Raw genomic sequence first — 115,343 nt, 5'->3', positions numbered from 1 at the left:
ACGACAGGGTAGCCAGCGCGGGTCAGGGCGCGGGTCGTGCGCGCCGCGGACGACGCGACCCAGTCGTGCTCCGTCGGGGGTACGACGACGGGCGCGACGCCGCTGTCGGGCATCCGCTTCTGCAGCGTCCGCATCAGGGCCGGCCGCTCGCCGACCGGGACGCGGATGCCCACGACGGCCGAGATCCGGCGCGCCAGCTCGGCCTGGTCGGCGCCCGACACCCGGACCTCCGGCAGGCGGCGTACGCCCAGGTGCTCGGGCAGCTGGGCGAGGTCGGTCACCACCCGGACGTAGGGCCGGCGCCCGCCCCAGCGGTGGATCGAGTCGTCGAGGTCGGCGCGGGCCGGCAGCTGGTCGCGCTCGCGCCAGAACCGCAGCCAGTCGGCCCACGGCCGGCTGCCGTGCTCGAAGCACCGCTGCGTCCAGGTGTGGGCGAGCAGCTCGTCGAGCGGGCCGCCGACGGCCACGACGAAGGGCCGGGGGCCGCCCTCGGGACGGCCGCGTCCGAGCAGGTGCTCGCGTGCGGCGGTGGCGACGACCGGGTCGCCGACCAGCCGGAACCGGCGCCGCCAGGGCCGGGGCACGCCCCGCCGCACCGGGTCCGGCCCGAGGGCGACGAGGTCGTCGGCGAGCAGCGTGCTCGCCACCCGGAGCAGCTCGTGGGCACTGACCGTCGCGGGGTCGACCGGCTGGGCGCCGAACCCGCCCGACGCGGCGCCCACCAGCGGCAGGTCGGCCTTCCCGCGACCGGCCGCCGGTGCGGCGAGCACGCGGTCGGCGAGTCGAGTGCGCAGGTGGTCGTGGTCGCCGCGGGGCCGCGCACTCGACTCGAGGGCGAGGTTGATGCGGCGCAGGAGCTCGAGCTGCTGGGCGCCGGGGAGGGCGCGACCTCCCGAGGTCGGGTCGGAGCCGGGGTCGGTCGACGGGTCGGTCCACGCCAGCCACGGCGTCGTACCGCCGGCGCGCAGGTGGGCGACCCACCCGTGCACGGACCCTGCCGGTCGGGTGGCGCTGGCGGTCACCGGTCCCGCAGCCGGCGCGCGACGTCGCGGATCCGGCCGCCCACCGTGTCGGTGGCGGCGCGGTTGGCGGCCTCCTGCGTCATCACGGTCAGGGCGTCGAGTGCGGCACCGAGCTCGAGCTTGGCGCGCACCCGGTCGGGGTCCCTCCACTTCTCGCCCTCGGCAGGGCGGCGCGGGCGGAGGTCCTCCACGTCGCCGACCACGTCGACGCCGCTGCCCTTGATCCACTCGATCCAGGCGTCGGCCTGCTGCTCGGCGAAGTCGTAGCGGTCGGGCGGCAGCCGCACCGGGATCGCCTTGCGGGAGACCAGCACCTGCTGGGCGAGCAGCTCGCGGATGAGGGCGTCGTACGCCGGGTCGCGCCACAGGCCGAGCTCGAGGCGCCGGTTGAGCTTGCGCAGCAGCGAGGTCTCCGCGATGCCGAGCGACCGGTTGTCCCGCTCGGAGTCGAGCGGTGCCCACGCGGGGTCGATGCTGAACGCTCGGCAGAACCGCAGCCACAGCTCGTCGCCGTTGGGGCCGCGGTCGTGCGGGACGGTGACGACGTGCACCCGCTCGGGGGGCAGCCTGGCGCCCCAGCGCTCGAGCACGGTCGGCAGGTCCATCGCGTTGAAGAACCAGGTCTGGCTGCGCTCGACCTTGGTGAGGAAGCGCTTGAAGGGCCACTTGCGGCCCTGCTTGATCGACTCCTGCCAGGCGGCGGGCAGCTGCCGGCCGAGGTCACGCGCGGAGTAGACGAGGTGCACCTCGTGGCCGGCGAGGTCGTTCATCGCCTTGGCCACCTTGTCGGGCTTGGCGCCGGCGAGGATCTCGTGGCTGATCACGACGTTGCCGTCGGCGCGCTGCACGCGCCGCATCATCGCGTCCCACGCGCCCTCGGCGTGCCCGGGTGCGCCGCCCCAGTCCTGGTCGAGCAGGTCGAGCGCCGCCCGGAAGTGGAACATGTCGGACCGCCCGCCGCGCGGGCCCGGGATGGTCACGCCGTGACGCGCCAGGGAGGCGGTGTTGAGCAGCAGCCGGTCCTGCAGGTAGGTCGTGCCGGTCTTGGGGGCGCCGATGTGGAGGTGGACGACGCGGCTCATGGCGCTGATTGTGCCAGTCCCCCACCGAGGGCGCGTACGACGGCGCTGGGGCTGGGGCGGCCGAGCTGGGCGGCCATCCACGTGCTGGTCGCGACGGCGGCCTCGAGGTCGACCCCGTGCTCGATCCCGAGGCCGGTCAGCATCCAGACGAGGTCCTCGGTGGCGAGGTTGCCGGTGGCCGACTTGGCGTAGGGGCACCCGCCGAGGCCGCCGGCGCTCGCGTCGAAGGTGGTGATGCCGGACTGCAGGGCGGAGAAGGTGTTGGCGAGCGCCTGGCCGTAGGTGTCGTGGAAGTGCATCGCCAGCCGGTCGGTGCCGACGCCCGCCTCGACGAAGGCGGCGACGAGGGCCGTGACGTGCCCGGCGGTCGCGACGCCGATCGTGTCGCCGATGCTGAGCTGGCTCGCGCCGAGGTCGAGCAGCCGGGTGCCGGCGGTGACGACCTGCTCGATCGGCACCGCGCCCTCCCACGGGTCGCCGAAGCACATCGAGACGTAGGCCCGCACGTCCAGGCCCGCCTCGCGCGCCCGCGCCACGGTGGGCTCGAACATCGCGAACTGCTCGTCGAAGGTGCGGTTGAGGTTCTTGGTCGCGAAGGTCTCGGTCGCGCTGCCGAAGATCGCGATGTGCTCGAGCCCGAGCTCCAGCGCCCGGTCGAGGCCGCGCTCGTTGGGCACCAGCACGGGCAGGTGCCGCCCGGCCTCGCCGAGCTCGGCCATCAGCTCGGCGGCGTCCGCGAGCTGCGGCACCCACGTCGGGTGCACGAAGCTGGTGGCCTCGACGATCGGAAGTCCCGCGGCCAGGAGGCGTCGTACGAACTCGGCCTTGACCGCGACCGGGACGATCGCCTGCTCGTTCTGCAGTCCGTCGCGGGGGCCGACCTCGTAGATGGTGACCCGCTCGGGGAGGCCGTCGGCTCGGACGGTCATCGGCAGCTCAGCCATCGGCGGGCTCCACGACGAACAGCACTGCGCCGAGCTTGACGAGGTCCCCGGTCGCGGATCCGACCGTGGTGACCGTGCCGGCGAAGGGCGCCTTGAGCGCGAGCTCCATCTTCATCGCCTCCATGACTCCCAGCGTCTCACCCTCGGCCACGGCCTGGCCCTCGGCGACGTGGACCGCGAGGACGGTGCCGGGCATCGGCGCGAGCAGGGTGCCGTCGCCGACCTCGGGGCCGTGGTCGGCGAAGGGGTCGGGGACGTGGAAGACGTGGCGCTGCCCGCGGTGGGCCACCTCGACGGTGCGCCCGACCTGGGTGGCGGTGGCGTCGTGGTGCTCGCCGTCCACCTCCGCGGACACCGAGCCGATGCCGCCCCGCAGCCGCTGGCCGCCGAGCCAGCGGACGGCGTGCTCGCCCACCCGGTCCTCGGTGACCGGGACGGTCTCGTCCAGGCGGACCAGCACGGGCGCCGGGTCGGCGCCGAGCCGGAAGCCGTCGGCGTGCCACGGCGAGGTCGGCGCGTCGACGGCCTCGGCACTCGACGGGGCGAGCATCAGCGCGGCCAGCACTCGCGCCAGCTCGCGGGACGGCGGCTCGACCTCGTGGTGGTCGAGCCAGGCGGTGTCGATCGTGGCCTCGCGGAACTCCGCGGTGTCCGCGAGGGCTCGCAGGAACCCGGTGTTGGTCGTGAGGCCCATGATCGCGACCCGGTCGAGCGCCCAGATCAGGCGGGACAGCGCCTCGGAGCGGTCGGCTCCCCAGGCGATGACCTTGCCCAGCATCGGGTCGAAGGAGGTGGAGACCTCCTGGCCGGGCTCCAGCGCGTGGTCGATCCGGACGTTCCTCCCGCCGGCGTCGTGGAGGGACGGGCCGAAGCGGGGGGCGCCGGAGCCGAAGGCCGCGCCCCACGACACGTGGCCGGCCCGACCGGCCTGCGGCAGGAAGCCGTTGAAGGAGTCCTCGGCGTAGACGCGGGCCTCGATCGCGTGGCCCTCGAGGGTGACGTCGTCCTGGGCGAGACCGAGCGGCTCGCCGGTCGCGACGCGCAGCTGCAGCTCGACGAGGTCGACCCGCTCGCGCCCCTGGTCGGTCCGCACCCGGACGACCTCCTCGGTGACCGGGTGCTCGACCTGGAGGCGGGTGTTCATCTCGAGGAAGTAGAACTCGCCGGTGGCGTTGTCGAGCAGGAACTCGACCGTGCCGGCGCCGGTGTAGCCGCACTGCTGCGCCAGCGCGACGGCCGCGCTGGTGATCGCGGAGCGCTGCTCGGGGCTGATCGTGGGCGCGGGGGCCTCCTCCAGCACCTTCTGGTGCCGGCGCTGGGTGGAGCAGTCGCGCTCGAAGAAATGCAGCACCGTGCCGTGGGTGTCGCCCATGACCTGCACCTCGATGTGGCGGCCGGACTCGACGTACTTCTCGATGAGGATCGTGTCGTCGCCGAAGGACGAGCGGGCCTCGCGCTGCGCGGCCGCGAAGGCCTCGTCGTACTCGCTCGCGCTGCGCACCACCCGCATGCCCTTGCCGCCGCCGCCGGCCGCGGCCTTCACCAGCACGGGGTAGGCGAACGACGCCGGGTCGGTGGCGTCGGGACCGGCGAGGTCGTACGACGGCACGACGGGCACCCCGGCGGCCACGGCGACGTCACGGGCGGCGTCCTTGCGGCCCATCGCGTCCATGACGTCGGCGCTCGGGCCGACCAGGGTGATGCCCGCCTCGGCCAGCGCCCGCGCGAAAGGCGCCCGCTCGGACAGGAAGCCGTAGCCCGGGTGCACGAACCCGGCGCCGGACTCCCGCGCGGCCGCGACGACCGCGTCGATGTCGAGGTAGGACTCCACCCGCACCGCCCGGTCGGCCTCGCCGACATGAGGCGCACCGACGTCGAGGTCGGTGTGGATAGCGACGGTGCTCCACCCGAGCCGGCGGGCGGTCCGGATGACGCGGCGGGCGATCTCGCCGCGGTTGGCGATCAGGAGGGTGTTCATCGGAGGTCCTTCACATCCTGAAGATGCCGTAGCGGGGCTCGGGGATCGGCGCGTACGCCGTGGCGGCCAGCCCCATCCCCAGCACGCGGCGGGTGTCGGCGGGGTCGATGATGCCGTCGTCCCACAGGCGGGCGCTGGCGTAGTAGGGCGATCCCTGGGTCTCGTACTGCTCGCGGATCGGCGCCTTGAAGGCCTCTTCGTCCTCCGCGGACCACTCGTCGCCGCGAGCCTCGAGCCCGTCGCGGCGGACGGTGGCGAGCACCCCGGCGGCCTGCTCGCCACCCATGACGGAGATGCGGGCGTTGGGCCACATCCACAGGAAGCGCGGGTCGTAGGCGCGCCCGCACATGCCGTAGTTGCCGGCACCGAAGGAGCCGCCGATGACGACGGTGAACTTGGGGACCACCGAGCAGGCGACCGCGGTGACGAGCTTCGCGCCGTCGCGGGCGATGCCGTTGTTCTCGTACTCGCGCCCGACCATGAAGCCGGTGATGTTCTGCAGGAAGACCAGCGGGATCTTCCGCTGGTTGCACAGCTCGATGAAGTGGGCGCCCTTGAGCGCCGACTCGCTGAAGAGGATCCCGTTGTTGGCGACGATGCCGACCTCGTGGCCCCAGATCCGGGCGAAGCCGCAGACCAGGGTGTCGCCGTAGAGCTTCTTGAACTCGTGGAACCTGCTGCCGTCGACGACGCGGCGGATCACCTCGCGGACGTCGTACGGCGTCCGGGTGTCGGTCGGCACGACGTCGTAGAGCGACTCCGCGGGCTCGTGCGGCTCCTCGACCTCCGCGGCCGCCTCCCGCGCGGGTCGGGCCGGGGGCAGCGTGGCGACGACGCTGCGGACGATGTCGAGGGCGTGGGCGTCGTCGTTGGCGAGGTGGTCGACCACGCCGGAGGTGCGGGCGTGCACGTCACCGCCGCCGAGGTCCTCGGCCGTGACGACCTCACCGGTCGCGGCCTTCACCAGCGGCGGGCCGCCGAGGAAGATCGTGCCCTGGTTGCGCACGATCACCGTCTCGTCCGACATCGCGGGGACGTAGGCCCCGCCCGCGGTGCACGAGCCCATCACGCTCGCGATCTGCGGGATCCCGGCGGCGGAGAGGTTGGCCTGGTTGAAGAAGATCCGCCCGAAGTGCTCGCGATCCGGGAACACCTCGTCCTGCATCGGCAGGAACGCGCCGCCCGAGTCCACCAGGTAGATGCACGGCAGCCGGTTCTCCGCGGCGATGGTCTGCGCCCGCAGGTGCTTCTTGACCGTCATCGGGTAGTAGGTGCCGCCCTTGACCGTCGCGTCGTTGGCCACGATGACGCACTCACGACCAGACACCCGGCCGATGCCCGCCACCACGCCGGCGGAGGGCACGGCGTAGTCGTCGCCCCGGCCTCCCCCGGTCCCACTGTCGTACATCCCGTAGGCGGCCAGCGGGGCGAGCTCGAGGAAGGGACTGCCCGGGTCGAGCAGCCGGTCGACGCGGTCGCGCGCCAGCAGCTTGCCGCGGTCGGTGTGCTTCCTGCGCGCGCTCTCCGACCCGCCCTGGCGCACCCGCGCCAACCGGGCACGCAGGTCGTCGACGAGCTCACGCATGGTGGGGGCCGCCCCTGCTGTCGGGGTCTCTGACTCGGACACGCCCTCAGGTTAGCGATCGTTAACCTGGCGTGTCCATCGCCGCACCCGCAGCCCGGCGACGGACGGGCGGGAGGGTCGCTCCGTCCTCCCGGCAGGGGAGGACGGCTGCGCATCGCGCAGGTCACCTACACCATCCGTGCGGGAATCCGCGGTCAAGACACACCGCACCGAGGGAATCTTTGCCCAAAACTGGGGTAGACACTGCTCCTACCTAGGGGTGTAGCGCCTACGATCTACGATGCAAGTCGGGTGCATCAATGGGGGTCAGTGGGCCGCTGCGGGGTTGCGGCCCACTGGAGCAACCGGGTGAATGGGGAGGAACGAGTGATTCCGCTGTCCGACGCGGAGGCGCCGCACCGCCTCATCCCGCTCCCCGCGCCACGGGCACCGTGGGCGGGGTTAGCAGGCACTAACCTCGGCGACGTGACTCCCCGCCGCCGGCAGATCCTCGACATCGCGGCCGACCTCTTCGCCTCCCGCGGGTTCCACGGCGTCTCCGTGGCCGAGCTCGGCGCCGCCTGCGGCATCTCCGGCCCGGCGCTCTACAAGCACTTCGAGTCCAAGGACGCGATGCTCGCCGAGATGCTGGTGACCATCAGCGAGACGCTGCTCGCCGAGGGACGCGCCCGGGTCGCGGCCGCCGACGGCCCGCGCGAGGCGCTCGAGGCGCTCGTCGAGTGGCACATCGAGTTCGCCCTCGAGCACCGGGCGCTGATCGTCGTGCAGGACCGCGACTGGAGCAGCCTGCCCGACGAGGCACGGGAGCGGGTCCGCTCGCTCCAGCGTGCGTACGTCGACGAGTGGGCCGCGCAGGTGCGCCGGCACGACCCCACGCTGAGCCCGGAGGCCTCCCGCACCCGCGCCCACGTCCTCTTCGGCCTGCTCAACTCCACGCCCCACAGCGGCCGGCTGCCGGACCCGCAGATGCACGACGTGCTGCGCGACATGGCCCACGGCGCCCTCGGGCTCTCCTGACCCGAGGCCGCGCAGCGGGCTCCTCACCAGGAGTCGAAGGGACTCTCCAGCCGCAGCAGGCGCGCGGCCCGGACGGCCGCGTCCTCGGCGACCACCAGGTCGTCGACGTCGTCGGTGGCGGACGGGTCTCCCCCGGACCCAGCCGCGTCGGCCGGCTCGCCAGCCGGCTGCCGGAGCTGGTGCAGGTCGCGCAGCACCCGCTCGCGCGAGAGCCCGCGCAGGTGGGTCAGCACGAACGGATCGGCCTGGATCAGCCAGGCCAGCTGGGTCAGCACCGCCAGCGCGTGCGGGCACGGGTCGAGCCACGCCTCGCACGTGCAGGCCGAGCCCAGCTCGCCGCCGTAGGGCAGCAGCTCGACGCCGACCTCCTCCACCGACTCGACCAACGCGTGCGGCAGCTGGCCGGCCAGGAGGGCGCCGATGCGTCCGGACTCGGACGCGACGAGCTCGGTGAACGCCGCTGCGTCGGCCTCGGCGAGGACCGGCACGGTGACCTCGACGGTGAACGCGTCCTGGCCCTCGGTCACCGCCGCGACCGCGCCGCCCTCGGTGACCGTGATCGCGCCGACCGCCCCGGCCCGGGCGAGAGCCCGCCCGGCGCGGAGCTCCTTCTCCCCGAAGGCGGCTTCCTCGACGGCGCGCAGCACCGCCTTGCTCCACCAGGTGCCGCTCCCGCCACCCCGCCGCGCGGGCAGCCGGGGGTGGGTGGTGCCGTTCATCGCCGCAGCTCGACGAGGTCGCGGAGCTCGTCGTCGGACAGCTCGGTCAGGGCGGTCTCGCCGCGGGAGAGGACCGAGTCGGCCAGGGAGCGCTTGCGGGCGAGCAGCTCGGCGATCTTCTCCTCGATCGTGCCCTGGGTGATGAAGCGGTGCACCTGCACCGGTCGGGTCTGGCCGATCCGGTGGGCCCGGTCGGTGGCCTGGTCCTCGACGGCGGGGTTCCACCAGCGGTCGAGGTGGATGACGTGGTCGGCGCGGGTGAGGTTGAGCCCGGTGCCGCCGGCCTTGAGCGAGAGCAGGAAGACCGGCGCCTCGCCGGCCTGGAAGCGGGCGACCATCGCGTCGCGCTCGCGCACCGGGGTGCCGCCGTGCAGGAGCTGGTGCGGCACGCCCGCGGCGGCGAGGTGGCGCTCCAGCAGCCGCGCCATGGCGACGTACTGGGTGAAGACGAGGACCGCCCCGTCCTCGGCCATCACCGTGCCGACGAGCTCGTCGAGCAGCTCGATCTTCTCCGAGCGGCCCCGGAGCTTGGGGTTGGGCTGGCGCAGGAAGTGGGCGGGGTGGTTGCAGATCTGCTTGAGGCCGGTGAGCAGCTTGAGCACCAGGCCGCGGCGGGTCTCCTCGTCGGCCTCCTCGATGCGGCGCATCGACTCGCGCACGAGCGTCTCGTAGAGGACGACCTGCTCGCGCGTGAGGCCGAGCAGGTGGTCGGTCTCGGTCTTGGGCGGCAGCTCCGGCGCGACCCCGGGGTCGGACTTGCGGCGGCGCAGCAGGAAGGGGCCGATGAGGTCGGCGAACTGCCTCGCCTTCGTCGGCTCGAGGCCCGACTCGATCGGTCCCGCCCACACCTTGCGGAAGGCGTTGCGGCTGCCGAGCAGGCCGGGGATCGCCCAGTCGAGGATCGACCAGAGCTCGGTGAGGTCGTTCTCGACGGGGGTGCCGGTGAGCGCCACGCGCGCGGTGCTCGGGATCGTCCGCAGCGCCCGAGCCGCAGCCGAGCGGGAGTTCTTCACGTGCTGGGCCTCGTCGGCGACGACCAGGTCCCACGCGACCTCCGCGAGCAGCGCGGCGTCGTTGCGCATCGTGCCGTAGGTCGTGAGCACGAAGCCGCCGGTGACGCCGCCCAGGTCGCGCGCGCTGCCGTGGTGACGGCGTACGTCGACTCCCGGTGCGAAGCGACGGATCTCGGCCTCCCAGTTGCCGAGCAGCGACGCCGGGCAGACGACGAGCGTGGGACCACCCGCGCCCGTGTCCCTCCGGTGCAGGTGCAGCGCGATCAGGGTGATCGTCTTGCCGAGCCCCATGTCGTCGGCCAGGCAGGCGCCGAGGCCGAGCCCCGTGAGCTCGGCCAGCCAGGTCAGGCCGCGGCGCTGGTAGTCGCGGAGCTCGGCCTGCAGCGCGGCCGGGACGTCGACGAGCTCGCCCGAGGCTGCGTCGCGGACCCGGTCGCGCACCTTCAGCAGGCTCGCCCCGACGACCGCCTCGTAGGGCGAGTCCTCGATGTCGACGACCCCGGTGAGCGTCGCCGCCAGCGCCTGCACGGGCGTCACCGTGCGGATCAGCCGCTTGCGGGCGCGCTTGATCACCGCGGAGTCGACGGCGACCCAGTTGTCGCGCAGCTTGATGATCGGGCTGGTGGTGCGGGCCAGCTCGTCCATCTCGTCGTCACTGAGCTCGTCGCCGTGCAGCGAGAGCTGCCACTCGAAGCCGAACAGCGCCTGCGGCCCGAAGAGGCCGTCCTGCAGCGGCTCCTCGCGCGTGCCGGCGGGCGAGCGGCGGCCCAGCTCCACCCGCTGGGTGACCTCGCGGTCGAGGTACTTCGGCCACATGACCGGGTGCCCCGCCTCGGTCAGCGCCGCGGCACCACCGTCGAGCAGCGACAGGATCTCGTCGGAGTCGAGGACGATCTCGTCGGGGACACGCAGGTCGAGCAGCCGGTCGAGCACCGGCCAGGCGTCGGCCGCCGCGCGCAGCGCGATGGCCGCGTGGGTGCGGGCGCGCTCGCCGAAGCCGTGCGCGGCCTCCGGGCCGGACTCGGCCCACAGCTCGGAGGCGTCGGCGAGGTGGGCGGGGTTGTCGACGGCGTGGACCTGGAGCACCAGGCGCAGGGCGCCTGCGACCAGCTCCTCCTCGTCGGCCTCGACCCGGAACGAGAGGGAGACCAGGTGCGGCCGGTCGTCGCGCCCCCGCGCGCGGATGCGGGCGATGCGGTGCTGCAGCTCGTCGCTGAACGCGTCGGGGCTCGACGGCTCCGATCGGTCCGCCGGCGCACGAGCCGCCGGTGTCGGGCCCCGGTGGCGCGAGCGCCCCGGGGTGGTCCGGGGCATGGTGTCCACCACCGCGTCGAGCAGCCCCCGCACCATGCCCTCGGCCGTCGCCTCGTCGAAGCCGTCCCACGCGCGCGAGCGCGCCAGCTCGGCGATGCGGCGCTCGTCGGCGGCGTCGAGCCCCGCGACCTGCCAGTGCCGCCCCTCGGGGTCGGGGGCGAAGCGACCGGACGCGACCAGCTGCAGGCCCATCAGCGCGGCGCCGGCGAGGAGCGCGACCGACGGGTGCACGTCGGCCTGGTCGCGGACCTTGCCGAGCACCGGCAGCGCGCCCCGGATCGGCATCACGATGGTGCGGCGCTCGTCGGTGAACTCGACCGAGCCCTCCCGGGGCGGCTCCCCCACCAGCAACCTGGCGGGACCGGTGACCGGGACGAGACTCACGTGGCCACCTTCCTGTCCCCGCCTGGCAGCGGACGACAGGGACGCTAACGCCTCGCACCGACAGGGAGTTCCCGAGCCGCTACGGTCGGGCCCCATGGACATCTCGGCGCTGCTGGCGGCCCACCCCGTCATCGACGGCCACAACGACCTGATGTGGGCCGCGCGCGAGCAGGCGGCGTACGACTTCTCCCGCCTCGACGTCGGGGCGGGCGGCACCCCGACCCACACCGACCTGCCGCGGATGCGCGCGGGCGGGATGGGCGCGCAGTTCTGGTCGGTCTACGTGCCCACCCTGCTCACCGGGGACGACGCCGTCAGCGCCACCCTCGAGCAGGTCGACGCGGCGCGGGTGCTCACCGAGCGGTACGCCGACCAGCTGGCGTGGGCGACGACCGCCGACGAGGTCGAGGAGGCTTGGGCCTCGGACCGCATCGCGTCGCTGGCCGGCGCCGAGGGAGGGCACTCGATCAACTGCTCGCTGGGCACCCTGCGCGCCCTGCACGCGCTCGGGGTGCGCTACCTGACGCTGACCCACAACGCGAACACCCCGTGGGCCGACTCGGCCACGGACACCCCGGTGGCCGGCGGGCTGACGGCGTTCGGCCGCGAGGTCGTGCGGGAGATGAACCGGGTCGGGATGATGGTCGACCTCTCCCACGTCTCGGCCGAGACGATGCGTGACGCGCTGGAGGTCGCCGAGGCACCGGTCATCTTCAGCCACAGCTCGGCCCGGGCCGTCACCGACAGCCCGCGCAACGTCCCCGACGACGTGCTCGAGGCGATGGCCCGCGGCGGCGGGGTGTGCATGGTGACCTTCGTGCCGAAGTTCGTGAACGCCGCCTGCGCCGACGCCCACCGCGAGCTCGTCGCGGCCGCCGCCGAGGGCGGCATCGCCGAGGCCGACGGCCCGCGGTTCAGCGCGTTCGAGAAGGCCTGGTCGCTCGACCACCCGCAGCCGAGCGCCACGCTCGCCGACGTGGTGGCGCACTGCGAGCACGTGCGCGAGGTGGCCGGCATCGACCACATCGGGCTCGGCGGCGACTACGACGGCGTCGTGACCCTCCCCGACGGGCTCGAGGACGTCTCCACCTACCCGGCGCTCCTGGCCGCGCTGGCCGAGCGCGGGTGGTCGGGCGACGACCTCGCGCGGCTCACCTGCCGCAACACCCTGCGCGTGCTCCGGGAGGTCGAGTCGGTGGCCGCGGACCTGCAGGCCGAGCGCGGCCCCAGCCTGGCCCGCATCGAGGACCTGGACGGCGTACGACCCCTCCACCCGTGAGGGTGACGCAGGCCACCCCGAAAACAATTACGTGGTTGTCGGACGCAACCAATACCGTTGCCGGGTGACCGACACCCAGACCCAGCCCGGCGCCGCGCAGCCGGAGCACTCCGACAAGCTCGACAAGAGCGTCCTGATGGTGGCCGGCGTGGTCGTCCTCGGCGCGATCATGTCGATCCTCGACATCACCGTCGTCTCCGTCGCGCTCAACACCTTCCAGGAGGAGTTCGACGCGACCGCGGCCGAGGTCGCCTGGACGATGACCGGTTACACCCTCGCCCTGGCGAGCGTGATCCCGCTGACCGGCTGGGCCGCCGACCGCTTCGGCACCAAGCGCCTCTACCTGCTCGCGGTGCTGCTCTTCACCATCGGCTCCGTGCTGTGCGCGGCCGCGACGTCGCTGGAGATGCTGGTCCTCTTCCGCGTCCTGCAGGGCCTCGGCGGCGGCATGCTGATGCCGCTCGGCATGACGATCCTGACGCGCGCCGCCGGCCCCGAGCGGGTCGGTCGGGTGATGGCCGTGCTCGGCATCCCGATGCTGCTGGGCCCGATCTTCGGCCCGATCCTCGGTGGCGCCCTGATCGAGAGCGCCTCGTGGCACTGGATCTTCCTGATCAACCTGCCGATCGGCATCGCCGCGATCGTCTACGCCTGGATCGTGCTGCCCCAGGACCACGTCGAGCCGTCGGAGACCTTCGACTGGCTGGGCATGGTGCTGCTCTCCCCCGGCCTCGCGCTGTTCCTCTACGGCGTGAGCTCCATCCCGGAGGAGGGCACGGCGATGGCCGTGCGGGTGCTGGGGCCGATGATCGTCGGGCTCCTGCTGATCGTCGCGTTCGTCCCGTGGGCGCTGGCCAAGCGCAACATCCACCCGCTGGTCGAGCTGCGGCTGTTCAAGAACAGGAACATGACCGTCGCCGTCATCACGATGACGCTCTTCGCGATCGCGTTCTTCGGCTCCTCGCTGCTCTTCCCGCTCTACTTCATCCAGGTCCGCGGCGAGGGCACCCTCTTCACCGGCTGGCTGCTGGCGCCGCAGGGCATCGGCGCGATGATCACGATGCCGCTCGCCGGGATCCTGGCCGACCGGATCGGCCCCGGCAAGATCGTCCTCACCGGCATCACGGTGATCACCGTCGGCATGGCGATGTTCACCCAGATCGAGGCCGACACCTCCTACGTCTACATCCTCAGCGCGCTCTTCATCATGGGCCTCGGCATGGGCGGCACGATGATGCCGATCATGTCGGCGGCGCTCGCGACGCTGACCTCGCACAACGTCGCGCGCGGCTCGACCCTGCTCAACATCACCCAGCAGGTGGCAGCCTCGATCGGCACCGCGCTGTTCTCGGTGATCCTCACCAACGAGCTGAAGGACTCGCGCTTCGTCGCTGCGGGCAACGCGCTCGCCGAGGCCGGCGGCGACCAGACCCAGGTCGCCGCGATCCTCGACCGCTTCGGCATCTCGCCCGAGCAGCTCGGCGTCCTCGAGCAGCTGGTCACCAACGACATGGCCGACGCCTTCGCGACCGTCTTCGTCGTCGCCACGGTGCTGGTCGCCTGCTGCCTGATCCCGGCGGCGTTCCTCCCCCGCAAGAAGGTCACCCCGGTCGACCCGACCGCGGTCATGGCCCACTGACCCGTCGTCGTACGTCGTCCGCGGCCCGTCCTCCTGCCGGAGGGCGGGCCGCTGTCGTCCCGCGGCCGTCGGGTGGCCGGCCCCCCGTCCCCTGCCGGCGGTATCTGAGGACGCCGTGGGCGTGATGTGGGCCCCGATCCGTCCGTGACGTCCTCAGGTATCCGGCTCGCGGTCCGGGCGGAGGCAGGCGGCGCGCACGTGCGGCGGATCTCGCCCTCATACGCCGTCCGGCGGGGCCACTTCCGCCGCACGTGCGGCCGTCGACGACCTGGGGCTGGGGCTGGGGAACCGTCGGTGCCTCGAACGCGCGCTGACACGACCCGACGGTTCCCCACCGCGTACGCCGCGCGCGCAAGCGTCAGACGAACCGGAACCCACAGGTGCCGATCCGTATGACGCTGCGGGCGCCCGACGCCGTACGTCAGACGAACCCGACCCCATGGGTGGCGGTTCGTATGACGCTGCGGGCGCCCGACGCCGTACGTCAGACGAACCCGATCCCACAGGTGCAGATCCGTATGACGCTGCGGGCGCCCGACGTCGGGGCGCGACGCGCGAGCGGGCGCCGGCCCGGGTCGTCAGCCCTGGGCGGCGAGGGCGAGCGGGAGTACGGCGGAGGCGCCGGCCGCGCGGATCGCGGTCGCGGCGACGGTGAGGGTCCAGCCGGTCGCCACCTGGTCGTCGACCAGAAGGACCGTCGCACCGGCAGGGATGTCGGCATCGAGGCCGCCGCGGCGACGCACGGCCGCGACCCGCTGGGCGGAGTTGGACTGCCCGGCGCGCGGCGGGACCGAGGGGTCGTGGATCGCCCACGTGCCGACGACGGGGACCTGCATCACCCGCGACAGGCCGTCGGCGAGGTCGCGGACGAGGGTGGGCCGGGTCACGGACTCGACGACGACGATCGCGTCGGGACGCGACGTCCACTCGGGCGCCCAGTCCTTCATCACGTCCATGATGGCCTGCGCGAGGCCCGGGGGCACCGGGCCGTCGGGGGTGTCCTCGCGGAACAGCGCGCGCAGCGCCTGACCGTGACCGAGGTCGGTGAGACGGGCGACGGTCCGGCCGGGCTCGGCGCCGGCGGAGATCTTGCCCTTGAGGTCGAGGCCGAGGTTGGCCAGGGCCGTCGGCCACATCCGCCGCGGCTCGAGCGCGACGCCGGGACGCGACAGCCGCTGCCCGGCCTCGGCGACCGCGGCCTCGCTGACCGACGTGGACAGGGTCAGGCCGCCGCAGTTGTCGCAGCGCCCACAGTCCGTGGCCTCGGGGTCGTCGAGCTGCTCGCGCAGGTAGCGCATCCGGCACTCGGTGGTCCGCAGGTAGCCGAGCATCGCCTGCTGCTCGCGCTCGCGGGCCTCCGCGACCCGCGCGTAGCGCTCGGCGTCGTAGTCCCACGGGCGGCCGGTGGCGACCCAACCGCCCTGCACGCGCTGCACCGCGCCGTCGACGTCGAGCACCTTGAGCATGGACTCGAGCCGGTTGCGGCCGAGCTCGACGCGGGTCTCGAGCGTCGCGGTCGACAGCGGACGGTCGGACCCGGCCAGGGCGGCCAGCGTCTCGCGCACCTGCTCCTCGCGGGGGAAGCCGAGCGAGGCGAAGTAGGCCCAGATGTCGCGGTCCTCGATCTGCGGCAGCAGCACGACGGTGGCGTCGTCGGTACCGCGGCCGGCGCGACCGACCTGCTGGTAGTAGGCGACCGGCGAGGCGGGCGCGCCGAGGTTGATCACGAACCCCAGGCTCGCGTCGAAGCCCATGCCGAGGGCGCTGGTGGCGATCAGGGCCTTCACCCGACCGTCGACGAGCGCCTGCTCGAGCCCGTGCCGCTCGTCGGCCTCGGTCTGCCCGGAGTAGGCAGCGACCTCGAGGCCGCGCTCGCGGAGGTAGCCGGCGACCTCCTGGGTGGCCGCGACGGTGAGGCAGTAGACGATCCCGGACCCCGGCTGCTCGGCGAGGTGGTCGGCGAGCCAGGCCAGCCGCTGCTCGGCGGTCTTGAGCTGGACGACGCCGAGCCGGAGCGACTCGCGGTCGAGGGTGCCGCGCTGGACGAGGACCTGGTCTCGTGACAGGTCCTGAGGGCCCTCCTCGCCCAGCGGAGAATCGGCGTGCACCAGCTGCTCGGCGACGTCGTCGGTGACCCGCGCATTGGCGGTCGCGGTGGTGGCGAGGACCGGGATGCCGGTCGGCAGCTCGGCCAGCAGCGTGCGGAGCCGGCGGTAGTCGGGGCGGAAGTCGTGGCCCCAGTCGGAGATGCAGTGGGCCTCGTCGACCACGAGGAGCCCGCAGGTCGCTGCGAGCCGCGGCAGCACCTCGTCACGGAACCCGGGGTTGTTGAGCCGCTCCGGGCTCACCAGCAGGACGTCGACCTCGCCGGCGTGGATCTGGTCGTGGATCGGCTGCCACTGGTCGATGTTGGTGGAGTTGATCGTCACCGCCCGGATGCCCGCTCGCTCCGCGGCCGCGATCTGGTTGCGCATGAGGGCGAGCAGCGGGCTGACGATCACCGTCGGCCCCGCCCCCGCCTCCCGCAACAGCTTGGTCGCGACGAAGTAGACGGCCGACTTGCCCCAGCCGGTGCGCTGGACGACCAGCGCGCGCCGGCGGTCGACCGCCAGGGCCTCGATCGCGGCCCACTGGTCCTCCCGGAGGACGGCGTCGTCGCGGCCGACCAGCGCGCGCAGGTGCCGCTCGGCTGCCTCCCGCGCGGAGAGGCGTACGTCGTCGGTCGCGGTGGCGGTCGGGCTGCTCATGCGCCCTGTCTACCAACCGCCACCGACGACCGCACCGCCGCATCCACAGGCCCGGGTCGCGAGCCCGCGGCGGTTTCGTCCCGGGTGGGGTGAGGGCGGGGCCGCAGCGGGGTAGGCCAGTGGGAAACGGTCATCGACGTCGGTGGTCCAGTGGACAACGGTCGACATCGGGCGGCAGGTCCAGCCACCTTCCACTGGACTACCAGCAACCGCAGCCACTTCCCACTGGACTACCCCCGGCGGGGAGGCGACCCTCCCCGAGCCCGCCTCAGCGGGTGCTGCGCGCGATGAACCGGTCGATGTCGACGCCGGCCCGGCGGGCGGCGCGACGCGCCGCGGGGGTGGTCAGGTCGGGCGCGACGAAGGCCTTCGGCTCGATCGCGCGGTCGGCGTCGGCGTACTTCCGCTGGAGGGCGGCCTGCTGCTCACCGCTCGAGGAGGAGGCGGCGACCACGTCGGCGGTGACCGCCACGGTCGCACCGGTGAGCAGCGGGCTCACGGTGGGCGTGTAGCCGCCGGCGTGGCCGGTGACCTTGGGGTGGTAGCTCTCGGTGATCGGGTTGGAGAGCCCGTTGATCCACTCGTCGTCGTCGCAGACGGCGTGGCCGACGAAGCGGCTGGTGGGGTCGGCGAACGAGAAGCCGGCGGCGGAGGCCGCCGTCGCCAGCCGTGAGTTCAGCAGGTCGGCGGTCTGGTTGAGCCGCGACTCCTCGGCGGGCGAGAACCACGTGAAGGCGTTGCAGTCCTCGCCGTTGAAGATGCGCGGGTAGCCGACGACGACGACCGTGGCGTACGGCGAGCGGCTGCGGATGCCGGAGTAGAGGGTCGCGAGCCGGGCCGGCAGGGTGCCGGTGATGAACGACTGGGCGCCGTTGATCGCGCGGTCGCAGCTGCTCATCCAGCCCGGCAGCGCGCACTCGGTCAGCACGTCGGCGAAGCCGGCGTCGTTGCCGCCCACCGAGATCGACACGTAGGTGGTGGCCGAGGTCAGCGCGGAGAGCTGGGTGGTGGTGACGTCAGCGACCGTGGCACCCGAGCAGGCGCGGAAGTTCAGCGCGTAGCCGCGGGCGGCTGCGATCAGGCTCGGGTACGCCGAGGTGGAGCGCTGGCAGCTGGTGCCGTCGGCGAGGTAGGAGCGGGTGCCGGTGCCCGAGGAGTAGGAGTCACCCAGGGCGACGTAGGCCGGGGCGGCAGCCTGGGCCGGCTGGAGCAGCAGCGGGGTGAGCAGGCCGGCGAGAGCCGCGCCGAGCACGGCGAGGCGGGACGTTCGATTCATCTGGTCGATCCTGTCGCGAAGGGGCCACCCGAGTGTGGCCTCGATCACAGTAGGGACAGGACGTCCCGCTCCACCAGAGGCGATCGGTCGGTCTGCGCGACCTCAGCCGTCCACCCGGCGCAGTCGCGCGCCCGCCGGCGGAAGCGAGGCGGCGTCGCGGAACGACTCCCCGACCAGCACCGGGACGACGTCGCTGACGTCGTGCCGGGCGGCGATCTCCACGTCGGCGACGAAGCCGGCCTCGGCCAGCTCGCGTCCGCCCGCGCAGTGGAGCAGGTCGTGGGGCAGCACGGCGGCGTGCCAGGCCGCGATCGCCATCCGCGCCTCCGGGCTGGCCCCGGCCTCGGCCTCCGCATCGAGTGCGGCGAGGACCGCACCGGCACCCCACAGGTCCTCGGCGGCCGGCCGGAGCGTGTCGTCGTACCACCGCTCCCCCGCGGGTACGACGACCACGCTGGCGCCATCGGCCACCTTCGGCGCCAGCCACCGGGCCACCGCGCCGGCGTTGCGCAGGCAGGCACCGACCACCCGGGCACCGGAGTCGGCGAGCGCGAAGGCGATGGTCGAGCCGTTGGGTGAGGGCAGGACGAGCCGTTGGACGCCCTCCACCTCGGCGAGGCTGGCGGGCGAGAGCGACACGTGGCGCGCGTCGCCGCGCGAGAGCGCCTCGAACCGGCCGACGGCCAGCGTCGCGCCGTGGCGCAGAGCGTGCTCGGCGGCGCGGGAGTCCTTCCAGCGGAACGGGAAGACCTCGATGTCGCGCTCGAGCGCGACGGTGAGGGTCGTGGTGAAGGACAGCACGTCGACCACGACGGCGTAGTCGGCCGGCACCGCCTCCGCGCCCGTCGGGCCCCACTCCATGCGGAGCCGATAGGTCGACTGGTCGTGTCCCGGCAGCGTCACGCGAGCCATTCAACAACCCCCGCGTGGCACCCGCGCAAACCCCGTCGCCTCAGTCCGGGGTGTTGGGGACGACCAGCACGGGCACGGTCGAGTGGCGTACGACCTGGGTCGCCGTCGAGCCGAAGCGGAGGCCCTTGAACCCGCCGGCGCCGCGCGTGCCGACCACGAGCATCTCGGCGTGGGCGGCCGCCGCGATGAGGCACTCGGTGGTCTGGCCCCGCAGGGCGTAGAGCTGGAGGTCGAGGTCGTCGGCCAGCCCGGCCGCCGCGCAGTCGGCCTTCAGGTCGGTGACGACCGCCTGCTCGAACTCCGCGAACGGGGGGACGTAGCCGCCGACCATGGAGTCGGGCCGGGGCGCGGTGGCGAGGTTCCAGACCCGGACGACGTGGAGCGTCACCCCGAGCCGCCTGGCGAGGTCGCCCGCACGACGTACGACGGCACCCGACGCGCGCGAGCCGTCGTGGCCGACGACGATCCCGCCGGTGATGTCGGCTTCCTTCCTGACCATGCTTCATCCTATGAAGCACGCGCGTCCCGCGGGATGGGTCGAAGGGCCCTAGTTCGCGCCGGTCACCAGATGCGCACCCGACCCTCGGGCTCGAGCCACAGGCCGTCGCCCGGCTGCGTCTCGAAGACCTCGTGGAACTCGTCGAGGTTGCGCACGATGTTGGCGCGGAACTCGGCGGGGCTGTGCGGGTCGATCGTGAGGTACTGCAGCTCCTGCTCCTTGCGGCGCTTGGTGCGCCACACGTGGCTCCAGTTGAGGAACAGCGTGCGCCGGTCCTCGACGGAGGCCTCGCCGCCGCGGCTGATGACGTACGCCTTGTGGGCGATGGTCAGGCCGCCGAGGTCGCCGATGTTCTCGCCGACGGTGAGGCTGCCGTTGACGTGCTCGCCCGGCAGGTTGCGCGGCTCGAAGGCGTCGTACTGGCTGATGAGCGCCTGCGACTTGGCCTCGAAGGCCGACTTGTCGTCGGTGGTCCACCAGTCGTGCAGGTTGCCGTCGCCGTCGTACTGGGCGCCCTGGTCGTCGAAGCCGTGGCCGATCTCGTGGCCGATGACCGCGCCGATGCCGCCGTAGTTCTCGGCGTCGTCGGCGTCGGGGCTGAAGAAGGGCGGCTGCAGGATGGCGGCCGGGAAGCAGATCTCGTTGGTGCCGGGGTGGTAGTAGGCGTTGACGGTCTGGGGCAGCATCAGCCACTCGTCGCGGTCGACGGGCTGGCCGACCTTCTCGAGCTGGCGGTCGGTCTCGAACGCCGACGCGGACGCGACGTTGCCCAGCAGGTCGTCGGCGGAGACGGTGAGCGAGGAGTAGTCGCGGAACTCCGTCGGGTAGCCGATCTTGGGGTAGAAGCGGTCGAGCTTGTCGTAGGCCTTCTGCTTGGTGTCCTCGCCCATCCAGTCGAGCGCCTCGATGGAGCGGCGGTAGGCCGTGACCAGGTTGGCGACCAGCTCGTCCATCATCTGCTTCGACGTGGGCGGGAAGTGGCGCTCGACGTAGACCTTGCCGACGGCCTCGCCGATCGCGCCCTCGACGAAGTCGACGCCGCGCTTCCACCGGGCCCGCAGCTCCGGCGTGCCGTTGAGGGTGCGGCCGTAGAAGTCGAAGTTGGCCTCGACGAACGGGTCGGGCAGGTAGGGGGCCGAGCTGCGGACGATGCGCACGTGCAGGATGTCGCGCCAGGTCTCGATCGGCGTCTCCTCCAGCACGGTGGAGAGGTGGGAGAAGAAGTCGGGCTGCATCACGATCGAGCGCCGCAGCGTCTCCTCGGTGCCGCCGAGGCCGGTGACGTAGGTGATCCAGTCGAAGGCCGGGCAGAGCTCGCGCAGCTCCTCGAGGCTCTTGTGGTTGGTCGTCTTCTGGACGTCGCGGGTCTCGGCCGCCTCCCAGTGGCCCTCGGCCAGGCGGGTCTCGTACGCCAGCACGCGCGCCGCCGCGCCGGCCGGGTCGTCGTGCTCGCTGAGGGTGAGCAGCGTCGTCAGGTAGGCGAGGTACTTCTCCCTGATCTCGGCGAACTTGTCCTCGCGGTAGTAGGACTCGTCGGGCAGGCCGAGGCCGCCCTGCGCGAGGTAGACGATGTTCTTCGAGGCGTCGCCGCGGTCGGGGGTGATGTAGGAGCCGAAGAGGCCGGGCCCGCCGATGCGCTCGTAGGCGCCGAGGAAGGCGGCGAGCTCGGTCAGGTCGGCGATGCCGTGGGCCTGGTCGAGCAGGCCCTGGACCGGGCTGAGGCCCTTGGCGGCGATGGTCTCGGTGTCCATGAAGGAGGCGTAGAGGTCGCCGATCTTGCGCTCGTCCTCGTCGAGGCCGTCCGCCGGCCGGTCGGCGAGCTCGGTGATGATGTCGCGCACCTGCTGCTCGGCAGCGTCGGCGAGCGCGATGAACGCGCCCCAGCTCGACTTGTCGGACGGGATCTCCGTCTCGTCGAGCCACCGGCCGTTGACGTGGCCGAAGAGGTCGTCCTGCGGGCGGATGTCGGGGTTCATGCCGTCGCGGGCGGCGTCGAGGATCGTCACGCGCTCGACCCTAACGCCGGGGGCCCAGCGGCGGCATCAGCGCACGCGCACGACCGACTTGCCGAGGGTGCGCCGCCCGTCCATGTCGACGAGTGCCTGCCCGAAGCCGGCCAGGTCGTACGTCGCGCCGACCGGCGGCTTCACGACGCCCGACTCGATCATCGGGACGAGGCGGTGCCACTGCTGCTGCATGTAGCCGGGTCGGGTCATGGCGTACGCCCCCCAGCCGACGCCGCGGACGTCGGTGTTGCCCAGCAGGAGCCGGTTGACCTTGACCTCGGGGATGCCCTGGCCGGCGGCGAAGCCGACGACGAGCACGCGGCCCTGCTCCGCGAGGCAGCGCAACGAGTCGGTGAACGCGTCGCCGCCGACGACGTCGAGGACGACGTCCACGCCCCGGCCGCCGGTGAGGTCCTTGACCGCGGCCTTGAAGTCGGGGCCGACCACGGCCTCGTCGGCCCCCGCCGCCCGCGCGAACGCCGCCTTCTCCTGGGTGCTCACCACGGCGATCGTCCGGGCGCCGAGGCCCTTGGCGACCTGCAGCGTGGCGGTGCCGACCCCGCCGGCCGCGCCGTGGACGAGGACCGTCTCGCCCTCGCGCAGGCCCCCGCGCTCCTCGAGCGCGAACAGGGCGGTGAGGTAGTTCATGGGCAGCGCCGCCCCCTCGTCGTACGACATCGCGTCGGGGAGCGCGAAGGTGAAGATCGCCGGGTTGGCGACCTGCTCGGCCGCCCCGCCGCTGAGGTTGACGCCTGCGACCCGCTGGCCGACAGCGAACCCGCTCGACTCCGGCGAGCCCGGGTCGAGGACCACGCCGGCGAAGTCGACGCCGAGGGTGAACGGCGGCTCCGGCTTGAACTGGTACTCCCCCCGGCTCAGCAGCAGGTCCGGGAAGGCGACGCCGACGCTGTGCACCTCGACCAGGACGTCGTCGTGGCCCGGGGTCGGCGGGTCGACCTCGCGCACCTCGACGTCGGCGGGACCGGTGAGCGTGACGACCTGGGCTGCGCGCATGTGGCGACCCTAGCGACGGCGGCTCAGCCGACCCGCTTCACCTCGGCGAGCTCGAAGTGCATCGGGTCGGTCCAGCGCCAGTCGCCGCCCCAGGCGAAGCCCCACGTCTTGAAGATCGCCACCACGTCGCGGTCGATCTCGCCGACGGTGCCGCGCTGGTTGCCTGCGGTGTTGAGGTCGAGGGCCAGGCCGAAGGAGTGGTTGGACAGCGTCGTCGTGTCAGCGATGAAGCGCGGGTAGTAGCACCCGGCGTACTGACCCGGGTCGATCGCGTCGGACAGGCCGCGCTGCTGCACCTCGAGCAGGGCGGCGCGCAGCTGCGGGAAGAGGTCCTTGTGGCAGGTGACGCTGCCGAGGATCGGCACCTGCTCGGTGCGGATGTGGGCCGACACCCAGGCCGGCTCGGGGGCGATCCGGCCGCCGCCGAGCACGCGGTAGCGGAAGGTGCCGACGACGCTGCCCAGCGTGCCGCCGGTGGGGACGGCGGTGAGCTTGGCGTCGGGGTCGAGGCCGAGCCGCGAGGCGACGTCGAGCATCTGCACCGAGGCGTCCTTGCCGACGAGCCGCTCCAGCGGCTTGCGGATGGTGGCGGGGGTGATGTCGTCGGTCGAGATCAGCAGGCCGTTGTCGGTGGCCATCTCGATGTCCTCGGCCCACGCGGTGTTGACCACCATGTCGATGGTCGGGACCTGCGGGGTGTACGCCCCGACGTGGAGGTCCGGCGCGTCGTCCTCGACCCCGAGCCGGATCATCCCCTCGTCGTCGACCAGCCGTCGCGCGACCGCACGGTCGATGGCCAGCTCGCCGCCGGCGACGCGGTCCCACGCCTCCTGGAGGTCGGCGACCTGCGCCTGGGTGAAGTTGCGGTAGCGGGCGGGGTCGACCGAGGCGACGGTGAGCACCCGGTTCTCGAGGCTCACCTGGCCCAGCCCGATGCGCTCGGTGTGGGCCACGCCCTCCAGCTGCTCGACCTGCTTCAGCAGCTCGTCGTCGATGGTCTTGTCCCACTGCACGAGGATGTCGGCGCTCCACAGCCGTCCGTCGCGCTCGCCGGGTGGGTCGACGGCGTGGGCGGGGTCGGCCACGGGGGCCGTCGAGGCCTGCCCCGTCGGCTCGGTCGGCTTCGTCGGCTCGGCGGTCGTGGCCGGCGCGGGGTCCGGCTCCTCCGGCGCGGCCGGCGCGCTGCACGCGGCGAGCGCGGTCAGGAGGACGGCTGTCGCCGCCGCGCCCGCCCGTCGTCGTACGCCCACGCCCCCGACCCTAGGCACTCGGTGTCTGGACACCGCTCGGGATCGTGATCCACGAGACCAGCCCGCCCAGGGCGAGCAGCGCGGCGCACGCGAGCATCGCGGTGCCGTACGCCGCATCGAACAGCGCCGGGTCGCGGTAGTCGTCGCCGGCGAGGCCGACCGCCGCGGGCAACGCGGCGACTGCGAGCAGGGAACCGGCACGCGCGACCGCGTTGTTGATGCCGCTGGCGATGCCGGCACTGTCGTCCGGGGCGGCGTTGAGCACGGTCGACGTCAGCGGCGCCACCATGAGCGCCAGGCCCAGGCCGAAGACCGTGAGCCCGGGCAGCACGTCGCGCCACCAGGTCACGTCTTCACCCACCACGAGCAGCCACACGGCGCCGGCCGCCATCACCAGCGGCCCGACCGTCATCGGGATCCGCGGTCCGATCCGCTGGCCGAGGGCGCCGCCCCGGGAGGCGAGCAGCAGCATGCAGGCCGTGATCGGCAAGGTGGCGAGGCCGGCCTGGAGGGCGGAGTAGCCGCCGACCGTCTGCAGCTGGAGCACCAGGAAGAACAGGATCGCCCCCAGGGCGGCGTAGACCAGCAGCGTCATGCCGTTGGCCGCGCTGAACGTGCGGTCGGCGAACAGCTCCAGCCGGACCATCGGGTCGTGCAGCCGGCGTTCGACGACGATGAAGCCGACCGCGGCGACGACCCCGATGGCGACGGCGTACGGCGTCGCGGTGCCACCGGCGTCGGTGAGGGCCCAGGTGATGCCGGCGAGGGCGAGCGCGGCGAGGGTCGCCCCGGCGACGTCGAAGCGCCCACTGGCCTGCTCATCGCGGCTCTCCGGCACCCAGCGCTGCGCCAACCACACCGTCAGGGCGGCGAGGGGCAGGTTGATGAAGAAGATCCAGCGCCACGAGGCGTAGTCGATCAGGAGCCCGCCGACCAGGGGTCCGACGGCTGCGGCGATGCCGCCCAGCCCCGACCAGGCGCCGATCGCGCGACCCCGGTCCGTGGCCCGGAACGACGCCTGGATCATCGCCAGGCTGCCCGGTGTGAGGAGCGCGCCGCCCATCCCCTGCAGCACGCGCGCCGCGATCAGCACCTCGGCGGTCGGCGCGAGCCCGCACAGCAGCGACGCGAGCGCGAACCACACGGTGCCGATGACGAAGACCCGACGGCGGCCGAGGCGGTCCCCGAGCGACCCGCCGATCAGGATGAGCGAGGCGAGGGAGAGGAAGTAGCCGTTGGTGATCCACTGCAGCTGCGCCAGCGACGCGTCGAGGTCGGCGCCCATCGACCGCAGCGCGACGTTGACCACCGTGCCGTCGAGCAGCGTCAGCCCGGAGCCGAGGGTCGCGGCGGCCACGATCCCCCGCGCGGTCGGCGTACCCCAGACGACTCCGCTCACGCGCACACCCTAGGTGGCCCACCCGGTCGCAGGCCTCCCGGAGAACCGCGGCGGCCACCCGTCGTCGTTCAGCCGCGCAGGGCCTGACCGGCGAGCCAGGCGATGTCGGCGGCGGTCTGCTCGGGCGAGCCCGAGGGCTGCATGACGTGGCTCAGCACCACGCGCACGACCATGTCGATGGCCGGGTCGAGGTGGGCGACGTCGATGCCCGGTGCGTACGGCGCCACGCGGGCGCTGATGACGTCCTTGGCGGCACCGAGCAGCGAGCCGGCGTTGGTCGTCAGCAGCGGCAGCAGCTCGGTGTCGGCGCCGTGGGTCGCGCTGACGACGGCGTGCAGCAGCTTGTTGGCGCGGGCATAGGTCAGCACGTCGGTGACGGCACGCTCGATGGCCCGGGTGAGGTCGTCGGGCTCGGCGTCGAAGGCCTGCTCGACGACCTGCAGGAAGCGGGCGAGCTCCTCGAGGATCATCGTCTCGGCGAGCACCGGCTTGGAGCCGACCTCGTTGTAGACCGTCTGGCGGCTCACCCCGGCCGCGTCGGCGAGGCGCGCCATCGTGACCGCGGCCCAGCCCGACGAGGTCGTCATCTCCACGGCCGCCGCGACGATGCGCTCGCGGGTCGTGGTCGTGGCCATGACGGGATTCTGGCAGGCTTCAGTCGCGCGCGCCGTCCCGGCCGGCGGGCACCTTGGTGACGAAGGTGAGCGCGACGGAGGCCAGCGCGATGACGCCGATGGTCGTGTAGGCGAGCGTGTAGGCCTTCTCGTCACCGATGAGCGCGGAGGCGAGCACCGGGCCGATGACGCCGCCGAGGCTCCAGCCGATGAGCATGAGGCCGTAGATCGCGCCGGCGTTGCGGACGCCGAAGAAGTCGCCCGCGGTGGCGGGCATCGTGCCGAACGTGCCGCCGTAGCAGAGGTAGATGACCGCGGCGAGCGCGGAGAACAGCAGCACGCTGCCGGCGTGCGGGAGCAGGATCAGGCAGATGCCCTGCAGGGCCAGGATCGTGGCGAAGGTCCTCATCCGCCCGATGCGGTCGGAGATGCCGGCCCACACGATGCGGCCGGCCCCGTTGAAGATCGCCAGCACGCCCACCAGCGTCGCGGCACCGGTGACGCTGACGCCGGCGATGTCCGTGGCGCTGAGCTTGGCCTGCGAGATCAGCGCGATCCCGGCGCTCACGCTGAGGGTGAGGATGGCGGTGAGGAAGTACCACTGCGGGGTGCGCAGCGCCTCGGCCTGGGTGTAGTCGGTGTCGCCGGTGTCGGCAGCGCCGTCGCTCTCCTCGACGCCGGGTACGACGTAGTCCGCGGGCGGGTTGCGGAAGATCGAGGCGCCCACCAGCGACATCAGCAGGTAGGCCAGGCCGAGCGGCACGAAGGCGCCCGTGGGGTCCTCCGGATCGCGGTCGATGAGCAGCTGCGCCACCGGCGAGGTGAGCACCGCGCCGAACCCGAAGCCGCCGACGGCGAGGCCGGTGATGAGCCCGGTCTTGTCGGGGAACCACTTCTGCAGCATCGCGATGGGAACGATGTAGGCGACGCCGAGGCCGAAGCCGCTGATCACGCCGTAGCCGAGGATGAGCAGCCAGTAGTCCTCGGCGCCGTTGGTCAGCCCGGCCAGCAGGATGCCGACCGAGTAGATGACGCCACCGGCGAGCGCCACGACGCGCGGGCCCCTGGCGTCCTGCACACGGCCACCGACGTAGCTGCCGACGAAGATCATGCCGATCGTCACGGTGAAGGGCAGCGAGGCGCGCACCTTGCCGAGCTGCCACGACTCGGCCTCCTCCAGGGCGCCGCCGAAGACCGACCAGGCGTAGACGGCACCGATCGAGAACTGCAGGAGCAGCGCGCCGGCGACCAGCAGCCAGCGGAAGCCGCCCGGGGTGGAGCCGTCCCGCGCGGCGTCGTCACGAGCGCGTGTGGATGTCCGTTCCATGCCTGTCTCCTTCGTACGGTCCGGCCGTCCGACGGCCCGAGGTGACCTGTGGCTCACCCCTGGTGGCGTACCTGCTCGCCGCGCTCGACGCGCTCGCGCTGCGGCACCACGGTGTACTTCGGGTCCCTCGCCGAGGCCATCCCGGCCTCGTAGACACCCATGCGGGTGCAGAACGACCCGGCCATCAGGGCCGTGCCCGAGACGACCGAGAGCACCCGGCTGCGTCCGCCGAGGAGGGCGCCGGCGGCGCCGGTCGCGGTGAGCACCTTGCTGGCCCGCATCCACCTGCCGGCGGTGCCGGTGTGGAGGGTCTCGGCCGCGAGGCCCATCGACGTCTCCATGCGGTGGGCCATCACCAGCTCGACGGCGGCGCCGCCGACGGCGAAGGTGCGGGCCGGTCCGGCCTCGGCGATCGGGGCGGTGACCATCGCCCAGCCGCCGGAGGCCGCGGCGGCGGAGCCGCAGAAGACGAAGGGGAGCTCCTCGTGGGCCGCGTGCCACGCCGGGGTGGCGGTGTCGGCGAGCAGCACGGCGGTGTACGCCGCCACGGGCGGGGCGGTCACGGCCCCCACCAACCCGGCCGGGCGTCCCAGCCGCAGCAGCAGGCGCACCGGCCCGCGCTGCCAGCGGGTGGGCAACATGCCGACCAGCTCAGCGGCCGAGGCCAGGCCCGCGAACGGCCCGTGCAACGACAGGATCCACGTGCCGACCGACATCGGCGAGGTCAGCTTGACCACGCGCAGCATGTTGAGGAAGCGGCTCGGCTTGCCGAGGTCGTGGACCAGGGCCACGATGCTGAGGAGCAGCCCGACCAAGGAGCCGATCCGTCCTGCGCGTCGCAGCCCGGGCCGGTCGGTCAGGTCCGCACCGCCGGCGAGGAGCGAGGAGCCGGCTGCGACGCCACCGGTGAAGAGGTAGTAGGCGATGTCGTGCTCCCACGGCGCGGCCTTGACGATCGGGCGGCCGTAGTAGGACGTGAAGTCGGCGTCGGGCACCATCACCCGGTCGCCGCCGCGTGACCTGCCCCGCGAGCGGCCGGGGCTGCCGCCGTGGCGGACCTGCGTGCCGGACCCGTCTCCGTGGGTGGAGGCGTCCGGGGCGGGGCTCACGGCCGCCTCCGCACGAACGAGAGCGCTGCGCCGATGAGCAGCGCCGTGCCGGCCATCCCGGCCCGGGTGAACATCCGCGGGAGGTCCTTGGTGGTCACGACCGGGTCGGGCGGCAGGCCGTAGACCTCGGGCTCGTCGAGCAGCAGGAACATCGCGCCGGTGCCGCCCACGCCGTCATCGGGGTCGTTGCCGTAGAGCCGGGCGTCCATCACGCCTCGCTCGTGGAGCAGCTCCACCCGGGCGGTGGCGCGCTCGCGCAGCTCGTCGACGTCGCCGTACTGGATGGACTCCGTCGGGCACGCCGCGGCGCAGGCCGGGCGCTGGCCGTCGGTCAGGCGGTCGTAGCAGAGGGTGCACTTCTGGGCGATGCCCACCTTGGGGTCGCCCTCGGGGCCGCGGCGGCGGTCGATGACGCCGTAGGGGCAGGCGGCGACGCAGTAGCCGCAGCCGTTGCAGATGTCGTCCTGCACCACGACCGTGCCGAACTCGCTGCGGAAGAGCGAGCCGGTGGGGCACACGTCGAGGCAGGCGGCATGGGTGCAGTGCTTGCACACGTCGGACGACATCAGCCACTGGAAGTCGGGCTTCTCGTCCTGGGGCACGTCGCTCACCGGCGCGCCGACCGCGGGCATGCCGAGGTCGACCGAAGGCGCGGAGGGCTTGGCGGCGGGCTTCTCGATGAAGGCGACGTGGCGCCACTGGTTGGCGTTGAGCGAGTGGCTGTTGTCGTAGGACGTGCCGAGCATCTCGAAGGCGTTCTCCGGGACGTCGTTCCACTCCTTGCACGCCACCTCGCAGGCCTTGCAGCCGATGCAGACGCTGGTGTCGGTGAAGAAGCCCTTGCGCTTCGGGGCGTCGGTGTAGCCGGCGTCGGATGCCGGGTCGAGCGGTCCGAAGAGGCTGTTGGGGCCCATCACTGACCTTCCTGGTCGTCGTCGCTGGTCTCGGCGGCCGCGAGGGAGCGGGCCTGGGCGTCCGCCGACGCGGTGACGATCCGGGCGGGCAGCTGGTCGCCGATCCCGGCCCGCCGGCCGTAGTCGGCCACCAGCTCCCGCAGTGCGGGACCCGTCGGCCGCCGCCCGGGACGTACGTCGCAGGTGCCGACCTTGCTCTCCTGGATCAGCACGTTGGGGTCGAGGGTGATGCCGAACAGGTCGTTGGCCGAGTCGCCGGTGACCAGGCCGCCACCGCCCCAGTGGTAGGGCATCCAGACCTGGTGGACCGTCCGGCCCTCGACCCGCAGCGGCCGCAGCCGCTCGGTGACCAGCACCCGGCCCTCGACCGCCGACCGGGCGGTCACGACGTGGCACCAGCCCATGTGCTCGAGGCCCCGCTCGCGCGCCAGCGTCGGGGACACCTCGACGAACATCTCCGGCTGCAGCTCGGCGAGGTGCTCGAGGTAGCGGCTCATGCCGCCGGCGGTGTGGTGCTCGGTCAGCCGGCTCGTGGTGAAGACGAACGGGAACACGTCGCTGTGCTCCTCCGGCGGCGCCGGGTTCATCGGGTTGTCGTCGCGGCGGTAGTCCATGCGCGTCGGGTTGGCCTGCTGGCCGTAGAGCGGGTTGCGGAACGGCGACTCGACCGGCTCGTAGTGCGTGGGCATCGGGCCGTCGATGAGGCCCTGCGGCACGTAGAGCGCGCCCTTCCCGTCGCCCTGCATGATGAACGGGTCGATCCCCTCGATGGCCTCGATGCCGTCCGAGCCCTCGGGCGCCCGGTAGGACGGCGGCTTGGTCTTCTCGAAGTCGGGTACGTCGTCGCCGACCCACTGCTGCTGCTCCTCGTCCCACCAGACGTAGGCCTTGCGCTCGCTCCACGGCTTGCCGTCGGGGTCGGCGGACGCGCGGTTGTAGAGGATGCGGCGGTTCATCGGCCAGGCCCAGCCCCACTCGGGTGCCACGAACGACTGGTCGTGGCGGGACTTGCGACGGTTGGCCTGGTTGACGCCGTCGGCGAACACCCCGGTGTAGATCCAGCAACCGCCGGCGGTGGAGCCGTCGGCCTTCATCTCCACGAAGCTCGACAGCGGCCGCCCGGTCGCGACGTCGTAGCCGTTGATCTCCTTCAGCACCGCCTCGGCGCTGGGCTCGCCCCACGCCTGCGCGCCCTCGGAGCCGAGGGCGCCCTCGTCGTGGACGGGGTAGTCCCACGCCAGGTCGAGCAGCGGTCGGTCGCGGTCGTCGGTCGAGTCGGCCAGACGCTCACGGACCATCCGGCCGAGGTGGTAGAAGAACCACAGCTCCGAGCGGCAGTCGCCCGGCGGGTCGACCGCCTTCTCGCGCCACTGCAGCATCCGCTGGGTCTGGGTGAAGGTGCCCTCCTTCTCGGCGTAGGAGGCGGCCGGGAAGAGGAAGACCTCCGTGGCGCACTCCTCCGGCACGATCTCGCCCGTCGCGACCTCGGGCGCGTCCTTCCAGAACGACGCGCTCTCGATCTCGAAGAGGTCGCGCACCACGAGCCAGTCGAGGTTGGCCATGCCGAGCCGCTGTGCCCGGCCGTGGGCCGAGCCGACGGCGGGGTTCTGGCCGAGGAGGAAGTAGCCGGAGACCTTGCCGTCGATCATGTCGAGCACCGTGCGGTAGGTGCCGTGGTCGCCGGTGATCTTGGGCAGGTAGTCGAAGCAGAAGTCGTTGTCCGGCGTCGCCGCCTCGCCCCAGTAGGCCTTGAGGAGGCTGACGGTGTAGGCGTCGGCCTTGGACCAGAAGCCCTTGCTGCCCGGGTTGCGGATGCTGTCGACGTAGTCGCCGAGCGTCGCGTGCTGGTCGGGGTTGGGCATGGGCAGGTAGCCCGGGAGGATGTTGAAGAGGGTGGGGATGTCGGTCGACCCCTGGATGCTGGCGTGGCCGCGCAGCGCCATGATGCCGCCGCCGGGACGGCCCATGTTGCCGAGCAGCAGCTGGAGGATCGCGCCGGTGCGGATGTACTGCACGCCGACGCTGTGCTGCGTCCAGCCGACGCTGTAGACCAGCGCCGTCGTGCGCTCGCGTCCGGAGTTCTCCGTCCACGCCCGGCAGACCTCGAGGAAGTCGGCCTGGCTGACGCCGCAGGTCTGCTCGACCACCTCGGGGGTGTAGCGCGCGAAGTGGCGCCGGAGCACCTGGTAGACGCACCGGGGGTGCTGGAGCGTCTCGTCGCGCCGCGGCTTCCCCTCGACCTGCATGCCGTGGGCCTCGTGCTGCATGCCGGCTGCGGAGTCGCGCTGCTCCTGGGTCTCCTCGGAGTCGTCGGCCTGGGCCGCGCTCTGCTGGCCCGGTTCGTCCTCGACGTCGTACTGCCAGCTGGTGGGGTCGTAGGTGCGCTTGTCGGGGTCGAAGCCGCTGAAGAGCCCGTCGAGGTCGTCGGTGTCCTCGAAGCGGTCGCTGACGATCGTCGCGGCGTTGGTGTAGTTGACGACGTAGTCGCGGAAGTCGAGGCCGTTCTCGAGGACGTAGCTGATGATCCCGCCGAGGAAGGCGATGTCGCTGCCGACGCGGATCGGGACGTGCTTGTCCGCCACCGCGCTGGTGCGGGTGAAGCGCGGGTCGACGTGGATCACCTTGGCGCCGCGGTTCTGCGCCTCGACGACCCACTGGAAGCCCACGGGGTGCGCCTCGGCCATGTTGGAGCCCTGGATGATGATGCAGTCCGCGTTGGCCAGGTCAGCCGTGAAGCCGGTGGCGCCGCCGCGCCCGAAGCTGGTCCCCAGACCGGGGACGGTGGCGGAGTGTCAAATACGCGCCTGGTTCTCGATCTGGATGGCGCCCATCGCGGTGAAGAGCTTCTTGATGAGGTAGTTCTCCTCGTTGTCGAGCGTCGCGCCGCCGAGGCTCGCGATGCCCATCGTTCGCCGCACGCGACGGTCCTTCTCGTCGAGCTCCTGCCACGCGTCGCGGCGCGACTTCACGACCCGGTCGGCCACCATCTCCATCGCGGTGGTGAGGTCGAGGTCCTCCCACTCGGTGCCGTGGGGGCGGCGGTACTTGATCGTGGTCTCGCGCAGCGAGCTCGTCACGAGGTTCTTGCTGGCCGAGCCCTTGGGGCACAGCCGGCCGCGGTTGACCGGGCTGTCGGGGTCGCCCTCGATCTGCACGATCTTCTCGTCCTTGACGAAGATCTTCTGCCCGCACCCGACGGCGCAGTAGGGGCACACGCTCCGTGCGACCCGGTCGGCGGTGCTGGTCCGTGGCTCGACCTCGTCGGTGCGGCGCGAGCGCACGGCCTTGCCGCGTCCGAGGAGGTCACCGCTCGTCAGCTGCCGGAGCACGGGCCAGGGGAGGAGCGACCTCGACTCCGCCATGGACCTCACCCTCCGAGCACGTGTGGAGCCACGACCCTACGGATCGGCGTACGACGTCGTCCACCACCCGAGGGGTGGGCGCGTCAGCGGACGACGAGTGCGTGCTCCCCCGCCGCGACCACCTCGCCGACGACGGGGTGCCCGGGCAGCTCGCCGACCACCAGGAGGCCGCCCGAGGTCTGGGCGTCGGCGAGCAGGACCAGCTCGTCCTCGTCGAGGTCGGACGCCAGGTGGGGCCGTACCCAGTCGAGGTTGCGCCGGCTGCCGCCGGGCACGAAGCCGTCGGCGAGCGACTGCCGCGCTCCGTCGACGTACGGCACCGCCGCCGCGTCGACGACCGCGGTCGTGCCGCTCGCGCGCATCATCTTCATGAGGTGGCCGAGCAGGCCGAAGCCGGTGACGTCGGTGGCCGCACGGACGCCGGCGTCGACGGCCGCGCGGCTGGCGTCGCGGTTGAGCGCGGTCATCACCGCGACCGCCTCCTCGAACCACTCGCCCGTCGCCTTGTGGCGGTTGTTGAGCACGCCGAGGCCGAGCGGCTTGGTCAGCGTCAGCGGCATCCCGGGCCGCGCCGCGTCGTTGCGCAGCAGCGCGGCGGGGTCGGCCATGCCGGTGACCGCGAGGCCGTACTTCGGCTCCGGGTCGTCGATGCTGTGCCCGCCGGCGAGGAAGGCGCCAGCCTCGGTGCACGCGTCGTCGCCGCCGCGCAGCACCTCCGCCGCCACGTCGAAGGGGATCCGGTCGCGCGGCCAGCCGAGCAGGTTGACCGCGACCACCGGCGTGCCGCCCATCGCCCACACGTCCGACATCGCGTTGGTCGCGGCGATGCGCCCGAACGTGTAGGCGTCGTCGACCACCGGGGTGAAGAAGTCGGCGGTGGCGATGACGGCCCGGCCGGTGCCGTCGGGCGCGTCGTCGATGCGTACGGCGGCCGCGTCGTCGCCGTGGTCGAGACCGACCAGCAGGTCGCCCGACTCCCTGCCCCGGCCGAGGCCGCTGAGCACGCGCTCCAGCTCGCCGGGCGGCACCTTGCACGCGCACCCGCCGCCGGCGGCGTACTGGGTCAGCCGGAGGGGTGACGTCATGGGTCCAACCTAGGGCGCGGGTGGATAGTGTGCGGGCGGAGGCGGTTCTCGTCTGGTGACGGACGCGGTCCTCAAAACCGTTGCGACCCAGCAGCTGGGTCGGGCGGGTTCGATTCCCGTCCGCCTCCGCCAGACGTGGGAGCAGGAGGGCGCGTGACGGATCCGAGACGGGCCGTCCCGCGCACCGACCAGGTCCTGGCCGACGAGCGGCTGCGGTCCGCGGCGACGCGGCTGGGCCCGACCCTGGTCAAGCAGGCCGTCGTCCGGGCGCAGGAGCGGTGCCGGGCCGGTGAGGTCGCTCCGGACGAGGTGGCCGACGTCGCCGTGGCCGCCCTGCCGGTGTCGGCCACGACGCTGCGGCGGGTGGTCAACGCGACCGGCGTGGTGGTCCACACCAACCTCGGCCGCGCGCCCCTGTCGGGTGCCGCTGTCGAGGCCGTACGCACGGCGGCCGGTGCCACCGACGTCGAGCTCGACCTCGCGACCGGGCAGCGCGGACGACGCGGCCGGGGTGCGCTGGAGGCGCTCGCCTCGGCCGTTCCCGACGCGGGCGGGGTCCACGTGGTCAACAACGGCGCGGCCGCGCTCGCCCTGGTCACGCGGGTGCTGGCGCGCGGCGACGACGGGCGCGACACCGTTGTCATCGCCCGGGGCGAGCTCGTCGAGATCGGTGACGGCTTCCGCATCCCCGAGCTGATGGAGTCGGTCGGCGCCCGGCTGCGCGAGGTCGGCACCACCAACCGGGTGCACCTCGCCGACTACGCCTCCGCGCTGGACGACTCGACCGCCTTCGTCCTCAAGGTGCATCCCTCCAACTTCGCCGTCACCGGCTTCACCTCCTCGGTGCCCGCCCGCGACCTCGCCGGGCTCGAGCACGCGGGCCGGCGGGTCCCGCTCGTGGTCGACATCGGCTCCGGGCTGCTCGAGGCCCACCCGCGGCTGCCCCACGAGCCCGACGCCGCGTCCGCCCTGCGCGCCGGCGCCGACCTCGTCACCGCCTCCGGCGACAAGCTGCTCGGCGGCCCGCAGGCGGGTCTGCTGCTCGGTGGGGCCGAGCTGGTCGAGCGGCTGCGGCGCGACCCGTTCGCGCGTGCCCTGCGCGTCGACAAGCTCACCCTCGCCGCCCTCGAGGCGACCCTCGTCGGCCCCGTGCCGCCGGTGCGTGCCGCGCTCGGGCGGTCCGTCGACGACCTCCGGGTGCGGGCGCGGGCGATCGTCGGGGCGTGGCCGGCCGAGCTGGTGGCGTCGCTGGGTGCCGAGGTCGTGGACTCCGCCGGAGCGGTCGGCGGCGGTGGGGCGCCGGGCGTCGAGGTGCCCAGTGCGGCGATCGCGCTGCCCGAGCACCTCGCCGCGCCGCTGCGCGCGGGTGAGCCGCCCGTGCTGGGCCGCACCGTGCGCGGGCGGCTGCTGCTCGACCTCCTGGCCGTCGACCCGGCCGAGGACGCCGCGCTCGCCGAGGTCGTACGCCGTGCCGCGGGGGCGGGCAGCGCCTGATGCACGTCGTCGCGACCGCGGGCCACGTCGACCACGGCAAGTCCACCCTGGTGCGCGCGCTCACCGGCACCGATCCCGACCGGCTCGCGGAGGAGCGGCGACGCGGGCTGACGATCGAGCTCGGCTACGCGTGGACCTCGTGGCCGGACGGGGGCGACGTGGGCGACGTGGCGTTCGTCGACGTGCCCGGCCACGAGCGGTTCCTCACCACGATGCTCGCCGGCATCGGGCCCGTCCCGGCGGCCCTGCTGGTCGTCGCCGCCGACGACCCGTGGATGCCGCAGGCGGCCGAGCACCTCGCCGCCCTCGACGCGCTCGGCGTGGGCCACGGGGTCGTCGCGGTCACCCGCAGCGACCTCGCCGACCCGGCACCCGCGATGGCCCGGGCGGCGGCCGAGGTGTCGCGCACCAGCCTGGCCGGTGCACCCGTCGTCGCGGTCAGCGCGCGCACCGGCGCCGGGCTCGACGACCTCCGGACGGCCCTCACCACGATGCTCGCCGCGCTCCCGGCACCTCCCGCGGACGTCGACGTACGCCTCTGGGTGGACCGCCGCTTCACCGTGCGGGGAGCGGGAACCGTGGTCACCGCCACCCTGCCCGCCGGCACGGTGCGGGTCGGCGACACCCTCGCCGACGGCGAGCGGCTGGTGCGGGTCCGCGGGCTGCAGGCCCTGGGCCGCGACGCCGACGCCGTGGCCGGCACCGCCCGGGTGGCGCTCAACCTCACCGGCGACGTCGATGGCATCACCCGCGGGACGGCACTGACCACCCCTGCGGCGTGGCACCACACCGAGGTGGTCGACGTACGCCTGCGGCCGGGGCCAGGCGCCGGCCCTCCCCTCCATCCGCCGCTGGCGCCACAGCTGCACGTCGGTGCCGCCGACGTCGCCGTGCGCCACCGTCCGCTCGGCGACCCGGGCAGCGGCGTCTCCCGGCTGACGCTGGAGCGCGCCCTGCCGCTGCGGGTGGGCGACCGGATGCTGCTCCGTGACCCGGGCGACCGCCGGCTGTGGCGGGTCGACGTCCTCGACCCCGACCCCCCGCGGCTGCGTCGGCGCGGTGCCGCGGGCCGGCGGGCGGCCCAGCTCGCGCGCGCCGACGGCACCCCCCGCCTCGCCGACGAGCTCGCCCGACGCGGTCTCGCCCACCGCGACCGGTTGCGTCGCATCGGCGTGCCCGTCGCGCCCGGCGACCACCTCGAGGCAGGCCCGTGGCTGGTCAGCCGCGGTTTCGCCGTCGCCCTCGCCGACCGGCTGCCGCCCCTCGTCGAGGAGCACGCGCGCTCCCACCCGCTCGACCCCGACGTGCCGTTGACCGTGCTGGCCGACCGGCTGCGGCTGCCCGACCCGGACCTCGTCGGGCCGCTGGTGCGGCCGCCACTGGTGGTCGTGGGTGGACGGGTACGGGCACCCGGGTCGGGGCTCCCGACGGAGGTGTCCGCCGCCGTCGACGTCGTACGCCGCGAGCTGGCGGCCGCGCCCTTCGCCGCCCCCACCGCCGACCGGCTGCGCGAGCTCGGTCTCGACGAGCGCGCCCTGGGCGCCGCCGAACGCGCCGGGCTGCTGTGGCGCATCGCCCCGGGTCTCGTCCTGCTGCCCGGCGCCGACCGCGACGCCGCCGACCGCCTCGCCCGTCTCGAGCAGCCCTTCACCACCAGCGCCGCCCGGCAGGACCTCGCCACCTCGCGCCGCGTCGTGCTCCCGCTGCTCGACCGGCTCGACCGGGCCGGGCTCACCCGCCGCCTCCCCGACGACCGGCGCGAGGTCGTGCGCTGAGGCCGACTCAGCCCGCCGCGCGCTCGGGCGCGCAGGGCACGAAGTCGACCTTGTCGCGCACTCCGCAGTCGGGGCAGCACCAGTCGTCCGGGACGTCCGCCCAGGCCGTACCGGCGGCGAAGCCCTCGTGCTCGTCACCGGCCGCGACCTCGTAGACGTACTCGCAGCTCGGGCACCGGGCCGCGAGCACCTCGGCCCCGGGGTCGAGTGCGCTCGCGGTAGCAGTCGCCCCAGAGCCGCGCACTCGACCCGGGGCGGGGTAGCGCTCGAGGTAGGTCTGCCGCTTGCGCGGGCTGATGTTGGCCAGGGACACGTCGCCGCCGAAGTGGTCGACGACCCGCTGGTCCATCACCCGCCGCCAGACCGCGGGCACGGCGGCCAGCACGATCATCCCGGCGTAGCCGGTCGGCAGCACCGGGCTCTCCTCGAAGTCCCGCAGCGTCTGGTAGCGCCGGGTCGGGTTGGCGTGGTGGTCGCTGTGGCGCTGCAGGTGGTAGAGCAGCACGTTGGTCGCGATGTTGTTGGAGTTCCAGCTGTGGCTGGGCAGCACCCGCTCGTAGCGCCGGCGGTCGCCCTCCCCGACCTTCTGCCGCAGCATCCCGTAGTGCTCCATGTAGTTGACGACCTCGAGCAGCGAGAAGCCGACGACCGCCTGGACGAGGAGGTACGGCAGCACCTCGGGCCCGAACGCGACCAGCACCCCTGCCCAGAGCACGAGCGTCATCAACCAGGCGTTGAGCACGTCGTTGTCGAGGCGCCACGGCGACTGCTTGCGCCGCGCGAGGCGCCGCTTCTCCAGCCGCCAGGCCGACCGCAGCGACCCGCCGACCGTGCGCGGCCAGAACGCGTAGAAGCTCTCACCGAGCCGCGCGCTGGCCGGGTCCTCGGGCGTGGCCACGCGGACGTGGTGGCCACGGTTGTGCTCGATGTAGAAGTGGCCGTAGCCGACCTGGGCGAGCGCGATCTTGGAGAGCCAGCGCTCGTTGGCCTCCTTCTTGTGGCCGAGCTCGTGGGCGGTGTTGATGCCGATGCCGCCGATGCAGCCGATCGAGATCGCCAGGCCGACCTTGTCGAGGGTCGACAGCGGCTCGTCCAGCAACCCGAAGGCGTCCCATCCGGCGACCAGGGCCATCGCGCCGAGGAAGCCGGCGTACTGGATGGGCAGGAAGAGGTAGGTGATCCACCGGTAGTAGCGGTCCTGCTCGAGCGCCTCGATGACGTCGTCGGGCGGGTTGGAGCGGTCGAGCCCGGCGACCAGGTCGATCGCGGGGACGATGCCGAGGATGACGATCGGCCCGACCCAGAACCAGACCCCCCAGCCGGTCGCGACGTAGCCGCCGAAGGCGACGAACGCCAGGCTCGGCACCACCAGGCCGATCAGCCACAGGTAGCGCTTGCTGTCGGTCCAGATCTCGGTCGTGCCCTCGGGGACCGTGCCGCTGGGCGCGAGTCGGGTGGGGTAGCCGGCCATCGTCCTGACCTCCTGCCATCGGGTTTACAGGACCATACGATCTGTAAAGAAGGTTGACAAAAGGGTGTCGCGTGTAAAGTGCGGGAACCCGGCTCGCGAGCTCGAGGACCACCAGCCCCTGCCGCGGCCGGTCTCGCCGGGTGTTGCCCCCGTCACACCGTCGTACGGCTGGCGATAGGTTGGGCGCCATGGAACACCCCTTCGGCATCGACTTCGGCGGCACCGGCATCAAGGGCGCCCCTGTCGACCTCGAGGTCGGCGACTTCGCGCACGACCGGATCCGGATCGACACCCCCCGACCCGCCACCCCGCAGGCGGTCGCCAAGGTCTTCGGACAGATCATCGACAGCTTCCCCGTGTCCACGCGGCCGGTCGGCGTGACCGTGCCCGGCATCGTCCGGCACGGCGTGGTGCACTCGGCGGCCAACATCGACAAGTCATGGATCGGCGAGGACGCCGACGCGATCTTCACCGCCGCCCTCGGGCGCGAGGTGCACGTGGTCAACGACGCCGACGCCGCCGGGCTCGCCGAGGCGGAGTACGGCGCTGCGAAGGGCCGCGGCGGCCTGGTCATGGTCATCACCCTCGGCACCGGCATCGGCTCGGCGATGATCTGGAACGGCCAGCTCGTCCCCAACTCCGAGATGGGCCACCTCGAGCTCGACGGTGCCGTCGCCGAGGCGACCACGGCGACCAGCGCACGCGAGCGCGAGGGCCTGTCGTGGGAGGAGTGGTCGGAGCGACTCACGGCCTACTTCCGCCACCTCGAGCGGCTCTTCTCCCCCGACCTGTTCGTGATCGGGGGCGGGGTGAGCAAGTCGTGGGACAAGTTCGGCCACCTCATCAAGGTCGAGACCGAGATGGTGCCCGCGACGCTGCAGAACCGTGCCGGCATCGTCGGTGCCGCGCTCGTCGCGCACCAGATGGCCGGCGTCGAGGACTGATCCCGTACGCCGCCCCGCCTGGGCGGTGTCCCGGCCAGGCCCCGCTGACCACCTCGCGGTGCGTGGCGCAGGTTCGCGCGCCCGAGAACATGTCTCACCCACCGCTCGGCGGGCGGCGCTCCACCCCGGGGCGTCAGCGGTCCAGCACGCGCTCGAACGCCTCGGTGGCACCGCGGAGGTAGCGCCGGACCACGGCCTTCTCCTCCTCGGTGAAGGTCGCGTCGTGGCGGTCGAGCGCGGCGAACATCGGCATCAGGTGGCCGATGATCTCGCCGCGCCCGGAGTCGGTGATGTGCAGCTCGGTGCGCCGGCGGTCGACCTCGTGCGGGCGCCGCTCGACGTGACCCCGGGAGACCAGCCGGTCCACGATGCCCGTCGCCGCGGCGGTCGAGACCTCCAGCCGGCGGGCGACCTCCGCGGGACCGATCTGCTCGCGGCTGAGGTGCTCGAGCGTGACGAGCTCGGTCTCACTGAGCCCGGCCCGTCGCGACACCACGTGGTTGACGCGGCTGCCGGCGGCGACCAGGTCACGCAGCGCCAGGAGCGTCGGCGGCTGGGAGCGTTCCTGGCCCCGGTCCACCCACGGCGGAGGCGCGACGACGTGCTGCTCGTCCGTCACGGGCGTCCCACCTCCGGCTCTCGGCGTCCACTTGCCTGGGCGATGATACTACCGCTAACTTGATAAGTAACTTGCTTAGCAATCACGCTCCCTAGCTACTCCCCCGAGGAGACCCCGTGCCCTCCCACCGCACCCCCGCCCCGGCCCGGGCGATCGCCGGCCGCCGGCTGGCCTGGTTCTTCGCGCTCGTGCCGATCCTGCTCGCGCTCTTCGTCATCGCGTTCGTGCCGGAGGGCGAGCGCGAGGCCTCCCCCGTCGACACGCTGCCGGCCGGAGCGGACAGCACGCTCGCGGTCGAGCTCGAGGAGCAGCTGCCCGACGACGAGGGCCAGGTGGCCATCGTGCTGTGGACCGCAGAGTCCGGTGAGCTCGACGCCGCGACCCAGGACGAGCTGGCCCAGCAGGCGGGCGCGCTGCTCGCGGACGCCGGCGGCGGAGGCGCTCCCGAGGGCGCGCCCCAGGGCGGGCCGCCCGGTGGTGGTGAGGGCAAGCAGTCGCCTCTCGTGGTGGCCGAGGACCAGACCGCCGCGTTCGTCGCCGTACCCGTCTCCTCGACCTCCGCCACCGACAACATCGACCAGGTCGAGGAGCTGCGCACCCAGCTCGGCGAGGACGTCCCCGACGGCGTGGAGGTCCAGGTGACCGGCCCCGCCGGCATCCAGGCCGACATCGGCCAGGTCTTCGACGGCGCCGACATCCGGCTCCTCGCCGCGACCGCGGCCGTCGTGGCCATCCTGTTGATCATCACCTACCGCAGTCCCGTGCTGTGGCTGGTCCCGCTGACGGTCGTCGGCATCGCCGACCGCCTGGCCGCGATCGTGTCGACCAACGTGCTCGAGGTCGTCGGCGTCGCCTGGGACGAGTCGACGGTCGGCATCCTGAGCGTGCTCGTCTTCGGAGCCGGCACCGACTACGCCCTCCTGCTGATCTCGCGCTACCGCGACGAGCTCAAGACGACCGAGTCGCGCTACGAGGCGATGGCGCACGCCCTCAGCCGGACCTTCGAGGCGGTGCTCTCGAGCGCCACCACCGTCGTGCTGGGCCTGCTCACCCTCCTCCTGTCGGCGATCCCGACGACCCGCGGCCTGGGCCTCGCGTGCGCGGTCGGCGTCCTCATCGCTGCGACGTTCGCCCTGGTCGTGCTGCCGGCGGCACTGGTGCTGTTCGGCCGGTGGGTCTTCTGGCCGCGGGTGCCGCACGTGGGCGACCCGGTCCTCGTCGACTCGCGCGGTGTCTGGCACCGCGTCGGCAGCGCCGTCTCCCGTCGTCCGCGGACCTTCGTCGCCGGCACCGTCACCGTCCTCGCGGTGATGGCCCTCGGCGCCACGACGATCACCACCGGTCTCGACCCGGCCGACCAGTTCCTCGAGCGCCCCGAGGCCATCGCGGCCGCCGAGCGCCTCGGTGAGTCGTTCCCCGCCGGCACCAGCGACCCGGTCCAGGTCCTCACCCGTGACGACCCCGAGCAGGTGCTCGCTGCCGTCGAGGAGGTCGAGGGCGTGGACTCCGCGCGCGTCACCAGCAGCGGTGACGGCATCACCCGCATCGACGCCGTGCCCGACGCCGCACCCGGCAGCGACGCGGCCCAGGCGGTCGTGCTCGACGTCCGTGACGCGGTGGCCGACTTCGACGACACGCACGTCGGCGGCGGCGACGCCGAGGCCATCGACGCGGCCGAGTACGCCGCCAGCGACCGCCAGGTGATCCTGCCGCTCATCCTGCTGCTGGTGCTCGGCGCGCTGCTCCTGCTGCTGCGCTCGATCGTGGCGCCCCTGCTGCTCGTCGCGACCGTCGTGGCGACGTACGCCGCCAGCATGGGCGCGTCGTGGTGGCTGTTCCAGAACGTCTTCGGCTTCGAGGCGATGGACACCGGCGTGCCGCTCCTGGCGTTCCTCTTCCTGGTCGCACTGGGCGTCGACTACAACATCTTCCTCGTCACCCGGGCCCGTGAGGAGGCGCGAGAGCACGGCACCCGCACCGGCATGCTGCGCGCCCTGACCGCGACCGGCGGCGTGATCACCAGCGCGGGCATCCTGCTCGCCGCGGTCTTCGCCGTCCTCGGCGTGCTGCCGCTGGTGGTGCTCGCCCAGCTCGGCGCGATCATCTTCGTCGGCGTGCTGCTCGACACCCTCGTCGTGCGCACCGTCCTCGTGCCGGCGCTCGCGCTCACCCTCGGCGAGAAGTTCTGGTGGCCGCGCAAGGTCGGCCCGCCGGACGCCGGTGCGGAACCGCGCCCGGAGGCGGCGTACGTCGGCTCTCACGGCCGCTGATCGCCGATGCCACCCGGCTGCTGGTGGACTCCCCGCTCGAGCGGGGAGTCCGCCACCTGGAGGGGTGCACAACCTGCACGAAGTGACGGACTTCCCCTACAAGCACGCCGTTATGACACGGCGCGCCGCCCCATGCGCCCTCGTACGCCGACGCGTAAGGACCAGCCCGCCCTCAGCTCTCGCGGCCGCTGATCGCCGATGCCACCCGCTTGGTCACGTCGGGGTGGAACACGCTCGGGATGATGAAGGCGGCGTGCAGCTCCTCGGCGCTGACGGTGTCGGCGATGGCCTGGGCGGCGCGCAGCAGCATGTCGGTCGTGACGTGCTGGGCACCGGCGTCGAGGAGGCCGCGGAAGACGCCGGGGAAGGCGAGCACGTTGTTGATCTGGTTGGGGTAGTCGGAGCGGCCCGAGGCCACCACGGCGGCGTACTTGTCGGCCTCGGCCGGGTCGACCTCCGGGTCGGGGTTGGCGAGGGCGAAGACGACCGGCTTGGGCGCCATCGTCGGGATCCACTCGGGGTCGAGGATGCCGGGGGCCGAGACGCCGATGAAGACGTCGGCGTCGACGAGGACCTCCTGCAGCGAGCCGGTGGCACGACGCGGGTTGGTGGCCGAGGCGAGGTCGCGGTGCGCCGGGGACAGCGACTCGTCCGCGGACGACAGCGCGCCGAACCGGTCGACGACGACGACGTCGTGGGCGCCCGCGGCGAGGAGCAGGGTGACGATCGCGGTGCCGGCGGCACCGGCCCCGGACACCACGATGCGCACGTCGGCGAGCTGCTTCTCGACGCAGCGCAGGGCGTTGGTGAGCGCGGCGAGGACCACGATCGCGGTGCCGTGCTGGTCGTCGTGGAAGACGGGGATGTCGAGCGACTCACGCAGCCGGGCCTCGATCTCGAAGCAGCGCGGGGCCGCGATGTCCTCGAGGTTGATGCCGCCGAAGCCGGGCGCGATCATCTCGACGGCCCGGACGATCTCGTCGGTGTCCTGCGACGCCAGGCAGATCGGCCACGCGTCGATGTCGGCGAAGCGCTTGAAGAGCGCGGCCTTGCCCTCCATGACCGGCATCGCCGCGCCGGGACCGATGTTGCCGAGGCCCAGGACGGCCGAGCCGTCGGTGACGACGGCGACCGAGTTGCCCTTGATGGTGAGCTTGCGGACGTCCTCGGGGTTGTCGTGGATCGCCATCGACACCCGGCCGACGCCGGGCGTGTAGGCCATCGACAGGTCGTCGCGGGTGCGCAGCGGCACCTTGGACTGCACGCCGATCTTGCCGCCGAGGTGCAGCAGGAAGGTCCGGTCGCTGACCTTGTGGACCGTCACGCCCTCGACCTCGGACACCGCCGCGACGAGCTCCTGGGAGTGCGTGGCGTCGGCCGCCGAGCAGGTGACGTCGACGGTGAGCCGGTCGTGGCGCGACTCGGCGACGTCGATCGCGGTGACGACGCCCCCGTTGTGCGCGATGGTGGTCGCGACGGCGCCGACGACGCTGTGGTCGGCCGCGGTGTACAACCGCATGGTGATCGAGTACGACGATGCGGTTGCTGCCATGGAGCAGACCCTCTCCCCCGGGTGGGGTTACGGGCAAGTCACCTCCGTCTAGGCTCAGGTCGTGGACACCGAGCTCGTCGACGCCCCCGACCACCACCGCTACGAACTGCGCTCCGGCGACACGCTCGTCGGCTTCATCGACTACCGCCTGCACGGCGACGTGATCCGGCTGATCCACACCGAGGTGCCGGAGGCCTTCAGCGGCCAGGGGCACGCCTCGACGCTGGTCCGCGCGGCGCTCGACGACGCCCGCGCGCGCGGCCTGACCGTGCGGCCCGACTGCCCCTACGTGGCGTCGTACATCGAGAAGCACCCGGAGTACGCCGACCTCGTCGCGTGAGCCGGGGGGTCCGCGAGGCGTATGCGGGCCGGAACACGCGCACGCCTAAAGTCGCGGCGACGACACGGGGGAACGGGGATCAGGCATGGCCGAGCAGGTCACGGACGTCGACGGCGCCGAGAAGGCGATCGCGCGACGCATCGGCTTCGTCGCGCGCCCGGTGCGCGGGCTCGTCAACGCCCCGCACCTGCTGGTGCTCGTGGTGCTCGGCATCTGGGTCGTGTGCTCCTTCACCTACGCCGCGCTCGAGGACAAGGGCCCGGTCGAAGGGCTGTGGTGGGGCATCGTGACCGGCTCGACCGTCGGCTACGGCGACTTCTACCCGTCCTCCACCGCCGGCCGCGCGGTCGGCGCGGTCCTCATCGTGTCGATGCTGGTGCTCGTCCCGATCGCGATCGGCCACGTGATCGCCAACCTCGTCTTCGACAAGGAGTCCCTCGCCGTGGCGACCGTCCTCGAGGACGTCCACGCGCGGATCGACCGGCTCGAGCACCTCACCCTCGCCTCCCTCGAGGCACAGCACGGCCGCGCGTGGCTCGAGGAGCGGCTCGCCGAGCACGAGGCGGCCGACGCCGCCACCACCGACGTCGCCGAGCAGATGCTGGCGATGTTCGCGCAGAAGAACGCCCCAGAGACGAACGCCAGCCAGGACCCGCCCGGAGGCTCCCGATGACCACGCCCACCCGCCGCCGCATGCGGTCGACCAGCATCTCGCTGGGCATTACCGCCGTGATGGCGAGCAGCCTCACCGGGTGCTCGTCCAGCGCCGACTACGCCGCGGTGTGCGTCGACCCCGACACCCAGGAGCGCGTCGACGACGACCAGTGCGACGACGACTCCGACTACAACGGCGGCGGCACCGGCTTCTTCTGGTACTACCTCGCCGCGAGGTCGGTCGTCCCGGGCATCGGCCAGACCGCCACCGGCGGCACCTTCCGAGGCAGCAGCCTCACGGGCGTCGTGCAGCGCGGCGGGCTGCCCACCACCGGCGGCTCGACGGTGAAGTCCGCCACCACCAAGGGCGGCTTCGGCGGCAGCAACCGCGGCTTCGGCTGAGCCCCAGCGCACCGACCCACCACCCGATCCCGCCAGCACCGCTCCCAGGAGACCTTCCGTGACCGACCTGATCGACGCCCTCCTCCACGCCGTCGCCTACGCCCTCGTCGGCGGCGCGATGCTGGTGGTGGCCTACTACGTCCTCGACCTCGCCACGCCCGGCCACCTCGGCACCCACCTGCGCGGCGTCGACGAGAACGGCAACGAGTCGGTGCACGCCCACTCCAAGGGCGCCGGCCTGGTGACCTCGGCGTGGCTGGTCTCCAACGCCGCGGTGCTGTTCACCGCGATCTGGACCAACGGCGAGACCTCGCTGGGTTGGGCGCTGGTGTGGACCGTGTGCTTCGGCGTGGTCGGCATCGCCCTCAACACCCTGATGTTCTTCGCGGTCGAGGCGATCACCCCGGGCGACCTGCGGCAGATCGTCACCGCGCCCGGGCCCGTACGTCCTCTCGCGCAGGTCGCGGCGGCCGTCGCCCTCTCCGTCGGCGCCATCGTGTGCGCCAGCATCGCCTGAGCAGGGAGGGCACCCAGACATGTGGCGGCACCGGTCGCGGGCGCGTGAGGGCTGGCGCGACACCGTCGTGGAGCAGGGGCTGGTCTTCCCGACCACCAAGATGCCCGACGGCTCCGAGCTGCCCTACTGGAACGAGGACGCCTGGTACGAGGTGACGATGGAGGAGGTGGAGGCGCTCGAGGCCGCCACCGAGGAGCTGTGGGCGATGTGCCTGCAGGCCGTCACCCACATGGCCACGACGATGACCGACGAGCGGCTCGGCCTGCCGCCCGGCTCGCTGGGCGTCGTACGCCGCTCGATCGAGGCCGGCGACCCGGCGCTCTACGCGCGCTTCGACCTGGCCTACGGCGCCGACGGGTCGATCAAGATGCTCGAGATCAACGGCGACACCCCGACCGGTCTCGTGGAGACCGGGATCATCCAGTGGAACTGGATGGAGGACGTGATGCCGGAGATGGACCAGTGGAACTCCGTCCACGACCGGCTCATCGAGGGGTGGCGCACGCTGCGCCGGTCGGGCCACTTCGACGGCGACCGGATGCACTTCCTCTACGACCTCGGCGAGGAGGACTCCTACGACGGCGGCGAGATGGAGATGACCGTCCACTACCTCATGGACGCCGCCGTCCAGGCCGGGTGGCTCGCGCTCGCCCACCCGGTGGCCGAGGTCGGGTGGAACCCCGACACCCGGGACTTCCGCGACGTCCACGACGAGCCGCTGCGCAACGCGTTCAAGCTCTACGCCTGGGAGGAGATGCTCGCCGAGCCGTTCGGCCGGATGGTCGTCGACCGGTCCGAGGCCCGACCCACCAAGTGGATCGAGCCGGCGTGGAAGGTGCTGCTCAGCACGAAGGCGATCCTGCCGGTGCTCTGGGAGCTCTTCCCGCGACACCGCCTGCTGCTGCCGGCGTACTTCGACGAGCCGCGCGACCTCGAGCGCTGGGTCGCCAAGCCGCTGCACGGGCGCGAGGGCGACAACATCCGCATCCACCTCGACGACATGGTCGAGGACGTCGTGATGCCCGGCGGCTACGGCGCGGAGGGCTGGGTCTACCAGGCCTACACCGACCTGCCGAGCTTCGAGGGCAACCGCGTGGTGCTCGGGTCGTGGATCGTCGACGGCGAGGCCGCCGGGATGCTGGTGCGCGAGTCGGACAGCATGGTCACCGACTACTTCTCCCGCGTCGCGCCCCACGTGATCAGCGACGGGCTGGCGCCGTCGGAGGAACAGGTCGCACAGTGGCTGGCCGAGCGGGTCGGGCCGGACGCTCCCTCGCTCCCCGCGTGAGGCTGCGACCTCCTCATCGTCGTTCGCGGCGCCCGCTCCTCGACGGCGGGCCGATCCTCTCGACCGGCGCGCCGACGGGCGTCACCTGAGAAGGGTGAACCACCCCCCGACCGGTCACCGTCCCTCGAGCAGCTGGGTGACGCCCCAGCGGGCGGCCGTTCACCCGGTTCGGGCGACGCGGGCGGTCTCCGCCGCGAGCGACGCTCGAACCCTCGGCCGTTCGTGCGCGGGCCCGACCCTGCCGACGCTCGTCCCATCTCCAGGAGGCTCACGTGTCAGACCGACCCAACATCCTGATTCTCTGGGGTGACGACATCGGCATCTCCAACCTGAGCTGCTACAGCGACGGGCTGATGGGATACCGCACCCCCCACATCGACCGCATCGCGGACGAAGGTGTGCGGTTCACCGACTACTACGGCGAGCAGAGCTGCACGGCTGGGCGGGCGGCGTTCATCACCGGCCAGAACCCCTATCGCACGGGTCTCACCAAGGTCGGGATGCCCGGTGCCGACATCGGGCTGCGCGCCGAGGACCCGACGATCGCGACCGCCCTGAAGAACCTGGGCTACGCGACGGGCCAGTTCGGCAAGAACCACTTCGGGGACCGCGACGAGTTCCTGCCGACCGCCCACGGCTTCGACGAGTTCTTCGGCAACCTCTACCACCTCAACGCCGAGGAGGAGCCCGAGCTCGACGACTACCCGACCGAGGAGGACTTCCCGGACTTCCACAAGAACTTCGGTCCCCGGGGCGTGATCCACTCCTGGGCGCAGGAGGACGGCACGCAGCGCATCGAGGACACCGGCCCGCTGACCAAGGAGCGGATGAAGACCATCGACGACGAGGTCGTGCCCGAGGCCCTGCGCTTCATGGGCGACGCGAAGGCGTCCGACACCCCGTTCTTCGTGTGGCTCAACACCACCCACATGCACTTCCGCACGCACGTCAAGGACGGCAGCCGCGGGAAGGCCGGACGGTGGCAGTCGGAGTACCACGACACCATGTGCGACCACGACGAGCTGATCGGCGCGGTGCTGGACTGGCTCGACGAGCAGGGGCTCGCCGAGAACACGATCGTCATGTACTCGACCGACAACGGTCCCCACATGAACACCTGGCCCGACGCCGGCATGACGCCGTTCCGCAACGAGAAGAACTCCAACTGGGAGGGCGCCTACCGCGTGCCCGCACTCGTGCGCTGGCCCGGGCACTTCCCGGCCGGAGAGGTGCGCAACGGCATCGTCAGCCACGCCGACTGGTTCGTCACGCTCCTGGCCGCCGCCGGCGACACCGACGTGAAGGGCCGCCTCAAGGCCGGCACCGAGCTCGCCGGGTCGAGCTACCACGTCCACCTCGACGGCCACGACCAGCTCGACTACATCTCCGGGAGCACGGAGACGAGCCCGCGCCAGCACTTCTTCTACGTCTCCGACGACGGCGACCTGACGGCGCTGCGCTTCGACAACTGGAAGGTGGTGTTCCTCGAGCAACGCGCCACCGGCACGCTGAACGTGTGGGCGGAGCCCTACACCGAGCTGCGGGTGCCGAAGATCTTCAACCTCCGCACCGATCCCTTCGAGCGGGCCGACATCACGTCGAACACCTACTACGACTGGCTCCTCGACCACGCATTCGTCCTCGTGCCCATGCAGGCCTACGTCGCGCGGATGCTGCAGACCCTCGTGGAGTTCCCGCCGCGCCAGGAGCCGGCGAGCTTCACGGTCGGCAAGGTGATGGAGAAGCTGAAGGCCGGTGTCGGCAGCGCCTGAGCTCGTGCGCCTGTCCGGCGGGACGTTCCGGATGGGCTCCGACGAGCACTATCCCGAGGAGGCGCCGACTCACCTGGTGCGGGTCGGCGACTTCTCGATCGGCGCCACCGCGGTGACGAACACCGAGTTCGCGCGCTTCGTGCGGGCGACCGGCTATGTCACGGTCGCCGAGCGCCCGCTCGACCCGGCCGAGTTCCCCGACGCCCCTGCGGAGAACCTCGTCCCGGGCTCGATGGTGTTCACACCCACGGACGGACCGGTCGACCTGCGCCACCTCAGCCAGTGGTGGACGTGGGCGCCCGGCGCGAGCTGGCGGGCGCCGTACGGGCCGGGCAGCTCGGTGAAGCGGCTCCCCGACCATCCCGTGGTGCAGGTCTGCCACGAGGACGCGCGCGCGTACGCCGACTGGGCAGGTCTCGACCTCCCGACGGAGGCGGAGTGGGAGTACGCCGCCCGCGGCGGCCTCGAGGGAGCGGCGTACACCTGGGGTGACGAGAAGCGACCCGGAGGTCGGATCATGGCGAACACCTGGGACGGTCCGGACTTCCCGTGGCGCCACACGAAGGAGAGCGGATACCTGCGCACCGCGCCGGTGGGGCGATTCCCCGCCAACGGGTTCGGGCTCTTCGACATGGCGGGCAACGTCTGGGAGTGGACGGACGACTGGTGGACCAGCCGGCACCCCGACGACGCGACGTCGGCGTGCTGCGCTCCCCTCGACCCGCGGGGTGGCGACCTGGAGGGCAGCCTCGACCGACACCAGCCGCAGTTCCGCACCGGACGCAAGGTGATCAAGGGCGGGTCCCACCTCTGCGCCGACTCCTACTGCCTGCGCTACCGGCCCGCGGCACGCCGACCGCAGATGGTGGACACCGGGATGAGCCACGTGGGCTTCCGCTGCGTACGACGGGGCGCGAGCGAGGCGGGATGATGGACGACCTGCGCCTGCCGTCGTGGCGTCCCGGACCGACCAGGGACTCGGTGATCGGCTTCCTCGACGCGGCGCCGGAGCTGCCGGCCGCCGAGCGGTTGGCCTGCTTCGACAACGACGGCACCCTGTGGGTGGAACGACCGACCTACGTCCAGTGGGACTTCTTCGTCGACGCGCTCACCACGAGGTCGGCCGAGGACGCGTCGCTGGCACGCGAGCCCGAGCTGGCTGCTGTGCTCGGCGGTGACCGCGCCGCCATCGCCGAGCTCGGCCTCGTGCGCATCGCGATGGCACTCAACGGGCTCTTCGCGGGCATCACCCCGGAGGCCTTCACGTCGGCGGCCCGCGAGTTCATGTCGCGCGCCGAGCACCCGACCCTCGGCCGCAGGCACGCCTCCACCACCTACCAGCCGATGCTGGAGCTGATCGCCGAGCTGCGCGCGCTGGACTTCGCCGTGACCATCTCCACAGGAGGCGGCGCAGAGTTCGTCCGGGCGGTCAGCCAGGACCTCTACGGCATCCCACCGGAGTCGGTGGTGGGGACCCTCGTCCAGTACGAGTACACCCCCGACGACCTCGGACGACCACGCCTGCTCCGCACGCGTGGAGTCGTCGGCGACGCCAACGAGGGCGCGACCAAGGTGACCAACATCCAGACCCAGCTCGGACGTCGGCCGTGCCTGGCTGCGGGCAACTCCGCCGGGGACCGGGAGATGCTCGACTGGGCCCTGACGGGAGACGGTCCCTCGCTCGCGCTCCTGCTCGACCACGACGACCACGAGCGCGAGGTCGCCTACACCAGCGAGGCAGGGACCTTCGACGCCGTCGAGCCCATCCTCGAGGTCGCCGAGCGTTCCGACTGGACGGTCGTCAGCATGCGGCGCGACTGGGAGACCGTCTTCGCGCCGGACCCCGCGTAGGCCGAGCGGGGTCGGCCCCCGCTTCGATCAGCGCACCACCGAGTCGGTGATCGTCCGGCTCGCGCCGAGGAAGAAGATCCCGGGGATGGTCTCGAAGCCGTCGCTGGGGTTGTCGGTGAGGCGGGAGCCGTCGATCGTCAGCGTGCCGGTGCGGTCGTTGGAGACGAAGAAGATCGCGCCGCCGCCCTCACGCGCGCGGTTGCCGGTGATCGTGGAGTCCTCGACGGTCAGGTGGATGTCGTCGCCGTCGAGGTAGATCGCGCCGCCCGATCCGCCACCCGGGGTGCCGGGTCGCGCGGGGTTGGCGCCGCGGCCGACCGCGCGGTTGCCGGTGAACGTCGACCCGCTGATCCGCCACGAGACGCCGATGCTGCTGATCGCCGAGCCGTTGCTGCACCGCCCGCCGGTGAAGGTGGAGCGGCGTACGACGACGGGGCGGTCGCGGTGCTGGTCGAGCACCCGGACCGCGGCTCCGCCCACGTCGGGGCCGGTGCGGTCGCAGCGGTTGTCGGCGAAGGTGGAGTCGAGGATGCGCAGCCGGCCACCGCGCACGAACACCGCGCCACCGCCCCCGCCGTCGGTCGCCTCGCCCGTGCTGTTGCCGCGGACGAACCGCATCCGCTTCAGCACGAGCCGCGACTCGGCCTGGTCGTTGCAGTGCGAGGTCGTCCACACCTGCGCGCGGTCGCAGGTGTTCAGGTAGAGGATCCGCCGCCGGCCCTCGCCGCTCAGGGTGACCAGGCCGCCCCCGTCGAGGACGACGCGCGCCGAGGTGTTGACGACCTTTGCGGTCCGCTTCATCGCGATGGTCACCGGCGACGGGCCGCAGTCGAAGCCGATCACGCCGCCCTTCGCCACGGCGCGTACGACGGCGCGCGAGGTGCACGACGCGGGCGTGCCGGTCCCGACGACCACGTCGGCCGCTCGGCTGAGGGGTCTCGTGACAGGCGCCAGGGCGCCTTCCTCGACCAGCGACGCCGTAGCCGTCGCAGGTGCCGACGCCACCACCGCGGCGAGCACCGCCGCGGCGACGACGCCGGCGCGCATCAGAGGGCCTTCTCGATGTCGTCGGACAGCTTCTCCGGCTCGGTGGTCGGGGCGTAGCGGTCGATCACCTGGCCGTCGCGGCCGACGAGGAACTTGGTGAAGTTCCACTTGATCTTGCTGCCGAGCAACCCGCCCTTGGAGTCCTTGAGCCAGTCGAACAGCGGGTGGGCGCCGTCGCCGTTCACGTCGACCTTGGAGAACAGCGGGAACGTCACGCCGAAGTTGCGCTCGCAGAAGTCGGAGATCTCCGCCTCGTCACCGGGCTCCTGGTTGCCGAACTGGTCACACGGGAAGCCGAGCACGACCAGGCCCTGGTCGGCGTAGGTGTCCTGCAGCTGCTGGAGGCCCTTGTACTGGCCGGTGAAGCCGCACTGCGAGGCGGTGTTGACGACGAGCACGACCTTGCCGTCGTACTGCGCGAGGTCGGTGTCGGTGCCGTCGATCGCGGTGGCCGAGAAGTCGGAGAGTGAGGTCATGGCGCCGAGTCTGCCAGCGGCACTGTCACGAACGGCACGCCGAACCGCTCACCGAACGCCCACTCCTCGAGCGGGCGGCGCTCCCGGTCGCGGCGGTCGCGGGCCGCGGTGCGCTCGTCGACCTCGCCCGGGTCGCCGGGCACGCCGACGGCGATGCCGGTGAGCACCCGGTGGGTGGCGGGCACGCCCAGCGCCGCGGCGAGCGCGTCGTGGTCGAAGCCGGCGAACTGGTGGGCGTGCAGCCCCATCGCCCGCGCCTGCAGGGTGAGGTGGGCCGCGGCCTGGCCGACGTCGTAGAGGGCGTGGTCGCTGTACGACGCCGCGCCGGGCTCCTCGCTCTCGTGCACGTGCGCCGTGGTGACGAACACGACCGAGGCCCGCGGCACCCAGCCGGCGTTGCCGCGGCTCAGCGTCGCGACGAGCCGGTCGTGCTGGGGAGTGCCCGGGACGCAGACGACGAACGCCCACGGCTGGGTGTTTCCCTTGCTCGGCGCCCACTGCGCGGCACGCAGGAGGGTCTCGATCTCGTCGCCGCCCAACCGGTGCGCGTCGTCGTACACGCTCGGGCTCCAGCGGGACCGCAACGGCTCGGCCAGTCCGGCGGCGGTGGGCTGCGGCGCGCGATCGGTCACCCGGGCGAGTATGCCGCGCGCCTACGTCGCCTCAGTCGTCGAGGGCGTCGAGCTCGGCCAGCGCGGACTCCCACCGCTCGCGCCGCTCGGCGTCGGTCTGCTCCCACCACGTCGGGCCGCGCTCGCCGAGCCCGACCTTGGCCAGCTGGGTGCGGTGGCGGGTTGCCTCGAGCTCCGCGTCGTCGCGCGCCGTACGCACGCCCGAGCGGCCGCGACCGAGGTGGGACTTCAGCCGCGCCCGCTCGTCCGCCGGGATGGCCGGGTCCGTACGCCGCCAGCGCCGGCCGTCGACGACCAGCCACTTCTCGTCCTCGGTCGGCTCGGTGGGCGCCATGCCCCGAGCATGCCGACGCGGACAAGCGCAACGACGAAGGCCCCGGACCGAAGTCCGGGGCCTTGTCACACTGGGTGCGCGAGGGGGGATTTGAACCCCCACGCCCTTTCGGACACTGCGACCTGAACGCAGCGCGTCTGCCGTTCCGCCACTCGCGCAAGAAGCGGGCTCAGGCTACCCCACCCCCGACGCGCCCTCCCAATCGGCTGGACGCCGGGGCGCCAGCGTGGCGCGGGCGCGCCCGGCCGGTACGCTCGGCGGCACCGGTCGGGCGGTCGTTGATGCCTGCCCACCCCGACGGTTCGACGAGAGGAGGCCTGAGGATGAACCCCTTGCAGCGCTTCGAGCAGCGGCTCGAGACCGTGATCTCCGGCGTGTTCGCGCGGGCCTTCCGCAGCGCCGTGCAGCCCGTCGAGATCGCCGCCGCGCTCCAGCGCGAGTGCGACAACAACGCCCAGGTGCTGAGCCGGCAGCGCCGGCTGGTGCCCAACGACTTCCACGTCGAGCTGTCCGCCACCGACCTCGACCGCATCGTCGGCCTCGGCCGCGCGCTCGAGCAGGACCTCGTCGACCAACTGCAGGACCACGCCGACGCGCAGGGCTACGTCTTCACCGGCCCGATCGCCATCGCCTTCGAGTCCGCCGACGACCTCACCACCGGCCGCTTCCGGATCCGGTCCAAGGCGCAGGCGAGCGTCACCGACAACGACCAGCGCACCCGCACCCGCTCGTCCCACGCCACCCTCGAGGTCAACGGCACGCGCCACCCGCTGCGCCCGCCGGGCCTGGTGGTCGGCCGCGGCACCGAGGCCGACCTGCGCATCAACGACCCGGGCGTGAGCCGGCGCCACCTCGAGCTCGAGGTCAGCATCGACGGCGTCGAGGCGGTCGACCTCGGCTCCACCAACGGGATCCTGGTCGACGGCACCAAGGTCCCCCGCGCGCGGCTGCGCGACGGCTCGACCATCAAGATCGGCCACACCGAGATGACGGTCCGCATCGACGGCGGACGCGACGAGGCCGGGGGCTGGAATGTCTGAGCTGACCCTCTTCCTGATCCGCATCGCGTTCCTGGCGATCCTCTGGATCTTCGTGCTGTCCGCGATCTCGGTGATCCGCTCCGACATGTTCGGAGCCCGGGTGCCCGAGACCGCGCGCAACGGCGCGCCCGCACCCGCCCGCAAGGGCAAGGCACCCAAGGCCCCCAGGAAGCCGCGGCGCGGAGCCCCCACCCACCTGCTCGTGGTCGAGGGCGAGAACCCCGGCACCCGCGCCGAGCTCGCCGACGCCCCGCTCCTCATCGGCCGCGGCAGCGACGCCGCGATCAAGCTCGACGACGACTACGTCTCCACCCGCCACGCCCGCGTGGCGGCCAGCGGCGACGAGTGGTTCGTCGAGGACCTCGGCTCGACCAACGGCACCTACGTCGGCCCGGTCCGCATCACCCAGCCCACCACCATCGGCCCCGGCGTCCAGGTCCGCGTCGGCAAGACGATCCTGGAGCTGCGGAAGTGATGTACCTCCACTACTCCGCGATCTCCGACGTCGGCCGGGTGCGCCGGGAGAACCAGGACAGCGGGTACGCCGGTCCCTGGCTGCTGACGGTCTGCGACGGCGTCGGCGGCGCGGTCCGCGGCGACCTCGCCTCCAGCACCGCCGTGCAGGCGCTGCGCAAGCTCGACCAGGAGCCGGACGACGACCTCCTCGGCCAGGTGGCCGGTGCCGTCCACCGTGCCGACGACCGGATCGCCGAGCTCGTCGAGGAGGACCCCGGCCTCAACGGCACCTCCACCACCGCGACCGTCGCGCTCTTCGACGGCACCCGCTTCGGGGTCGGCCACATCGGCGACAGCCGGGCCTACCTCTACCGTCGCGGCGAGCTGCGCCAGCTGACCCACGACCACACGTTCGTCCAGTCGCTCATCGACGAGGGCCGCATCACCGAGGAGCAGTCGCGGACCCACCCGCACCGCAACCTCATCCTCAAGGCGCTCGACGGCATCCGCCACGAGGAGCCCGACCTCTTCGAGTTCCCCGCCGAGGTCGGCGACCGCGTCTTCATCTGCAGCGACGGTGCCTGCGGCACGCTCACCCACGACCGGATGGCCGAGATCCTCGGCACCGGCACCCCCGACTTCGCCGCCGTCGAGCTGGTCCGGGCCAGCCTCGAGGCCGGCAGCACCGACAACGTCACCTGCATCGTCGCCGACGTCTCCGAGGAGGCGCCGCCGGAAGACCTCGCCCCGCTCCTCGTCGGCGCCGCCGCCGACCTGCCGCGACGGATGCCGCTCGGCGGCGCGGTCGGCGGACTGTTCCGCGGCCACCGCTCCGGCGACACCGGCGAGATCCCGCCCGTGCCCGACGACGTGCCCGAGGGCGCCTACGTCGCCGACCCGATCGATCCGGAGGCCGCGCGCTACGCCCCCCGCGACCCGGGCCGCTACTCCTGGCTGCGCCGCCTGCTGGTGGCCGCCGTGCTGCTCGGCCTGGCCTGGGTCGTGCTGGCCGCCGGCTGGTCGTGGAGCCAGCAGCAGTTCTACGTCGCCGAGGAGGACGGCAACGTCGCGATCTTCCGAGGCATCGACGCCAGCCTGCCCGGCATCTCGCTCTCCCACGCCTACGAGGTCACCGACGTCGAGCTGACCCGGCTCAGCGACATCGACGCCGAGCAGGTCCGCGAGGGCATCGAGGCCGACGACCTGGAGGACGCGCGGTTGACCGTCGACAACTATGCCGCGCGCCAGGACGTCAGCTGAGGGTGACGGACGGACGACGATGAGTCAGACCGGGACCCTGATGGGCTTCGTGCACCGGCGTCGCCGGGGTGCGGAGCTGTTCCTGCTCGTGCTCGCGCTCGCGGTCGGCATCGGCGCCTACGCCGCCGTCGGCCTCGGCGTGGAGGGCGTCGTGCCCGCCGACCTCGTCGGCTACGGCAGCTGGCTGACCGCGCTGATCGTCGCCGCCCACATCACCGTGCGCATCGTGGCGCCGTACGCCGACCCGGTGCTGCTGCCGCTCGTCGCGGCGCTCAACGGCCTGGGGCTCGCCGTGATCCGCCGCCTCGACCTCACCTACGAGGCGCTCGGGCAGTCGGACACGTTCGCCCGCCAGCAGCTCACCTGGATGACGCTCGGCGTGATCCTCTTCATCGTCACGCTGGTCCTGCTGCGCGACCACCGGGTGCTCCAGCGGTTCACCTACACCGCTGGCCTGCTCGGCATCCTGCTGCTGATCCTGCCCTTCCTCCCCGTCATCGGCCGCGAGATCAACGGCGCCCGCATCTGGATCAACGTCGCCGGCTTCAGCTTCCAGCCCGGCGAGGTCGCCAAGGTGCTGCTGGTGATCGCGTTCGCGGGCTACCTCGTCCTCCACCGCGACGCCCTCGCACTGGCCGGGCGCCGAGTGGTGTTCATCGACCTGCCGCGTGGTCGTGACCTCGGCCCGATCCTGGCGATGTTCGGCGTCTCGATGATGATCCTGGTCCTCCAGAACGACCTCGGCTCCTCGCTGCTGTTCTTCGGCCTGTTCCTCACGATGCTCTACGTCGCCACCGAGCGCCCCGGCTGGCTCGTCGTCGGCGGCCTGCTGTTCGGCGCCGGCGCGCTGGCGGCGTACACCTTCGTCGGCAACGTGCAGAACCGCTTCAACTTCTGGCTGCACCCGATGGACTACTACGACGCCTCCCCCGGCAGCTACCAGCTCGTCGAGGCACTGTTCGGCCAGGGCTGGGGCGGGTTGATCGGCCGCGGCTTCGGCAACGGCTTCCCCGAGCGGGTGCCGTTCGCCTACTCCGACTTCATCGTCTCCACGATCGGCGAGGAGCTCGGCCTGACCGCGATCATGGCGATCATCCTCTGCTACGGCCTGATCGTGGAGCGGGCGCTGCGCATCGCGCTGATCTCGCGTGACGGCTTCGGCAAGCTGCTGGCGGTGGGCCTCGGTGCCATCGTCGCCCTCCAGGTCTTCGTCGTCATCGGTGGCGTCACAGGCCTCATCCCGCTGACCGGCCTGACGACGCCGTTCCTCTCCTACGGCGGCTCCTCGCTGGTGGCCAACTGGGTGATCGTGGCGCTGCTGCTGCGGGTGTCCGACCAGGCCCGCCGGCCCGCGCCGCGCCTCGACCCCGTCGACGAGGCCGGCTCCGACAGCGAGAGCACGCAGGTGGTGAAGCTCCGATGAACAAGCCCATCAGAGTCGTCTCGGTCTTCTGCCTGGTCCTCTTCCTGGCGCTGCTCGTCAACGCGAGCTACCTGATGTACGTCCGCGCGGACTCCCTGTCCGACGACCCGCGCAACCGACGGATCATCACCGCGACGTTCTCCCGTGAGCGCGGCGCGATCCTCGTCGGCAAGGAGGCGATCGCCCGCAGCGTGCCCTCCGACGACAAGTACAAGTTCCAGCGCACCTACTCCCAGCCCTTCAAGTACGCACCGATCACCGGCTACTTCTCCTGGTACGGCCAGACCGGCGTCGAGAGCTCGCAGAACGCCGTGCTCGCCGGCGACGACTCGCGGCTGTTCGTCACCCGCCTCGTCGACATGCTCAGCAACAGCGACCCCAAGGGCGGCAACGTCCAGCTGACGGCGGACGCCGCCGCGCAGGACGCCGCCTGGGCGGGCCTCGAGGGACTCCCGGGCGACGCACAGGGCGCCGTCGTGGCCCTCGAGCCGACGACCGGCCGCGTGCTGGCGATGGCCTCCACCCCGACCTTCGACCCCAACAAGCTCGCCTCGCACGACTTCGGTGCGGTCGCCGAGCTCAGCAAGGAGCTCAACGCCGACCCCCGCGAGCCCCTGATCAACCGCGCGATCGGCACCACGCTGCCCCCGGGGTCGACGTTCAAGCTCGTCACCGCCGCGGCCGCGATCGAGTCGGGCAACTACGACGCCGACTCCCAGGTCCCCGGCGGCTACCGCTTCAAGCTGCCGCAGTCCACGACGACGGTCGGCAACTACGACGGCGGCAACTGCGGCGGTCGTCGGATCACGCTGACCCAGGCGTTGCAGGTCTCGTGCAACGTCACCTTCATGAGCCTGGCCAACGAGCTCGGCGTCGAGGCGATGACCGAGCAGGCCGAGGCCTTCGGCTTCAACGACACCTCGCTGGAGGACCTCGGCGGGCAGGCGGAGTCGCTCTACCCGCCCGACCTCGACCCGCCGCAGACGGCGCTCTCGGGCATCGGCCAGTCCAGCGTGACCGCCACCCCGCTGCAGATGGCGATGGTCGCCGCCGCGATCGCCAACGACGGTGACGTGATGCGCCCCTACGTCGTCGACGAGGTGCGTGCCGCCAACCTGTCGGTCCTCGACCGCACCGACCCGCAGACCATCAGCAAGGCGATCTCGAGCACCACCGCCGAGGAGCTGACCACGATGATGGTCGCGACCGTCGACTCCGGCACCGCGACCCCGGCGCAGATCCCGGGCGTGCAGGTCGCCGGCAAGACCGGCACCGCGCAGTCCACCGCGGACCGGCCGCCCTACGCCTGGTTCGTCTCGTTCGCCCCGGCCGACGACCCCCAGGTCGCCGTCGCCGTCCTGGTGCAGTCGAGCGACACCTCGCGCTCGGAGATCGGCGGCGGTCGCCTCGGCGGCCCGATCGCCAAGTCGGTGATGGAGGCGGTGATCAACCAGTGACCGCGCTCGCGCCCGGTGGCCACGTCGACGACGCCCGCCGCTACGTCCTCGAGTCCCGCATCGCCACCGGCGGCATGGGTGAGGTGTGGTCGGCGCGCGACACCGTCCTGGACCGGCCCGTGGCGGTGAAGGTGCTCAAGCCCGAGTACGCCGACGACACGCTCTTCCGCACCCGCTTCGAGACCGAGGCCCGCCACGCCGCTGCGCTGCACCACCCCGGCATCGCCGCGGTCTTCGACTACGGCCAGGGCTCGCCCACCGACGGCTCCGCGACCCACCGGCCCTACCTGGTCATGGAGCTCGTCGAGGGCCAGCCGCTGTCCGCGCTGCTGCGCCCGGGCGCGCCGCTCGACCCGGCCGCCACCCAGGATCTCCTCGCCCAGGCGGCCGACGCCCTCGGCGTCGCCCACGCCGCCGGCATCGTGCACCGCGACGTCAAGCCCGCCAACCTCCTCGTCACCCCCGACCGCCGGATCAAGGTGACCGACTTCGGCATCGCCCGCGCGGCCGAGGGGATGGCGCTCACGCAGACGGGCGAGGTGATGGGCACGCCCGCCTACATCTCGCCCGAGCAGGCCGAGGGCACCACCGCCACCGCCGCGTCCGACGTCTACTCCCTCGGCGTGGTCGCCTTCGAGTGCCTGGTCGGCCGCAAGCCGTTCGTCGCCGACACCCCCGTCGCGACCGCGATCGCCCACCTGCGCAACCCGGTCCCCGAGCTGCCCGACACGGTGCCCGCCGACCTCGCCGCCGTCGTACGCCGTGCGCTGGCCAAGTCCCCCGCCGACCGCTTCCCGGACGGGTCCGCGTTCGCGCGTGCCCTGCGCGACCCGGCCTCGGCGACCGGCGCCGGAGCGGCCACCGTCGTCGCACCGGCCGTCGCGCCCGCCGGCACCACGACGCAGGTCATGCCGGCGGCTGCCCCGGTGCCCGACCCCGCGCCGACGCCCGCCCCCGCGCCGGCCCCGCCCCGCCGTCGTACGACGCCGTGGCCCCTGCTGATCGGCATCGCGGCCGTCCTCGCCGCCGTGCTGCTCGCCGTGTGGCTGGGCACGCGGGACGACGAACCGGCCGCCCGCGACACCGACCCCTCCCAGGGCTCCTCTCCGTCGCAGCAGCAGGACCAGGGCCAGTCACCGAGCCCGACCCCCACCGAGACCCCCACCGAGACCCCCACCGAGACGGAGCCCGCCACGCCCACGGAGACCCCGACCGAGACGCCCACAGAGACGCCCACCGAGACGGAGCCCGCCACGGTCGAGGTCGACCCGGCCGCCTTCGTCGGACGCGACCGCAAGGACGTCGAGAAGGAGCTGCGCGACCTCGGCCTCGAGCCGGTGCCCGTGGAGCTGGAGAACCCCGGCGACCAGCCGGACGGCATCGTGGAGTCGGTCGAGCCGAGCGGCACGCTCCAGGAGGGTGACCAGGTCACGGTCAGCTTCTGGGCCAAGGTCCCGCCCGGCCAACAGCGACAAGACGAAGGGAGCGACCAGGGATGACGCAGTCGGAGCCGACGCTCATCGGCGGCCGCTACGAGCTCGGCGAGCTCCTCGGTCGAGGTGGCATGGCCGAGGTCCGCAAGGGCAAGGACCAGCGCCTCGGCCGCACCGTCGCGGTCAAGCGGCTGCGCACCGACCTCGCCAGCGACGCCACCTTCCAGGCCCGCTTCCGGCGGGAGGCGCAGTCGTCGGCCTCGCTCAACCACCCCGCGATCGTGTCCACCTACGACACGGGCGAGGAGATGGCCACCGACGGGTCCGGCGTCGCCCAGCCCTACATCGTGATGGAGTGCGTCGAGGGACGCACGCTGCGCGACATCCTCCGCGAGGGTCGCAAGATCCTGCCCGAGCGCGCCCTCGAGATCACCGCCGGCGTGCTGTCGGCACTCGACTACAGCCACCGCGCCGGGATCATCCACCGCGACATCAAGCCCGGCAACGTGATGCTGACGCCCACGGGTGACGTCAAGGTGATGGACTTCGGCATCGCCCGCGCGATCTCCGACGCCTCCTCCACGATGACGCAGACCGCCGCCGTGGTCGGCACCGCGCAGTACCTCTCCCCCGAGCAGGCGCGCGGCGAGACCGTGGACTCGCGCTCCGACGTCTACTCCACCGGCTGCATGCTCTACGAGCTGCTCACCGGACGTCCCCCGTTCGTCGGCGACAGCCCCGTCGCGGTCGCCTACCAGCACGTGCGCGAGCAGGCGGCCCCGCCCTCGGACCTCGACGACCAGCTCGACCCCGAGATCGACGCGATCGTCATGAAGTCCCTCGCCAAGCGGGTCGAGGACCGCTACCAGAGCGCCGCGGCCATGAAGGCCGACATCGAGCGCTACCTCGCCGGCCACCCGATCCAGGCGCCGCCCCCGGTGGCGCCCCCGCAGGACGACTACGCCACCACCGTCGCGCCGGCCATCGGTGCCGCGGCTGCCGCCACGCCGCCCGGGGGCGACGAGCCGAACCGCAGCCGCACGGGGTGGTGGGTCCTCGCCGGGATCCTCGTCGTCGCCCTGCTCGCGGGCGGCGCCTACCTGCTCAACGGGATGCTCTTCGACGACGCATCCGAGCGCACCGCCGTACCCAACGTCGTCGGGCTCACCGAGGACGAGGCCCGGCTCGAGATCGCCGACGCCGGCTTCCAGGTCGGACGGATCACGCGCGAGACATCGGAGACCGTCGCGCCCGACACCGTCATCTCCCAGGACCCCAACCGCGACGTCTTCGCTGACCCCGGCACCTCCGTGGACTTCGTGCTGTCGCTCGGCAAGCCGGAGGTCGAGGTCCCCTTCGTCGTCGGCACGCCGCGCAAGGACGCCCGCGCGGCGATGCTCGCGCAGAACCTCAAGGTGCGCTTCCAGGAGCAGGACTCCGACGAGCCCCGCTACCAGGTCCTCAGCACCGAGCCGGCAGCCGGTACGGCGGTGGAGGAGGGCACCACCGTGACGATCGTCTTCTCCGACGGACCCGAGAAGGTCCCCGACGTCCGCGGGCTCAAGCAGGGTGCCGCCGAGCGGGCCATCCGCGACGCCGGCTTCACGCCCGACGTACGCACCGACGCGGCGTCCACCGAGCCCAGGGGCACGGTCGTCGACCAGATCCCGTCCGGCGGCACCGCCGACCAGGGCAGCACCGTGACGATCTTCGTCTCCGCCTTCGAGGAGCCGACCGAGCCGCCTCCCACGGAGACCCCGACCGAGACGCCCACGGAGACCCCGACGACCGAGCCGCCTCCCACGGAGCCCCCGCCGACCGAGCCGCCCCCGACCGAGACCCCGACCCCGACCCCGTAGGTCAGTCGTCGGTCACTCGGGCATCGGGGTGGCGTAGGTGAGGTCGAGGAGACCGTCGTACGCCGGCGCGACGGCCGAGTCGAGGCGGGCCATGTCCCACGAGACGCCGCCGCCCGGCACGAGGGTGTAGTCGCGGTAGGTCGCCAGGATGGGGTCGGTGGTCAGCTCGGCCTCCATGCTCGCGGGGTCACCGATGCCCACGATCACGTAGGGCGGCGAGTAGGGGATGCCGTGCAGGGTGACCTGGTTGCCCTCGCACTTGATGCCGGTGGTGGAGATCAGCCGCTGACCCTGAATGGTGACCGCCTCGGCCCCGGCGTTCCACATGGCGTTGGCGACCGCCTGGATGTCCTGCTGGTGCACCACGAGGTCGTTGGGGTCGCCGTCGTAGGCCAGGCGCGCCTCCTCCGGAGCGTCGTCGAGGGTCACCTGCACCGCCGTGCCGGACTTCTCGGTCAGCCCCGCGGGGTCGACGAGGGTCGCGATCTCGTCCTGGGCGCGTGCGACGGAGCGGTCGCCGAGCTCCGTGCTGAGGGCCTCCACCTCGTCGTTGAGCGCCGCCGCCCGTGCGGTGAGCTCGCCCGCCTCGTCGCGCTCGGCGCGGACCACCGACGCCAGGTCGGTCAACCGGCCGCCACGCAGGTCGAAGCCGTCGCTCTGCTCCGCGCTGACGGCGAACAGGCCCCCGATGAGCAGCACGACCACCGGAGTGGCCACCCGCCAGGCGCGGCGACGCCCGGGGGACGAGTGGGACGGAGAGCGCATGCCGACTACGCTAACCCCCCGTCGGGCGCCGTACCGCCCGTGACCGGCGCCGCGAGCCCGCCGGGACCGTGAAAACAAGCCCCAGGAGCAGCAGTGTCGAAGTCCCCCACGATCACCTCCGAGGAGAAGACCTCGCTCTTCACCCCGCGGTTCGTCGTCGCCCTGGTGCTCATGGCCGCCGGCATCGGCTGGCTCGTCTTCTACTACGTCCAGGGCCGCGGGAACCCGCTCGCGTTCCCCCCGGTGGACGGCAGCCCGAAGGCCGTGTCCGACCTCGGGCTCTGGAACTACGCGATCGGCTTCGGCCTGCTGATGGTCGGCCTGATGGTCTCCGCGCACCCGTCGACGCCCCTCGGCCGCGGCCGCGGCGTCGTGGTCGGCATGCTCGGCTGCTTCCTCGTGGGCCTGGTGTGGATCTGCACCTTCTACATCTTCTCCGACGACCTGTCGGGCCTGCCCGTCTTCAACGACCTCGGCCAGTGGAACCTGGTCGTCGGCATCGCCTTCATGGCAGTCGGGTTCAGCTTCGCGACCAAGTGGGAGTAGGTTCTCCCTCGGCCCGCTGACGCGGGTCCGACATCCGTCGCCTCGAGCGGTGGGTGAGGCGCCTTCCTGGGGAAGGGAAGGCGTCTCTCCCACCGCTCGAGTCATTTCCGCTGCCTGCCTCGTCCGAGCGGTGCGTGAGACATGTTCCGGCGCCGCGTTTCATGCCTCACGCACCGCTCGACCGTCCGTTCGATTCTCCACACTGTGGACTACGCCTGTGGAGGAATTACACGCGTGTAGTTATCCACACCTGTGTGCACACCTGTGGGTAACCGGCCCGCCCGGAGAACGACGCAGCCCCCGCCTGCGTCGTACGACGAGGGGCGGGGGCTGCGGTGGGCGCGAGGCGGGCGTCAGGAGAGGGCGACGTCGCGCACGAGTGCGAGCGCCAGCAGGACGGCCAGCACGAGGGCCAGGCCCGCCCACTGCACGAGGCTGCGGCGCGACTTCGGGGCGTAGGCGATGACCGCCGCGGCCAGGGCACCGCCGACGAGGCCGCCGAGGTGGCCCTGCCAGGAGATGAAGCGCCAGCCCACCACGGTGATGACGACGCCGATGACGAGGTTCTGCACGAGCCACTGCGACTGGGCCCGGCCCTTGCGTGCCACCACGAGGAGGGCGCCCAGCAGGCCGAAGATCGCCCCGGAGGCGCCGACGGTCGAGCTGAACTCGTAGCTGAACCAGACCACCATCACCGAGCCCGCGAGGGCGCTGACGAGGTAGATCGCCAGGAAGCGCGCCCGACCGACGATGCCCTCGAGCACGGGCCCGAAGATGAACAGGGCGAACATGTTCATCGCCACGTGCCAGATCTCGACGTGGGTGAAGGCCGCCGTCAGCAGCTGCCACCAGGCGCCGTCGGAGAACCCGGGCTGGAAGGTCGCGCCCGAGGCCTCGCAGACGCCCTCGCCGATGTCGTAGAGCGACCCGTTGCCGGGGTCGCACACGCCCACCGGCCGGAGCGCCAGCAGGTGGGTGAGCCACGACGAGCGCCCGCCCGTCGCGGTGATCGCCAGCCAGACGAGGGCGTTGACGCCGATGAGGACGAACGTCGTCAGCCGCGGGTCGGCGCTGCGCTCGCCGCCGTACATCGCGCGGTTCTGGCGCGAGCCCTTGCTGGCCTGCTTGACGCAGTCGGGGCACTGGAAGCCCACCGCGGCGTCGCGCATGCAGTCGGGGCAGATCGGCTTGTCGCAGCGCTGGCAGCGGATCCAGGTCTCGCGGTCGGGGTGCCGGTAGCAGGTGGGCACCCCGGCCGCGGTCGGGTCCGCGGTCGGCCCCTCGGGCGGCTGGGTCATGGCGGGGTCACGCGTGTCGCGTCGCGGGTGTGCTGCGGACCGGGTGGGTCAGCGCTCGACCGTGACCGACTCGATGACCACGGCGTCCTGCGGGCGGTCCATCGCGCCGGTGGGGCTGCTCCCGATCGCGTCGACCACGTCGCGGCTGGCCTGGTCGGCCACCTCGCCGAAGATGGTGTGCTTGCGGTTGAGCCACGGGGTGGCGGCCAGGGTGATGAAGAACTGCGAGCCGTTGGTGCCGGGGCCGGCGTTGGCCATCGCGAGCAGGTAGGGCTTGTCGAAGACGAGCTCCGGGTGGATCTCGTCCTTGAACGTGTAGCCCGGGCCGCCGGTGCCGGTGCCGAGCGGGCAGCCGCCCTGGATCATGAAGCCCTCGATGACGCGGTGGAAGCCGAGGCCGTCGTAGTACTTCTCGCCCGAGCGGCCGGCGTCGTCGCGGTAGTCCTTGGTGCCCTCGGCGAGGCCGACGAAGTTGTCGACGGTCTCGGGCGCGTGGTTGGGGAACAGGTTGACGACGATGTCGCCCCGGTTGGTCTTGAAGGTCGCCTTGGGGTCGGCCATGGGATGTGCCTCTCAGCTGTGGGTCTGTCGTACGTCGGTGGTGGCGCGGCACTGCTGCCGCGCGCCTCGATCCTGCCACGCCGCGCCCACGCGCGAGGTGGGCAGGGCGTCCGCGCGACGTCGTACGTCTCGCCCACCCGGACGGGGCTGGCCGCGTCAGGGTGCCCGTGGTGAGATGGAGCCACAATCACTGAGGAGGTCACGCATGCCTTTCGGCCGCAAGAAGTCCCTGATGGACCGCGCCCACGACTATGTCGAGCAGGTCTCGGAGACCGTCACCGACACCGTCATCCCCCAGCTGGAGTCGGCGTGGGACCAGGCGGTGGAGAAGGCCGGGCCCGCGATCGCCGACGCGCGTGACAAGGCCCAGCCGCTGATCGACGAGGGACGCACCCGTGCGACCGAGGCGGCCACCGCCGGCGCCGCCCTCGCCGCCGTCAAGACCGCCGAGGCGCGCGAGAAGGCCGCGCCGCTGCTGGCCGAGGCCCGCGCCAACGCCGCGGACAAGGCCGCCGTCGCCGCCGCGCTCGCCTCCGAGCGGGCCGCCGAGGGTCGCGACCTGGCTGCCGCGAAGGTCAACGAGCTGCGCGGCGTCGAGCCCGAGCCCAAGGGCGGCAAGCTCAAGAAGCTGCTGCTGCTCACCGGCCTGCTCGCCGTCGGTGGCTTCGTGTTCAGCAAGCTCAAGGGCAAGCAGGACGCCGAGGCCAACTGGCAGTCGACCTACGTGCCGCCGGCCCCGCCGAAGCCCGCCACCCCGTCGTCGACCACCCCGCCGCCCACGCCCGCCTCCCCGGCGACCACGTCGGCAGCCCCCGGTGGCGACCCGCTCACCGACCCGCTGCCCGAGGAGGTCACGGCCGACGACGTCGTGACCGCCGACCCGCCGGCCACCGACGACATCGGTGGCGGCGCCCCGGGCGAGGCGATCAGCGACGCGGTCGAGGAGGCTCACCAGCCGACCGACCCCGACGCGCCCGCCGACGTGATCGACATCGACGACGCGCCCCGCAAGAACTAGCAGCACCGCACCACCGCACCCGGGCGGTGTCCCACCCACGCTTCGCAGCTGGCGAGCGTGGGTGGGGCACCGCCCGAGTCGCGTCGCCTGCGTGTCGTCGTACGAGCGGTGGGGGGCGAGGGCGAGGGGCGGCCTCAGAGGGGCTCGAGGCGGTTGTCCTCGATCCAGTCGTCGATCCGCTCCCACCACTGGAAGAGCCACTCGATGCGCTCCTCGCGATCGGCCGGGATCTCCTCGCGCGCGACCCGCCACCAGCGCATCGTGATCTGCTTGTCCATCGGCAGCTCGCGCCACAGGTCGCCGACCGTGAGCAGGTGGTCGAGCCCGGTGTGGGCGACCATCAGCACGTCGGCCTCGGGTGCCGCCTCGAGCGCTGCCAGTACCCCGCCGGGGCGCGGCGCCAGGACATGGATCATCTCCTCCGCGCGCACCGCCATCCGGTCCAGTCCGAGCTTGTGGAGCCGGGCGATGGCCCGGTCGCGCCGCGCGGCGGTGAAGTTGCCGCCCTCGGGGAAGATCACGAACGCGTCGTTGACGTCGAGCCCGGTGGCGAGCGAGGCGATGTGGGACTCCAGGTCCTCCCCGGGGGCCGGGTCGGTCGAGATGAAGCGGGCCGGGACCCGGTTGAGGATGACGTCGATCGCCGGGTCCCACGCCAGGGTGTTCTTGAGCACGACCCGCGGCTCGCGGTGGTACCAGTGCAGCAGCGCGTACATCAGCACGAACGAGTCGCCGGGACCCGCGTGGCGGCACATCACCAGCACCGGCCCGTCCGGCACCCGCGACGGCTGCGGACCGTCGGTGCGGATGCGCAGCGCCAGCACCCGCCTGGCCTCGCGGAAGAAGGCGATCAGGGTGCCCTGCACCAGGTCGTAGTGGATGCCGGCGAAGTAGGGCGAGCGGATCCGCCACCCGAAGCCGCTGGCCAGCCACAGGCCGAGCAGCACCGCGAGCAGCAGGCTCTCGAACGTGAGGTAGAGCAGGACCAGCCACAGCAGGCGCAGCGCCCGCCACCGCCCGGGCAGCACCGGCGCCAGCGCCGCCGCGACCAGCAGCCATCCCGGCAGGGTGACCCACATCAGCACCGTCAGGACGACGACGGCCGGGGCGATGACCAGCCGCCGCAGGACCCAGACGATCGGACGCCTCACGGCGGGCCGAGCTCGTCGTCGAGATAGGCCCTGGAGGCGGCGTACGTCGCGTCGATGCGGGCCTGCACGCCCGAGAAGTCGCGGTGGGAGAGGAGCGAGTCGTCGCGTGACGACGTGCCGGCAGCGGGCAGCACGTGGGCCTCGACACCCTCGGGGATCGTCGCCATGTCGCGCATGAAGCGGTGGCGACGCGCGACTTCGAAGCTCACCCGCGCGACCTCCCACGGCCGGGTCGGCACGCGCAGCGGGCGGTCGATGCGTCCGACCTGCAGCACGAAGACGCGGGTCGCGCCGAGCTCGACCGCGCGCCCCACCGGGATGGAGTTGACCAGGCCGCCGTCGAGGAAGTGCTCGCCGTCGACCTCGGCCGGCGGCAGGAGCCCGGGCACGGCGGCGCTGGCGAGGATGGCGGGCACGATCGGCCCCTCGGTGAACCAGTGCTCGGCGGCCCGCTCGATGCTCGCCGCGCACACCTCCAGGCGTACGGGCAGGTCCTCGAACTTGGCGTCGCCCAGCTCCTCCTCCAGGCGGGCGCGCAGCGGCGCGGAGGAGTAGATGTGGGTGCCGGTGGACACGGCCCGGCGGACGGTGCGCAGCGGACGGTCACCGTAGACGTCCCGGCCCTGGGCGGTGGCCGCCCAGAGCTCGGTGAGCCGGTCGACCACCTCGAGCTCGGGCTGGCGGGCGACCAGCGCGCCGTTGAGCGCGCCGACGCTGGTGCCGAGGACGAGGTCCGGGACGATGTCGCGCTCGAGCAACGCACGCAGCATGCCGACCTCGACGGCGCCCAGCACCCCGCCTCCGCCGAGCACGAACGCGGTCACCATGGGGTGAGCCTAGTGAGGTTCAGGCGAGCTCGGGGTGCTCGGCGCGGACGCGCTTCGTGGCACGGTGCTCGGCCCAGAAGGAGACCAGCGGGATCGTGCCGCAGACGAGGGTCACCACGGTGAAGGGGAAGTCCCACCTGGCCCGGCGCGAGAGCAGGAAGGCGCTGAACAGGAAGATCATGTAGAGCCAGCCGTGCGCGACGCCGAGGTAGGTCGTGATCAGCTCGCCGGCGTCCTGGGCGTCGGAGCCGGGGGTGACCCACATCGGCGTGCTGTCGAAGACGCCCCACATCGAGGAGCCGTCGAAGTTGGCGAGCGGGACGCCGACCAGGCAGAGCACGACGAGCAGGACGCCCACGATGGAGGCCATGACGCGGTAGGCGGTGAGGGTGCGTGACACGGCGGCCAACCTATCCGGCGCTCGAAGAGGTCAGGTCGGGTGCCGGGTCGGGGGCGGTGGCGTCGCGCCGCCACCGCCACCAGATGAAGGCCGCGAACGCGCCGAAGACCCACCACTCCACGGCGTAGAGCAGGTTGCGGATGCCGGTCGTCCGGCTCGGGGTGGGCAGCGAGGCGAGCTCGGCCTCCTCCAGCCCGGGGCCGGCGTCCTGGCTGATCACGTAGGCCGACCACAGGTCGACGTCGACGCGCTGCACGGCGTCGGCGACGCGGATCTCGGGGAAGACGTCGTCGGAGGGGTCGTCGTCGACGACCAGCGTGCCCTCCGGGGGCTGCAGCCAGCCGGTCACCTCGGCCTCGCCCGACACGGCGAGCAGGTCGGCGTCGGGCTCGGGGGCCCAGCCGCGTACGACGAGCACCGCGGCGTCGCCGGTCTGCAGCGGCGTCACCGCCCAGTAGCCGGGCTCCTCGCCCCGGGGGCGGTCGGCGACCCAGAAGCCGCCGCCGAGCCACTCGCCCGCCACGTCCACCGGGCGGCCGAGGTCGGGGGCGGGGAAGGGGTCGTCGTTGCCCATCACGTCGTCCAGCGGGACCGGCGTGATGCCCGTCAGGTCGCGCGCCTCGGCGTCGCGGTGCGCCTGCCAGGCGTCGTACTGCCACTTCCCGAGCATCCCGGCGATCCCCACCAGCACGAGCGCCAGGACGGCCGCACCGAGGTCGGTCAGCAGGCCGGGTCGGCGGGGCGCGGTCACGACCCCGATTGTCCCAGCCGTGCGGTCACCGGCCCTCGGCGGCCGGGAGCTCGTCCCGCCTGCGCGTGAGGTACGCCATCTCGGCGCTGTTGCGGGCGAGCCCGATGGCACGGTCGTACGCCGCTCGCGCCTCGGCGCTGCGGCCCAGCCGGCGCAGCAGGTCGGCACGGGTGGCGTGGAAGGCGTGGTAGCGAGCCAGGCGGTCGGCCAGCGGCTCGACCTGGGCGAGGGCGACCTGCGGGCCGTCCAGCTCCGCCACGGCGATCGCCCGGTTGAGGGCCACGACCGGCGAGGGATCGAGCCGGGCGAGGCGGTCGTAGAGCGCCACGACCTGGGACCAGTCGGTTTCGCGGGCGTCGGGGGCGTCGGTGTGGACGGCGTTGATCGCGGCCAGCACCTGGTAGCGGCCCGGTGCGCGGCCCGAGGTGATCCGGTCGCGCACGAGCGCGTGGCCCTCGGTGACGAGCTCGTGGTCCCAGGCCCCGCGGTCCTGCTGGTCGAGGGTGACCAGCTCGCCGCTCGAGGAGACCCGTGCCGTGCGCCGCGCCTCGGTGAGGAGCATCAGGGCGAGCAGGCCTGCGACCTCGCCGTCGTCGGGCAGCAGCTCGCGCACCAGGCGGGTGAGCCGGATCGCCTCGCCGGTCAGGTCGGCGCGGACCGGGTCGGCGTCGGCGCCGCTCGCGAGGTAGCCCTCGTTGTAGACCAGGTAGAGGACCGTCAGGACGCCGTCCAGCCGGGCGGGGAGGTCGTCCTCCGCAGGCACGCGCCACGGGATGCCGGCGGCCTTGATCTTGGCCTTGGCGCGGGTGATCCGCTGCGCGACGGTGGCCTCCTGGACCAGGAACGCATGGCCGATCTCGGCGACCGTCAGCCCGCCGACCAACCGCAGGGTGAGGGCGATGCGCGCCTCCCTGGCGAGCGCCGGGTGGGCGCAGGTGAAGAGCAGCCGGAGTCGTTCGTCCTCGACCGCCCCGGTGGGCTCCGGCGGTCCGGCGAGCTGGTCGGTGAGCATGTGGGCCTGCCTCTGCTTCGCGTCGCGCCGGCTCTCGCGGCGTACGCGGTCGAGCGCCTTGTTGCCCGCGGTGGTGGTCAGCCAGGCGCCCGGATTGGCGGGTACGCCGTCGGCGCGCCACCGCTCGACGGCCGTGGCGAAGGCCTCGGCGGTGGCGTCCTCGGCGACGTCGAGGTCGCCGAAGCGCCGGGCGAGCGTGGCCACGACCCGGGCCCACTCGTCGCGGTGGACCCGGGCCAGGACCTCGTCGAGCCCGGCGTCGGCCATCGGGTCAGGCCACGCCGCCGAAGGGGCGGAGCTCGATCTTGCGGTGGCACGCGCGTGAGGCGTCGGCGGACAGGGCGAGGGCGGCGTCGAGGTCGTCGGCGGTGACCACCCAGAAGCCGGCCAGGAACTCCTTGGACTCCACGAACGGCCCGTCGGTGAGCACCGGCTGGCCGCCGCGGCTGTCGGTCACCGTGGCGTCGCGCGGGTCGGTCAGGCCGCCGCCGAAGACCCAGCGTCCCTCGGCCTTCAGCCGGTCGTTGAACGCGTCGATCGCGCCGGGCGCGGAGTCGTCGGCGGGGTTGTCGGTGTCCCCGATGACGGTGAGGAGGTAGTGCATGTCGGTCATCTCCCGTGGTCGGCGGCCACCCCTGCCGGGCGACCTCTCACCCCTACCACGAACGGGACGGCGTGGATACGACAGCGGCGCCCGACGAAGTCCTCCCGGATCGGTCAGGCCGAGGCGAGCGCCAGCTTCACCGCGAACCCCACGAAGACGGCGCCCACGGCCGAGGTCGCCCCCGCCGACAGCGCCTTGCGGCGGCGGAAGGCGGCCGCGAGGTGGGTGCCGGCGAAGATGAGGACGCTGAGGTACGCCGCGCTGGCCAGGGTCGCGAGGGCGCCGAGCACGAGGAACGACAGCGCCGGGTGGGCGTACGCCGGGTCGACGAACTGCACGAAGAAGGCGACGAAGAAGAGGATCGCCTTGGGGTTGAGCAGGCTGATCACGAGCGCCCGGCGATAGGGCCGCTCACCGCGCGCACGGGGCTCGACGCCGGCCTCCGCGGCGGCGTCGGCGATCTGGTCGGCGACCGGGACGCGGGAGCGCCACATCCCCCACGCCGCGCGCAGCATGCCGATCGCGAGCCACAGCAGGTACGACGCCCCCGCCCACTTGACGACCGCGAACGCCGCCTCGTTGGCCTGGAGCAGCGACGCGACCCCGGCCGCGGACAGCGTCATCAGCACCGCGTCGCCCGTCCACACGCCCGCCGCACCGGCGTACCCGCTGCGCACCCCGCGCCGCGCCGCGACGGAGAGGACGTAGAGCGAGTTCGGGCCCGGCAGCAGGATGATCAGGACGAGGCCGACGAGGTAGGTCGGGAGGTCGGTGATGCCCAGCACGGGACCAGTGTGGGGCCGACCGGCGCGCGCCACCATCCGATTTCGAGGGATGGGCGTGAGGTCACACCGCTGGGTGCGGCCCGCGGGCCGTCAGGTCGCCCGTCCGAGAACTGCGACCGCGCGACCGATCGTCGGCGCTCGAGCAGTCGTCCGGCCGCAGTTCTTCCAGCCAGACCTCGTCCGCGAACGGCGGTGGAGCCTAGGGGACTCGAACCCCTAACCCCCTGCTTGCAAAGCAGGTGCGCTACCAATTGCGCCAAGGCCCCTGGTGGTCTCGTGACGGTCGCTGCGCGACGTCCTCGACCAGCGAGCGAGCGTCAGGCCTTCTCGACGGTGTCGGTGGCCTCGGCCCAGAGGGCCTGCTCGTTCTTGCTCTCGTCCATCTTCTTCTTCGCGGCGACCGCACCGGCGGCGGCCAGGGCGACCAGCAGGAGCTTCTTCATGGACTCTCCTCGGGAGCGGAGCGAAGGGGATGGAGTGGGCCTAGGAGGACTTGAACCTCCGACCTCTTCCTTATCAGGGAAGCGCTCTAACCGTCTGAGCTATAGGCCCGTGCAACGCCGCAAGCGGCGACGCCGAAGGTTACCTGACCGTGGTCAGGCGGTGCCAATCGAGGTGTTCAGCTCACTTCTCGTCCTCGGCGAGGGTGACCTCGATGCCGCCCAGCAGCGCGGCCGCGAGGTTGTAGAGGAAGGCGGTGAGCGTGGCGATCGCGGTGATCAGGATGACGTCGACCACCGAGACGAGGAGCGTGAAGCCCAGCACGCGCGACATCCCGACGTAGTCGGTGACGTCGAAGGTGGAGTTGCCGCTGTCACCCTCGACGATGCTCGCCACGGCGGAGTTGATCGACTCCCACACACCGGCAGCGCCGAGCACCGACCACACCATGAAGATGGCGACGAAGGTCACGACGCCGAAGGCGACGGAGAGCAGGAACGACGTCTTCATCACCGACCACGGGTCCACCCGGGTGAGCCGCAGGCGGGCCCGTCGTGGCTGGCGCCCGGGCGCACGACGCGCCCGACTGCCGCGCGACGAGGCGGGGCCGGAGTTGGCCCGGTGCTCCTCAGCGGCGCTGGAGAGCGTGTCCTGGAGCCGTCCCGTCAGCGACCGCTTGGCGGGCTCGCCCCCGGGGGTACGGCGGGGAGTCGCGGTGCGTTCCGACATGGATCACTCACTCCTCGGTGTCGTCGTCGGCGGCGGGATCGGCAGGCGCCTCGACAGGGTCCTGCCCGTCGATTGTTGCATCGTCGACCACGTCGGGCGAAACGGCTGCGGCCTCGCGGGCGCCGGCCTCGACCTCCGCGGCGGCCTCGGATGCCTGCTCCTCGACCTCCTCGTCCTCGCGCGCCTCGACCGATCGGGCCACCACGGCGACCGTGTCGCCCTTCTTGGGCGTCACGAACTTCACGCCCTGGCTGTCGCGACCGGTCGCGCGGAAGTTGGTGTCGATCGGGCTGCGGACGACCTGCCCGCCGCTCGTGATCGACAGCACCTCGTCGCCCTCCTCCACGATGAACGCGCCGACCAGGCCGCCGCGGTCCTCGTTGGTGAGCTTGACCGCCCGGATGCCGACACCGCCACGGTTGGTGGTGCGGTAGTCGGTGATGCGGGAGCGCTTGGCGTAGCCGCCGTCGGTGATCGTGAAGACGTACTGCTCCTTCACGTCGGGCAGGTTACCGGCCTCGATGTCCTGCGGCGCCTCGCCGCCCTCGACGAGACGTGCCTCGGCCGCCTCCTCCGCCGCGACCTGTGCGGCCCGGATCACCGAGAGGGAGAGCACCGAGTCGTCGTCGTGCTTGAACTTCATGCCGCGCACGCCACCGGTGGCGCGGCCCATGGGACGCAGCTGGTCATCGCTGGCCTGGAAGCGGATCGCCTGGCCCTTGCGGGACACGAGCAGGATGTCGTCGTCGGCGTTGACCAGCTCGGCGCCGATCAGCTCGTCGTCGTCCTCGCGGAAGTTGATCGCGATGACGCCGGCCTGGCGCGGGCTGTTGTAGTCGCCCAGCTTGGTCTTCTTCACCAGGCCGGTGCGGGTGGCGAGCACGAGGTAGGGGGCCTGCTCGTAGTCGCGGATCGCCAGCACCTGCGCGATGTCCTCGTCGGGCTGGAAGCTCAGCAGGCCGGCGACGTGGCCGCCCTTCGCGTCGCGCGCCGCCTCGGGGAGGTTGTAGGCCTTGGTGCGGTAGACGCGACCGGCGGTCGTGAAGAACAGCAGCCAGTGGTGGTTGGTGGTCGCGATGAAGTGCTGGACGACGTCGTCGCCGCGCAGTGTCGCCCCGCGTACGCCCTTGCCGCCGCGCTTCTGCAGCCGGTACTGGTCGGCCCGGGTGCGCTTGGCGTAGCCGCCGCGGGTGATGGAGACGACGAGGTCCTCGTCGGGGATCAGGTCCTCCATCGACAGGTCGCCGTCGGCGGCGATGATCTGCGTGCGCCGGTCGTCGCCGTACTTGTCGGTGATCTCCTGCAGCTCGTCGGAGACGATCTGGCGCTGGCGGACCTCGTTGGCCAGGATGTCCTCGAGGTCGGCGATCTGGAGCTCGATGGCGGCGAGGTCGTCGATGATCTTCTGGCGCTGGAGCGCGGCGAGACGACGCAGCTGCATGTCGAGGATGGCGGTCGCCTGGATCTCGTCGACCTCGAGCAGCTCCATCAGCCCGGTGCGCGCGTCGTCGACGTCGGGCGAGCGGCGGATGAGGGCGATGACCTCGTCGAGCGCGTCGAGCGCCTTGACGAGCCCGCGCAGGATGTGGGCCCGCTTCTCGGCCTCGGCGAGGCGGAAGCGCGTACGCCGCTGGATGACCTCGATCTGGTGGGTGACCCAGTTGGAGATGAACTGGTCGATCGGCAGGGTGCGCGGCACGCCGTCGACGAGGGCCAGCATGTTGGCCGAGAAGTTGGTCTGCAGCTCGGTGTGCTTGAACAGGTTGTTGAGCACCACGCGGGCGACGGCGTCGCGCTTGAGGATGATCACCAGGCGCTGACCGGTGCGCGAGCTGGTGTCGTCGCGCACGTCGGAGATGCCCTGGATCCGGCCGCTGTCGGCGAGCTCGGCGATCTTGAGCGCGAGGTTGTCGGGGTTGACCATGTAGGGGAGCTCGCTGATGACGAGCATCACGCGGCCCTTGGCGTCCTCGTCGATCTCGACCACGGCACGCTGCGAGATCGAGCCGCGACCGGTGCGGTAGGCCTGCTCGATGCCCTGGCGCCCCACGATGAGCGCGCCGTTGGGGAAGTCGGGACCCTTGATCCGCTCGACGAGCGCGTCCTGCAGCTCCTCGCGGGAGGCGTCGGGGTGCTCGAGCGCCCAGATCGCGCCCTCGGCGACCTCACGCAGGTTGTGCGGCGGGATGTTGGTGGCCATGCCGACCGCGATGCCGGCCGAGCCGTTGACCAGCAGGTTGGGGAAGCGCGAGGGCAGGATGGTCGGCTCCTGCGAGCGACCGTCGTAGTTGGGGCGGAAGTCGACGGTGTCCTCGTCGATGTCGCGCACCATCTCCATCGCCAGCGGCGCCATCCGGCACTCGGTGTACCGCATGGCGGCGGCGGAGTCGTTGCCCGGGGAGCCGAAGTTTCCCTGGCCGTTGATCAGCGGCGCGCGCAGCACCCACGGCTGCGCGAGGCGGACCATGGTGTCGTAGATCGCGGTGTCGCCGTGGGGGTGGTACTGACCCATCACGTCGCCGACGACGCGCGAGCACTTCGAGAAGCCGCGGTCGGGGCGGTAGCCGCCGTCGTACATCGCGTAGAGGATGCGGCGGTGCACCGGCTTCAGCCCGTCACGGACGTCGGGCAGCGCGCGCCCGACGATCACGGTCATCGCGTAGTCGATGTAGGACTGCTGCATCAGCGTCTGGAGCTCGATCGGCTGGATGCGGTCGTCGCCGAACCCGAAGCCGCCTGCGCCGGTGCCGGTGGGGGTCTCAGTCATGTGGTTCTCTCCTGCGTTCTAGGGATGTCTAGGGCTGCTCGTAGAAACGGCTAGCGGCCTAGATATCCAAGAAACGGACGTCCTTGGCGTTGCGCTGGATGAAGGAGCGGCGCTGCTCGACGTCCTCGCCCATCAGGATCGAGAAGATCTCGTCGGCCTGGGCGGCGTCCTCGAGCGTCACCTGCTTCATCAGGCGCGCGTCGGGGTCCATCGTGGTCTCCCACAGCTCGTCGGCGTTCATCTCGCCGAGACCCTTGTAGCGCTGGACCGGGTTCTCCTTGGGCAGCTTCTTGCCCAGGGCCTGGCCGTCGGCGAGCAGCGCGTCGCGCTCGGCGTCGGAGTAGACGAACTCGTGCTCGGCCGGCTTGTTCCAGCGCAGGCGGTAGAGCGGCGGCTGGGCCATGTAGACGTAGCCGTGCTCGATGAGCGGCTTCATGAAGCGGAAGAGCAGCGTCAGCAGCAGGGTGTTGATGTGGTGGCCGTCGACGTCGGCGTCGGCCATCATCACGACCTTGTGGTAGCGCAGCTTCTCGAGGTTGAACTCCTCGTGGATGCCGGTGCCGAGCGCGGAGATAATCGCCTGGACCTCGGAGTTGGCGAGCACCTTGTCGATGCGCGCCTTCTCGACGTTGAGGATCTTGCCGCGGATCGGGAGGATCGCCTGGATGCGCGGGTCGCGGCCCTGGCGCGCGGAGCCGCCGGCCGAGTCGCCCTCGACGATGAAGACCTCGCACTCGACCGGGTTGGTCGACTGGCAGTCGCTGAGCTTGCCGGGCAGCCCGCCGCCGCCCAGGAGGCCCTTGCGCCCGCGCGCCAGCTCGCGTGCCTTGCGGGCCGCGATCCGGGCGTTGGCGGCGGCCTGCGACTTGCGCACGATGTCGCGGCCCTCGGCCGGGTTCTGCTCGAACCAGGCGCCGAGCTGGTCGTTCATGATGCGCTGGGTGAAGCCCTTGGCCTCGGTGTTGCCGAGCTTGGTCTTGGTCTGGCCCTCGAACTGGGGCTCGCCGAGCTTGATGGAGATGATCGCGGTGAGGCCCTCGCGGATGTCGTCACCCGAGACGCGGTCCTCCTTCTTCTTGATCAGCCCCCACTCCTCGCCCCAGTTGTTGACCAGCGAGGTCAGCGAGGCCCGGAAGCCCTCCTCGTGGGTGCCGCCCTCGTGGGTGTTGATGTTGTTGGCGAAGGTGTGGACCGACTCGGTGTAGGAGGTGTTCCACTGCATCGCCACCTCGAGGCTCATGTGCTGGCCCGACGCGCCCTCGGCGGTCTCCGCCTCGAAGGAGATGACCGTGGCGTTGGCCTTGTCCTTGCGGCGGTTGAGGTGCTCGACGTAGTCGACGAGGCCCCGGTCGTACTTGAAGATCTGCTCGAGGCCACCCGACTCGGCGCGCTTGATGGCGTCGTGGCCGGCGTTGTCGATGCTGGCGTCGACGGTGTCGTCCTGCACCGCGTCGACGCGCGACTCGGCGTCGGCACGCTCGTCGCGGATGACGAACTCGACGCCCTTGTTGAGGAACGCCATCTCGCGCAGGCGGGAGGTGATGGTCTCGAGGTTGTAGGTGGTGTGCTCGAAGATGTCCTCGGAGGCGTACCAGGTGACCGTGGTGCCGGTGCCCTCGCCCGCCTCGAGCGGGCGGACCTGCGCGAGGTCGGCGTCGGGGACGCCGAGCTGGAAGGACTGGCGCCACAGGTGGCCGCGGTTCTTCACCTCCGCGACCAGGCGCGTGGACAGCGCGTTGACCACCGAGACGCCGACGCCGTGGAGACCACCGGAGACCTTGTAGCCGCCGCCGCCGAACTTGCCGCCGGCGTGGAGCATCGTCAGGGCCATCGTCAGCGCCGGCATGTCCTGGCCCGGGGCGGTGTCGGTAGGGATGCCGCGACCGTTGTCCTCGACGCGTACGCCGCCGTCGGACTGCAGCGTCAGCACGATGCGGGTCGCGTAGCCGGCGAGCGCCTCGTCGACACCGTTGTCCACGATCTCCCAGATCAGGTGGTGCAGGCCGCGCTCGCCCGTGGACCCGATGTACATGCCGGGGCGCTTGCGCACCGCCTCGAGGCCCTCGAGCACCTGGATCGCGGAGGCGTCGTACTCCACGCTGCCGTCGACGGCGGTCGTGGACCGCTTCTCCTCGACCGCCTCCTCGACGGCCGCGGCCAGCGCCTCGGCGCGCTCGGTCTCCGACGGGCTGTCGGGGGCCTGGGGATCGGGAGCGGAACCGGGAGCGGCGTCGGTGGTGGCCGGGGTGGACTCGTGGTTCTCTTCGCTCAAGGCACAGCCTTCTGCTCGTCGCCCCGGACGCGGTCCGCGGGCGTTCGACATGAGTCGAGTCGCGGCGGTTGCGGGGCAACACGGCGTGCGACTCGTGGTTCTCACAGTACCCGTCAGGACGCCTCAAACGAAGCATCAGCCCCCGGTTGGGGATGGTTCGGTCCGAAAAAAGGCCTCCAGCGGGCCCGTGAGGGCCTGTCAGCCGGTCGAACAGGGGGGTCGGTGGGCCCCCATGTGGTCCGGCGGCTCCCAGATCGGCAGATCGCGGCTCTCGCGTGATCGGTCCGGCTCAGCCGTAGGTGTCGCGCGGGCCGCGGCCGTCGCGGCTCGACAGCCGGCCCTTGGTCCAGCTGGGCAGGTGCGGGCCGAGCACCTCGATCACGGTGACCGTGCCGTGCCCGAGCTCGGTGTTGAGACGGCGTACGACGGCGGGCGCGAGCAGCTTGAGCTGGGTGGCCCACGCGGTCGAGTCGGTGCGCACCACGAGCCGGCCGTCGTCGAAGGACTCCGGCGTGCAGTGGTCGGCCACCTCGTCGCCCACGAGCTCGGTCCACCGGCCGAAGACCCCCTGGACCTTGAGGTCGAGCTCCCACCCGTGGTTGGCGATCAGGCGACCCATCGCCTGCTCGAGCAGCTGCGGGTCGCGGTCGTCGGGCCGCGCACCGGACGACTTCGTGAACGTCCGACGCCGGAAGGTCGAGGACTTCCTCGGTGGCCGGCCGCCCGGGGTGGCGGCCGCCGCACGGGCAGCCGCACGGGCCAGGTCGAGGCCGTCGGCGTGGTGCTCCTCCACGACGGGCTCGGGGGTCTCGGAGGTCTCTGGGGTCTCCTCGGGGGAGGGTCCGTCACTCGTCACGGGTCACCGTCCCGTCGGCGACGAGGTAGCGGACCCCCTGCAGCGCTGCGGGCACGTCGGCGGCGACCGCGGCCGTGACCAGCACCTGCTCGGCGCCGGCGACGAGCTCGGCGAGCTGCTGGCGGCGCTCGGCGTCGAGCTCGGCGAAGACGTCGTCGAGGACCAGGATCGGGTCGTCGCCGTCGGCGCGCAGCAGGTCGTACGACGCCAGCCGCAGCGCGAGCGCGAACGACCACGACTCCCCGTGCGAGGCGTAGCCCTTGACCGGCAGGCGGAGCTGGGGGTCACCGAGGGTGAGCAGCAGCTCGTCGCGGTGCGGCCCGACGAGCGAGATCCCGCGGTCGAGCTCCTCCTTGCGCCGGGCGGCGACGGCGTCGAGCAGCGCCTGCTGCAGGTCGCCCTCGGCCGGCAGGTCGATGCTGGCCTTGTACTCGAGGTCGGCGTCGTCGCGGCTCGCCCCGCGGGCGACCGCCTCATAGGCCTTGCCGAGGTAGGGACGCAGGTCCTCGACCAGCCGCAGCCGGGCGCCCAGGACCTCGGCGCCGACCCGGGCCAGGTTGTCGTCCCAGATCTCGAGGGTGGACATCGCCGCGTCGCGCGAGGAGCCCCGCGCGATGCCGGCGGTCTTGAGCAGGCTGTTGCGCTGCCTCAGCACCCGGTCGTAGTCGGCCCGCACCCCGGCCAGGCGCGGTGAGCGGAGGATCAGCAGGTCGTCGAGGAACTTGCGCCGGTCCGACGGGTCGCCCTTCACCAGCGTCAGGTCGTCGGGGGAGAAGACCACCGTGCGCACGAGTCCGACGATCTCGCGGGGGCGCGGCAGGGGGGAGCGGTTGATCCGGGCGCGGTTGGCGCGGCCCGGGTTGAGCTCGACCTCGAGCAGCGCCGGGCGCCCCTCCTTCACCACCGACGCGCGGACGATCGCCTGGTCGGTGCCGGCACGCACCAGCGGGGCGTCGGTCGCCACGCGGTGCGAGGAGAGACGCGACAGGTAGTCGATCGCCTCGACGAGGTTGGTCTTGCCCTGGCCGTTGCGTCCGATGAACGCCGTCGCCCCCGGCTCCAGCGCGACGTCGAGGTCGGCGTAGGAGCGGAAGTCGTGCAGGGTCAGGTGCGCGACGTGCACGGGGTCATCAGCTCTCGCCGGTCTCCTCGGCGCTGCCCGCGCCGGCCTTCTTCGCCGTCTCGGACTGCTCGGCGCCCGACGTGCCCTCGGCGTCGCCGCCCTTGGGCGCCGCGGAGCGGACCGCGTGGCCACCGAACTGGTTGCGCATCGCGGCGACGGCCTTCATCGTCGGCGAGTCGTCCTGGCGGGAGACGAAGCGGGCGTAGAGCGCGGCCGTGATCGCCGGGGTGGCCACGGCGTGCTCGATGCCGGCCTCGACGGTCCAGCGCCCCTCGCCGGAGTCCTCGGCGTAGCCGGCGACCTGCGACAGGCCGGGGTCGTCGTCGAGCGCGGTGACCATGAGGTCGAGCAGCCAGGAGCGGATGACCGTGCCCTCGCGCCAGGAGCGGAAGACCTCGGTGACGTTGTCGGTCAGCTCGGCCTTGTCGAGGAGCTCCCAGCCCTCGGCGTAGGCCTGCATGATCGCGTACTCGATGCCGTTGTGGACCATCTTCGAGAAGTGTCCGGCGCCGACCTTGCCGGCGTGCACCGAGCCGAACTCGCCCTCGGGCTTGAGCGCGTCGAAGGCCGGCTGGACCTTCGCGATGTCGTCGGCGTCGCCGCCGTACATCAGGGCGTAGCCGTTCTCCAGGCCCCACACGCCGCCGGAGACGCCGCAGTCGACGTAGCCGACCTGCTTCTCCGCGAGGAGCTCGGCGTTGGCGATGTCGTCGGTCCACCGCGAGTTGCCGCCGTCGACGACCACGTCGCCCTCGCCCAGCAGGCCGGCGAGCTCCTTGATCGTCGCGCGCGTCGGGTCGCCCGCGGGCACCATGACCCACACGACCTTGGGGCTGGGCAGCGCCTCGACCAGCGCCTCGAGCGAGTCGACGTCGCTGACGTCGGGGTTGCGGTCGTAGCCCACGACCGTGAGTCCCGCGCGGCGCATGCGCTCGCGCATGTTGCCGCCCATCTTGCCGAGCCCGATGAGTCCGATGTCCATGTCCGGAGCCTAGCCGTGCACGAGGAACGAGTGCACGGCGTGGGTCGTCAGGTTGAGCAAGCCCGCGACCGAGGAACGAGGTCGCGACAGGCGCGTCGAAACCCCTCCACCCGGGTCAGGACCTCAGCTCAGCAACCGCCGCGGCATCAGCAGGTAGCGGAACGACCCGGTGTCGTCGTCGGCGTCGGTGCCGGAGATGACCACGGGCTTGGTCGCCTGGGTGAACGCCAGGTCGACCATCTCGCCGTCGATGGCGCTGAGGCCGTCGAGGAGGAACTGCGGGTTGAAGCCGGTGGTCAGGTCGTCACCGGTGATGTCGGCATCGACGGCCTCGGTGGCCATGGCCTCGTCGCCCGAGCCGGCGTCGAGCACGATCTGGTTGTCGCCGAACTTCATCTGGACCGCGGTGTTGCGCTCGGCCACGAGGGCGACGCGCTTGACGGTCTCGATGAGCTCGGCCTTGCTGACCTTGGCCACGGTCAGGTGCTCGGCCGGGAAGAGCGAGCGGACCTTGGGGAACTCGCCGTCGAGCAGCCGAGTCGTCGTACGACGCACGCCACCGAGGCCGGTGCCCTCGAAGCCGATCAGCCCTTCGCCGGCGCCGCTTGCGCTGAGGGCGATCGTCACCTCGGCACCGGAGGTGAGAGACTTGGCGGTGTCGCCGAGCACCTTGGCCGGCACCAGGGCGGCGACCGACTCGTCGGGGGACTGGGGGTTCCACGTGAGCTCGCGGTGCGAGAGGCGGAACCGGTCGGTCGCGAGGAGCGCCATCGTCGAGCCGTCGATCTCGATGCGGACGCCGGTGAGCACGGGCAGCATGTCGTCGCGTCCGGCGGCGGTGACGGCCTGCGCGACCGCGTGGGCGAAGTCGGCGCTGGAGACGGTGCCGGTGGCGGACGGCATCTCGGGCAGGGTCGGGTAGTCGGAGACGGGCATCGTCTGGAGGCTGAAGCGCGCGGATCCGCAGGTCAGCGAGACGCGCGGGCCCTCGAGGGTGAGCTCGACCGGCTTGGCGGGGAGGCTGCGGCAGATGTCGGCGAGGAGCCTGCCGCTGACGAGCGCGCGACCTTCGTCGTTGACCTCCGCCGAGAGGGTGGCCCGCGCCGACGTCTCGTAGTCGAAGGTGGAGAGCACCAGGCCGGCGTCGCTCGCCTCGATCAGAAGTCCGGCCAGCACGGGCGAGCTGGGACGGACCGGGAGGCTGCGAGCAGCCCAGGCAACGGCATCGGCGAAGACGTCGCGTTCGACGCGGAACTTCACAAGGGTCTCCTCGACGAGAGGTGGTGCGGGCAACGAGCACCGGCAGGCAGGCAGGACCCACACGTGCGCGTGGGAAGTGCATCCTGCCACGCGTCCTCGGGTGGCGGCAGGGTTGTCCCCAAGGCAGGGCCGGTCAGGTGTTGGCGGGAGATCGGTCCAGTCTTGAGGTTCATAGTCGTCATAGGGTCGGTGGAAACTGTGGACAACTCAGGTTTGTGCAGGTCAGGGCGCTGAAACCCTGTGCACGACGGGTGTGGATGCTGAGCGGGCCGGCTGCCGGGCGTGTGGATCGGCGAGCGAACCGTGTGGTTCGTCCCGAGGCATCCACAGGGGCTGGGGATGAACGGGCGGACGGAATCACATGTTCTCCACACGGAGGCACGGGAGCGCGGCGGGTGCTGCGCTACTCGGCCCCGACCACCAGGAGCTCCGCCACGCTGCCGGCGGGGGCGGGCTCGCGACCGGCCGCCTCGATGACGGTGGCCGTCACCCGCTGGGCCTCCCGGCAGGTCTCGGCGTGCACCACGGCGTCGGTCCGGAGCGGTCCCCGACCCTCGGCGTCCGACTCCCACAGGTAGGTGTGGACGAAGCAGGTCTGGCCGTCGGGGACGACGACCGCGTCCTGGCCGGCCAGGGTCACGCGGTCGCCGTCGAGGCGGCGTACGAGCTCGTCGAAGGACATCGGGGTGTAGTCGAGGCTGAGCGTGGTGCGCGCGAGCACCGCCCCGGTGGCGACCTCGCAGTGGTCCAGGCCCTCGGAGGTGCCGACGGCGTCCACGAGCAGGGAGCTGTCGGCCTCCGTGGCCGAGAGCAGTCCGCAGGCGGTGAGGGAGTCGGGACCGGGGTCCCGCAGCCGTGCGTCCGCGTCGGCGCCCAGCGAGGTGCCCACGATGGTGGCGGCCTCCTGCAGCGCCGGTCCGCACCCTCCGCCGATCTCGACGGCGATGCCGTGTGCGGGGCCGGCGGGGAACACCGTCCGGCACCGGTCGGCGACGGTGTAGGCCGTGAGGCCGGCGACGTCCTCGACCTCGGCCGCGGAGCGTGCCTCGTCGTCGAGGGGTACGCCGACCGTGACGCGTACGCGGGTGTCGCCGAGCTGTGCCTCGCAGGTGTGCGGTCCCCGGGGCGAGGCCGACGTGGTGCCGGGCGACACCAGGCCGCAGGGAGCGAGGGCGCCGAGCGTCGCTCGGACCTCGTCGACGGATGGCTCGGTGCCCGGATCCGGGCTCGTCCCGGTGGTGGCCTCGGTCGAGGTGGGGGCGGGGGACGGTGGCGGGTCGGTGCCGTCGTCGGGGTCGGTGCAGGCGCTGAGGGCACCGAGGAGGAGGCCTGCGGTCAGGACCCTGGCCCAGGTGGAGGCGCGGTGCTCGGTTGGTTCACGCATGTTCTTGGTCGTGTCTCCACGGTTCGTCGGCGGCGCCGGCCAGTGGCTCCGGCAGCCAGGGATGGATGCCGTCCTGGGACGCCCTGATGGCGGCCGACTTCTCGTCCTGCAGGTTGTGCATGCCGGTCTGCAGCGGCGTGAGGTAGGCGTCCTGCAGCATCGCAGTCATCTCGTTGTAGGTGGTCTCGGCGTCCCGGGCGTCGAACGAGTAGGTGATGAGGTCACCGACGTCGGCGCCGAAGAGACCGAGGATGCTCCCGCCGAGCTCGCCGACCTCGAACGCGGTGCCGATGCCGGGCACCTTGCCCAGGATCTTGCGTGCGACCGCCGCGATCTCGACGACCTGGGGGTCCATCGGAGTGGCGTCGAACGGCGGAGCACCGAGGTTCTGCCACGCCTGGAGGTTGGCCTTGATCCCGTCGCGGATGTCCTCCATCGCCTTGACGAGCCCTTCCTGGGCCGCCACGACCAGGGCGCACGCGCCGCCGTAGAGGGCGAAGCAGTGGGCGTAGTAGAGGCTGTACTGGTCCAGGACCATGGCGTGCAGCCGCTCCACCACGAGCTGGCAGGCGTCGCTGGAGCCGCCGACCCAGCTCTCGAAGTTGACCTCGGTCCACCCGACGGGCAGGGCTGCCTGGGTCTCGATCATCGAGTCGTGGAAGACCTGGACGGACTCGCGGAGCGCGGCCGCGTCGGGGCGGATGAGGTCGGCGCACAGGGAGTTGAGGTAGTCGGCGATCCCGCTGGCCCAGGTGGCCCCGTTGGTGAACGACGTCGCGCACCGCTCGTTGATCTGACGACCGAACTCGACCTTGTGCTGCGCATCGACGAAGGCCTCGTCCGGAAGCAGGAGGTCCTGGAAGAAGACGGTGTACTCACCGCCGGGCGGCTCGGTCTGGAAGGTCGGCGGGACGGGGCTGTAGGGAGCGCTGTAGTGGCTGAAGTAGTCGTTCTTGTAGCTCTCGCGCCACTCCCAGGCGGTCTCGTTGCCCTTGAGGATCCCGAGGTACTTCTCGATGTCGGCCGTCACGGCCTCGAACTCGTCCTTGACGCTCACGGCTCAGTCCTCCCCGCCGAAGTTCTGGTAGGCGTCGAGCAGGTCGTCGCGGTCCTCGCGCTCCTCCTCGGGCGACTGCACGTCGGGGTTGGCCTCCGCCTCGGGGGAGCCGGGCGCAGTGGTCTCGGCCTGGTCCACCGTCGACGGCGCCGTGGGCAGCGGGTCGGCCGGACCCCGGAGCTCGGGCTCGAGCCCGTCGAAGACCGATCGGGCGAACTCGTCCCGGTCGCGGAAGTCGTCAGCCTGCGCGACGACCGCGAGGGCGAGGTTGTTGATGGTGGTCACCGCCGCGGCCATGCCCGCCTGGCAGTCCGAGGCCATCCACAGCAGGTCGGTGAGGACCTTGTGGTCTCCCATCTGCGCGGACCGGGTGTTGGCCGAGGCGATGGCGTCGGTCATCCGCTCGGCGACGCCGGACACGCGGGTGGCCCGCTGCGGGAGCACCTCCTTGCCGGCCCGGTACATGTTCGTCAGGTCGGCCCTGATCTCGTCCTGTTCCCAGTCGTCGTACGGCATGCGTCGCTCATGTCCCCCTGAACCCGATGGCTGACCCTGCGGCCGTTCAGGAGACGGACTACCCCACCTGCCGGGCGACGAAACCCGCGTCGGCCGTGGCTCAGGCCTGGCGGGCCTGCATCTTCACGCGGTTGGTGAGCTCGCTGACCTGGTTGAAGACCGCCCGGCGCTCCGCGAGGAGCTGGCGGATCTTGCGGTCGGCGTACATCACGGTCGTGTGGTCGCGACCGCCGAACTCGCGCCCGATCTGCGGGAGCGACATGGACGTCAGCTCGCGGCACAGGTACATGCCGATCTGCCGGGCCATGACCAGGTGGCGCCCGCGCGAGGGGCCGGTGAGGTCCTCGAGCGAGACCCCGAAGTAGGCCGCGGTCTGGGCGATGATCAGCGCGTGCGTGATCTCGGGCTCGCCGCCCTCGGGGATCAGGTCCTTGAGGACGATCTCGGCCAGGGTCATGTCGACCTCCTGGCGGTTGAGGTTGGCGAACGCCGTCACGCGGATCAGCGCGCCCTCGAGCTCACGGATGTTGGTCTGGATCTTGGAGGCGATGAATTCCAGCACGTCCGGCGGCGCCGTCAGGCGGTCCATCGCGGCCTTCTTGCGCAGGATCGCGATGCGGGTCTCGAGGTCCGGCGGCTGGACGTCGGTGATGAGCCCCCACTCGAAGCGGTTGCGCAGGCGGTCCTCCAGGGCCTCGAGCCGCTTGGGCGCGCGATCGGAGGTCAGCACGATCTGCTTGTTGGCGTTGTGGAGGGTGTTGAACGTGTGGAAGAACTCCTCCTGGGTCTGCGTCTTGCCCTCGAGGAACTGGATGTCGTCGATCAGCAGCACGTCGACGTCGCGGTAGCGCCGCTTGAAGCGGTCCTGCCGGTCGTCTCGGATCGCGTTGATGAACTCGTTGGTGAACTCCTCCGACGAGACGTAGCGCACCTTGGCGTTGCTGTAGAGGCTGCGCACGTAGTGGCCGATCGCGTGCAGCAGGTGCGTCTTGCCCAGCCCGGACTCGCCGTAGACCAGCAGCGGGTTGTAGGCCTTGCCCGGCGCCTCGGCCACGGCGACGGCCGCGGCGTGCGGGAACCGGTTCGACGAGCCGATGACGAAGGTCTCGAACGTGTACTTCGGGTTGAGGCGGGTCTCCAGGGCGGAGGGCCGTCGCTCGGCGCCGGCGCCGCCGGCGTTGAGGGGTTCGTAGGTGTCGACGGCGACGGGGGCGGGCGGCTCGAACGGCGCCGCACGGTCATTTGTCGACATAGAGACAGATCCATCTGTCGCTTCGTCGATGTGTGGCTGCGCCTCCGCCTCGAGGGCGGGGTTCACCGTGACCAGCATCCGGATCTCGCGACCGAAGCCCTCGGTCAGCGCGTCCTCGATGTGGTTGCGCAGCCGACCCTCGAGCTGGTTGCGGGTGAAGTCGTTGGGGACCGCGATGATCGCGGTGTTCTCGTGCAGCGTCATCGGCACGCTCGGCCGCAGCCAGGCGCGCTGGTTGGGCTGGAGGTCCTCGACGATCTGCTGCCACGCCGTCCCGAGATCTACCTGCTGGTCGTCCACCCGGACCGCCTTCGCTTCCACCATGTCGTCGTGCGTGTGTGCTGCTGGGAATCCGGCTCGGAACCACCACTCCACTGATACGGCCGGGGCGGGCTTCCACAGAGTTGTCCACAAGCTGTGAACTGCCGGGACCGATCTGGGGGACCGGACCTCCGGGGTCGCAACGGCTGGTGATCCTTCCAGCGTTTCCGCAGGTCAGAGGCCGTTTTGATGGGCCTGTGACCCGGATCACATGGCGTGCTGGACCCTGGTCGGACCGAGGTCGGGACGGACCGCGGAGGCACCGAACGTAACAACCGGGCGAGCCGCCGAGCAAGATGTCATCCACAGGCCGGCCGTCCGGGGCGTCCCGTGGGTTTGACCCCCCGTTCGCCTGCCGCGTACCGTTGGCCGGTCGCTCCCCGTCGACGGGTGCCGCATGTCCACGATCCGCCACCAGGCGGCCACGCGGGCGGGCGGTGCCGGCCGAAGAACCTGATCTTTGGGGCCTGAACCTGGGCCAGCACCTACCCCGGTGTGGAGTGGACATCCCTCGAAACCTTCGGAGAAATAGCCGTGAGCAAGCGTACGTACCAGCCGAACAACCGTCGCCGTCACAAGGTGCACGGCTTCCGCCTGCGCATGCGGACCCGTGCCGGTCGCGCCATCTTGTCGAGCCGTCGCCGCAAGGGCCGCAAGAGCCTGGCCGTCTGACGGCCAGCGCCCACGGCACGCGCCGTGCTCTCCGCTGTCCACCGCCTCACCACCGCTGACGGTTTTCGCCGCACGGTGCGTCAGGGGCGTCGCGCCGGCTCCGCCACGCTCGTGGTCCACCTCTGGGTGGATCCGGACGCAGCCCCGGCGCCGGCACAGGTGGGGTTCACGGTCGGCAAGGCCGTGGGCAACGCCGCCACGCGAAACCGTGTGAAGAGACGACTCCGGCACCTGACCCGGGAGCACCTCGCGACACTCGAGGAGCTTCCGGGTCGTGCTGCGCTCGTGGTCCGTGCCCTGCCAGCCGCAGCGGATGCGTCGTACGCCTCCCTCGGTGCCGATCTCGCCCGTACGCTGAGCAGGGTGAGCCCGTCATGAAGCACCTCCTCATCGGGGTCATCCGCGCGTGGCGCTTCGCGATCAGCCCGCTCTACGGCCAGGTCTGCCGCTACCACCCGAGTTGCTCGGCGTACGCCCTCGAGGCCGTCACCGTGCACGGCTCGCTCCGCGGCACCTGGCTCGCCGTGCGCCGTCTCTCCCGCTGCCACCCGTGGGCGGCCGGCGGCTACGACCCCGTTCCCTCCCGCGCCGGTTCGGCCGACCAGTCCACGTCTTCGTCCACTGCAACTCGAGGAGCATGAGTGCTCGACTTCTTCAGCACCATCGGCGGCGCGATCATGGCCCCGCTCTACTACGTCATCTCCGCGGTGCTGGTGGGCTGGCACAAGCTGTTCGGCAGCATCTTCGGTCCGGAGACCGGCATCGCGTGGGTGCTGTCGATCATCGGGCTGACGCTCGTGATCCGCATGGCGCTGATCCCGCTCTTCGTGAAGCAGATCAAGTCCAGCCGCAACATGCAGCTCATCCAGCCCAGGGTGCGCGAGCTGCAGAAGAAGTACGGCCACGACCGGGAGCGTCTCGCCCAGGAGACGATGAAGCTCTACAAGGACTCGGGCACCAACCCGTTCGCGTCCTGCCTGCCGATCCTGCTGCAGATGCCGATCTTCCTCGCGCTGTTCCGGCTGATCGACCAGGCCGCGAAGAACCCCGAGGTCGAGCGCGGGCTGATGACCCAGGAGCTCAACGAGCAGTTCGGTGACGCGGTCTTCCTCGGCGCCAAGATCTCCGACACCTTCCTCAACACCGACGACATCGGCGTGCGGGTGCTCGCGGCGTTCCTGGTGCTCGCGATGACGGCGACCACCTTCCTCACCCAGCGCCAGCTGATGAGCAAGAACATGCCCGCCGACGCGCTCTCGGGCCCCTACGCACAGCAGCAGAAGATGCTGCTCTACGTCCTCCCGGTCGTCTTCGCCGTGGGCGGTATCGCGTTCCCGATCGGCGTGCTCTTCTACTGGACCACGTCGAACCTCTGGACCATGGGTCAGCAGTTCTACGTCATCCGCAACAACCCGGCCCCGGGCACGCCCGCGGCCGAGGCCAAGGAGGAGCGCGACCGCGCCAAGGCCGCCCGCAAGGGGCTCAAGACGCCGGCGCAGATCGAGGAGGAGCGGCTCGCTGCGGAGGTCGAGGCCCGCCGGGCCGAGAAGTCGCAGACCCGGCAGCAGCCCCACCGTCAGACCAAGGCCCAGCGCGGCAAGAAGAAGCGCTGACCCAGACATCCCCGACGACGCTCGCGAGGGTGTCGTCCGACCTGACCGAGAAGCAGGAGACACACGTGAGTGAGCAGTTGACCGACGGCGAGACCACCACCGAGGCGGCCACCGAGACCGACACGACCGACACGGCCGACAGCGGTGCGGCTCGTCCCTCGAAGGTGCAGCGCCTCGAGCACGAGGGTGACATCGCGGCGGACTACCTCGAGGAGCTCCTCGACATCGCGGACCTCGACGGCGACCTCGACATGGACGTGGAGGGTGACCGCGCGAGCGTGCAGATCGGCGGCGCCGACCTGAGCCTGCTCGTGGGGAGCAACGGCGAGGTGCTGGAGGCGCTCCAGGAGCTGACCCGGCTGGCGGTCTACCGCGAGACCGGCGAGCGGTCGCGCCTGATGCTCGACATCGACGGCCACCGTGCGCAGCAGCGCGAGCGGCTCGTCGCGCTCGCCGAGACCTCCATCGCGGAGGTACGCGAGTCCGGTGAGTCGGTCTCGCTGGAGCCGATGAGTGCCTTCGAGCGCAAGGTGGTCCACGACGCGGTGGCCGCTGCCGGCCTGACGTCGGAGTCCGAGGGCGCCGAGCCCAAGCGGCACGTGGTGATCCTGCCCGCGTGAGCGACGACGTTTCACGTGAAACACCCTCCGCGCCTCCCGGGGCGCGGAGGGTGTTCGCGTCCGACCGGCTTCCCCTCGCGGAGCGCTACACCGAGCTGCTGGCCACGGAAGGCGTCGTACGCGGGCTGATCGGCCCGCGGGAGGCGCCCCGCCTGTGGGAGCGCCACGTGCTCAACTCGGCGGTCCTGGGCGAGGCGGTGTCCGAGGGCGCCTCGGTGTGCGACATCGGCACGGGCGCCGGGCTGCCGGGTCTGGTCCTGGCCATCGCGCGACCCGACCTCAGCGTGACCCTCGTCGAGCCGCTCCTGCGGCGTACGACGTTCCTCGACGAGGTGGTCGCCGAGCTCGGCCTCTTCCACGTGACGGTCGTCCGCGGCCGAGCCGAGGACCTGCACGGATCGGCGACCTTCGACGTCGTGACGTCGCGAGCCGTCGCTCCCCTGGAGCGCCTGCTCGGGTGGTCGATGCCGCTTGTGGCGCCGACCGGTGCGACCATCGCGATGAAGGGCCGGTCGATCCACGAGGAGATCGCGCAGGCGCGCGGCTTCCTGACCGCATGGCGGTGCGGGGAGCCCGAGGTGTTCGAGGTGGGCGTCGATCTGGTGGATCCGCCCACCACCGTGGTGCGGGTGCCGTGGGCCAACCCGGCCCGGATAGGTTGGCCCCTTGCCCGTGTTGCCAAGCGGCGCTCCGGGCGTCGAGACCGATCATCGGTCAAGCGAGAGGTGAGCTGAGTTGAGCCAGGGCCCCAGCGACAGCGCGGGATGGCGTCGGACCGACGACGCGCCCTACCCGTTTTCCACCGCTCCAGACCACTCCGCTGAGCGCGACTATCCACAGAATGTGGGTGTTCGTCCACAGGACGGGGATGACGGGGCTGTTTCACGTGAAACGGCTGCGCAGGATGTTCCACGTGAAACGCGGCCGGCGTGGCAGGTACGCACCGCCGGAGACCTTGCCGGCCAGGACAACGACTTCGCCGACCACGCGACGCCGCTGGCGCAGGCGGCCCAGCACTCGGTACTGGCTCGCACCGGCGGGCTCCGTCGACAGGGTGTCCCCCGCCCGGACGCCACGCGCGTCCTCGTCGTCGCCAACCAGAAGGGTGGCGTCGGCAAGACCACGTCGACGGTCAACGTGGCTGCCGGCCTCGCCCAGCTCGGCCAGAAGGTGCTGGTCATCGACCTCGACCCGCAGGGCAACGCCTCGACGGCCCTCGGCATCGAGCACCACCGGGGCGTCCCGTCGACGTACGACATGCTGGTCGAGGGCGCTCCGCTCGCGGACGTGATGACCGAGTCCGCCGACCTGCCGGGGCTGTGGGTCGTGCCGGCGACGATCGATCTCGCCGGCGCCGAGATCGAGCTCGTGAGCGTGGTCGCGCGCGAGCAGCGACTGGACCGGGCGATCACCGCGCACCCCCTGGTCGGCAGCGCCGGCGAGGTCGGCGAGGAGCGCTTCGACTACGTGCTGGTCGACTGTCCCCCGTCGCTCGGACTGCTCACGTTGAACGCCCTGGTCGCTGGCCGCGAGATGTTCATCCCGATCCAGGCGGAGTACTACGCCCTCGAGGGACTCGGGATGCTGCTGGAGACGGTCGAGATGGTCCGCCAGCACCTCAACCCGCGCCTGGTCATCTCCACGATCCTGTTGACGATGTACGACGCGCGCACCCGGCTGGCCGCCGGTGTGGCCGACGAGGTGCGCGGGCACTTCGGCGACCAGGTGCTGAAGACCGCGGTGCCGCGGTCGGTGCGCGTCTCGGAGGCGCCGTCCTACGGACAGACCGTGATGACCTACGATCCTGCGTCGGCGGGTGCGCTGTCCTACCTGGAGGCAGCCCGCGAGATCGCCAGCAAGGGAGCACCGGCATGAGTGAGGTCCTCGGATGAGCAGCAACGCGCCGCGCCGAGGCTTGGGCCGTGGCCTGGGGTCGCTGATCCCCACTGCCCCGAGCCAGCCCCCGCCGTCCTCGACGACGATCTCGACGACGCCCGTGCCGGGCGCGACGACGTCCCCCGGTGACCGCGACGGCCGGCCGGAGCAGGCGGCCGGTCCCGTCGACGGCGCGGAGGCGTCGGGCGCCACGATCGCCGGTGCCTACTTCGCCGAGCTGCCCATCGCGCAGGTCCGGCCCAACGCCCGCCAGCCGCGCCAGGTCTTCGAGGAGGAGGCGCTGGCCGAGCTCGTGCACTCGATCCGCGAGGTCGGCCTCCTGCAGCCCGTCGTCGTACGACGCACCGGCGAGGACTCCTACGAGCTGATCATGGGCGAGCGGCGGTGGCGGGCCTCGCAGCAGGCCGGCCGCGACACGATCCCGGCGATCGTCCGCGAGACCGGCGACGACGACATGCTGCGCGACGCGCTGCTGGAGAACCTCCACCGCTCCCAGCTCAACCCGCTCGAGGAGGCAGCGGCCTACGGCCAGCTCCTCGAGGACTTCGGCTGCACCCACGAGGAGCTCGCCCAACGCATCGGTCGCTCGCGGCCGCAGATCTCCAACACGCTGCGGCTGCTGAAGCTCTCCCCCGCGGTCCAGCGCCGCGTCGCTGCGGGCGTCCTGTCGGCCGGCCATGCCCGCGCCCTGCTGTCGGTCGACGACGCCGGCCTGCAGGACCGGCTCGCGTCGCGGGTCACGGCCGAGGGCATCTCGGTGCGCGGCCTCGAGGAGATCGTCTCCGTCGGGGTCGAGGAGGACGCCCCCTCGCGCGTCGTACGCAACAAGCCGGTCGCCCCCGGCCTGTCTGAGCTGGCCGACCGCCTCTCCGACCGCTTGGAGACGCGCGTCAAGGTCGACCTCGGCAAGGCCAAGGGCAAGATCACCGTCGAGTTCGCCAGCCTGGACGACCTGCGCCGGATCGTCGACATCATGGACCCCCGCAACCGCGACGACCGCCCGATCTGAGCCGGCGCACCCGCGCCTCCCCGCGTCGTACGCGACTGGTGGGGGGAGTCCGACACCTGGAGGGGGTTGTGGAGGCCTCCAAGAGGCAGACTCCCCGCCTGTGCGGGGACTCTGCGTCGAGCCCGAGCCGTAAATGTCGACAAAGCAACTCATCGACCTGTCGGCAGGTCGACGTAGCGACCTAGCGCTTTGTCTTCTTCGCCCGCTTGGCAGCGCGCTTGCGGGCCCGCTCGCGCTTCTCCTCGGCGTCGAGGCGCGCGGCCTCCTCGAGGGTGGGGGCCGAGCCCCCCATCGAGGCGGGCACCCACCACGAGCCCGGCGGCTGCTCGTCCGCGGGGTAGGCGGCGACGGTCTCGCGCAGCATCTGCGACATCTGGGCGTGGAGGCGCGCAGTGTCGCCGACCGGGTCGTCGCCGGTCGGGTACATCGGCTCGCCCACCGTGATGGCAATCGTCTTCCCGCGCGAGAAGTCGCGGGGGTGGTCCTTGGTCATCATCCGCTGGGTGCCCCACATGATGACCGGCACGAGGGGTACGCCGGCCTCCGCCGCGATGCGTGCGGCTCCGGTCTTGAACTCCTTGAGCTCCATCGCCCGGGAGATGGTGGCCTCGGGGAAGATCCCGACCGCCTCGCCCCGGCGCAGGTGGTCGACCGCGGTGCGGAAGCTGTCGATGCCGTCGCCCCGGTCGACCTCGATGTGGTGCAGCGAGCGCATCAGCGGCCCGACCCAGCGGTGGTCGAACAGCTCGCGCTTGGCCATGAAGCGGACCAGCCGGCCGGACGGGTTGGCCGCCAGGCCGCCGTAGACGAAGTCGACGTAGCCGATGTGGTTGTAGGCGAGCAGCACGCCGCCCTCGCGCGGCACGTGCTCGATGCCGGACATCAGGAAGCGCTGCCCGAGGAGCCTGAAGGCCGCCTTGGCGGTCACGATGATCGGTGGGTAGGTCACATCGCGCATGGCGAGGAGCCTAGGGCACCCCGAAGTCAGCCGGGCCGTGCACGCGACCCTTCGTGATCAGCGTCGCGTGGCGAGGAAGTCGGCGATCCGGCCGATGGCCTCCTCGAGCACCGATGCCTCCGGCAGGGTGACGAGCCGGAAGTGGTCGGGGTCGGGCCAGTTGAAGCCCGTGCCGTGCGTGACGAGGATCTTCTTGGCGCGCAGGAGCTCGATGACGAAGTCCTGGTCGTCGTCGATGGGGTAGACGTCCGGGTCGAGCCGGGGGAAGCAGTAGAGAGCTCCCCGCGGCTTCACGTTGCTGACGCCCGGGATCTCGTTGAGGAGGCGGTGGGCGAGCATCGACTGCTCGTAGAAGCGGCCACCGGGACCGATGAGCTCCTCGATGGACTGGTAGCCGCCCAGGGCCGTCTGGATGGCGTGCTGGGCCGGGACGTTGGCGCACATCCGCATGTTGGCGATCAGCGTGAGGCCCTCGAGGAAGTCGGTCGCGACCTCCTTCGGGCCGGAGATCATCACCCAGCCGGCGCGGTAGCCGCACACCCGGTACGCCTTCGAGAGGCCGGAGAAGGTCAGGCACAGCACGTCGTTGCCGCCGTAGGTCGCCGCGTGGTGGTGCTGGGCGTCCTCGAAGAGGATCTTCTCGTAGATCTCGTCGGCCATCACGACGAGGTGGTGGCGGCGGGCGATGTCGACGAGCGCCTTGACCGTCTCCTCGCTGTAGACGGCACCGGTGGGGTTGTTGGGGTTGATGATGACGATCGCGTGGGTGTTCTCGGTGATCTTCGACTCGATGTCGGCGAGGTCGGGGTTCCAGTCGTCCTCCTCGTCGCACCGGTAGTGCACGGGCAGCCCCCCGGCGAGGGTCACCGCTCCCGTCCAGAGCGGGTAGTCGGGCGCCGGGACCAGGATCTCGTTGCCGTCGTCGACGAAGGCCTGCAGCACCATCGAGATCAGCTCGGAGACGCCGTTGCCGATGAAGATGTCCTCCACGCCCACGTCACGCAGGCCGTGGGACTGGTAGTAGTGCATGACGGCGGTGCGCGCCGACCAGATGCCCTGGCTGTCGGCGTACCCCTGCGACTGCGGCAGGTGGTGGATCATGTCGGCGAGGATCTGCTCGGGGGCCTCGAACCCGAAGGGGGCGGTGTTGCCGATGTTGAGCTTGAGGATGCGGTGACCCTCGGCCTCGAGCCGCTGGGCCTCGACCAGGATCGGACCGCGCACGTCGTAGCGGACACCTTGCAGCTTCTTGCTCTGTCGGATCGGGCGCACGCTCCATCCTCTCAGGCGCCATCCGGCGCTACCATCGAAGCCGTGTCCCGCAAGACCGCGCGCCTGACGGTCGACCACCTCGCGGAGCTGGCCGACCCGGTGCGCTCGTGCCTGTTCTGGGAGCTCACGCCCGTCGACCGGGCCCGGCTCGACCACGAGGAGCGGATCGCGGAGAAGGAGAGCTGGCTCTCCGGGGTGCTGCGCGACTGGGGCTCGTGCGGACGCGTCGTACGCGTCGACGGACGCACGGTCGGGCACATCATGTACGCCCCCGCGGCACGGCTGCCCGGGGCGGCGAGCCTGCCCACGGCGCCCGGCTCACCCGACGCGATCGTCGCGGCCACGGCGTGGATCGACCCCGCCTTCCGGCGCGGTGGCCTCGGCCGGTTGCTCGTCCAGGCGATGGCCGCCGACCTGGTCGAGCGCGGCCACACGGCGATCGAGGCGTACGGCGACACGCGGGGGAAGACCGTCGGCTGCGTGCTCCCGGCCGAGTTCCTCGGCAGTGTGGGGTTCAAGACCCAGCGCGCCCATCCGACCAGCCCGCGGATGCGGATGGAGCTGCGCACCGCGCTGAGCTGGAAGGACGAGGTGGAGCTGGCCCTGGAGAAGGTGTGGGGGGTCGTCCGCCCCACGCAGAAGGCGACCCGCCCGATCGGATCGGTGCGGGTCGCCTCTCGCGACTAGCCACGCGCTGGTCGAGGTGCGAGCGGAGCGAGCCTCGAGACCACCGAGAGGACTGTTCCTCCCAGGTGGGGTTTCGACGCGCTCGTACGACCTCGCAGGCTCGGTCGTGTCGCTTGCTCAACCTGGCCACGCGACGCCGTGCGCGCCAGCGCGCACGGCTGCGTGTCTCAGATGATGCCGTCGAGCTCCTTGAGGAGCGCGGCCTTGGGCTTGGCGCCCACGATGGACTTCACGACCTCGCCACCCTGGTAGACGTTGATCGTCGGGATGCCGGTGACGCGGTAGGACGAGGGGGTCACCGGGTTCTCGTCGACGTTCATCTTGAGGAACGTGAGCTTCTCGCCGTGCTCGGCGTTGAGCTCGTCGAGGATCGGGGCGACCTGGCGGCACGGGCCGCACCACTCCGCCCAGAAGTCCACGAGGACGGGCTTGTCGGACTTGAGGACCTGCGCCTCGAACTCGGCGTCGGTCACGGCGGCGATGTTGGCCACGGAGGTGCCCCTTTCAGGAGGTCTGGGTTGTCGAACGACTGTGACTACTCAACAGCACGTCACCGACAGATGTTCCCGTCGGCGCGTGGGGGGAGGGCTCAGGCCCCGGCGGTCTGCACCTCTTCGGCGATCGCCTCGACCGTGGCGGCCGCGTCACCGGCGGTGGACGCCTCGTGGTCCAGGGCGGCGATGAAGCGCTCGGCGTCGAGGGCGGCCGCGCAGCCGGTGCCAGCGGCGGTGATGGCCTGGCGGTAGTGGTGGTCGACGAGGTCGCCGGCGGCGAAGACGCCGGGCAGGTTGGTCTTCGTCGACGGGTGGTCGACGAGGACGTAGCCGTCGTCGTCGAGGTCGACCTGGCCGGTCAGCAGCTCCGAGCGCGGGTCGTGGCCGATGGCGATGAAGAGACCGGTCACCTCGAGCGGGCGCTCCTCACCGGTGACGGTGTCGCGCACGGTGATCGACTCCAGCTTGTCGGCGCCGTTGATCGCGGCGACCTCGGAGTTCCACACCATCTCGAGCTTGGGGTCGGCGAAGGCGCGCTCCTGCATGATCTTGGAGGCACGCAGCTCGTCGCGGCGGTGGATCAGGTAGACCTTCGAGGCGAAGCGGGTCAGGAAGGTCGCCTCCTCGATGGCGGAGTCGCCGCCGCCGACGACGGCGATCGCCTGCTCGCGGAAGAAGAAGCCGTCGCAGGTGGCGCACCACGACACGCCCCGGCCGGAGAGCTCGTCCTCGCGGGGCAGTCCGAGCTTGCGGTAGCCGGAGCCGGTCGAGAGGATCACCGAGCGGGCGGTGTAGGTGTCGGTGGCGGTCTTGACGACCTTCACGTCACCGGTCAGGTCGACCTCCACCACGTCGTCGGAGACCAGCTCGGCGCCGAAGCGCTCGGCCTGGGCGCGCATCTCGTCCATCAGGGCCGGGCCCATGATGCCGTCGCGGAAGCCGGGGAAGTTCTCCACCTCGGTGGTGTTCATCAGGGCGCCACCTGCGGTGACTGACCCCTCGAACACCAGCGGCTCCAGAGCTGCGCGGGCCGCGTAGACGGCGGCGGTGTAGCCCGACGGACCCGAACCGATGATGATGACGTTGCGCGTCTCGGTGCTGGTGCTCATGTGTGGTCAGTGACTCCTGGGGCTCTGGATCGGGGTGTGCGGTACGTCGTCCTCAACCGATCGTAGGCGACCGTTGTTCCGTGCCCCGCCGGGATCGCTCAGGGCGCGGGCAGGGTGAGCGTACGCACGGGGTCGGGGGTGCCGCAGACGTAGAGCTCGACGCCCTGGTCCTCGCCCAGCGGGCGTCGGTACACGACCAGCCCGAGCTCGCCGTCGACCTGCGCCCGCACCACGGCGGCCCACCGACCCGCATCGACGCCGTCGCAGCCCTGCAGCGCGGCGAGGGACGTGAGGCGCTGCCGGCCGGTCGTGGCGTCCGGTCGGAGCACCACCAACTGGTCGACGAGGTCGTCGTCGTCGGAGAACAGCGTGGGGCCCGGCGCCAGTCCGGGACTCAGGAAGCTCTCGTCGGACTGCCGAGCCTCGTTGTCGGCGAGGTTCCCGGAGCCCTCACCTGCCGAGCCTGCCGAGTCGCCACCGTCGTCCTCGGACGTGGGCGCCTCGGCCAGGGAGCTGTCCGACGCCGATCCGGCGCTCGAGTCGGCGGCGTCGCCGCCGCCACGCGGGAGGGCCTGGCCGAGCGCGACGCCCGCGACCACGACGGAGGCGGCGGCCAGCAGCCCGATGCCGGCCACCCGCCGGCGGCGCGAGCCGATGTCGACGACGCGTCCCGGCGAGGTGTCCGCGGCCGCGCGCTCGGCCCGGAGGGCGGCGAGGGTGTCGTCGAGGCGGGCGACGACGTCGGGAGGCGGCGGCCCGTCGTGGCGCGCGTCGGCGAGCAGGCGGCGTACGGCCTCCTGATCGGGCGGGAGTCCGGAGGACTCGGTCATCGGCGGTCACCTCCTCGGGCTGTCGGGGTGTGGGGACGGGCGGGGGACGGGCGGGGGACGGGTGCGGTCAGTCCTGCTCAGGGCGTGGGCGGACCTCGCGGACGCACGGTCGGTTGGACGGGACCGTCGGTGGGCGGGTTCCCGTGAGGCGGGTCACCGGCCGGCTGGTGGAGGTCTGTCAGCAGCGCGGCCAGCTTGGTGCGGCCGCGCGAGCAGCGCGACTTCACCGTGCCCTCGGCGCACCCCAGCATCTCGGCGACCTCGGCGACCGGATAGCCCTCCATGTCGACGAGCACCAGCGCGGCCCGCTGCTCGAGGGGGAGGGTCGCGAGCGCGTCGAGGACCCGCCGGCGGCGTTCGGCGTCCTCCGCGACGGCCTCGGGCTGGTCGTCGTGCACGGCCGTGGCGACCACCGTGCCGCGGTCCTCCACGTCGTCGGGCAGTGCCTCGAGGCGCCGGATCTTCGCGGCCCGGATCCGGTCGAGGCAGGCGTTGACCACGACCCGGTGCAGCCAGGTCGTCACGGCGGCGTCGCCGCGGTAGGACCCCGCCCGCCGGAAGGCAGCGATCATGCCGTCCTGGAGGCCGTCGGCCGCGTCCTCCGGGTTGCCCATCGTGCGCAGCGCCACGGCCCAGAGCCGGTCGCGGTGGCGGGCGAACAGCTCGCCGAAGGCGTCGACGTCACCGTCGACGTGGGCCTGCAGCAGCTCCCGGTCGGAGCGGTCGTCGCTGGTGGGGGTGTGACTCACCCGAGGACCTGCACCTCGGTGATCGTGCCGCGGAACCCGTCGGGCACCTGCGGCAGGAGGGTGAGCCAGACGGTGACGTAGCGCCCCGACACCGGCTCCGCGAGGTCCACCGACAGCTCACCGTCGCCCGACGCCGTCCCGACGGGCGTGAGCTCGGAGACGCCCGTGGGCGCGTCGGAGGTGACGTACGCCGCCAGGGAGGTCTGGCCGCCCTCGGTGGTCACCAGCACCTGGCGCACGGCCCTCGTCGCGCCGAGGTCGACGACGATGCCGACACCGGTCTTGAGCCCGGCAGGGCCGAAGTTCTGCTCGTAGGTCGAGGTGGTCCACGAGGTCGCGGGGTCGCCGTCGAGCACGTTGGGCACCGAGTCGGGGTTCTCCTGCTGGCCGTCGGTGCCCTGGGGGTCGAAGTCGTCGGCGACGAGGTCGGTGAACGGGGTCGGCGGGGCGACGCTCGGGGTGGTCTGGGTGGTCGGCTCCTCGCTGGTGCCGGGCGTGGGCGGCTTCAGTCCGAGCTGGTAGGCCGCGACCGCCGCCACCCCGACGAGCAGGCAGATCCCGACGATCATCGCGAGCCGGATCCAGCTGCGACCGGGCACCTGGTCGCCGGTGTCGTCGAACCCGTCACCGGTGTCCCAGCGGTCCTCAGACCAGGAGCCGGAGGCCCACGACCCGGTGTCGCGGCCCACCGGGCGCACCCCGGAGTCGCGGCCCGGGTCCCGGCCGGAGCCGCCGGAGTCCTGGCTGGAGTCCTGGCTGGAGTCCCAGGGCCAGTACTCCGGGGCGGTCACAGCGCGGCTGCCCGGGCGCGGACGGCGTACGGGCTCACCGTCCGGCGGGTCGGGCGCGAAGAGCGGCTTGGGGGCGGGGGCGGCGAGCGGTGGCGGGGGCGCGGGCTTCTCCGAGCGCGCGCGCAGCCAGTCGACCTCGTCGTCGTCGTGGAAGACGGGCATCCCGGCCTGGGTCGGCAGCTCGGTGCTCGGGCGCTGCGGGGCGTCCGTCGGCGGTTCGTCGGCCCGGACGTCGGTGGTCACCTCGGGCTCCGGCTCGCCCGGGGCGTCGGCGGTCACGTCCGGCGCGTCGGGCGCGTCGTCGACCGCGTCGTCGGGACCGGGCTCGAGGTCGGCGGCCGGGACGACCGGCACCACCGTGGTGGGGGCGACGGAGGAGGTGGGGGGCGGGGTCGACAGCGGGGCGGTCTGGGCGGTCTGGGTGGCCTGGGGGGACGGGTGCGGGGTCGGCCGCGCGCCCGGGACGGCGACGTGTGTGCCGGTCATCTCGCCCACGTGCTCGAGGAGGACGTCGCGGATGCTGCGCGCCGACGGGTGGGGGTGGTCGGACTCGCGCTGCGGGTTGAGCACCTGGTCGCAGAGGGCGTCGAGCACCCGCGGGATGCCGGCGCGCACCCGCCGCGGGCGGAGCACCTCGCCGTGCACCTCGGGAGCGGGGGGCAGCGCCGACGGCGACACGCCGGCCCACTTGCCGGTGAGCGCGCAGTAGAGGAGGCCGGCGAGGTCGATCTCGTCGACGTTGACCCGTCCACCGGGCAGGCCGCGCAGCGCCGCCTCGACGCCGAAGCCGATGATCCGCACCTGGCCGTGCTGGTCGATGAGCACGTGCTCGGGCGTCAGGCAGCCGTGGGCGAGGCCAGCCTCGTGGGCGCCGACGAGGCTGTCGGCGACCTCCGCCACCAGCCAGGCCGCCCGGCGCGGGGCGATCGGCCCCTCCCGGGTGAGCAGGTTGTCGAGGGAGTCGCCCTGCCCCCACTCGTTGACCACGAAGCAGCGCCCGTCGGCGGCCTCGGCGTCGAGGACCCGCAGCAGCCGGCGGTCGATGACGGGGCCCGTGCGGCGGGCTGCCTCGAGGAGCGGCTGGGCGCGGTCGTCGTCCTCGGCGATGATGTGCACGGCCACCGGACGGTGGAGGACGAGGTCGTGGGCTCGCCAGAAGCGGCCGGCACCGGCTTCGGCCAGCAGGTCGTCGAGGCGGTAGCGCCCGGCGAGCACGTCACCGGCCTGCATCGACATCGGCACCGCTCACCCCACCTCCCTCACCTGTCCCACTGCTGAGCAGACTTGCTGGGCCCACTCTAGGGAGTCTCACCCGCGTCGCAGGCGCGCCGCGACGATGTCGACCAGGCTCGTGACCTCACGCACGCGCAGCAGGCGGGCGCCACCGAGCACGACGAGGAGGCCGGCCAGCGCGCTCGCCCCGCCGCGGACCAGGCCGACCAGCGGCCCGGGACGCTCGCCGAGACCGGCCAGCGCGAGCTCGACCGACCACGCGGCGGCGACGGCGGCGACGAGCACGAGCGACATCCGCGTGAGGAACCGGACGAGCTGCGGAGTCTCGAGCCCCCCGACCGTGCGCCGCAGGAGGACGAAGCTGACGACCGCGCCCACGGCGTACGACGACAGGTAGGCGACGACCAGCATCGGGGCGGTCTCCGCAGGTGGCCGCGAGGGCACGAGGAGGGTCGCGACGAGGACGTTGGTGCCCGAGACGGCGATCTGGATGAAGAAGACGAGCCGGGTCATCTCCATCGCGTAGAAGCCGCGGAGCATGAAGTAGTGGACGGTGAAGAAGGCCAGGGCCGGGCCGAAGAGGGCGAGGGTCGGCGCGAAGCTGGCGGCCGTGTCCTCGCCGCCGCCCCACCCGAAGGCGAACCCGGCCACGTCGCCGGCGACGACCGGCAGCAGGACCGCGAACGGCAGCACCAGCGCGAGCGACGTACGCATCGTCGACCCCACCGTGCTGCCCAGCTCGCCGAGCCGGCCCTCGTGGGCGAAGGACGAGATCCGCGGCAGGATCGCGGTCGCGAGCGAGACCGTGACGATCGAGTGGGGCACCATCATGATCAGCAGGCTGTTGGCGTAGACGGTGTAGCCGGTGCCGTCCCCGCCGGCGGCGGTGCCGCCCGAGGCGAGCTTGACCACGACGAGGTACGCCGCCTGGGTGACGATGACGAACAGCACGGTCCACACGCCCAGGGACAGCGTCTTGCGCAGCTCGGGGTCGCGGAAGTCGAAGCGCGGTCGGTAGACGAAGCCGGAGGCCCGGAGGTAGGGCAGCAGGACGAGGAACTGCGCGACGATGCCCACGGTCGACCCGAGACCGAGCAGCACCTGCTGGGCCGTGTCGAGGGGCTCGTAGAGCTGGGGTCCGTCGCCCACCGGGCCCCACACGAGGAGGTAGGTGACGAGCATGCCGATCGACAGGACGTTGTTGGCGATCGGCGCCCACATCATCGGACCGAAGCGCCCGCGCGCGTTGAGCACCTGCCCGACCAGGACGTACATCCCGTAGAAGAACACCTGCGGCATGCACCAGCGGGTCAGGGCGATGATCGAGTCGAGGTGCTCGGCCCGGTCGGGCTCGAGGTAGCGGTCGTTGAGGTAGAGGCTGAGCAGCGCCGGGGCGAAGACGACCAGCAGCACCGTCACCGCGCCCAGGAACAACGCGGAGAGGGTGATCACCCGTCTGGCGTAGGCGTCGCCGCCGTCGGGGTCCTCCTTGATCCGCCGGACGAGCTGCGGCACGAGGACGGCGTTGAAGATGCCGCCGGCCAGCAGGATGTAGACCATGTTGGGCAGCGTGTTGGCGATCGAGAAGAGGTCACCGCGGATCGCGGCGCCGAGCGCCGTGACCAGCAGGGCGCTGCGGATGAAGCCGGAGGCCCGGGAGAACACGGTCCCCGCGGCCATCACGGCCGAGGAGGCCAGGATCCGCTGTTCGCTCACGGGCGCTCCGCCGCAGTGGCACCTGGCGCGGTCGGCTCGGGCTGCTGGTCGGGCTGCTGGTCGGCCTCACGGTCGGCGGCGGCGAGCTCGGCCCGGCGGGCCCGGATCTGGCCCGGCAGCCGGTAGCCGATCATCCCGAAGAGCACGAGCGCGCCGAGGGCCATGACGATCCAGATGAGCGCGCTCACCCGGGCGGCGCGGATGGGCAGCTGGTCGGTGGCCCCGAGCGGCACCCCGTCGAGGCTGGTGACCGCGAGCCGGACGTTGTGCACGCCCGCCCGGCTCGTCGTCGCCTCGAACCGGACGACGCTGCGCGCCTGCGGACCCAGACGTCGTACGCCGCCGCCGGTCAGCGTCAGCTCCCCGTCGGTGCGGACCTCCACCTGCACCTCCACCGGCTGGTCGAGACCGTTGACGAGGGTCACGCCCAGCGGGCCGGAGTCGCTCGACAGGGTGACGGCCGGAGGAGCCTCGATCGAGATCTTCGCGAGGTCGCCGCGCAACGACTCGCGGACCCGTTCGGCCGCGCGCAGGGCCAGTCCGGGTCGCTGCCGGTGCTGCTCGGACAGGGTGACCAGCAGCTCGTCGCGCACCTGCGTCTCGATCATGGTCTGCGGGATCACCACCTCCTCCAGCAGGGTCGCGGCGTCGGCTGCACGCGTGGCCGCCGTGAAGGCTGCCGCCCCGAGCTCCTCGGCGACGTCGTCGTCGGTGTAGGTGAGGCTGGCGGCCGGGACGCCCTTGGGGGTGCGCGAGGCGACGCTGCCGAACGGCACCAGGTCGAGCCACGGCTGCTCGAGGTCGGTGAAGAACGAGGCGGCGTCCTCCCCGCGCCACACCGTCGGCAGCGTGACGACCAGCGGTGCGGTGTCGTCGGCCTCGAGGCGCAGGGCCGCCTCGCTCAGCAGGCGCTGGCGCAGCGCGAGCGGGTCGTTGGCCGCGGTCGGTCCGGGGCCGCCGGCCTCGGCACCGGTGCTCGTGACCACCACCTCGTGCCCGAGCAGCCTGACGACCGAGGTGGGGCTGGTCGGCGGGATGGCGAAGGCGTTGTCGCCCAGCAGGATCGTCGTGCCCTGCGGCACGGCGGCGATGGCCTCCGGGCTGAGCAGGTCGTTCTCGGGTGCCACGGTCGGCTGGGAGGGGAGCTCCAGGGCGGTCATGATGTCCTGGCTGCGGGCGGCCGCCTGGTCGAACCGGCTGCGGTCGTGCCGCACCGCCGCCGAGACGTCGAGGTCGCCGTAGGGCAGCGTCAGCACGGGGGTCGCGCCGACGAGCAGGCGGAACCGCTCCAGCCACGCCGAAGCGGCGGCGGCCAGCTGCGCCTCCTCCTCCGTCGGCTCCTCGGTGGGGACCGACTCGGTCGGCGTGAGGGTCTCCTCGGCCGGCGCCGGGGACTCCTCACCCTCCTCGCCCCCGTCCGAGGGCTCGGCCGGTGGCGGCTCCTGGCCGGGTACGTCGGGGTCGGGCGTGAGGTTGCGCGGCGGGTTGCCTCCCGTGAGGCGCGCGAGCGCGTGCAGGACGGCGGGATCCACGAGCCAGCTGTAGGGCGCCGAGCCGGCCGAGTCAGCCATGTCGAGCACCCCGTCGAGGCTGCCGCCCTCCGCGAGCCGCTTGGCCCACCGCTCGGTCCCCGCCACCCGGCCGTCCTCGTCGTACCAGACCCGGCTGCGGATCGGCAGGATCACCGACGCCTCCCGCGCCTGGCCACCGCCCGACGGCTCACGGGGGATGAAGGTGCGCGCGCGGCCGTCGGCGACGATGTCGCGCGGCACGGCACCGTCCCCGATGGCGTGGATGCCGATCCAGTAGACCCCGGGCTCGCCGGAGGTGGCGAGCAGCTCGACGGGCACCGAGTCGCTGAAGCGGGCGGACGCTCCGGGCGCCAGCTCGTCGATCGTGTCGAAGGTGCCCGGCACCGTCACCCGCTCGCCGACGAACTGGGCGGGATCGATCGTCGCGGACTGCTGGAGGTTGAGCGCGTCGAGGATCGGTGACTCGGAGGAGAAGGGGTGCATGTTGATGCGGGTGAAGGTGTCGTCGCTGACGTTGGTGACGGTGCCGGTGATCTCCACGTTGCCGGTGCGGGGCAGCACGGGGGTCATCGTGTCGATGTGCACGACCAGCGGGTCTGCGTCCTCCGCCGGTGCGGCCGGAGCGGGCGCGGCCAGCCCTGCGCTCGCGATGCCGAAGGTCAGGAGCCCCGCCAGGGCAGCACGGAACGACGACGAGCGGGGCACGCACCGATGCTAGTTGTTCGGCACCACCGGACCGGCACGTAGACTGGCCTGTCGTGTCCGACGTCGCACTGCAGCCCCTCACGATCGTCGAGATCCAGCGCCGGGTCGGCGAGGAGCTGGACCGCATCGGGTCGGTCATCGACGAGCTCGGCACCCTGTTCGCCGACGCCGGCGAGGAGCTGGCGCTGGTCGGCGGTCCGGTCCGCGACGCGATGATCGGCCGCCTGCAGAACGACCTCGACTTCACGACCTCCGCGCATCCCGACGTCACCGAGCGCCTCGTCTCCGGCTGGGCCGACGCGGTGTGGGACATGGGCCGCGACTTCGGCACGATCGGCTGCCGCAAGGGGCCGTGGCAGGTGGAGATCACCACCTACCGCTCCGAGAGCTACGACCCGTCGTCCCGCAAGCCCGACGTCGACTTCGGCGACTCCCTCGAGGGCGACCTGGGTCGCCGCGACTTCAGCGTCAACTCGATGGCGGTGCGGGTGCCGGGCCGCGAGTTCGTCGACCCGTTCGGCGGCATCGTCGACCTGGCCGAGCGGGTGCTGCGCACCCCCGGCACCCCGAAGGACTCCTTCTCCGACGACCCGCTGCGGATGATGCGCGCCGCCCGCTTCGCCGCCCAGCTCGGGTTCACCGTCGCTCCCGACGTGGTCGCGGCGATGACCGCCATGGCGGGTCGGATCGAGATCATCTCGGCCGAGCGGGTCCGCGACGAGCTGGTCAAGCTCGTCTGCGCGCCCCACCCCCGGCTCGGGCTCACGCTGCTCGTCGAGACCGGCCTGGCGTCGTACGTCCTCCCGGAGCTGCCCGCCCTCGCCCTCGAGCGCGACGAGCACCACCGCCACAAGGACGTCTACGAGCACACCCTCACGGTCCTCGAGCAGTCGATCGACCTCGAGCACCGCCTGGGCGGTGGTCCCGACTTCGTCTCCCGCTTCGCCGCCCTCATGCACGACGTCGGCAAGCCGCGGACGCGCCGCTTCGAGACCGGCGGCGTGGTGACCTTCCACCACCACGACGTCGTCGGGGCCAAGCTGACCCGCAAGCGGATGAAGGCGCTGCGGTTCTCCAACCACGACATCGACGACGTCTCCCGCCTCGTCGAGCTGCACCTGCGCTTCCACGGCTACGGGTCGGGGGAGTGGACCGACAGTGCCGTACGCCGCTACGTCTGCGACGCCGGCGACCAGCTCGAGCGGCTGCACATCCTCACCCGCGCCGACTGCACCACCCGCAACCAGCGCAAGGCCGACCGGCTCCGCCGCACGTACGACTCCCTCGAGGAGCGGATCGCCCGCCTCTCCGAGGAGGAGGAGCTCGCCTCCATCCGCCCCGACCTCGACGGCAACCAGATCATGCAGCTCCTCGGCATCGGTCCCGGCCGCGAGGTGGGCGAGGCCTACGCCTTCCTGCTCGAGCTCCGGATGGACGAGGGTCCGCAGACCCCCGAGCAGGCCGAGGCCGCGCTCCGCGCGTGGTGGGCCGCCCGGGGCTGAGGCGACCTGATCTGTCCCTGATCCGCCCCGGGACCGCCAGTGGGGAGGATCGTCGTGACATGTCGGGGACGATGTTCCCCACTGCCGTAGGGGGCGGGCGGGTGCTGAGGCACCCGAGGCTCAGGCGGTGCGGTCGCGGACCGCGTCATCGAGCCAGGCAGGGAAGGCCGACAGGTCGTCGAGGACGACGTCGGTGCCGGCGTCCTCGAGCTCGGCCCGCGTGCACCCCCCGGTCAGCACCGACACGCTGAGCACGTCGGCGGCCCGGGCACCCTCGACATCGTGCACGTGGTCGCCGACGTAGGCGAGGGCTCCCTCCCGGCGCAGGACCTCGGCCTTGCCCACGCCCCAGACCCAGCTCTCGAGGTGGTCCGCCTCGAGGCCGAGGTGGTCGAGGTGGAGCTGGGCGTTGGGGCCGTACTTCCCGGTGACGACGAGCACCCGACCCCCGTGGGCGCGCACTGCTGCGAACGCCTCGTGCGCCCCGGCCAGAGCGGGCACCGTCGTGATCGCATGGTCGGGGTAGAGGGCGCGGAACCGGTCACCGGCGGGGCCGACCTGGTCTGGAGACAGGTGCGGTGCGAGGAGGTGGTCGAGGGGCGGGCCGAGCCGCGCCGTCATCTCCTCGACCGGGAAGTCCACGCCGAGCTCGGCGCCCAGCGCCAGCAGCACCTGGCGGAACCCGGCCGCGGTGTCGATCAGGGTGAGGTCGAGGTCGAAGCCGACCACGAGGGGCGTACGAGCGGTCACGCCGGCGAGCGTACGGAGGCGCAGCCAGCAGCACGAAGGCCCCGCCCCTGGAAGGGGACGGGGCCGTCGTCGACCCGGCGCCGGGCCGGGTCAGGCGTCACTCGCCGGCGATGAACTTCTCGAGCTCGGCGCGACCGAGCTCGTCGGCCATCTGCACCGGGGGGGACTTCATCAGGTAGGCCGAGGCCGGGAGGATCGGGCCGCCGATGCCGCGGTCCTTGGCGATCTTGGCCGCACGGACGGCGTCGATGATGATGCCGGCCGAGTTGGGCGAGTCCCAGACCTCGAGCTTGTACTCGAGGTTGAGGGGCGCGTCACCGAAGGCGCGGCCCTCGAGGCGGACGTAGGCCCACTTGCGGTCGTCGAGCCAGGCGACGTAGTCGGACGGGCCGATGTGGACGTTGCGGTCGCTGACCTTGTCGGCGAGCTCGCCCTTGAGGTTCGACGTGACGGCCTGGGTCTTGGAGACCTTCTTGGACTCCAGGCGCTCGCGCTCGAGCATGTTCTTGAAGTCCATGTTGCCGCCGACGTTGAGCTGGTAGGTGCGGTCCAGCGCCACGCCGCGGTCCTCGAACAGCTTGGCCATCACGCGGTGGGTGATGGTCGCGCCGACCTGGCTCTTGATGTCGTCGCCGACGATCGGGATGCCTGCGTCCTCGAACTTCTTGGCCCACTCGGGGTCGGAGGCGATGAAGACGGGGAGCGCGTTGACGAAGGCCACGCCGGCGTCGATCGCGCACTGGGCGTAGAACTTGTCGGCCTGCTCCGAGCCCACCGGGAGGTAGGACACGAGGACGTCGACCTCGGCGTCCTTGAGCGCCTGGACGACGTCGACCGGCTCGGCGGCCGACTCCTCGATGGTCTGGCGGTAGTACTTGCCGAGGCCGTCCATCGTCGGGCCGCGCTTGACCTCGACGCCGAGCGTCGGGACGTCGCAGATCTTGATGGTGTTGTTCTCCGAGGCGTCGATGGCCTCGGAGAGGTCCTTGCCGACCTTCTTGTCGTCGACGTCGAAGGCGACCACGAACTCCACGTCCTTGACGTGGTAGTCACCGAAGACGACGTGCATGAGCCCGGGGACGGTCCCGCTGGGGTCCGCGTCCTTGTAGTACTCCACGCCCTGGATGAGGGACGTGGCGCAGTTGCCCACTCCCACGATCCCTACTCGTACCGAACCCATGGGGCTCTCCTTCTCTGTGCTGGGCCTTCTGGCTGCTGGTCGGTGGTGGTGCTCAGTGCTCGTGCTCAGTGCTGGTGCTCAGTGCTGGTGCTCGGTGGTGGTGGTCTGGCTCGGCGGGGTGCCGTGCTCGTCGCCGCGCTCGGCACGGATGAGGTCGGAGAGCCAGCGCACCTCGCGCTCCACCGACTCCACGCCGTGACGCTGGAGCTCGCCGGCGTAGCGGTCGACCTCGGCCTGCGTGCGGGCCAGCTCGGCCTGGACGCGGGCGAGCCGCTCCTGCAGCCGCGAGCGACGTCCCTCCAGGACGCGCAGGCGGATCTCCATGTCGGTGGAGGAGAAGAACGCGAACCGGATGTCGAAGTTGTCGTCCTCCCACGCGGTGGGGCCGACCTCCGACATCAGGCGCTGGAACTGCTCGTTGCCGGCGGGGGTGACCTCGTAGACGATGCGCGGCCGGCGGCTCGTCGACGTCGTGGTGGTGCTGGCCTCGGTGATGAGGTTGGCCCGCAGCATCTTCTTGAGCGCCGGGTAGAGCGAGCCGTAGGACAGCACCCGGCCCCAGCCGAGCATGAGGTTGAGCCGCTTGCGCAGCTCGTAGCCGTGCATGGGTCCCTCGTGCAGCAGTCCGAGGACTGCCAGCTCGATGGTGTCACCACGGCGTGCCATGTGACCTATCGTACCGATATATCCGCCCACGACGAATCTGGGTTGTGGGACCCCTGCCCGTACCCTGTTGCCCTGTGAGTGCTAAGAAGCGGAGGGCCGACGGCAAGGCCCAGACCCGGCGTCCGAAGAAGCGGCGTACCGGCAAGCAGCAGGCGGCTCGGATCGCCAAGGTCCTGGCGATCGTCGGTGTGGTCGGTGCCCTCGTCCTCGGCGGTGTGGTGGTCGTCCTCTACCAGGCGATCAGCATCCCGCAGCCCAACGAGGACTTCGAGGCCCAGACCACCTTCGTCTACTACCGCGACGGTGAGCGCCAGCTCGGCACCTACTACGAGGACCAGAACCGGGTCTCGATCCCGCTGCGCGAGATGCCCGAGACGATGCAGGACGCGGTGGTCGCGGCCGAGAACCAGACGTTCTGGACCGACAAGGGCCTCGACCCGAAGGGCATCCTGCGCGCCCTCTTCTCCAACGCCCGCGGCAACGCCCGCCAGGGCGCGTCCACGATCACCCAGCAGTACGTCAAGATCCTCTACCTGACCAGCGAGCAGAGCTACAAGCGCAAGATCAAGGAAGCGATCGTCTCGCTGAAGATCCAGCAGCAGCTGAGCAAGGAAGAGGTGCTCGAGGGCTACCTCAACACCATCTACTTCGGCCGCGGCGCGTACGGCATCGAGGCCGCGTCGGAGGCCTACTTCGACCACCCGGCCAGCGAGCTCAACCTGCGCGAGTCGGCCGTCCTCGCCACGGTGCTCAACAACCCGTCGAAGTACGACCCGGCCAACGGCAAGGAGGCCAAGGCGGACCTCAAGGGTCGCTACGCCTACGTCCTCGACAGCATGGCCGAGATGGAGACCATCACGCCCGAGCAGCGTGACAAGGCGCTCAAGAAGCTGCCGAAGTTCCCGAAGATCGCGGCCCAGAGCCAGTTCGGCGGGCAGCGCGGCCACATGCTCGCGCTCGTCAAGCAGGAGATCCTGGACCGCGGCATCGCCGACGAGGACGAGATCGACGGCGGTGGTCTCCGCATCACCACGACGTTCGACCCGCAGGTGATGGCCGACGTCGAGGAGGCTGTCACCGAGCAGCGTCCCGACGCCGGGATGCCCGGGCCCGCGGGCAACAAGGACCTGCATGTCGGCGCGGCCACCGTCGACACCGCGACCGGCGAGCTCCTCGGCTTCTACGGCGGCCAGGACTACCTGGAGTCCCAGATCAACTGGGCCGTCTCCGGCGGCATGGCCGGCTCGACGATGAAGGCCGCGACCGACGTCGCCGCCATCCGCGACGGCTTCTCGCTCAACGACACCTTCGAGGGCAACAGCCCCATCGACATCGCCGGCACCGAGTTCGGCAACCAGGGCGACACCGACTACGGCTCGGCCGTGTCGATGCTCAGCGCCACCGAGAACTCCGTCAACACCGCCTTCGTGGACATGGTGGACTCGATGGAGGACGGCCCGCAGAAGGTCGTCCAGGCCGCCGAGGACCTCGGCATCCCCGGCAACGAGACGCAGCGGTGGGGCATCCCGCGCCGCTCGATCGACTTCCAGGACAACGTCGGTGTCACCCTCGGCACCGCGCAGGTCAGCCCGATCAACATGGCCAACGCCTACGCCACCCTCGCCAACAACGGCGTCCGCAACGAGGTCCACGTCCTGCAGAAGGTCGTCGACAAGGACGGCAACGTCCTCTACGAGGCCAAGCAGCGCAGCAAGGAGACCGTCGACCCCGACATCGCCGCCGACGTGACCTACGCCCTGCAGCAGGTCGTGGAGTCCGGGTCGGGCACCGAGGCGCTCGCCCTGGGCCGCCCCGCCGCCGGCAAGACCGGCACGGCCACCAACGACGACGACGAGGTCTCGTCCTCGTGGTTCGTGGGGATGACCCCGCAGGTGTCGACCGCGGTGATGTACGTCCGCGGCAAGGGCCGCGACGGCCTCGACGTCCCGCGCCCCGACGGGGGCGACCTGTGGCTCCCGACCAGCTCGGACGGCAAGTCCGGCTACTTCGGCGGCAACTACCCCGCCAAGACCTGGACCTCCATCATGCAGCGGGTGATGGAGGGCAAGGACGTCGAGGAGTTCCCGGAGCCGGTCTACGTCGACGGCGACGCGCCCGAGGACGGGCACGACTACACCCCGCCGCCCCCGCCCCCGCAGCCCTCATCGCCCCCGCCGCCGCAGCCCTCCAACACCCCGACGGAGACCGCTGGGCCGCCCACCGAGGAGCCCTCGGAGACGCCGACCGAGACCCCGACGGAGACGCCGACGGAGACCCCGGTCCCGACGACCCCGGTCCCGACGACCCCGCCTCCGCCCCCGCCTCCGCCGCCGACGACCCCGGTCCCGACGACCCCGCCCCCGCCGCCGCCCGCGCCGACGGAGACCCCGACCACCCCGCCGCCCGGCGGCCGCCTCCAGCCGCGCCAGCCGCTGGCCGACGTCCGACCCTGAGCCCGTCGGTGGACCGCCCCGACCGCCCCGCGTCCGAGGTCGTCCTCGGCGACCACGATGCGCCCACGCGCACCGACCCGGTCGCCGCGGCGATGTCGGAGGTGGTGGGCGGTCCCCTGGGCGACCACGCCGCGGGGCACCGCTGGTGGGACGCCGGTCGGGTGCTGGCCGGCGCGACCGCGCTCACCCTGGCCGCCGGCTTGGTGAGCAAGGCCGCGTGCGTGCCGTCCGGGTGGAGCAACCAGGACCAGCCGTTCACCGAGCTGTGCTGGACCGACCTCGCCGGCACGTCGGTCGACGCCGGGTCGCCGCCCCGGGTCGCCGGCTGGCTCGAGCAGGCGGCGGAGTGGCTGCCCGGCACCGGGACGGTGGCCACCACCGCCGCGCTCGCCGTCGTCCTCGCGGCGCTCGCGCTGCTCGCGACGGCCCTGCTCGTCCGCGTGGACCGGCGCCGGCCCTGGGCCGCCGCCGGCTGGGCCCTGGGCCCGGTGCTCCTCGTCCACTGGCTGTCGTGGGAGCTGGTGGCTGCCGTCGGGCTCGCCGTGCTGCTGTGGGGCTGGACCTCCGGGCGCGCCTGGCTCGCCGGCATCGGGGCCGGGGTGGGCGCGGCCTTCGCGCTGCCGGTGGCCGTCGCCTTCGTGGGCGTGGTCGCCGTCGGGGGCCGCCTGCGCGAGCGGGTCGACGCCCTCCTGGCGGCCGCCGCCGCCTACGTCGTGGTCACCCTGCCCGGCCGTGCGACCGCGGAGACCCCCGACATCGGGTCGGTCTGGTTCCTGCTCGACCGCACGGACGTCGGCGGGTCCGCCACGACGCGCACGGTCGTCCAGGTCGTCGTCCTCGCCGCGGCTGCGGGCGCCGTCTGGTGGCTCGTCCGGCGCGCAGCGCGACCCAGCCCCCTGACCAGTGCCCGCGCCGGCCTGGTCCTCCTGGCGGCCGTGCTCGCGGTGGCGCCGTCGGCACCTCCCGAGACCGCCCTGCTGGTGCTGCCGCTCGCCGCGATCGCCGTACGCCGCTGGCGCGACCTGCTCGTGTGGCAGGCGCTGCACCTGCTCAGCTGGGTGCTCACCGGGTGGTACGTCGGGCAGGTGCTCGTGCCGACCGTCGCCGACGACGTGCGCGCCTACTGGCTGGCGGTCCTGCTGCGGGTGGGCGGGCTGGTGTGGCTGGTGGCGGCCGTGCTGCGAGACGCCGCCACCGGGTCAGTCGACGACGACGCGGTCGAAGTCGGTCGCGGTGAACCGGACCCGGACCTCGATGTCCTCGCCGATGCGGGGGACCCGCGCCCCTGACGGGACGAACAGCATCGACGCCTGCATGTGGGGCGGCTCGGCGAAGAGCCGCTGCTTGCCGTCGATGGAGAACGGGGAGCGCACGAAACCGACGGCGTCGAGGCCGCCTCGCGCCAGCGTCGCGGCGCGTGCCTTGAGCGACTGGTCGCCGGTCGGCGCCTCCAGGCCGATGCCGTGCGCGGTGCCGCCGCTCACCACGACGATGTGGCCCTGCTTGGGCGCGCTGCGTCCCCGGTAGCCGAAGGTGTCGCCGCGATCGACCTCGTGGACGTCGAGGACCGTCGCCGTCACCGAGAGGGCCCCCCGGTCGCCGAGCCAGAGGTCGGTGCCGATGCGGGGACGGACCGTGAAGTCGGGGTAGGTCGTCGTCAGCCGGTCGAGCTCGGCCTCGGTGAGGTGGGAGACGAAGACGGTGCGCGTCGGCAGGCCGGAGGCCACGACGTCGTTGATGAGACGGGTCACCTCGCCGAGGTGCGAGGTGGTGTTGAGCGGGAGGTGCATGGCGACGCCGCTCAGGCCGCACCGGTCGCTGCGCGCCGGACCGAGCGTCGCGGCGGCCTCGGCGAGGCCCCGGCGGGTCATCCCGTGGCGCAGCATGGAGGTCAGCTGCTCCAGCACGAATCGGGCGTCGGGGTCGCGCTCGCGCAGGGCCACCAGGTCCTCGGGGCGGCTGACCGTGTGCACGACACGGGACGCGAGTCGCGGGTCGAGGTCGAGCGCCGCACCGAAGGGACGCCACGGCGTGAGCACGAGGAGGTCGCCCGCGTAGCGGCTCGCCGCCTCGGCCACCTCGTCGTAGGTGCCCACCGCGACCGTGTCCACCGGGGCCCCGGTCTCACCGGCGTGGTCGGCCAGCCACTGCGCCCGCCGCGCGAGGCGACCGACCGACAGGCCGTAGCCGTTGCCCTTCGCCACCGGCACGATGCCCGGGTGGGTGCGGACCGTCTGGAGCAGGTGGGAGCGCCAGCGCTCGCCGTCGACCCGAAGGACCAGGCTCATGCGCGCCTCACCCCCGCCGGGCCAGGTAGAGCTGGAACGCCTTGTAGATGGCGCGGTTGACCGGGAGGTCCCACTCACCGGCGTACTCGACCGCCTCGCCGCCCGTGCCCACCTTGAACTGGATCAGCCCGACGTGGGGGTCGTCCGCGTCGAGGGTCTCGGTGATGCCGCGCAGGTCGTAGACGTGGGCGCCGGCGTCGAGCGCGTGGCGCATCATCGCCCACTGGACGGCGTTGGAGCCGCGGACCTCCCGCTTCTCGGTGGAGGACGCGCCGTAGGAGTACCAGGCGTGGGTGCCGACGCGGATCCCGATCGTGGCCGCGACGAGGTCGCCCTCGTGGCGGGCCAGCCACACCTGGATGCGGCCGGGGTCCTCGGCGGCGAGGGCGTCGTACATCGTCTCGAAGTAGGACAGCGGGCGCGGGGTGAAGTGGTCGCGCTCGGCGGTGTGGACGTAGAGGTCGTGGAACGCCTTGAGGTCGGTGCGCTCGCCCAGGGTGACCTCGACGCCGGCCTTGTCGGCCTTCTTGATGTTGCGGCGCCAGAGCTGGTTCATGCCCTTGAGGACCGCGTCCTCGCTGCGCGGCTGGCCGTCCTGGTCCGCCAGCGGGACCTGGAAGTTGAACTGCGGCTGCCCGGCGGTGAAGCCGCCCTCGGCCGACTGCTGCTGCCACCCCAGCTCGTGCAGCTGCGCGACCACGCGGGCGCCGTCCTGCGTGCGCTCGAGGGGAGGTACGTCGCCCAGCCGGCGCACGGACTCGTCGGCGATGCCGGCCTTGACCTGCTCGGCGGACCAGCGGCGGGTGACGACGGGCGGGCCCATGCGGACCGCGAAGGCGCCCTCCTGCTTGAGGTGGGCGACCATCGGCCCCAACCACGAGCCGAGGTCGTCGTCGGACCAGTCGATGACCGGACCCTCGGGGAGGTAGGCGAGGTAGCGCCGCACCTTCGGCAGCTGGCGGTAGAGGACGAGGGCCGCGCCGACGAGCTCGGTTCCGCGGAACCACCCGAGCGACTCCGAGCGCCACTCGGCCTTCACGCTCGCCCAGCCCGGGGTCTGGAGGAAGCTGGCGGACGACCGGCTCGCGATGAGGTCACGGTGCTGCTGGGTGGAGATGGGGCGCAGCGTCAGGGGGGTCGTCACCCCGGAGAGATTACAAGGGACCAGACACGACCCCCGTACGTGTCTGGTCCCTCCACCGGTAGAGACGCAGGGCACACCCGTTTGGTTGCCCTGCGGTGGCGACTTCGTTGGAACGGTCCTCGCGTGGACCGCCTGTGGGGGTGGAGAACAGGAGAGTTCGTCCGGTGATCGTCAGAAGATCGTCAAGACGCTCACAAGGTTGGCCGCAATCCGCTATGGAGCCGTAGCAGTCGGGTACGGCAGGACGTTGCACAAGTGGGGGAGCAGAGCGGCCCGTGGGGACGATGCCGCCGCGCCCCTGCCACCGCCGGCGCACCTCGCGCCGCACTCAACCCTTGGGGGACACCAGCATGAGCTCTACCGACCGCAACCGCCTCGCTCCACGACTGGGCCTGGCCGCACTGATCTGCCTGGGGACGGTCGCCGCCGCCCCCGTCGCCGCCACCGCGGGGCCTCCCGGCAACAACGGCACCGTGAAGGTCGCCCCGTACGGCGACATCGACGCCATCCCGAACAACCACCCGCACGTCGGGTGCACCTTCCAGCTCGAGTGGTACGGCTTCGACGCCGGGGTGACCTCGACGGTCCTCTTCGAGGAGCAGGCGCCCACCACCGGCGTGGGCATGAGCGTCGCGGGTGACACCACCGTCCAGCTCGACAACGACCCCGGGAACGGCGCCGGCAACGGCGGCATCGACGGGTCGCAGGCCTACACCCTGTCCTTCACCGGAGCGCCGCACCCGCAGCAGGGCTACCACGTGAAGCTCACCATCAACACGCCCGAGTCCAACGGGGCGACGGTCAAGCACAAGGTCTTCTGGGTGGAGGGATGCGGCACCCCGCCGACGACCCCGCCGACGACTCCGCCGACGACCCCGCCGACGACCCCGCCGACGACCCCGCCGACGACCCCGCCGACGACCCCGCCGACGACCCCGCC

General features: G+C 72.1%; 100 protein-coding genes, 4 tRNA genes and 1 pseudogene (1 of these 105 running past the window's edge). 38 read left to right on the top strand and 67 right to left on the bottom strand.

Features of this window, described 5'->3' with window-relative positions; genetic code table 11:
* The 5 genes in view from Q1B24_RS15340 to Q1B24_RS15320 are tightly spaced (at most 29 nt apart) and all read right to left on the bottom strand, a layout consistent with a single transcriptional unit that may run on beyond the window.
* On the bottom strand, positions 1–989 hold the 5' portion of the coding sequence (locus Q1B24_RS15340) for a hypothetical protein (RefSeq protein ID WP_299930490.1). 154 nt of this gene lie to the left of the window's left edge; 989 of the gene's 1,143 nt are visible here — the first part of the coding sequence; it begins with the start codon at positions 987–989; its stop codon lies off the left edge, out of view.
* A 29-nt stretch (positions 990–1,018) separates the two neighbouring features.
* The gene (locus tag Q1B24_RS15335; protein WP_299930487.1) at positions 1,019–2,104 is read right to left on the bottom strand and encodes a hypothetical protein; all 1,086 of its coding nucleotides are present in this window, start codon (positions 2,102–2,104) and stop codon (positions 1,019–1,021) included.
* Positions 2,101–3,048, bottom strand: a complete 948-nt coding sequence (locus tag Q1B24_RS15330; protein ID WP_299930484.1) for a hydroxymethylglutaryl-CoA lyase — start codon at positions 3,046–3,048, stop codon at positions 2,101–2,103. The genes Q1B24_RS15335 and Q1B24_RS15330 overlap by 4 nt, the downstream gene beginning before the upstream one ends.
* A complete protein-coding gene (locus tag Q1B24_RS15325) occupies positions 3,041–5,026 on the bottom strand; it encodes a biotin carboxylase N-terminal domain-containing protein (protein WP_299930482.1) in 1,986 nt (661 codons plus the stop codon). Before Q1B24_RS15325 ends, Q1B24_RS15330 begins: the two co-directional genes overlap by 8 nt.
* A 10-nt stretch (positions 5,027–5,036) precedes the next feature.
* Positions 5,037–6,611, bottom strand: coding sequence for a carboxyl transferase domain-containing protein (locus Q1B24_RS15320; RefSeq protein ID WP_299930832.1), 1,575 nt, complete (start codon positions 6,609–6,611; stop codon positions 5,037–5,039).
* Between the two features lie 465 nt (positions 6,612–7,076).
* On the opposite strand from Q1B24_RS15320, the gene Q1B24_RS15315 reads away from it, so the two are divergent.
* Positions 7,077–7,628 carry a TetR/AcrR family transcriptional regulator gene (locus Q1B24_RS15315; RefSeq protein ID WP_299930479.1) on the top strand — a complete coding sequence of 184 codons (552 nt, stop codon included), beginning with the start codon at positions 7,077–7,079 and terminating at the stop codon, positions 7,626–7,628.
* A 23-nt stretch (positions 7,629–7,651) separates the two neighbouring features.
* Here the strand turns inward: Q1B24_RS15315 and Q1B24_RS15310 are convergent, their stop codons facing one another.
* Together Q1B24_RS15310 and Q1B24_RS15305 are read right to left on the bottom strand one after the other, a co-directional pair.
* On the bottom strand, positions 7,652–8,347 hold the full coding sequence (locus tag Q1B24_RS15310; protein ID WP_299930476.1) for an SWIM zinc finger family protein: 696 nt from the start codon (positions 8,345–8,347) through the stop codon (positions 7,652–7,654).
* Positions 8,344–11,058 carry a DEAD/DEAH box helicase gene (locus Q1B24_RS15305; RefSeq protein WP_299930473.1) on the bottom strand — a complete coding sequence of 905 codons (2,715 nt, stop codon included), beginning with the start codon at positions 11,056–11,058 and terminating at the stop codon, positions 8,344–8,346. The genes Q1B24_RS15310 and Q1B24_RS15305 overlap by 4 nt, the downstream gene beginning before the upstream one ends.
* A gap of 94 nt (positions 11,059–11,152) precedes the next feature.
* Between Q1B24_RS15305 and Q1B24_RS15300 the strand changes: the two genes are divergently transcribed.
* Both Q1B24_RS15300 and Q1B24_RS15295 read left to right on the top strand, forming a co-directional pair.
* Positions 11,153–12,337 carry a dipeptidase gene (locus Q1B24_RS15300; RefSeq protein WP_299930470.1) on the top strand — a complete coding sequence of 395 codons (1,185 nt, stop codon included), beginning with the start codon at positions 11,153–11,155 and terminating at the stop codon, positions 12,335–12,337.
* A 64-nt stretch (positions 12,338–12,401) separates the two neighbouring features.
* Positions 12,402–13,976, top strand: coding sequence for a DHA2 family efflux MFS transporter permease subunit (locus Q1B24_RS15295; protein WP_366916515.1), 1,575 nt, complete (start codon positions 12,402–12,404; stop codon positions 13,974–13,976).
* A 578-nt stretch (positions 13,977–14,554) separates the two neighbouring features.
* Here the strand turns inward: Q1B24_RS15295 and Q1B24_RS15290 are convergent.
* From Q1B24_RS15290 to selD, 14 genes are all read right to left on the bottom strand, one after another.
* Complete coding sequence (locus tag Q1B24_RS15290; RefSeq protein ID WP_299930467.1) at positions 14,555–16,723, bottom strand: DEAD/DEAH box helicase; 2,169 nt, start codon at positions 16,721–16,723, stop codon at positions 14,555–14,557.
* 268 nt (positions 16,724–16,991) lie between these two features.
* The gene (locus Q1B24_RS15285; RefSeq protein ID WP_299930464.1) at positions 16,992–17,999 is read right to left on the bottom strand and encodes an SGNH/GDSL hydrolase family protein; all 1,008 of its coding nucleotides are present in this window, start codon (positions 17,997–17,999) and stop codon (positions 16,992–16,994) included.
* A gap of 102 nt (positions 18,000–18,101) precedes the next feature.
* On the bottom strand, positions 18,102–18,902 hold the full coding sequence (locus tag Q1B24_RS15280; protein WP_299930461.1) for a 2-phosphosulfolactate phosphatase: 801 nt from the start codon (positions 18,900–18,902) through the stop codon (positions 18,102–18,104).
* 49 nt (positions 18,903–18,951) lie between these two features.
* Positions 18,952–19,410: a universal stress protein gene (locus tag Q1B24_RS15275; RefSeq protein WP_299930457.1), complete on the bottom strand. Its 459-nt coding sequence runs from the start codon at positions 19,408–19,410 to the stop codon at positions 18,952–18,954.
* Positions 19,411–19,472: 62 nt separating this feature from the next.
* Positions 19,473–21,416: a M13-type metalloendopeptidase gene (locus tag Q1B24_RS15270; RefSeq protein ID WP_299930454.1), complete on the bottom strand. Its 1,944-nt coding sequence runs from the start codon at positions 21,414–21,416 to the stop codon at positions 19,473–19,475.
* A 36-nt stretch (positions 21,417–21,452) separates the two neighbouring features.
* Complete coding sequence (locus Q1B24_RS15265; RefSeq protein ID WP_299930451.1) at positions 21,453–22,430, bottom strand: NADPH:quinone oxidoreductase family protein; 978 nt, start codon at positions 22,428–22,430, stop codon at positions 21,453–21,455.
* Positions 22,431–22,453: 23 nt separating this feature from the next.
* A complete protein-coding gene (locus Q1B24_RS15260) occupies positions 22,454–23,680 on the bottom strand; it encodes a M15 family metallopeptidase (RefSeq protein WP_299930448.1) in 1,227 nt (408 codons plus the stop codon).
* A 10-nt stretch (positions 23,681–23,690) separates the two neighbouring features.
* A complete protein-coding gene (locus Q1B24_RS15255) occupies positions 23,691–25,079 on the bottom strand; it encodes an MFS transporter (protein ID WP_299930445.1) in 1,389 nt (462 codons plus the stop codon).
* 68 nt (positions 25,080–25,147) lie between these two features.
* Entirely contained in the window at positions 25,148–25,714 is a 567-nt protein-coding gene (locus tag Q1B24_RS15250) for a TetR/AcrR family transcriptional regulator (RefSeq protein WP_299930442.1), read from the bottom strand.
* Positions 25,715–25,733: 19 nt separating this feature from the next.
* Positions 25,734–27,020 (bottom strand): OFA family MFS transporter, encoded by a 1,287-nt coding sequence (locus Q1B24_RS15245; protein WP_299930439.1) that lies wholly within the window; start codon positions 27,018–27,020, stop codon positions 25,734–25,736.
* 53 nt (positions 27,021–27,073) lie between these two features.
* Positions 27,074–28,129: an NrfD/PsrC family molybdoenzyme membrane anchor subunit gene (gene nrfD, locus Q1B24_RS15240; RefSeq protein ID WP_299930436.1), complete on the bottom strand. Its 1,056-nt coding sequence runs from the start codon at positions 28,127–28,129 to the stop codon at positions 27,074–27,076.
* Positions 28,126–29,043 carry a 4Fe-4S dicluster domain-containing protein gene (locus Q1B24_RS15235; RefSeq protein WP_299930433.1) on the bottom strand — a complete coding sequence of 306 codons (918 nt, stop codon included), beginning with the start codon at positions 29,041–29,043 and terminating at the stop codon, positions 28,126–28,128. Before Q1B24_RS15235 ends, nrfD begins: the two co-directional genes overlap by 4 nt.
* Entirely contained in the window at positions 29,043–32,405 is a 3,363-nt protein-coding gene (fdh, locus tag Q1B24_RS15230; RefSeq protein ID WP_299930430.1) for a formate dehydrogenase, read from the bottom strand. The genes Q1B24_RS15235 and fdh overlap by 1 nt, the downstream gene beginning before the upstream one ends.
* Positions 32,406–32,488: 83 nt before the next feature.
* Entirely contained in the window at positions 32,489–33,490 is a 1,002-nt protein-coding gene (gene selD / locus Q1B24_RS15225) for a selenide, water dikinase SelD (RefSeq protein ID WP_299930427.1), read from the bottom strand.
* A gap of 37 nt (positions 33,491–33,527) precedes the next feature.
* On the opposite strand from selD, the gene Q1B24_RS15220 reads away from it, so the two are divergent.
* The 3 genes from Q1B24_RS15220 to Q1B24_RS15210 all read left to right on the top strand — a co-directional run bounded on the left by Q1B24_RS15220 (position 33,528) and on the right by Q1B24_RS15210 (position 36,759).
* Positions 33,528–33,622 (top strand) — tRNA-Sec (locus Q1B24_RS15220).
* Positions 33,623–33,643: 21 nt separating this feature from the next.
* Positions 33,644–34,984, top strand: a complete 1,341-nt coding sequence (gene selA / locus Q1B24_RS15215) for an L-seryl-tRNA(Sec) selenium transferase (protein ID WP_299930424.1) — start codon at positions 33,644–33,646, stop codon at positions 34,982–34,984.
* Positions 34,984–36,759 carry a selenocysteine-specific translation elongation factor gene (locus Q1B24_RS15210; protein WP_299930421.1) on the top strand — a complete coding sequence of 592 codons (1,776 nt, stop codon included), beginning with the start codon at positions 34,984–34,986 and terminating at the stop codon, positions 36,757–36,759. The genes selA and Q1B24_RS15210 overlap by 1 nt, the downstream gene beginning before the upstream one ends.
* A gap of 7 nt (positions 36,760–36,766) precedes the next feature.
* Here the strand turns inward: Q1B24_RS15210 and Q1B24_RS15205 are convergent, their stop codons facing one another.
* On the bottom strand, positions 36,767–38,230 hold the full coding sequence (locus tag Q1B24_RS15205; protein ID WP_299930418.1) for a fatty acid desaturase: 1,464 nt from the start codon (positions 38,228–38,230) through the stop codon (positions 36,767–36,769).
* Positions 38,231–38,418: 188 nt separating this feature from the next.
* Here Q1B24_RS15205 and ppgK point away from each other — a divergent pair, with 188 nt between their 5' ends.
* Entirely contained in the window at positions 38,419–39,174 is a 756-nt protein-coding gene (ppgK, locus tag Q1B24_RS15200) for a polyphosphate--glucose phosphotransferase (RefSeq protein WP_299930415.1), read from the top strand.
* Positions 39,175–39,307: 133 nt separating this feature from the next.
* On the opposite strand, the gene Q1B24_RS15195 is transcribed toward ppgK, so the two are convergent.
* Positions 39,308–39,793, bottom strand: coding sequence for a MarR family transcriptional regulator (locus Q1B24_RS15195; protein ID WP_299930412.1), 486 nt, complete (start codon positions 39,791–39,793; stop codon positions 39,308–39,310).
* A gap of 116 nt (positions 39,794–39,909) precedes the next feature.
* On the opposite strand from Q1B24_RS15195, the gene Q1B24_RS15190 reads away from it, so the two are divergent.
* The gene (locus Q1B24_RS15190) at positions 39,910–42,063 is read left to right on the top strand and encodes an MMPL family transporter (RefSeq protein WP_299930409.1); all 2,154 of its coding nucleotides are present in this window, start codon (positions 39,910–39,912) and stop codon (positions 42,061–42,063) included.
* A gap of 172 nt (positions 42,064–42,235) precedes the next feature.
* On the opposite strand, the gene Q1B24_RS15185 is transcribed toward Q1B24_RS15190, so the two are convergent.
* Positions 42,236–43,615, bottom strand: coding sequence for an NAD-dependent malic enzyme (locus Q1B24_RS15185; RefSeq protein ID WP_299930406.1), 1,380 nt, complete (start codon positions 43,613–43,615; stop codon positions 42,236–42,238).
* Between the two features lie 61 nt (positions 43,616–43,676).
* Between Q1B24_RS15185 and Q1B24_RS15180 the strand changes: the two genes are divergently transcribed.
* From Q1B24_RS15180 to Q1B24_RS15145, 8 genes are all read left to right on the top strand, one after another.
* Positions 43,677–43,955, top strand: coding sequence for a GNAT family N-acetyltransferase (locus tag Q1B24_RS15180; protein WP_299930403.1), 279 nt, complete (start codon positions 43,677–43,679; stop codon positions 43,953–43,955).
* Between the two features lie 85 nt (positions 43,956–44,040).
* A complete protein-coding gene (locus tag Q1B24_RS15175; RefSeq protein ID WP_299930400.1) occupies positions 44,041–44,628 on the top strand; it encodes a potassium channel family protein in 588 nt (195 codons plus the stop codon).
* Positions 44,625–45,011, top strand: a complete 387-nt coding sequence (locus Q1B24_RS15170; protein ID WP_299930397.1) for a hypothetical protein — start codon at positions 44,625–44,627, stop codon at positions 45,009–45,011. The genes Q1B24_RS15175 and Q1B24_RS15170 overlap by 4 nt, the downstream gene beginning before the upstream one ends.
* A gap of 58 nt (positions 45,012–45,069) precedes the next feature.
* Positions 45,070–45,528, top strand: a complete 459-nt coding sequence (locus Q1B24_RS15165) for a DUF350 domain-containing protein (RefSeq protein WP_299930395.1) — start codon at positions 45,070–45,072, stop codon at positions 45,526–45,528.
* Between the two features lie 19 nt (positions 45,529–45,547).
* The gene (locus Q1B24_RS15160) at positions 45,548–46,816 is read left to right on the top strand and encodes a glutathionylspermidine synthase family protein (RefSeq protein WP_299930392.1); all 1,269 of its coding nucleotides are present in this window, start codon (positions 45,548–45,550) and stop codon (positions 46,814–46,816) included.
* Positions 46,817–47,088: 272 nt separating this feature from the next.
* Entirely contained in the window at positions 47,089–48,588 is a 1,500-nt protein-coding gene (locus Q1B24_RS15155) for an arylsulfatase (protein ID WP_299930389.1), read from the top strand.
* Positions 48,572–49,519 (top strand): formylglycine-generating enzyme family protein, encoded by a 948-nt coding sequence (locus Q1B24_RS15150; RefSeq protein WP_299930386.1) that lies wholly within the window; start codon positions 48,572–48,574, stop codon positions 49,517–49,519. Before Q1B24_RS15155 ends, Q1B24_RS15150 begins: the two co-directional genes overlap by 17 nt.
* Positions 49,519–50,439 (top strand): HAD family hydrolase, encoded by a 921-nt coding sequence (locus Q1B24_RS15145; protein WP_299930383.1) that lies wholly within the window; start codon positions 49,519–49,521, stop codon positions 50,437–50,439. The genes Q1B24_RS15150 and Q1B24_RS15145 overlap by 1 nt, the downstream gene beginning before the upstream one ends.
* 27 nt (positions 50,440–50,466) lie before the next feature.
* On the opposite strand, the gene Q1B24_RS15140 is transcribed toward Q1B24_RS15145, so the two are convergent.
* From Q1B24_RS15140 to Q1B24_RS15120, 5 genes are all read right to left on the bottom strand, one after another.
* A complete protein-coding gene (locus Q1B24_RS15140) occupies positions 50,467–51,486 on the bottom strand; it encodes a right-handed parallel beta-helix repeat-containing protein (RefSeq protein WP_299930380.1) in 1,020 nt (339 codons plus the stop codon).
* Positions 51,486–51,962: a glutathione peroxidase gene (locus tag Q1B24_RS15135; protein ID WP_299930377.1), complete on the bottom strand. Its 477-nt coding sequence runs from the start codon at positions 51,960–51,962 to the stop codon at positions 51,486–51,488. The genes Q1B24_RS15140 and Q1B24_RS15135 overlap by 1 nt, the downstream gene beginning before the upstream one ends.
* Positions 51,959–52,594 carry a nitroreductase family protein gene (locus Q1B24_RS15130; RefSeq protein WP_299930374.1) on the bottom strand — a complete coding sequence of 212 codons (636 nt, stop codon included), beginning with the start codon at positions 52,592–52,594 and terminating at the stop codon, positions 51,959–51,961. The genes Q1B24_RS15135 and Q1B24_RS15130 overlap by 4 nt, the downstream gene beginning before the upstream one ends.
* A 31-nt stretch (positions 52,595–52,625) precedes the next feature.
* Positions 52,626–52,928: a hypothetical protein gene (locus Q1B24_RS15125; RefSeq protein WP_299930371.1), complete on the bottom strand. Its 303-nt coding sequence runs from the start codon at positions 52,926–52,928 to the stop codon at positions 52,626–52,628.
* Positions 52,929–53,003: 75 nt separating this feature from the next.
* A tRNA-Leu gene (locus tag Q1B24_RS15120) sits at positions 53,004–53,086 on the bottom strand.
* Positions 53,087–53,251: 165 nt separating this feature from the next.
* Here Q1B24_RS15120 and Q1B24_RS15115 point away from each other — a divergent pair.
* Genes Q1B24_RS15115 through pknB form a run of 7 tightly spaced genes read left to right on the top strand, consistent with a single transcriptional unit; the run spans position 53,252 to position 61,856 of the window.
* Entirely contained in the window at positions 53,252–53,968 is a 717-nt protein-coding gene (locus tag Q1B24_RS15115) for a DUF3662 and FHA domain-containing protein (protein WP_299930368.1), read from the top strand.
* Entirely contained in the window at positions 53,961–54,443 is a 483-nt protein-coding gene (locus tag Q1B24_RS15110) for an FHA domain-containing protein (protein WP_299930363.1), read from the top strand. Before Q1B24_RS15115 ends, Q1B24_RS15110 begins: the two co-directional genes overlap by 8 nt.
* Positions 54,443–55,684 (top strand): protein phosphatase 2C domain-containing protein, encoded by a 1,242-nt coding sequence (locus Q1B24_RS15105; protein ID WP_299930828.1) that lies wholly within the window; start codon positions 54,443–54,445, stop codon positions 55,682–55,684. Before Q1B24_RS15110 ends, Q1B24_RS15105 begins: the two co-directional genes overlap by 1 nt.
* 19 nt (positions 55,685–55,703) lie before the next feature.
* On the top strand, positions 55,704–57,107 hold the full coding sequence (locus tag Q1B24_RS15100; protein WP_299930360.1) for an FtsW/RodA/SpoVE family cell cycle protein: 1,404 nt from the start codon (positions 55,704–55,706) through the stop codon (positions 57,105–57,107).
* Complete coding sequence (locus Q1B24_RS15095) at positions 57,104–58,564, top strand: penicillin-binding protein 2 (RefSeq protein WP_299930357.1); 1,461 nt, start codon at positions 57,104–57,106, stop codon at positions 58,562–58,564. The genes Q1B24_RS15100 and Q1B24_RS15095 overlap by 4 nt, the downstream gene beginning before the upstream one ends.
* Positions 58,561–60,063: a serine/threonine protein kinase gene (locus Q1B24_RS15090; protein WP_299930354.1), complete on the top strand. Its 1,503-nt coding sequence runs from the start codon at positions 58,561–58,563 to the stop codon at positions 60,061–60,063. The genes Q1B24_RS15095 and Q1B24_RS15090 overlap by 4 nt, the downstream gene beginning before the upstream one ends.
* Positions 60,060–61,856, top strand: coding sequence for a Stk1 family PASTA domain-containing Ser/Thr kinase (gene pknB, locus Q1B24_RS15085; protein WP_299930352.1), 1,797 nt, complete (start codon positions 60,060–60,062; stop codon positions 61,854–61,856). Before Q1B24_RS15090 ends, pknB begins: the two co-directional genes overlap by 4 nt.
* A gap of 12 nt (positions 61,857–61,868) precedes the next feature.
* Here pknB and Q1B24_RS15080 read toward each other — a convergent pair whose 3' ends face one another.
* Positions 61,869–62,621: a DUF881 domain-containing protein gene (locus tag Q1B24_RS15080; protein WP_299930349.1), complete on the bottom strand. Its 753-nt coding sequence runs from the start codon at positions 62,619–62,621 to the stop codon at positions 61,869–61,871.
* A 93-nt stretch (positions 62,622–62,714) separates the two neighbouring features.
* On the opposite strand from Q1B24_RS15080, the gene Q1B24_RS15075 reads away from it, so the two are divergent.
* Positions 62,715–63,167 carry a cell division protein CrgA gene (locus Q1B24_RS15075; protein WP_299930346.1) on the top strand — a complete coding sequence of 151 codons (453 nt, stop codon included), beginning with the start codon at positions 62,715–62,717 and terminating at the stop codon, positions 63,165–63,167.
* 353 nt (positions 63,168–63,520) lie between these two features.
* Here the strand turns inward: Q1B24_RS15075 and Q1B24_RS15070 are convergent, their stop codons facing one another.
* Together Q1B24_RS15070 and Q1B24_RS15065 are read right to left on the bottom strand one after the other, a co-directional pair.
* Positions 63,521–64,465 carry a rhomboid family intramembrane serine protease gene (locus Q1B24_RS15070; RefSeq protein ID WP_299930343.1) on the bottom strand — a complete coding sequence of 315 codons (945 nt, stop codon included), beginning with the start codon at positions 64,463–64,465 and terminating at the stop codon, positions 63,521–63,523.
* Positions 64,466–64,513: 48 nt separating this feature from the next.
* Positions 64,514–65,026 (bottom strand): peptidylprolyl isomerase, encoded by a 513-nt coding sequence (locus Q1B24_RS15065; RefSeq protein WP_299930340.1) that lies wholly within the window; start codon positions 65,024–65,026, stop codon positions 64,514–64,516.
* Positions 65,027–65,231: 205 nt separating this feature from the next.
* On the opposite strand from Q1B24_RS15065, the gene Q1B24_RS15060 reads away from it, so the two are divergent.
* Positions 65,232–66,044, top strand: a complete 813-nt coding sequence (locus Q1B24_RS15060; RefSeq protein ID WP_299930337.1) for a hypothetical protein — start codon at positions 65,232–65,234, stop codon at positions 66,042–66,044.
* Positions 66,045–66,178: 134 nt separating this feature from the next.
* On the opposite strand, the gene Q1B24_RS15055 is transcribed toward Q1B24_RS15060, so the two are convergent.
* The 21 genes from Q1B24_RS15055 to dnaA form a co-directional block, all read right to left on the bottom strand.
* Complete coding sequence (locus Q1B24_RS15055) at positions 66,179–67,195, bottom strand: 1-acyl-sn-glycerol-3-phosphate acyltransferase (RefSeq protein WP_299930334.1); 1,017 nt, start codon at positions 67,193–67,195, stop codon at positions 66,179–66,181.
* Positions 67,192–68,022, bottom strand: a complete 831-nt coding sequence (locus tag Q1B24_RS15050) for a patatin-like phospholipase family protein (protein ID WP_299930332.1) — start codon at positions 68,020–68,022, stop codon at positions 67,192–67,194. The genes Q1B24_RS15055 and Q1B24_RS15050 overlap by 4 nt, the downstream gene beginning before the upstream one ends.
* 19 nt (positions 68,023–68,041) lie before the next feature.
* Positions 68,042–68,422, bottom strand: coding sequence for a DUF3817 domain-containing protein (locus Q1B24_RS15045; protein ID WP_299930329.1), 381 nt, complete (start codon positions 68,420–68,422; stop codon positions 68,042–68,044).
* 10 nt (positions 68,423–68,432) lie between these two features.
* Entirely contained in the window at positions 68,433–69,173 is a 741-nt protein-coding gene (locus tag Q1B24_RS15040; protein ID WP_299930326.1) for an SURF1 family protein, read from the bottom strand.
* A 25-nt stretch (positions 69,174–69,198) separates the two neighbouring features.
* Positions 69,199–70,452: a sigma-70 family RNA polymerase sigma factor gene (locus Q1B24_RS15035; RefSeq protein WP_299930323.1), complete on the bottom strand. Its 1,254-nt coding sequence runs from the start codon at positions 70,450–70,452 to the stop codon at positions 69,199–69,201.
* A gap of 4 nt (positions 70,453–70,456) precedes the next feature.
* Positions 70,457–70,789, bottom strand: coding sequence for a YciI family protein (locus Q1B24_RS15030; RefSeq protein WP_299930826.1), 333 nt, complete (start codon positions 70,787–70,789; stop codon positions 70,457–70,459).
* Positions 70,790–70,902: 113 nt separating this feature from the next.
* On the bottom strand, positions 70,903–71,574 hold the full coding sequence (leuE, locus tag Q1B24_RS15025) for a leucine efflux protein LeuE (protein WP_299930320.1): 672 nt from the start codon (positions 71,572–71,574) through the stop codon (positions 70,903–70,905).
* A gap of 193 nt (positions 71,575–71,767) precedes the next feature.
* Positions 71,768–71,840 (bottom strand) — tRNA-Ala (locus tag Q1B24_RS15020).
* A 51-nt stretch (positions 71,841–71,891) separates the two neighbouring features.
* The gene (locus Q1B24_RS15015; protein ID WP_299930317.1) at positions 71,892–72,017 is read right to left on the bottom strand and encodes a DLW-39 family protein; all 126 of its coding nucleotides are present in this window, start codon (positions 72,015–72,017) and stop codon (positions 71,892–71,894) included.
* A 35-nt stretch (positions 72,018–72,052) separates the two neighbouring features.
* A tRNA-Ile gene (locus tag Q1B24_RS15010) sits at positions 72,053–72,126 on the bottom strand.
* Positions 72,127–72,198: 72 nt separating this feature from the next.
* Positions 72,199–72,744 (bottom strand): DUF3566 domain-containing protein, encoded by a 546-nt coding sequence (locus Q1B24_RS15005; RefSeq protein WP_299930314.1) that lies wholly within the window; start codon positions 72,742–72,744, stop codon positions 72,199–72,201.
* A gap of 7 nt (positions 72,745–72,751) precedes the next feature.
* Positions 72,752–75,511: a DNA gyrase subunit A gene (gene gyrA, locus Q1B24_RS15000; protein ID WP_299930311.1), complete on the bottom strand. Its 2,760-nt coding sequence runs from the start codon at positions 75,509–75,511 to the stop codon at positions 72,752–72,754.
* Positions 75,512–75,569: 58 nt separating this feature from the next.
* Positions 75,570–77,672: a DNA topoisomerase (ATP-hydrolyzing) subunit B gene (gene gyrB, locus Q1B24_RS14995; RefSeq protein WP_299930824.1), complete on the bottom strand. Its 2,103-nt coding sequence runs from the start codon at positions 77,670–77,672 to the stop codon at positions 75,570–75,572.
* Positions 77,673–78,072: 400 nt separating this feature from the next.
* A complete protein-coding gene (locus tag Q1B24_RS14990) occupies positions 78,073–78,639 on the bottom strand; it encodes a DciA family protein (RefSeq protein WP_299930308.1) in 567 nt (188 codons plus the stop codon).
* Positions 78,629–79,762 (bottom strand): DNA replication/repair protein RecF, encoded by a 1,134-nt coding sequence (recF, locus tag Q1B24_RS14985; protein ID WP_299930305.1) that lies wholly within the window; start codon positions 79,760–79,762, stop codon positions 78,629–78,631. Before recF ends, Q1B24_RS14990 begins: the two co-directional genes overlap by 11 nt.
* Positions 79,763–79,769: 7 nt before the next feature.
* Positions 79,770–80,744: a phosphogluconate dehydrogenase (NAD(+)-dependent, decarboxylating) gene (gnd, locus tag Q1B24_RS14980; RefSeq protein WP_299930303.1), complete on the bottom strand. Its 975-nt coding sequence runs from the start codon at positions 80,742–80,744 to the stop codon at positions 79,770–79,772.
* Positions 80,745–80,867: 123 nt separating this feature from the next.
* A complete protein-coding gene (dnaN, locus tag Q1B24_RS14975) occupies positions 80,868–82,004 on the bottom strand; it encodes a DNA polymerase III subunit beta (RefSeq protein WP_299930300.1) in 1,137 nt (378 codons plus the stop codon).
* Between the two features lie 403 nt (positions 82,005–82,407).
* On the bottom strand, positions 82,408–83,388 hold the full coding sequence (locus Q1B24_RS14970; RefSeq protein WP_299930298.1) for a hypothetical protein: 981 nt from the start codon (positions 83,386–83,388) through the stop codon (positions 82,408–82,410).
* Complete coding sequence (locus tag Q1B24_RS14965; protein ID WP_299930295.1) at positions 83,381–84,445, bottom strand: hypothetical protein; 1,065 nt, start codon at positions 84,443–84,445, stop codon at positions 83,381–83,383. Before Q1B24_RS14965 ends, Q1B24_RS14970 begins: the two co-directional genes overlap by 8 nt.
* 3 nt (positions 84,446–84,448) lie before the next feature.
* Positions 84,449–84,961: a hypothetical protein gene (locus tag Q1B24_RS14960; protein ID WP_299930294.1), complete on the bottom strand. Its 513-nt coding sequence runs from the start codon at positions 84,959–84,961 to the stop codon at positions 84,449–84,451.
* A 100-nt stretch (positions 84,962–85,061) separates the two neighbouring features.
* Positions 85,062–86,537 (bottom strand): chromosomal replication initiator protein DnaA, encoded by a 1,476-nt coding sequence (gene dnaA / locus Q1B24_RS14955; protein WP_299930291.1) that lies wholly within the window; start codon positions 86,535–86,537, stop codon positions 85,062–85,064.
* Between the two features lie 531 nt (positions 86,538–87,068).
* Here dnaA and rpmH point away from each other — a divergent pair.
* The 8 genes from rpmH to Q1B24_RS14915 all read left to right on the top strand — a co-directional run bounded on the left by rpmH (position 87,069) and on the right by Q1B24_RS14915 (position 92,344).
* Positions 87,069–87,206, top strand: a complete 138-nt coding sequence (gene rpmH / locus Q1B24_RS14950; RefSeq protein WP_011758123.1) for a 50S ribosomal protein L34 — start codon at positions 87,069–87,071, stop codon at positions 87,204–87,206.
* A gap of 24 nt (positions 87,207–87,230) precedes the next feature.
* Positions 87,231–87,584 (top strand): ribonuclease P protein component, encoded by a 354-nt coding sequence (gene rnpA / locus Q1B24_RS14945; RefSeq protein WP_366916513.1) that lies wholly within the window; start codon positions 87,231–87,233, stop codon positions 87,582–87,584.
* Positions 87,581–87,847, top strand: a complete 267-nt coding sequence (gene yidD / locus Q1B24_RS14940) for a membrane protein insertion efficiency factor YidD (protein ID WP_299930286.1) — start codon at positions 87,581–87,583, stop codon at positions 87,845–87,847. Before rnpA ends, yidD begins: the two co-directional genes overlap by 4 nt.
* Positions 87,848–88,819, top strand: coding sequence for a membrane protein insertase YidC (yidC, locus tag Q1B24_RS14935; RefSeq protein WP_299930283.1), 972 nt, complete (start codon positions 87,848–87,850; stop codon positions 88,817–88,819).
* A 164-nt stretch (positions 88,820–88,983) separates the two neighbouring features.
* Positions 88,984–89,439 carry a R3H domain-containing nucleic acid-binding protein gene (locus Q1B24_RS14930; protein ID WP_299930820.1) on the top strand — a complete coding sequence of 152 codons (456 nt, stop codon included), beginning with the start codon at positions 88,984–88,986 and terminating at the stop codon, positions 89,437–89,439.
* A gap of 50 nt (positions 89,440–89,489) precedes the next feature.
* Positions 89,490–90,173 carry a 16S rRNA (guanine(527)-N(7))-methyltransferase RsmG gene (rsmG, locus tag Q1B24_RS14925; protein WP_299930280.1) on the top strand — a complete coding sequence of 228 codons (684 nt, stop codon included), beginning with the start codon at positions 89,490–89,492 and terminating at the stop codon, positions 90,171–90,173.
* A 289-nt stretch (positions 90,174–90,462) separates the two neighbouring features.
* On the top strand, positions 90,463–91,314 hold the full coding sequence (locus tag Q1B24_RS14920; protein ID WP_299930819.1) for a ParA family protein: 852 nt from the start codon (positions 90,463–90,465) through the stop codon (positions 91,312–91,314).
* Positions 91,315–91,327: 13 nt separating this feature from the next.
* The gene (locus Q1B24_RS14915) at positions 91,328–92,344 is read left to right on the top strand and encodes a ParB/RepB/Spo0J family partition protein (protein ID WP_299930277.1); all 1,017 of its coding nucleotides are present in this window, start codon (positions 91,328–91,330) and stop codon (positions 92,342–92,344) included.
* A 181-nt stretch (positions 92,345–92,525) separates the two neighbouring features.
* Here Q1B24_RS14915 and Q1B24_RS14910 read toward each other — a convergent pair whose 3' ends face one another.
* Positions 92,526–93,302, bottom strand: a complete 777-nt coding sequence (locus Q1B24_RS14910) for a lysophospholipid acyltransferase family protein (protein WP_299930274.1) — start codon at positions 93,300–93,302, stop codon at positions 92,526–92,528.
* Between the two features lie 57 nt (positions 93,303–93,359).
* Complete coding sequence (locus Q1B24_RS14905) at positions 93,360–94,574, bottom strand: pyridoxal phosphate-dependent aminotransferase (protein ID WP_299930271.1); 1,215 nt, start codon at positions 94,572–94,574, stop codon at positions 93,360–93,362.
* Between the two features lie 42 nt (positions 94,575–94,616).
* Here Q1B24_RS14905 and Q1B24_RS14900 point away from each other — a divergent pair, with 42 nt between their 5' ends.
* On the top strand, positions 94,617–95,261 hold the full coding sequence (locus tag Q1B24_RS14900; protein ID WP_299930267.1) for a GNAT family N-acetyltransferase: 645 nt from the start codon (positions 94,617–94,619) through the stop codon (positions 95,259–95,261).
* Between the two features lie 167 nt (positions 95,262–95,428).
* On the opposite strand, the gene trxA is transcribed toward Q1B24_RS14900, so the two are convergent.
* The 7 genes from trxA to Q1B24_RS14865 form a co-directional block, all read right to left on the bottom strand.
* A complete protein-coding gene (gene trxA, locus Q1B24_RS14895) occupies positions 95,429–95,752 on the bottom strand; it encodes a thioredoxin (protein WP_299930264.1) in 324 nt (107 codons plus the stop codon).
* Between the two features lie 98 nt (positions 95,753–95,850).
* Positions 95,851–96,864, bottom strand: a complete 1,014-nt coding sequence (gene trxB, locus Q1B24_RS14890; protein WP_299930261.1) for a thioredoxin-disulfide reductase — start codon at positions 96,862–96,864, stop codon at positions 95,851–95,853.
* A 98-nt stretch (positions 96,865–96,962) separates the two neighbouring features.
* Positions 96,963–97,694: a hypothetical protein gene (locus Q1B24_RS14885; protein WP_299930258.1), complete on the bottom strand. Its 732-nt coding sequence runs from the start codon at positions 97,692–97,694 to the stop codon at positions 96,963–96,965.
* 77 nt (positions 97,695–97,771) lie between these two features.
* Positions 97,772–98,443: an RNA polymerase sigma factor SigM gene (sigM, locus tag Q1B24_RS14880; RefSeq protein WP_299930255.1), complete on the bottom strand. Its 672-nt coding sequence runs from the start codon at positions 98,441–98,443 to the stop codon at positions 97,772–97,774.
* Positions 98,440–100,470 (bottom strand): protein kinase family protein, encoded by a 2,031-nt coding sequence (locus Q1B24_RS14875; RefSeq protein ID WP_299930252.1) that lies wholly within the window; start codon positions 100,468–100,470, stop codon positions 98,440–98,442. The genes sigM and Q1B24_RS14875 overlap by 4 nt, the downstream gene beginning before the upstream one ends.
* 72 nt (positions 100,471–100,542) lie before the next feature.
* On the bottom strand, positions 100,543–102,183 hold the full coding sequence (murJ, locus tag Q1B24_RS14870) for a murein biosynthesis integral membrane protein MurJ (RefSeq protein ID WP_299930250.1): 1,641 nt from the start codon (positions 102,181–102,183) through the stop codon (positions 100,543–100,545).
* Entirely contained in the window at positions 102,180–104,420 is a 2,241-nt protein-coding gene (locus Q1B24_RS14865; protein ID WP_299930247.1) for a DUF6049 family protein, read from the bottom strand. Before Q1B24_RS14865 ends, murJ begins: the two co-directional genes overlap by 4 nt.
* 53 nt (positions 104,421–104,473) lie before the next feature.
* Between Q1B24_RS14865 and Q1B24_RS14860 the strand changes: the two genes are divergently transcribed.
* Entirely contained in the window at positions 104,474–105,922 is a 1,449-nt protein-coding gene (locus tag Q1B24_RS14860) for a CCA tRNA nucleotidyltransferase (protein WP_299930244.1), read from the top strand.
* Positions 105,923–106,042: 120 nt separating this feature from the next.
* Here the strand turns inward: Q1B24_RS14860 and Q1B24_RS14855 are convergent, their stop codons facing one another.
* The 3 genes from Q1B24_RS14855 to Q1B24_RS14845 form a co-directional block, all read right to left on the bottom strand.
* On the bottom strand, positions 106,043–106,672 hold the full coding sequence (locus Q1B24_RS14855) for an HAD hydrolase-like protein (RefSeq protein WP_299930241.1): 630 nt from the start codon (positions 106,670–106,672) through the stop codon (positions 106,043–106,045).
* 97 nt (positions 106,673–106,769) lie between these two features.
* Entirely contained in the window at positions 106,770–107,852 is a 1,083-nt protein-coding gene (locus Q1B24_RS14850; RefSeq protein ID WP_299930238.1) for an inositol-3-phosphate synthase, read from the bottom strand.
* Positions 107,853–107,930: 78 nt separating this feature from the next.
* On the bottom strand, positions 107,931–108,518 hold the full coding sequence (locus tag Q1B24_RS14845) for a PadR family transcriptional regulator (RefSeq protein WP_299930235.1): 588 nt from the start codon (positions 108,516–108,518) through the stop codon (positions 107,931–107,933).
* A 74-nt stretch (positions 108,519–108,592) separates the two neighbouring features.
* Here Q1B24_RS14845 and Q1B24_RS14840 point away from each other — a divergent pair, with 74 nt between their 5' ends.
* Both Q1B24_RS14840 and Q1B24_RS14835 read left to right on the top strand, forming a co-directional pair.
* Entirely contained in the window at positions 108,593–110,971 is a 2,379-nt protein-coding gene (locus Q1B24_RS14840) for a transglycosylase domain-containing protein (RefSeq protein ID WP_299930233.1), read from the top strand.
* An 8-nt stretch (positions 110,972–110,979) separates the two neighbouring features.
* Positions 110,980–112,260 carry a hypothetical protein gene (locus Q1B24_RS14835; protein ID WP_299930230.1) on the top strand — a complete coding sequence of 427 codons (1,281 nt, stop codon included), beginning with the start codon at positions 110,980–110,982 and terminating at the stop codon, positions 112,258–112,260.
* Here Q1B24_RS14835 and Q1B24_RS14830 read toward each other — a convergent pair.
* Together Q1B24_RS14830 and Q1B24_RS14825 are read right to left on the bottom strand one after the other, a co-directional pair.
* Entirely contained in the window at positions 112,171–113,259 is a 1,089-nt protein-coding gene (locus Q1B24_RS14830; protein ID WP_299930227.1) for an alanine racemase, read from the bottom strand. The genes Q1B24_RS14835 and Q1B24_RS14830 overlap by 90 nt on opposite strands.
* 7 nt (positions 113,260–113,266) lie before the next feature.
* Positions 113,267–114,403 carry a peptidoglycan bridge formation glycyltransferase FemA/FemB family protein gene (locus Q1B24_RS14825; protein WP_299930224.1) on the bottom strand — a complete coding sequence of 379 codons (1,137 nt, stop codon included), beginning with the start codon at positions 114,401–114,403 and terminating at the stop codon, positions 113,267–113,269.
* Positions 114,404–114,753: 350 nt separating this feature from the next.
* On the opposite strand from Q1B24_RS14825, the pseudogene Q1B24_RS14820 reads away from it, so the two are divergent.
* Positions 114,754–115,343: pseudogene (locus Q1B24_RS14820) on the top strand (hypothetical protein); the annotation flags it as partial.

The organism is uncultured Nocardioides sp. (assembly GCF_947488025.1).
Lineage (GTDB): Bacteria > Actinomycetota > Actinomycetes > Propionibacteriales > Nocardioidaceae > Nocardioides.
The sequence above is the reverse complement of the archived record's forward strand: the minus strand, read 5'-3'. Positions and strand labels throughout refer to the sequence as shown.

Coding starts and splice junctions, on each gene's coding strand:
- Q1B24_RS15300 (WP_299930470.1), top strand. CDS start 11,153: ATGGACATCTCGGCGCTGCTGGCGGCCCACCCCGTCATCGACGGCCAC.
- Q1B24_RS15015 (WP_299930317.1), bottom strand. CDS start 72,017: ATGAAGAAGCTCCTGCTGGTCGCCCTGGCCGCCGCCGGTGCGGTCGCC.
- Q1B24_RS15115 (WP_299930368.1), top strand. CDS start 53,252: ATGAACCCCTTGCAGCGCTTCGAGCAGCGGCTCGAGACCGTGATCTCC.
- Q1B24_RS15170 (WP_299930397.1), top strand. CDS start 44,625: ATGACCACGCCCACCCGCCGCCGCATGCGGTCGACCAGCATCTCGCTG.
- Q1B24_RS15290 (WP_299930467.1), bottom strand. CDS start 16,723: ATGAGCAGCCCGACCGCCACCGCGACCGACGACGTACGCCTCTCCGCG.
- Q1B24_RS15185 (WP_299930406.1), bottom strand. CDS start 43,615: ATGGCAGCAACCGCATCGTCGTACTCGATCACCATGCGGTTGTACACC.
- Q1B24_RS15100 (WP_299930360.1), top strand. CDS start 55,704: ATGAGTCAGACCGGGACCCTGATGGGCTTCGTGCACCGGCGTCGCCGG.
- selD (WP_299930427.1), bottom strand. CDS start 33,490: ATGACGTCACCCCTCCGGCTGACCCAGTACGCCGCCGGCGGCGGGTGC.
- Q1B24_RS15210 (WP_299930421.1), top strand. CDS start 34,984: ATGCACGTCGTCGCGACCGCGGGCCACGTCGACCACGGCAAGTCCACC.
- Q1B24_RS15110 (WP_299930363.1), top strand. CDS start 53,961: ATGTCTGAGCTGACCCTCTTCCTGATCCGCATCGCGTTCCTGGCGATC.
- Q1B24_RS15250 (WP_299930442.1), bottom strand. CDS start 25,714: ATGGCCACGACCACGACCCGCGAGCGCATCGTCGCGGCGGCCGTGGAG.
- Q1B24_RS14850 (WP_299930238.1), bottom strand. CDS start 107,852: ATGGGTTCGGTACGAGTAGGGATCGTGGGAGTGGGCAACTGCGCCACG.
- Q1B24_RS15335 (WP_299930487.1), bottom strand. CDS start 2,104: ATGAGCCGCGTCGTCCACCTCCACATCGGCGCCCCCAAGACCGGCACG.
- Q1B24_RS15070 (WP_299930343.1), bottom strand. CDS start 64,465: ATGACCCAGCCGCCCGAGGGGCCGACCGCGGACCCGACCGCGGCCGGG.
- Q1B24_RS15050 (WP_299930332.1), bottom strand. CDS start 68,022: ATGGTGACCGCGTTCGTGCTCGGCGGAGGCGGGGTGCTGGGCGCCGTC.
- Q1B24_RS15035 (WP_299930323.1), bottom strand. CDS start 70,452: ATGGCCGACGCCGGGCTCGACGAGGTCCTGGCCCGGGTCCACCGCGAC.
- trxB (WP_299930261.1), bottom strand. CDS start 96,864: ATGAGCACCAGCACCGAGACGCGCAACGTCATCATCATCGGTTCGGGT.
- Q1B24_RS15175 (WP_299930400.1), top strand. CDS start 44,041: ATGGCCGAGCAGGTCACGGACGTCGACGGCGCCGAGAAGGCGATCGCG.
- Q1B24_RS14910 (WP_299930274.1), bottom strand. CDS start 93,302: ATGCGCGATGTGACCTACCCACCGATCATCGTGACCGCCAAGGCGGCC.
- Q1B24_RS15140 (WP_299930380.1), bottom strand. CDS start 51,486: ATGCGCGCCGGCGTCGTCGCCGCGGCGGTGCTCGCCGCGGTGGTGGCG.
- Q1B24_RS15145 (WP_299930383.1), top strand. CDS start 49,519: ATGGACGACCTGCGCCTGCCGTCGTGGCGTCCCGGACCGACCAGGGAC.
- gyrA (WP_299930311.1), bottom strand. CDS start 75,511: ATGACTGAGACCCCCACCGGCACCGGCGCAGGCGGCTTCGGGTTCGGC.
- Q1B24_RS14875 (WP_299930252.1), bottom strand. CDS start 100,470: ATGTCGATGCAGGCCGGTGACGTGCTCGCCGGGCGCTACCGCCTCGAC.
- Q1B24_RS15060 (WP_299930337.1), top strand. CDS start 65,232: ATGCCTTTCGGCCGCAAGAAGTCCCTGATGGACCGCGCCCACGACTAT.
- Q1B24_RS15135 (WP_299930377.1), bottom strand. CDS start 51,962: ATGACCTCACTCTCCGACTTCTCGGCCACCGCGATCGACGGCACCGAC.
- Q1B24_RS15235 (WP_299930433.1), bottom strand. CDS start 29,043: ATGGGCCCCAACAGCCTCTTCGGACCGCTCGACCCGGCATCCGACGCC.
- Q1B24_RS15105 (WP_299930828.1), top strand. CDS start 54,443: ATGTACCTCCACTACTCCGCGATCTCCGACGTCGGCCGGGTGCGCCGG.
- Q1B24_RS15330 (WP_299930484.1), bottom strand. CDS start 3,048: ATGGCTGAGCTGCCGATGACCGTCCGAGCCGACGGCCTCCCCGAGCGG.
- Q1B24_RS14845 (WP_299930235.1), bottom strand. CDS start 108,518: ATGGCACGCCGTGGTGACACCATCGAGCTGGCAGTCCTCGGACTGCTG.
- Q1B24_RS14915 (WP_299930277.1), top strand. CDS start 91,328: ATGAGCAGCAACGCGCCGCGCCGAGGCTTGGGCCGTGGCCTGGGGTCG.
- yidD (WP_299930286.1), top strand. CDS start 87,581: ATGAAGCACCTCCTCATCGGGGTCATCCGCGCGTGGCGCTTCGCGATC.
- Q1B24_RS15080 (WP_299930349.1), bottom strand. CDS start 62,621: ATGCGCTCTCCGTCCCACTCGTCCCCCGGGCGTCGCCGCGCCTGGCGG.
- Q1B24_RS14960 (WP_299930294.1), bottom strand. CDS start 84,961: ATGCCGTACGACGACTGGGAACAGGACGAGATCAGGGCCGACCTGACG.
- Q1B24_RS15095 (WP_299930357.1), top strand. CDS start 57,104: ATGAACAAGCCCATCAGAGTCGTCTCGGTCTTCTGCCTGGTCCTCTTC.
- Q1B24_RS15205 (WP_299930418.1), bottom strand. CDS start 38,230: ATGGCCGGCTACCCCACCCGACTCGCGCCCAGCGGCACGGTCCCCGAG.
- Q1B24_RS15325 (WP_299930482.1), bottom strand. CDS start 5,026: ATGAACACCCTCCTGATCGCCAACCGCGGCGAGATCGCCCGCCGCGTC.
- Q1B24_RS14830 (WP_299930227.1), bottom strand. CDS start 113,259: ATGAGCCTGGTCCTTCGGGTCGACGGCGAGCGCTGGCGCTCCCACCTG.
- Q1B24_RS15160 (WP_299930392.1), top strand. CDS start 45,548: ATGTGGCGGCACCGGTCGCGGGCGCGTGAGGGCTGGCGCGACACCGTC.
- Q1B24_RS15320 (WP_299930832.1), bottom strand. CDS start 6,611: ATGCGTGAGCTCGTCGACGACCTGCGTGCCCGGTTGGCGCGGGTGCGC.
- ppgK (WP_299930415.1), top strand. CDS start 38,419: ATGGAACACCCCTTCGGCATCGACTTCGGCGGCACCGGCATCAAGGGC.
- Q1B24_RS15275 (WP_299930457.1), bottom strand. CDS start 19,410: ATGGTCAGGAAGGAAGCCGACATCACCGGCGGGATCGTCGTCGGCCAC.
- Q1B24_RS15005 (WP_299930314.1), bottom strand. CDS start 72,744: ATGTCGGAACGCACCGCGACTCCCCGCCGTACCCCCGGGGGCGAGCCC.
- pknB (WP_299930352.1), top strand. CDS start 60,060: ATGACGCAGTCGGAGCCGACGCTCATCGGCGGCCGCTACGAGCTCGGC.
- Q1B24_RS15245 (WP_299930439.1), bottom strand. CDS start 27,020: ATGGAACGGACATCCACACGCGCTCGTGACGACGCCGCGCGGGACGGC.
- Q1B24_RS15125 (WP_299930371.1), bottom strand. CDS start 52,928: ATGGCGCCCACCGAGCCGACCGAGGACGAGAAGTGGCTGGTCGTCGAC.
- Q1B24_RS15265 (WP_299930451.1), bottom strand. CDS start 22,430: ATGCGCGCAGCCCAGGTCGTCACGCTCACCGGTCCCGCCGACGTCGAG.
- Q1B24_RS15065 (WP_299930340.1), bottom strand. CDS start 65,026: ATGGCCGACCCCAAGGCGACCTTCAAGACCAACCGGGGCGACATCGTC.
- gnd (WP_299930303.1), bottom strand. CDS start 80,744: ATGGACATCGGACTCATCGGGCTCGGCAAGATGGGCGGCAACATGCGC.
- Q1B24_RS14970 (WP_299930298.1), bottom strand. CDS start 83,388: ATGCGTGAACCAACCGAGCACCGCGCCTCCACCTGGGCCAGGGTCCTG.
- Q1B24_RS15285 (WP_299930464.1), bottom strand. CDS start 17,999: ATGAATCGAACGTCCCGCCTCGCCGTGCTCGGCGCGGCTCTCGCCGGC.
- Q1B24_RS14885 (WP_299930258.1), bottom strand. CDS start 97,694: ATGACCGAGTCCTCCGGACTCCCGCCCGATCAGGAGGCCGTACGCCGC.
- dnaA (WP_299930291.1), bottom strand. CDS start 86,537: ATGGTGGAAGCGAAGGCGGTCCGGGTGGACGACCAGCAGGTAGATCTC.
- Q1B24_RS15030 (WP_299930826.1), bottom strand. CDS start 70,789: ATGCACTACCTCCTCACCGTCATCGGGGACACCGACAACCCCGCCGAC.
- Q1B24_RS15310 (WP_299930476.1), bottom strand. CDS start 8,347: ATGAACGGCACCACCCACCCCCGGCTGCCCGCGCGGCGGGGTGGCGGG.